This is a genomic window from Peribacillus sp. NPDC096448, assembly GCF_044762675.1.
Classification (GTDB): domain Bacteria; phylum Bacillota; class Bacilli; order Bacillales; family DSM-1321; genus Peribacillus; species Peribacillus frigoritolerans_B.
In genome coordinates, this window is sequence record NZ_JBIWEU010000011.1 from 115,344 (window position 1) to 230,686 (window position 115,343).

Sequence of the window (115,343 nt, forward strand, 5' to 3'; positions counted from 1 at the left end):
CCAAAGCATCGATGAATTCAGGTTTAACATTAGGCATATCCGGCCTATAGTAGCCTGCACCAATCTCTTCCGTCACAACCTTACATTCATAATCGTTATCATAAAGGACTTCAAGGTGCTCGGCAACAAAGCCAACAGGAATATAAATGAAAGCTTTATAACCTTTTGCCTGGTGAAGATCTCTGGTTAAATCCTGTACATCAGGTCCCAACCATGGTTCAGGAGTTTGTCCAGCGCTTTGCCAGCCTACTGCATAATTGGTAACCCCTGCGCCTTCGGCAATCATGTCTGCCGTTTCTTTCAGTTGATTTGGATACGGATCTCCCGATTGCAAGATTTTTTCCGGGAGGCTATGTGCCGACACGATCAAAGCGAAATTATCGCGTTCTTCCGAGGTCATTTTCCCGATTACTTCTTTTACTTGGTCTACCCAATATTGGATGAATTTTGGTTCATCATACCAGCTTTCAACGGAAGTGATGGTCAGGTCCCCCAATTTAGCGGCTTCATCCTGGGCACGTCCATTATAAGACTTCACGCTGAATGTTGAAAAATGCGGTGCCAATACTATACTGACCGCTTCTTTGATTCCATCTTCATGCATTTGTTTCACTGCGTCTTCAACAAAAGGTTCAATATGTTTGAGTCCAAGATATGCCTTGAATTCAACTTCCTCCTGAACGGAATTCAATTTCTTTTCAAGCGCTTCAGCTTGTCCTGCCGTTATTTTTGCAAGCGGGGATAATCCACCGATCGCTTCATATCTGCCTTTTAGGTCGGCAATCAATTCGTCGCTTGGCCGTCTCCCATGACGAATATGTGTATAATACCTTTCAATATCCTCTTCAGTGTATGGAGTACCATAAGCCATGACTAAAAGGCCCATTTTTTTTCTTGACATGAAATTACACCTCTTTTAAAGATTTCGTTCTTTCATTGTGCATCCAATTACGGAGTTTTAGCAAATGGTTCGCTCACTTTACTTCATTTTTGAGGAATATTCATGAATGAAAGCGGTCAGCTTCTTCAGTGTTTCCGGATTTACGGAAGGGAAAACCCCATGACCAAGATTAAAGATGTAGCCGTCCTGTTCCATGCCCTGATCCAGGATCCTTTTCGTCCGTTCTTCTATAACATCCCATGATGATAATAGCAGGGCAGGATCAAGATTACCTTGTACCGTTTTCTGGATTCCCATTTGTCTTGCTTCTGTAATTGGCAGTCTCCAATCAAGCCCGACTACATCAATCGGAAGATCATTCCACTCAAGTGCCAAGTGACTTGCGCCGACCCCGAACATGATTAGCGGTACATTTTCTTCACGCAATGAAGAAAAGATACGAGTCATGATCGGCTTGATGAACACGCGGTAATCTTCAACGTTCAGAGCACCCACCCATGAATCAAAGATTTGGACGGCCTTAACGCCGGCTTTGATTTGTGACTTGACATAGATGATGATCATATCCGCCAATTTATCCATTAATGCAAACCAGGCCTTTGGCTCGGAATACATGAAAGCTTTCGTCTTATTGTAGTTTTTGGAGGGGCCGCCTTCAATCATGTATGAAGCAATGGTGAACGGAGCCCCGGAGAAACCGATCAAAGGAACGGACAATTGCTCCGTGGTCAATAATTTAATCGTGTCCAACACATATGGAATGTCTTTCTCTGGGTTCAATTCACCTAATTTTCCAACATCTGTCACCGATTGGATCGGGTTGGATATGACTGGACCGATTCCGGACTTAATCTCAACATCCACACCAATGGCTGGTAGCGGTGTCATTATATCTTTATATAAAATCGCAGCGTCTACGTCATATTGCTCAACTGGCAATCTAGTTACATAAGCGCATAATTCCGGCTGGTGAGTAATTTCAAAAAGTGAGTACTTCTCTTTCAATTTACGGTATTCCGGCTGTGAACGGCCGGCCTGACGCATATACCAAACAGGCACATGATCCGTTTTCTCTCCTCTTGCAGCTTTTAAAAATGTATCATTCGTAATTTCCTTAGACATTAATATCCACCTTTCAAGCAATCACGTTTCTATTTTTATTCATTACCTACATAGAATATCAGAAGGATGTTGAATTTCAAATCGAATCTCCTTAAACTATAGCTTTTTCTATAATAGAAGTATAGCCAACCTATATATTTGTCAAAAAATCGACTTTTTTATACGTACCTTACCGGTTTGCCAGCTTGATGGTTAGTTTGGAAATGGTAAAAGCACTATTCATTGGGTAAAATGGGTATACAGGTACTATATAGTAATTGGAGGGGAAATTATGAATGTATTCATCACATCAGGCACTTACGATTTTTTGAAAATCAAAAAAGATAAGCACCCGAATGAAAAAATATTACTTATGCAAAATCCTGACACTGCAGTACTTTTACATGAAACAACTGGTAAAACGATCTTCAGCTCGCCACGTAAGTATGAAGTGGTTGATGGGAAAGGGAACCTTCAGGATCATGGGTATGTAGTCATGAATAATATCCCTGTAAGTGAGGAAGGAAGGCCGGTATTCGAACATCGTTTTAAAAACAGGGCTGGATTCATTGAAAATGAACCAGGTTTCGTCGCACTTCGTATTCTGCGGCCGATCAACTCTGAAACTTATGTTATTCTAACGATTTGGGAGAAACAAGCTGATTTCCTGAACTGGAAGAATTCCAGTTCCTTTAAGATGGCGCATAACAGCGACTCAAAACCTCCCGTTACGAATTCCAGCCAGAAGATGTTTTCGGGTGAAGCCTATGTAACGCAATACACATTGGTGAAGGATTCCGAAGAATAATCCATTCCTGCTCAATAAAAGGCCCATCCCCTCAAGGATGGGCTTCTTCATAGTAATGCAGAACGATATTTTGAATGCATAATGATCAATAAAACCTATAACAATCCGACAAATTCCTTCTTTATTTCCGGGGAAATGCAACCGATATTTACATATATTTCATTCAAAGTACTCTAGACCCCAGGAATTTATACAATTTAAACAAGGTTAAACTATATGCCGCTCCTAATGCAAAACCTGCCAAAAATAAGGCCCACCATTGCGTGGGTACTTGGAAAACTGAAGCCAGCGGTCTCCATCATATGATTTTCAGGGCGTACTCTTTTAACATGATTTTTTATCCACCCGTTTAATACATCACCCCCGGCAATCCCGATAGAATAGACGGCCATGGTCCAATAATCCTTCTTAATTATCCACAAATATAGAATACATAGTAAGCTTCCAAAACCAATGAACATGGATTTCCCATGATAGGTAATGTACTTGAAGAAAGTGAACGAAAAAGTATTTTTACCTACAGAAAAGAGTTCCGCAATATATGTATCGAATGCTAAAGATTTCTCACTCTGGACTTTATTCATCAAAAAAAAGAATAGCAACAAGCAAAGCGAAACCATAGCAATCCAGGAATATTTATTCATTATATATCTCTCTCCTCAAGGTATTTAATTCACTTTGGATTATTCAGAATATGATATACTATTTACAATTAATCCAATCATTGGGAGGTGCAAAATGATACAGCGATTACACGATCTTCTAGATGGTTCATATGAAGAAATGGTTTCCATCAGGCGTTATCTTCATCAACATCCAGAGCTTTCTTTTCAAGAAACCCAAACGGCGGCCTTCATCGCTGAATTTTATGAAAAACATGGAATCGAACACCGGACGAATGTAGGCGGCAATGGAGTTATTGCCAAGGTCACCGGCAGTAAGCCTGGTAAAACCGTAGCATTGCGCGCTGATTTCGACGCCTTACCCATTCAAGATGAAAAAGAAGTTCACTATAAATCTTCCGTACCCGGGGTAATGCATGCGTGTGGACACGATGGGCATACAGCGACACTCCTTGTCCTTGCAAAAAATCTGAATGAACTGAAGGATGAGCTCGAAGGTGAATATATATTTATCCACCAGCATGCTGAAGAGTATGCTCCAGGAGGCGCCAAACCGATGATTGAAGCTGGCTGCCTTGATGGGGTGGATGTAATTTTCGGCACCCATTTATGGGCCACGGTCCCTACCGGAACAGTCCAATACGCTTTTGGACCCCTTATGGCCGCTGCTGACCGTTTTGAAATCACCATTCAAGGGCAGGGCGGACATGGAGCCCAGCCGCATAAAACCCGTGATGCAATCGTGGTCGGCTCTCAGCTAGTCATGGCCCTACAGCAAATCGTAAGCCGCCGCCTTAACCCAATAGATTCTGCAGTCATTACCGTCGGTTCCTTTGTAGCAGATAATGCCTTTAACGTCATTGCAGATAAGGCAAAAATAATCGGGACCGTCCGCACATTCAAGGAAGATGTCCGTTCATTCATTAACGAAGAAATGGAGCGGATTGTTAAAGGAACCTGCCTAGCTGCGGACTGCACCTATGAATATCAATACTTTCAAGGTTATCCAGCTGTTATTCCACATGTTGAGGAAACTAAATTCCTCATCGAGAGCACTGAGTCCGTCAAGGAAGTTTTAATTACAGAGGAAATTGACCCGGATATGACAGGTGAAGATTTTTCTTATTATTTACAAAATGTAAAAGGTACATTCTTCTTTACGGGAGCCAGGCCAAAAAATGAACATACATATCCACATCATCATCCTTTGTTTGACATTGATGAAAAAGCGATGCTCATTGCAGCCAAAATATTAGGCACTGCAGCGGTGACCTATCACAATAAGAAACAATCATCTCAAAAGGTGAATGAATCTTTATTGCGGTAATGGTAAAGGGACGGCTTATCCCCGTCCCTTACTGTTTACGAAGTCTGATTCGGTAACAATGGACAGCCGTCTCCCCAAGATGTTCCAACAAATGATGGTTCGCATATCCACCGACAGCTGCCCCAAAACCTGGAACGAGCTGAAACATTTTGATGACATCGATGTGATCGCGATATTCCTGCTGAAATTCTTGCCAGTCTATTTCCGGACATTTCCCTGAATCCCATTCCTCTATTACCCGTAATGTTTCCAATTTCTTCTCCTCGCTGGAAAATGCCATCTGGAAGATATGAAGAATGAACAATCGTTCCTCATATTTATTTGGATCGAAACCGTATATACGGGATAGTTCGAATAATAATTTCATCTTTATGCTAAGCAGTAATGGGAAATCAGCCAATCCAATTAAAAGCCCTGCCGCTCCGGTTCCCACACCTTCTATAACCGCCGTTTTCCGATATGCTGTTACAGTTTCCGCAACCCACTCTTCCTTTTGCTGCAAGGTTAATAGCACTACATTTTTTTCTTTAGACATATATTTAGAACCTGATAATACGGCCTCTATCATCCCTTTAATACTATCAGTAATCACTTTGTGCACTCGGTCTGGAATATAACTATTCAATTTGATTTGCGCCTTTTTGGACATCCGCTCAAGCCTGCCGGATTTCTTGGCTACTTTCTTTTTCCATGATGCTAGTTCAGATAATGCCTTTTGTTCATATTCATCCATCATTTAACACCTCCGTTAAATATGTATATACCCCCTATGAGGCTTTTAGTTTCAATTTTCATTTCTTAAAAGAAAAAGCTGATTTTATGAAAAATCAGCTTCGCTTAAAAGTTTTTAATTTTCTTTGCTGCATAAATTTTAAAACCGAATATGAAAACAAGCCCCATTGCCAAGGCGGCTAAAGCGGACATCCATTCCCCTTTCACTAACAGGACCAAACTGAAGACAAGGTCCTCAAATAATAGGAAATAGGAAATTAGCTTTATGACTGCAGATTCTCTCATTTTTGCTGGCAATGGATACAATGAGACCCATACTTTCCATTCATGTGCCTTCCAAACCGGCAGCAGTTGCAGGGCTGTCATGAATAGGAACATGAACGTAACAATCAAATGTGCCCATATGTTAGTGAATACACTTAAAATCACGGAGCCCATGATCGTTAAACGAAAACAAAGTCCCACATAATCATTGGATCGCAGCAGTGTACGGGCGTAAAGATAGGTATAAGTTGATTTATCACCATACGGAATGAGTGATAATAGCCAGTCCATCCATTTCCTTCTCGCTACTTTCCCTTTCAAATGAGGAACATCAGTGAACATGTTCGCTATTCGATAGAAAGAATTCATCCGTTTGTTTTCCAGTTCCACCAGTCGTTCCCACTTCAGCACGAAACCTTTAGTTGCGCTTCGGTAATACATGTAAAGTGCTAACAATAATAAGAAGGTTATAAGTGCAAACAGTATATTTGCCCTTGAACAGATGAAATAAAGAATCACTCCATTAAGTAAAAAGCGGATGAGAGAGTCCCAATGGCTCACTGATGTATCCTGATATTTCAATACCAGCCAGCGCATGGTTAAATTCAAAAACTTCAAAATAAGCAAAACGACCAGGATGATTCCAAGGTCCTTACCTCCTGCACCCGTAACCTTCGAATACATCGGTATCGATGCAATCAGGACAACCAGAAGAATAAAGCTTTGCATGACCCAACTTAATATCAATGAATTCTTGAAATAGCTTCTCAACTTCGTTTCAAGCGGAAGCAGGAATACCGTATCAGGTTCTTTCAAGAATGTATTTATCGGGCTTCTGGTTACAATGATCGATAACACAAAGGCCATGATCAATTCAGCCGGGAAATCACTGTTTAACGTCTTCACCCAATCACTGTAATAATAAGCCAACCCACCAAGAACCAATACCATGACAAAAACAAGATGGCCATTAAAGATATAACGAAGATATTTTTGCGTTTCATTTATATAGCCTAAATATCTTTCCTTCCAGAGACTTTGACTATTCATGACCGATTTCTTCTTTCGTCAATTGGATATATAAATCGTCCAGAGTTGCCCCTGGCATGGAAAATTGTTGACGAAGCTGCTCAAGATCGCCTTTCGCCCGAATCTCACCATTATGCAGTATGATGAAAGAATCACAATACCTCTCAGCTGTCGCCAGTATGTGTGTAGACATTAAAATTCCCGCTCCGCTCTCTTTCATCTTCCTCATCAAATCAAGCAGGGATTGAATGCCTAGGGGATCAAGACCTACGAAGGGTTCATCGACGATATATAAAGACGGCTGTACTAAAAAGGCGCACATTATCATCACCTTTTGCTTCATTCCCTTTGAAAAATGGGCCGGGAACCATTTAAGCCTTTTCTCCATATGGAATTCCTTTAACAGAACGTCCATCCTTTCTTTATATGTGGCTTCCTCCAAACCATGTGCCATGGCTGTAAGCTTTAAATGCTCCTCAAGTGTAAGCTCATCATACAAAATTGGCGTTTCTGGAACATAAGTGAATTGTTTTCGATATGTATCCGGGTCCTGGGCAAGTGTTTTACCATGAATCGAGACGCTTCCGCCTTTCGGCTCCATGAGTCCGATGATATGTTTAATCGTCGTACTTTTCCCAGCCCCGTTAAGCCCAATTAACCCAACTAGCTCATTTGGCTGAATGTCAAAACTTATTCCTTTTAACACGGGCGTTTTCGTGTATCCGCCCACTAATTGCTTTATTTCCAATAAGGACATATAAACGATCCTTTCTATATAGAGGTTCTTATTTCCATTTTATCAAATTCTCCTGCTTTTATATAGTCGAGTGTTCCCGGAACTAAATTTCCATAAATAACTAATTATATTTTCCCAGCTTGTTGGTCATCATAAATAAGGAAGAAGGGGTTAGTCATTACGTGTGATTCACATCATATTGTAAATGAGGTGTCAGTTAAAGACGTATTACACTGAAATACCCATAAGTTTTATTACAAATGATTTACATCATATTGTAAATGAGGTGTCAGTTAAAGACGTATTACTGAATTTAACCAGAAGCTTCATAAAAAAATCGTTTCGAGCAAGGAGATGGTTCTCTTGCACGTAAAAGCAGAAAAATCATTCAATAATTATCAATTATGCTTTGAAAGTTGATGAAACTTTAAAGATATAGGAGATGGTTGCTTTGAATGGAAAATCTCTAATCAGATAATAACCGTATTTTACTACAATGTAGATGAGGTGTTTGTCGCAGAGAATTTATGCTAATGCGAATTTTGAAGCAAAACCCCCTTTTTCGACAGGCAGGGTGCAACTTATGTTGCATCCTGTTTTTATGATTTTTCCTTTTCTCAAAGATTCAAGCTATGGTACGATTAACCAAATACATTAACTTTTAAAGGAGCGTTTTTAATGAGTGATTGCATTTTTTGCAAAATAATCGATGGGGAAATTCCAAGTAGTAAAGTTTTCGAAAATGAACATGTATTGGCCTTTCTCGATATCAGTCAAGTAACAAAAGGCCATACGCTGGTAATACCTAAAGTACATAAGGAAAACCTTTATGAGTTGACACCTGAGATCGCCAAGAACCTCTTTGAAGTGGTGCCGGAAATTGCCCGCGCCATGAAGCAGGAATTCCAACCTGTAGGCCTGAACCTTTTAAATAATAACGGTGAAGCTGCAGGACAGTCCGTTTTCCATTTTCATATGCATTTAATTCCTCGGCATGGGAAAGGTGACGGCTTTGGTGCTGTTTGGAAAACCAATACCAGCGACTATACACCAGATGACCTGAAACAAATCGCTGACTCCATTGCACAGCATTTAAAATGAGACTGTAATGGCCTGTGAAGAAGGTTTCTTTCTCCTTTCCAATCGGCAATTGAACTTTGACTGAACGCTGGTTGCATGAAAAAAACAATGATCCCGATTTGGTCCTCACTTTAAAGTGCAGGACCTTTTTTACATTGGCCTAACATTAAAATGGATTGTCACTTAAAATTCTAAATTTTCCTCCTATTGATTTTAGTTTTCTGGTAGGATATATGAATAGTCTCAAATACTTTATCACATAGTCGTATAGGAGGAAAAAAATTGAAACGTGCACGCAATTTTAACGCTGGGCCAGCCGCCCTTCCCTTAGAAGTTTTACAAAGAGCTCAAAACGAATGGTTGAATATTGAGGATTCCGGTATGTCCGTCATGGAATTAAGCCATAGAAGTTCGGAATTCGAAAAAATTCATAACCATGCCATTCAATCATTAAAAGACCTTATGGAAATTCCTGAAAATTATGAAGTTCTCCTGCTGCAAGGAGGAGCAAGTCTACAATTTTCCATGATTCCCATGAACATTTTGAAAGATGGAAAAAGGGCAGATTATGTACTCACTGGTTCTTGGTCGGAAAAAGCATTAAAAGAAGCCAAAAAGGTTGGTGAAACGGCCGTAGTCGCTTCATCCAAAGATGAAAAATATACGTTCATCCCTAAAGTCGAAGACATTCAATTGAATGATGATGCTGCATATCTTCATATCACAAGCAATAATACGATTTACGGAACACAATGGAAGGATTTCCCGGAAACGGGCAACATTCCTTTAGTAGCCGATATGTCAAGTGATATTCTCAGCAAAAAGATTGATATTAGTAAATTCGGCATCATCTATGCAGGTGCACAAAAGAATCTAGGTCCATCGGGTATCACGGTCGTTATCATCCGTAAAGATTTAATAACGGATAATGACAAAATCCCATCCATGATGAACTACTCTATCCATTCAAAAAATGATTCTTTATACAACACCCCTCCGACATTGGCCATTTACTTATTGTCCCTTGTGTTGGATTGGGCAAAAGAACAGGGCGGCGTGGAAAAGATTGCTGAAGTCAATGAAGAAAAAGCAAAAGTCATTTACGATGCCATCGACGGCAGTGATGGTTTTTATAAAGGTCATGCCCTGCCGGACAGCCGTTCATTAATGAATGTAACGTTCACGCTTCCGTCTGAAGAAGCTGAAGTACAATTCCTTAAAGAAGTGAAGCAAGCCGGATTCGTAGGACTGAACGGTCACCGTTCCATCGGCGGCTGCAGAGCATCCATCTATAATGCGGTCCCTCTATCCCATTGCCAGGACCTTGCTGATTTCATGAAGAAATTCCAAGAATCGTATAAAGCGAAGGAAGCTCAAACCCTTTAATTCAAACAAATATAACTTCTAAAAAAATAGGTCTTATGATATACTATTTTAAACTTCTTGCAACAGGCAATAGTGCATTGTTGAAGAAAAGCTGTTAGTTGAGATGAGAATAGGAGAGATGAGTAAATGAAAACGAAAACCCTTGTGTCACTGTCCCTATTAATCGGGATTGGGGCTGCCCTGCATTTTATCGTACCTGGATTCTTCCTTGGCATGAAACCGGATATGATGCTGTTAATGATGTTTTTGGCGATTACCCTGTTTCCCGCGAAGAAGAATGTATTCATTGTCGCCCTGGCAGCAGGAGCCATCTCTGCCATGACAACTACATTTCCAGGAGGACAGATCCCAAATATCATAGACAAATTGGCAACAGCCTTCCTGTTTTACCTTTTATTCATCAGTCTTAAGAAGTTTTCAACATCCGTTGTCACCGTTAGTATCTTGACTGCCGTTGGAACAATGATTTCCGGCGCTGTCTTCCTTGGTTCGGCTTATTATATCGTTTCCCTTCCAGGGCCTTTCGTTGCACTTTTCGGCGCTGTTGTACTTCCTGCCGTGCTTTTAAATACAGTTGCGATGGTCATCATTTATCCAATCGTGAACGGCATCGTTAGAAAATCAAATATACCCATTAATGCTTAAGCAGCAGGATCATCATACCTAAAAAAGCACCGGAAACTCCGGTGCTTTTTTTTCCAATCATATGAAACTGGAATTCTAGCAAGAATCATCCTCCAATGGTCAATGAATCAATATCCACATAAACCAAATGAAAAGCAGTAAAACCCCAGGGAGACCCATGGCGAAGGCTCTAGCCTGGAGTACCCTCCTTGGCGGATAGATGCCAGGAGTTTTTGCTAGCCTTAGAAAATACCCCATTCCGCACAGGCATACCAGGCCTAATAAAAAAATGATTTTCATTATTAACCCACCAGTGCCATCCATGTTCCGACAGCTTGTTTTTATTATCTATATGCAGCTCTCCCCTTTATATGAAGCATTATTAATAAAGCTTCAAGTTATTTTTAAATATTATATATTTACTCTCTAAGTTTAAAAAAATATTTTTGTGATATAAAGATAAAATGGTCGATTCTCTTCCATAAGGATGAAAATTATGGTATTTTGATATCAATAGTATTTCTCTCCCTATTTATCATTATTTCCAATTGATGCAGCAGGGATTCAGACCATGGAAAGCGAAAACATATTATAAAATGAGGTGATCCTAATGAAAGCAAAATCATTACTAATTGGCTTTTTGACCGGAACAGTAGTGGCGGGTGCGGCAACCCTACTTTCGACACCAAGTTCAGGTAAAGACCTACGGACCCGCATCAAAACGAATACAGACGAAATTAAGAATACAATTGATGAGTTAAAGGTAAAAATGCTGAATATTAAAGATGACACGATGGAAGCTTCACAAATCAGCAAAGAAACGATTAAAACGTTCATTTCGGATGTTCAGGTCGTCATCGAGAACTGGAAGCGGGAAATCGAACCCAATAAGAATGAATTATTGAAGAACGTTCAAGAAATTGAAAATTCATTGAAAGAATTGGAAGCGGCCGCCCCTTCTTCAAAAAATCAATAGCTGACATCGCCACACAAGCTTGATTCTCCATTTTTCCCAATAAATTACATGGTTTATTGGAGACGAATGGAGAATTCATTAAAAAACTAAAATTTTCTAAAAATTTCGCAAATATTTATCTTTATTAATTTTTATTTTATTGTCATAATAAATATATAGAATCTTATAAGTAGGTGAGCCCATAATATGCAGAATAAAAATTATTCTATGAAAGAAGCAATGATTTTTAGTCAACGAATTGCCCAATTAAGCAAAGCATTATGGAAATCGATTGAAAAAGATTGGCAACAATGGATCAAGCCCTATGATTTAAACATCAATGAGCACCATATTCTTTGGATAGCCTACCACCTTAATGGCTCTTCCATTTCAGATGTTGCAAAATTTGGGGTCATGCATGTTTCTACTGCATTTAACTTTTCAAAAAAATTAGAGGAACGCGGATACTTAACATTTTCAAAAAAAGAAAATGACAAAAGGAATACGTATATAGAGATCACAGAGGAAGGTGAAAAAATTCTGCTTGATTTAATGGAGACTTACGACCCAAGTAAGAACTCCGCTTTCTCGGGTGCACTTCCATTGCGTGAGCTTTATGGCAAGTTTCCGGATATGATTGAAATGATGGCCATCATCCGAAATATATACGGTGAAGACTTCATGCAAATCTTTGAACGATCCTTCGATAACATCGATCAGGAGTTTACTGACGTGGAGGGTAAAATCACAAAAAAAAAGATAGAGAAAGAAACTGAGCCAGTTTAATCTCATACTCTATCCATTTCCTTCATGAATGATACATATAAACCCTGTGAGATGCATGCATCAATACATTCCTTTGTAGTTATTTTTGGATTAACTTTTCTTTCAAATTGATTAAAAAGCGGTCGAAAGTTCATATACCCTTCCGCTTTTTCTATTTCATAGCGTTTGCTCAAGATATCACATGTTTCCAATAATTCTTCCGCTTCCTTCTTCGTGAAATTTTTTTCCACAAATAGATAGTCCAACTTGGCCTCCGGATTGCGTATAAGGTTTAATAAAAGCCGCTGATGAAAACGGAGCATTTCCATTTCTTCATTTATATTTTTCATACATCACTAATCCCCAATCGATCATTCAATTTAACATAAAAGGCTTATAACCAATTTTTGATTTTTCACACTCAGTAATCCGCCTGTTCCCTTGTTTAAAACCTGGCCTTAAACGCCCTTAGCATACTTAGACACTAAAGTGATTTTATCTTAAATTTAATCCAAGAATTTCATTGCTTTTTCCACCCATTCATCGTAATGTATGTAAGTATATTCAACAGCTTTGGAGGGCTGATTTCGAAATGAATTCGTGGAAAACGATTGACATGGCAAAACAATATGGGAATTGCCGTCTGCTCTTTTTTTCAGTTTTTACTATATTGGTGTCTTTTGTTCTGATCTATACATTACTAAGTGTCTTTTCAACCCATGTTATTTTGTATGGCGATCAAACAATGGTATTTTTTAGCCTATTGCTCTTATTATATCCTGTTCACAAACTATTACACTATCTACCTTTACGATTATTATGTAAAAAAGTAAAAACTTCTTGGTCCTTGAAGTGGAACCTGGTGCTTACATGCAGAGTCAATGTGCATGATCCGATTCGAAAGCATCTTTATCTCTTGACCCTTGTGTTCCCTTTCTTCATTATGTCTGTCATATTGATTGGTTGTGCCCTTAGTTTTCCGCATTACATCCATTATTTCACTATTTTATTATCCCTGCACACCGGATTATGCGTATCGGATTTTATTTATATAAAAAACCTGGTTGGTTCCCCAAGGCATTCTTTTATCGAGGAACATCTCGAAGGATACGATATACTTATTCAAAAGTGATTTCTTATTCATTCATAAAGATGCCTGATAAGATTTTTAGGTATCTTTTTTCATTATAATTTGGTATCGTATTTATACATGATGTTTTGCAAGGAGGGATTTTAGGTTTTGATCTCGTTCTGGTTTATTATTTTTGCTATTTTGATCTTTTATAATATTAATAGAATGACAAACTCTTTATGCATTCAAAAGGAAATTGCTGAAGACCGGCAGCCTAAAGTATTCAGGACCATTAATGTATTAATTACTATTATGTTATTATCCTCCTATATTGAAATTTTGTATACGTAGAGATGAGCAACAAATGATGGCCATCATTTGTTACATACATTGGTGATACCCGGAGCATTATCCACATAAAGAAAAAGGGCGAAGCAGCAGCTTCGCCTTTTGTTTATGAGTTTATAACCAAGAAGCTCCAATGATGACTAACAGGATGAAAAGAACGACAATTAGAGCAAAGCCTCCACCTATTCCTCCAGACATTGATCTTCCTCCTTTCCATTCTTAAGTAATAGTAATTTAATGCACACTCTTATATCCGCCAAAAGGATTCCATTCCTTTCTTAGCTTGAGAATCACTTAAATCTTTTTTGTTGAGCGGCTACCCTATCCTATTCAACTCCATGGCAAAAGGAGTGGGCTCTTTCCATTAGTAATTTTGCAGCCGATTAGCAATAGGCTGCTCCTACAATTATTAATAAAATGAATAACACCACTAACAAAGCGAAGCCGCCGTTAAATCCATTACCCATTATGCTACCCCCTTTTGTTGTCCTCGATTTATCATATGTAATGGATTAATATCTGGGTAGGCGTACACCCATTTTTCAAAAAATTCTTATTCACGCTCCAATATATTATTTTTTGTAAAGTAACCAGAATATGTTATAGTTAATTTTGTGGAAATACGAAAAAATAGCAAACCAGAAACTTATAACTAGGAGTTGTTTTTATGAAGAAGTGGGCATTATCGATTGCTGTTACTGCAGGGCTGATCGGACTTACAGCATGCAACAGCGACAAGGAAGCAGTCGTGGAAACTAAAGCGGGGGATATAACTAAAGAAGAATTTTACAATGTAATGAAAGACCGTTATGGTGAAACCGTTCTTCAAGAACTTGTTTATGAAAAAGTTCTTTCTGAAAAATATACAGTAACGGATAAAGAAGTTAAAGCTAAAACGGACGAACTTAAAAAGCAAATGGGTGAAAATTTCGAAACGGCCCTGGCCTCTTCCGGATATAAGAGCGAAGATGATCTTAAACGTGCACTTAAAATCGGCATGCTTCAAGAAAAAGCAGCCGTTGCCGATATAAAAGTCAAAGAAGCTGATGTGAAAAAAGCTTATGAAGACTATAAACCACAAATCAAAGCGAGACATATTCTCGTGGAAGACGAAAAAACGGCCAACGAAGTAAAAGCTAAATTGGACAAAGGTGAAGACTTCGCCAAACTTGCCAAAGAATATTCAACGGATACAGGCACAGCTGAAAAAGGCGGGGAGCTAGGCTGGTTCGGACAAGGTGAAATGGTGCCTGCATTTGAAGAGCAAGCTTACAAAATGAAGAAAGATGAAATCAGCAAGCCGATTAAATCCGATTATGGCTACCACATCATCCAACTTCTTGATACAAAAGAAAAAGAATCATACGAAGATATGAAAAAAGATCTTGAATATGATTTGAAAGTCGCTCAAATTGACCAAACTAAAGTTCAGGACATTTTGAATTCAGAAGTCAAAAAAGCGGACGTGAAGATTAAAGATAAAGATCTAAAAGATGCCATCACTTCTGGTGACGCAGCGAATGCTGAAAAATAATTGAATAGTAAAAAGCGACAGGACTTTACCTGTCGCTTTTTTTTTCATCATTCGAGCTATGCTCCCTGATTTATATCCTTTTTACGCCTCTCGCGCTCTTCTTCCATGCGTTCAATGTATTTCTGGCCTTCCTTTTCAATCCAAGCATCATCTATGAGGCGTTCCTGCCTAGCTGTCCAAATTGACATGACTGCACTGACAATTATCCCAATAAACACGAACCAGATCCAAATTGGCATGTCCATTCCCTCCCAAAAAATCTACTATTCATTTACTAGAGAATATGCACGAACAAAAAAAATATGCTTCTTTCTCCATCGAGAAAGAAGCATATTTCATTAAAATGTTGGTTTATAGAATGAACGATTATCGAGCGCGAAGACTCTTTCCGTAAATTCACCCGGCTTCACTTTTTCCAAGGCCCGGTCCATCATATTTATCTTGGCATCCATATTATCAATATAATGCAGCACTTCCGCTTCCCTAACCATTGGCGGCTTGGGACTGCCCCACTCAGCTTTACCATGGTGGCTTAATATCAAGTGCTTGAGAATCATGATTTCTTCCGCTTCAATGCCTAATTCCTCTGCAGCTTTACCGACTTCATTCACCATGATGGTGATATGTCCCAACAAGTTCCCTTCCACAGTATAAACAGTCGAAACAGGTCCAGATAGCTCATGTACCTTTCCAAGGTCATGCAGAATGACTCCTGCATACAAAAGATCCTTATTGAGCGAAGGATATAGGGTTGAAATGGCCTTAGCCAGCCCTAGCATCGATACAACGTGATAGGCCAGTCCCGACATATACTCATGATGGTTCTTGGTGGCAGCAGGAAACGTCAGGAATTCATTCTGATATTTTTTAATGAGATGCCTAGTCACCCTTTGGATATTCGGATTCCTCATTTCAAAAATGAATTGAGTGATGGTTTCCATCATTTCTTCCTGACTTAAAGGCGCCGTTTGAATTAAATCGGCTTTCGTGACCCCATCAGTATCTGAAGTAATTCTAATATTACGGATTTTCAATTGGCTGCGTCCTCGATAATTCTGGACTTCCCCTTGAACCCTCACTGTTGCTTCCGCACTGTATGTTTTCTCATCAGCCTCGGAAACATCCCATAGCTTTGCCTCTATCTCCCCGGTTTTATCGCACAAAATCAATGTTAAAAACGGCTTTCCATTACTTGCCACCGCTTTTGTACTCGTTTTAATGTACATATATATATCTACTACTTCACCAATTCCGTAGTGTATGATCCCATTTCCCATGCGACTGCCTCCGTTCAATTAAATATCAACATTATAACATACCAATCTCGTTAGTGCGTTTAGTTTTCGTTAATAAGTGATAGACAATGGACAGGAAAAGCTTAAAGCTGGCCGTCTCTTATCACTCCACAAGAAAACCAGGCTTGAACCCAAGCCTGGCTCTCCAATCAAATCTATTTCAACAGTTTTTGTTCGGACAATACGCGCACTTTTCCTGGCCCTCAATTCGGTAATATAAACAGCAGGTCACCCGTTTATAAGGATTCATGGACGCCGGAACACTTTTTTCCCCAATGAATCGTTTAAAGGGGGAACGCGTTTCAATATTCAGCCATACTTCATCTTCAAGCAGCATTTCAATGTCCTTTTCAACTCGCGTCTTTATATCAGTTTGCTTCAATAACTCACTATACATCCATACCGTATAGCTCCAAATATTTTCCCAGAGTACTAGTTTCGATATTTTAGCAGTTCCGGAAAAGAAGCAAATGGCATCAGCACCAAAGCGGCTCAATATGGAATGGAGGGCAGAAGGGCTTTCCTTTTCCGTGACATTGCTCCACCTGTTAGTTTTCAGCAGAAAATTCGGGAGCCAATGCTCATCTTCTGGATCATCCAGAACGCCAATGTCCTGAAGTGTGCCTTCCCAGATTAGCCGATGTTTGCTTAACATGTACAATTGTGCCGTGACAAAAAAAGCATAGCGTCTGAACCACATTGAAATGGCTATCCTTGGCGTTTCCGCCCCAGTCCGGGCTTGTGCATACTGAATAAGCTCATCAGCATGATTGAAGGTCTTGGAAACATTGGCTTCATCTCTAAATGATATGCGATATCCCTGCAGCTCTTTTTCAATGGATGGTGTGAGGTTACGCATTGGCCAGCGCTTTTATCTGACTTTGGGCGTAGCGCCCTTTACCAAACGGGACGCACATGGGACTGCCGAAAATTGGATCAAAGGATATTTGACATTCCATGTTGAATACATGCTGTACCAATTCAGGCGTGATGATATCCTCTGGCCGGCCTTGAGCATGTATCGCCCCATTTTTAAGTGCCACCAGATTATCCGCATAACGGCACGCTAAATTCAAATCATGAAGCACCATCACAATCGTTCGGTTCTCAAACTCATTCAAGTCGAACAATAAGTCCAAAATCTCGATCTGATGGGTCATATCAAGATATGTAGTCGGTTCATCCAACAAAATGACATCCGTATCCTGAGCAAGCGTCATTGCTATCCATGCACGTTGCTTCTGGCCTCCCGATAATTCATCGACTGCCTGATCCTTTAAATCGGTCAGATTCGTTGCTTCAATCGCCTTTTGAACTTTTTCTTCATCCACGGAACTCCACTGTTTCAACCAACTTTGATAAGGGTATCTTCCTTGTTTAACAAGTTGATAGACTGTAAGCCCTTCAGGAGCAACCGGGGATTGCGGAAGAATCGCCATCTTTCTCGCTACATCCTTCGATGACATGGTTGAGATTGCTTTGCCTTCGAGCAAGACCGAGCCTGATTGGGGTTTTAACAATCGGGCAACAGACCTTAGAAGTGTTGATTTTCCACATCCATTAGCACCGATGAACACGGTGATTTCCCCTTTGGGTATTTCTATATTCATATCATTTATTATTAATTTATCACCATAACCGAGCGATAAAGACTGAGTGTTAATAGCTGGTCGCATTAAAATACTCCCCTTTTAGTCTAATAATACCAGTTTAATGAAAATGATTCTCACTGTCAATCTTAAAAAAGAATATAAACCAAAAACTCCATGTCCCATTCCTCTTAATTAAAGTGAATGCCTCTTTAAAGATATGAAACTTCCTTTGGAAACATTAATGTAAAAAAAATCTGCACATTATACTTTCATTTATCACTGCCTGTAGTTTCCGAACGAAAGCCCAATCTCCCCTTTCGCGCAATCCCTATCGGAATTTCCAAAATCCATTTAGCGGAAAATAAAAAAAGCCCTCCATATGGAGAGCCTTTTAACCGACAAGCAGCCGATTTGTACAATGTTCCAGGGATTCATCCCTAATGTAGGTAAATAAATCCTGATCGATAAAAGGAATGAATCCTTCTGCAATGTTCCATGCATTGACCTCTATTTGATAAAGGATTTCTGATTTTCCTGTACTGTGTAGCTCTTCACTAAGCACAGCAAGATTGGGGTCCAATGCGTGGCCCATCTCATGTGTGAGGATCACCCATGTATATTCCTCAAGCCTTGCTAGCGAGCCTAGGGAGCGTTCACACTGAATTTCAATATCTCTCTCATATAAAGTGATGCTATGTCCTTTGGCAGAATATTTCCCCCCAACACATCGTTTACCAGGAAACTCCTTTTCGATGATCAACTCCAAAGAAGAATCATGGTGGCTTACAAACTCATTCATATTCAATGACTTCACTCTCTTTATCTATAGTTTAAAACCCATTATATTTCGGGGGTGATCAAATCATTCATATTTTGGCGCAATACGGGGCTGGTTAGACGAATCACTTGATTTTCACTAAAGTACTCCATTATATATCTGTGGCATGTGAAAAATAAGATTTGCCGCTTTTCCGAAACTTTTTTCAATAACTCAAGCATCCGTTTTGTCCTTTCTGCATCAAAGTTGACGAAACTATCATCAATGATGAGAGGGAATGAATCATTTTCAAAAGTATGATCAGCAAGTGCGAGCCTTAAGGAAACATAAATTTGCTCTGCTGTCCCACGGCTGAACTCTTCAACCCTGAAACTCAAACCATCACTGCGCTGTACCAAAATTCCTTCTCCCGACTGATCAAGGATGATTTTACGATAGCTTCCATTCGTTAAAAAGGAAAAATGCCGCTCGGCATCAGCGATCACCTTCGGTAGGCGTTCCCTTTTATATCGGTCCAATGTTTTATTCAATAAGCTTTTGGCTATTGCCAATTTCGCCCATTCCTTAGCCTCTTCGTTAAAAGCAGCTTTTTCTTCATAAAAACGATGAAGTAAGTCATCATAAATCCCTGAAACTTCAAGCTGTTTTATCTTATGCTTCGCATCCGCCTTCTTCTCTAATAAAAGGGATTTCACCTTTACAGAATCCTTCCGTTTCCGTTCCAAATTTTCAAATGTATAAGTATTGATTCCCTGTCTTAAGTAAGATTGGATTTGATCAGGCAGCATTCTGGATTGCCCAATTTGAATGGTAATCAAATCAAGCTGTTTTTGTAAAGTGATTTTCTTTTCGGACAATGCAGCATCATGCCTGAATTCTTCCTCGTCATTGACCTTCGCTAACTTAAAAAGCATTTCCATTTCTGCATCAAGATAGCCATTTTCCATCGTCAGCTGCTCGATTTCGTTCGTCAAACGACTTCGTTCCTGCACCCATTGCGTTAACTGAACGGAGAATTCAACCGCTTTATTCAATTCCCGTTTCAATTGGCCAATCGCTTCCCGCCATGTGGATGGTTCAAAATCAAGGCTGTGAGCAAAATAAAATAAAGCCTTTGATTTACCCTCAAATTCTGCCTGCAGAAAATTATGCCTCTTGATTGTTTCATATTTCCTATCGACGGCTTCCTTCCATTTCTCTAGAAGTTCAAATACAGATTCAAGATTGATTTCCATTCCGGGATAAGACAGACCCCAACCGCTTAGGATGCTCCTCAATTCTTTATCCAACCGGTCCCTTCTAGCTTCCCAATCGGCATACTCTTGAATGGTCGATTCAAACGCTTCCTCCCTTTCTTCATATTTGAAACTTTCACTTTCAAAACGCCTTTGGAGACGTTGGTCCAGTTCAAGCAACCGCACCATCGACTCTCCTTCACTCCCTCTATTGGTTTCACTCCCAATTGCAGCCCTTTTCCTTTTCACCTCATCCAATTGCCTGATATACCCGGACAATATATCATCACCTTTGAAAAAATACCTGGAAACTGCAAACAGAACAGCTACGGCTAGAAGTATAACCCCCAACAAGATCTGTTCACTGAAATAACTTCCGATCACACCTAAACAAAGAAGTACTATTAAACTGCCATTCATGAGATGTGAACGTTTGCGATTATCCGCTTCCTTCTTCCTATGTAAAGTCAATTGCTTTTCAAGTTCGTGTATTTGTTCATCAAGAATAAGGGATTGTGCTGCTTCAAATTCGATGTTATTCTGCTTGTTGTATAAGGACTCCAGCTCGATTCTTTTTTCATCTGGCATTAACTGGGCCTTTATCTCCTTCAAGCGGGCTTCTGTCGTTTCCAGACTACCCTTTTGCAGTTCATATTTCTCATCAAGCTGTTTTTTATCATTTTGGAGTTGATGCTTTTCCCTCTCGGCCCTTTTCACCTTTTCCTTCATGAAAGTACTGATATCCAGCTTTCTTATTTCCTCATCAGAAACATCCAAGAATAATTCCTGCTTCACCTTTTCGATATTCTTTTCTTCCAACAGCCTTTCGTGTTCCGCTTTTCTAATATCCAGCTCAAGTTTCTCCAGCAATGTTCCTTGATCAATTGCATGTTCAATTTGCTCTTTATGCTCCTTGATGAACGGATTGATTTCGATTTCCGTGAGTTTTCCCTCAAGTTTGTCCATTTTCTCAGTCAAAGCCGCAAGTTGGGCTTTCATGGGCATTCCAACTGCCTGTAGCTGTTCAAATCTTTTTAAGCCATCAACAGGAAAACTTACATCCGGAATTTTACTTATTTCAGCCTCTAGTTCCCCCTGTTCTTCTACCAAGGGTTTAATGCGCAAAAAAGCACTAACGTTAACAAGATTTTCTTCAATCTCTTGAATATCTTCCGTGACTTTAGAGAGCTCCTCCTCAAGTTTTGCTTCTTCCTGAAGTAATTCCGTATATGACTTCTGTTCTTCTTCTGATGCTTTCACCTTTTTCTGCAATTCCTTAAGTTCTTTCAATCTCACATTCAGTAAAGGTTTTTGGCCTGATGGCTTGAACCTTGAATCGAGCTCTTTTTGCAATTTCGTTTCGGCTTCAAGAAGTTTATCATTCCCGATCAGCCCAGCTGAAAGCAGATATTTACTCATGGTACCTTCACTTAGTGTATGTAATCCCTGCAGACCTTGAAGGTCGAAAGAAAAAATGGCTTGGTAATAGTTTTTATCAACGCCATGAAGAATCTCATTCAATTCTTCCTCGCCGCCGACCCTTCCATCCTCGAAGGTCAATTTCACATCACCAGTAGCTTTTCCCTTCACACGTTCAATAACGATTTCTCCATCTTTTTTTGTTATGAGACTGAGCCTTCCCCCATATTTGGCATGCATTTTTGGCTCGTAACGCGGTTCGTTTTGAACCTTTGTCGGAAAACCAAACAGCATACTATGAATGAAAGACATGATGGTCGACTTGCCCGATTCATTTTCCCCAAAGAAAATCTGCAGCTGTCCCAATTCGGGAATACGCTGATTTTCCAATTTGCCGTAACCATAAACATGGAGGTCTTTAATAATCAAATCCGTTCCTCCTCCCTACACTCATTTATTCGCCTCAAAAACTTGCAAAAGCCATCTTTTCGCTTCATCCAACAGTTCCCTCTCCTCTTCCGGCTCTATTGAATCAAGAAACCTCCTTGCACCCGGATGTATGTAAAGCGGGGCCAGAGCAGCCTCCGTATCATCAAATTCAGAAGCAAGCCGGGATACCTCATCCAGAAATGGCGATATTCTTTCATTTGACCTAATCATGGGAATGGACTGGATGAGTTTGATTTTATACACCCAAACAAATGATTCCCCTTGGTCCTCTTCCTGTAAAATCCGGGTCAATTCTTCAAGATATTCCCCGGAAGCTCCTGCTTCATCACCTGCATCCAGCTTCAATTCCAAAAGAAAGCTTCTCCCATCGAAACCCTTCCGTTCAATTACTTCCTTGCATTGCTTGAACAGGGCATCAAATCCACCTTCCGCGGATAGTTCAATTGTTTCGCTTTCCCATATCACTTCAGAGGTTTCAATAAAAGAATGACGCTTCATGTCCCCATCGAATTCTACAAGCAAGCACCCTTTAACGCCAGACTCCTTTCTGTTCCTGCCTTGAATATTTCCTGGGTATATCACTAGCGGATCTTCCGAAACAACCTGATGTTTATGAATATGGCCTAATGCCCAGTAATCGAAATCTTTAGCAGCCAGTTCCTTCAATGAAAAAGGGGCGTACGGGCTATGTTCCGAATTGCCTTCCAAATTCCCATGAAGCAGACCTATATGATAATCGGCCCCTTCAGCTTTTATGTAGGTTTCAATCATTCTCTCCCTTACTTGACGGCGTGGATAACTGAATCCATAAAGGTGGACAGTCGTCCCATCGATTTTTTCAAACCGTTTCACTTCGGTTTGCCCTGAAAATACGTGGACATTGTCCGGCAGCTCCACAGTGATCCATGAGCCGCTGAGATGATCATGGTTACCATGAATGATATAGGCAGGGATCTGATGCTGCTGGAGTTTTTCCATTTCGGTCCGAAAGCGGACCTGTGTCCGGAGACTCCGATTTTCCCCATCAAATAGATCCCCCGATAACACGATGAAGTCAACCTGATGGGAAATTGCTTCATTAATGATAGTTTGAAAAGCTTTAAACGGACTTTCCCTTAATTCCTTTAATATAGATGACGGCATATCCTTCAACCCTGAAAAGGGACTATCCAGATGGAGATCTGCCGCATGAATGAACTTCACACCGCTCAAAAATGTCACCTCGAATTCTTTCAACATTTCACATTCAATTTTAACATGAACAGAACATACTTTCCCATACATTATTATTTTTAATACGTCATCATGCAGTATGGGCAAATTCAACAGGAAAAAGACCGAATGGCGAACATTGTTTCATTCACGCATTCGGTCTTTTTCATCAATTAAAAATATCCATACTTAAATAGCGTTCACCATTATCCGGGGCAATGCATAATACTCGTTTTCCACTTCCAAGACGACGGGCTTCCTGCAAGGCAGTCCAGACAGAGGCACCTCCCGAAGGACCAATCAATATCCCTTCCTTCGAAGCCATATCCTTCATGGTGGATATCGCATCTTCATCAGCCGCTTGAACGATTTCATCAAATACCTCAGTATTTAAGATATTGGGGATAAAACCAGGGCTCGTGCCCACTAACTTATGGGGCCCAGGCTTTCCGCCGGAAAGAACTGGGGAACCCTTAGGCTCAACAACGACAACCCTTAAATCCGGAAGATGTTCCTTTAAGGCTTCACCAGTACCGGTTATCGTTCCTCCCGTTCCAGCAGTAGCGACAAACACATCCAGATCTCCATCCATCTGAACTAGAATCTCGACTGCTGTCGTCACTCTGTGAATATCAGGGTTGGCTTGGTTTTCGAATTGCTGCGGGATAAAGCTATTAGGAATCTCTTCGGCGAGTTCCTCAGCTTTACGGATGGCTCCCGGCATCCGCTCTGATGCAGGGGTGAGGACAACTTCCGCTCCGTATGCCTTTAAGATATTGATTCTTTCTTTCGACATATTATCCGGCATGACCATAATGGCCCGATACCCCTTAGCCGCGGCATTCATGGCAAGCCCAATACCCGTATTCCCTGATGTTGGTTCAATGATCGTAGCCCCGGCTTGAATGATACCATCCAATTCCGCCTGCCTGATTAAGTTGAAGGCAGCCCGATCTTTTACGCTGCGGCTCGGATTGAAATACTCAAGTTTCACAAATACTTCAGCGTCACCCTCCGCTGTTAAATGATTAATCCTTACAACAGGTGTATCTCCTATCAATTCAGTGATATTATTAACGATTTTTACTGTCATTCAAAAAACCCCCTTCGATCCATACACTTCCTACATGCACTTTTACTCAGGTTTATTATATCATTTATGATTTTTCATTTTAAAGAGAGAATTCCTCTAGTATAAATAGGTTTTGTTTCATTCTTCCCATACTTAAAGGAAAAAACTATGAAATTAGTTCGATATAGTCATTTTCCTTCATTTTTCAAGATATTCAGCCATTTATCAATATCCCTTGTCATAATGCATTCCCTCATATAACAATAGTCAAAATTGACAGATAATGATAAAATTTTTATAACAGTCGCTAAAACAATTACATTTTTAATAAGGGAGTTTTTGAAAATGAGCAGAATATACAAATTAACCGTTTTTGAACCGTCAGGGGAAAAACTATTGGATGAATCATTTACAGCCGAGAATGATGAACAAGCAAAAGAATTGGGACAAAATCTATTGAAGGAAAAAAACTATCAAGATCAAACACATCGCTGTACATCGCCTTCAGGCGCTTTATTGCTTTTTCATCGCTGATTGAAAATGTAAGCGCAATCACTAAAATATGATCAAGTTTTCCATACATTCCTTATGTAAAAAAAGACCGTCACAATTTGATGGCCACAGACTGTAGACAAACTCAATGACACCCAAGTTTGCCTACGATTTTTTTTATACAATTTGACGTTGATTTCTGATCCAGGCACTCGATTTCCGCGGGCGGTCTGGGAGCCTTCACGGCTTGCGTCTGCGGGGGGGGGCGCACACCCGCTCCAATAAACTTGGTTATAGCATTTAGATAGAAACCATACCTGAGTTGAAGTGTTGGTTTGGGAACATCATTTGATGAATGATATGTTTTCCGAACCCCTTTTGTCTACAAACAGAGGCCGTCACTGGAAAGTGACGGCGTTTTTCATTCATTTTCCGATGAAGTTCGGCTTCCTTTTTTCCACGAAAGCTTTTATTCCCTCTTGGTGGTCCGCTGTTTGGCGCATTTTCATCTGAGCAGCTTTTTCAATCTCAAGCATCTTAATTAAAAGTGGGCGATTTTTTTCACTAAGGATCTTTTTCGTTTTAATCATTGCCTGAACCGGGCTTTGCAGCCATGATTGCACTTTTTTCTCCACCGCATGTTCCAAGGTTCCGTCTGCCACTTCATGAATGAGGCCCTTTTCTTTTGCTTCAAGCGCTGTAAGCACTTTACCTTCCCAGATCAATTCTTTCGCACCCACTTCACCAAGACGACGTTCAAGGAAGAAGTGTCCGCCTCCATCAGGGATTAATCCAATCCCGATGAAATTCATTGCAACCTTACTTTCCGAATCGGCAATAAGATGATCGGTTGCAAGAGCTATACTCAAGCCTAGCCCTGCAGCTGCACCATGAATGGCACTTATGGTCAGTTTAGGCATGAAGTAAAGAGTGGTCACCAATTCACTGATTCCATCCATCAGTTCATCGAAAGCGTTTTCTTTTCCAGGCGAGAGCATCATCTTAATGTCACCACCAGCGGAAAACGCTTTCCCATTCCCTTTTAAAATGACGACGTCCACTTCATCATTCTCGCTTACTTCCTTCAGGGCATTAATGAAATCATGCAGCATTTTGGGATTTAGAGAATTCATTGCCTCTGGACGGTTCATTGCAACAGTGGCCGTTCTGTCCGAATATGTGACTAATACAGTGCCTGCAGGTGATGTCGATTCAATACTCAATTTATTTCCTCCTCTTTCGTTCTATGACTCTATTATATATTTTCCGCCTACTTTCAGAATAGGTCGAAAAGTTATAATTAAACAAATATATCATTATTTATTGATATATTTATCCTGAAGCTGATCACGCAATGCCCTTTTCAAGAACTTCCCAACACCGGTTTTCGGGATTTCATCCAAAAAGACCACTTCATCCGGCAGCCACCATTTTGCAAACTGCGGCTTTAAAAATTCGATGATGTCTTCCTGGGACACTTGCCCCTTGTATGCCTCCTTTAAAACAACACAGGCGATCGGCCGTTCCTGCCACTTTTCGTGAGGCACTGCAATTACCGCCGCCTCAAAGATTCCTTCATGGGCCATTAAGGCATTCTCTATATCCACGGAAGAAATCCATTCACCGCCGCTTTTAATCAAGTCTTTAGTCCGGTCGACGATTTTCACGAATCCTTCTTCATCAATCGTGACAACATCCCCCGTATAAAGCCAGCCATCTTTAAACGTATCCTCTGACCGCTCATCATTAAAATATTCATTGGCAATCCAAGGGCCCCTAATCAGCAATTCTCCCATTTCTTTACCATCAGGTTTCACTTCGCCATCCTTACCGATCACTTTAATTTCTATCATTGGCGAAACAAGGCCCTGCTTGGCCTTCAACTCATAAAGTTCAGCTTCAGGGAGGTCTTCCTGATAACTTTTTGGTTTTGATACAAATACGAGCGGGCTTGTTTCAGTCATTCCATAGGCATGCAGGAATGGTATCCCATACTTTTGTTCAAAGGTTTTAATCATGCTTTTCGGTGCAGCCGACCCTCCGCATAAGACAGCGCGAATGCTGCTCGTATCATGGCTGCCTTCTTCCAGCTCCTTCAATAAGCCCAGCCATATTGTCGGAACCCCTGCTGCGATTGTAACCTTCTCCGTCTCTATAAGCTCAGCCAAAACCTTTGGGGTGAAATAGGGTCCTGGCAAAACCATCTTCGTTCCAAACCAAACACTGGCAAAAGGCATGCCCCAGGCATTCACGTGAAACATCGGCACGACAGGAAGAGCCACATCACGTTCGCTTATTGCTGTAGAATCGGCAAGCCCCAGTGCAATCGCATGCAGTAAAATTCCGCGATGAGAATAAACCACACCTTTGGGGTTCCCGGTAGTGGCGGAAGTATAACATATGCCGGCAGGTGCATTTTCATCCAAGGTTTGGATGAATGGCTGTTGCGGATTCCCTTCTGCTAATAATTTTTCATAATGATAAATAGGTGAAAGGGTCGTTTCAGGCAGCTCTTCTTTATCCGTCATTATGATATACCCTTCCACTGTCGTTAACTCATCTTTAATTGCTTCCAAAAGGGGGATGACATCCGGATCTATCAATAATAATCGATCCTCCGCACTATTGACGATATAAGAAACATGTTGAGGAGACAGACGCATATTGATTGTATGTAGGACAGCACCATGACAAGGAATCGCAAAATAAGCTTCTAAATGCCGATGATGGTTCCAGGCAAGTGTTCCAATACGGTCACCTGTTTGAATACCGAACTTTTCAAGATTACTGGTCAGCCTTCTTGTACGCTCAGCAATCTCAGCATATGTAAATGTATGAATGCCACCATCCGTACGCGAAACTACCTCTTTCTTCGGAAAATATTTTTCAGCTCTCTCAATGATTTGAGTCATGATCAATGGAGTATCCATCATTACAATCTCCCCCTTATATTAAAAGCATGCACATTATATATTCGACCAGAAAAAAAATAATCCTTTTTCCCTAGGTGCCTTTTATGATTATTTTGAACCTGGCTTTATTTTGATGATATTTTCTAATCAGTTTGACGACAAAAAGAGGATTAAGAAAGGGAGCGGATTTCTAATAAAAAAAGGCTGTAGACCGACAATAGAATATGTTGTCTCAACTTGTCCCCAAGTTATGGTTGGATGCTCTTATCCAAATCCCTATCAAGATTTTCCTGAGGGAATGATTACAATAATTTTAAAACAGTCTTGGCTATACTCCATGAAAATGAAACCTCACTGGATTGAAGAAATTTGCGACACTCCTGCCGAATAACTGGCTGGCCGAGACCCCACAGACGCTTACGTCGAGGAGGCTTGGCAGGCAGCCGGCGGAAAGGGAGCGGATTTCTGAAATCAAGCGGGAACATTTTTTAGAAATAACTTTAGGCAAATGGCTAACCGGTATATAACGGAATCAGATATTAAGACCGGAAACTGAAAAGTTTTTTAAACCATCTAAATTTAGTGGTGCAGTTCCATGACATATTTTTTATGTTTCTTTATAGAAAAAAGAGGAAATAGTAAAGATACAATTATATTTAGAGGGAGCTCATTTATGATAAACAAAATAAACGAAGAACTAGAAGCTTATTGCGCGAGTGAATATTCAAAGCTATCACGGGTGATCGTCTGTGAACCACGTTATATGGAAATCCGGGAGATCATTAACGAAACTCAAAAAGAGTTTAAAGATGAAAATATCGATCAGGCACTTGCCTTGAAGCAGCACGCTCAATTTATAAAGGCCCTTGAACATGAAGGGATTGAAGTCATAAAACTTCCCCCACAATTTACATATCCAGAACAAGTCTTTACGAGAGATATCGGTTTCACTCTTGGCAATACCGTTTATGTAGCTGAGTTGGCAACAGGAATCAGACAGGGTGAAGAACAAATATTGAAATCCTGGCTAGAAACGAATGGAATCTCTTATTTCAACCTCCTCAAAAATCATATTGAGGGCGGGGATGTCCTTATAGACGGAAAGACCATCTATATTGGAATCAGTGAAAGAACAGATGAAACATCCGTCAAGCATCTTCAAACCTTATTACCGGAATACGATGTCATCGCGGTTCCTTTCATTGAAACATTCCTTCATTTAGATTGTGTTTTCAATATCATATCACCTACAGAGGCGCTTATTTTTCCAGAGTCCTTTACAAAAAAAGAGATGGATTTATTAGCTTCACGTTATGACATGATTGAAGTATCCAAAGAAGAACAATTCACCTTAGGAACAAACGTGCTTTCGATTGGGAATAAAAAATTATTTAGTCTACCATGTAATAAACAGGTAAATAGTCAGCTTCGTGAACGCGGTTACGAAGTCATTGAAGTCGATATTAGCGAAATCATCAAGTCCGGTGGCTCTTTCCGATGTTGCACAATGCCACTATTGAGGACAACGAATAAGAAGACTGATTCAGCCTGAGCAGAATGAAAGAATCCGGACTTGTATGGAAATCCGGGTTCTTTCTCCTTTTTTATTAAAGCACAGCTTAAACATTCGACTTCCGCCGTTTTTCCATTAGATAAAGTAATTCCCCTCATAATATCCTCCAAATGATTACCCGATAAAAAGCTGGCTGCGGTCAATTAATCCGGTAAATGAGTTTTTATGTTAATGCTTGTCTGGAGTTTTTTGAAAGTATGGATCTCCTCCTTTTAATTATGCAGCAGTCTTAATATGATATTTGATTCCTTTCTATTTAACTGTACATACTGGCTATGTTTATCCGTCGTCAATTCTACGATATTTTCATCAGGGTTAACCCAAACATAATATACCGGTATTTTACCTTCGATTTTTTCATCATCATTAAAATAAAAGATGAAGTCCGCCTTAGGAAGATCCTTCTCCAACGCGAATTCTTCCCAATCTGCATTCTTTACTATTTCTTTTGTTTTTTCTGTTTTCCCCATTTCTATCTTTTCTTTATATAATTCGAATTTGTAATGTTCACCTTCATATTTTTGAACGGAAATATGTTCTTGCTTTGTTGAACAACCTGAAACTAACGTTATTGATAATAGGCTAAGAGCAACTAGCAGATGTTTTCTCTTCATTACTATCTCATCCCCCATACCTGAATGGATTAATTATCCAATATTTCATTTTACTAGTCCAATCAAAAGAGTAATAGGAATGTTTATCGATTCATATCAGAACCTTATATCCTTTTGGCATATGGCTGCATTCAATTTAAACAGAACAGAAGGATGCCCATAAGCCTTTTCTTGTTTAAAAGGCTTATCTAAAATTTGATAATATTGAATTATCCTTGCTATAATTTTCAAGAGATAGTGTTTAGAAAAATAAGATTGAAAGGGGAATGTAAAATGAATTATGTAAAAAATCAGCTAACGGTCATGCGCGGCAATCTTTTAAAAGAAATCGAGGGAATCAAACCAGAGTTCATGGATGTGCAGCCTGAAGGTTTTAATAATACAATCCATTGGCACCTTGGACATGTCCTTACTGCAGCCGAAAATTTTTTATTGAAATCCAACAGTGAATTGCCAGCGAATTACGGCCAACTATTCGGTTATGGTTCAAAACCAGCGGACTGGACAGGGGACGTACCTACCGTTGAAGTATTAAAGCAACAGCTGCATGAGCAACTTGATCGACTTCTTGAAATTCCGGAAGAACGATTGACGGAAAAAACAGCACAGCCTTTCAACGGAATGGAAACAGTGGGGGAATTCATTAACTTTATAGTGCTTCACGAAGCCAATCATATTGGACAAATTCACGCAATGAAACTCTTAATACAAGCCAATAACTGATTTTAAGCCATAACTGTCACTCTATTTTTTCTTGAAATAGGAGTGGCGGTTTTTTTATTTACAGTAGAATATGCTGTTTAAGTAAGGTCTTGAGTATGGGTGCTTTTACTTGTGAGTTCGAGCGTTACTCGTGAATTCCAACCTTTTACTCGTGAATTTTCAGAAACACTCGTGAATATAATAAAAAGGAGCCCCCGCTCCATAAGCGAGGGCTTTCATCTAATCATTCTCTTTCAGTAAGCTAAGTAAACGCCTCTTCAAGTCATCTGGTCCTGGTTATCCATATAATCACTGTATGCTTTTTCTGCTGCGGCTTCCGAAGTGAACAAAGCATCATCATCCTCAATCGTATGAAATGTATCGTTCAGGAACAAGGCAACTGCATTGGGATCCTTGGGATGCGGGACAATTTCCGCTGCCCTGATATTTGAAACTGTAGGAACATGGGGATTATTATATATCACAAACACCTCGTCACCGACTTGCACTTCTTTTGCATTGATTACACCCATTGAATTCTTCCTTTCCATTACTGATTTCCCTTTAGTTTATGGAAAGAAACTTATAATTATTTATGAAAGATAATATGCCTCGCAAGCGGCGTTATCTGAATGGGGCCCCTTCTATATGAAGGAGCCACGCCCTTCATTTAAGCATATTCATCTTTTGTAAAAATTCGATCGGATGCTGTTTCCGGAAAAATTCCCTAAGCATATAGGCAACACCGTCTTGATCATTGGAGCGCGTTACCCATTTTGCCACTTTCCTTACTTCCTCATCCGCATTGCCCATGGCAACTCCCAGACCAGAACCAGCAATCATCTCCATATCATCCAATCCATCACCAATCGAGACGATTTCCGTTCTTTTCACCTCTAAATGGTCCGCTAAATACAATACACCGCTCCATTTAGAAACACCCTTCGGAACGATTGTCAGTTTATGTCCTGGGTGTAAGAGTGCATCCACTTCAGGGAACATTTTCTTTATCAATTTCAACATATCATTTCGATCACTTTTTTCTGGAAATATTATGTCCATCTTCGTCGGGGCCATCGGATGGTCAACAAGCTCTTCACTGATATCATCCACATAATTTTGAGCATAAATATTTTGGTCATTCAAATACATAACCGATTTACCAAGCAAATTCTCCGGAAGGTTCACCCGATTGCCCAACGAGTATTTTTCATGAATGAGCAATATTTGGCACGTGGTCTTTTCAAGCATTTGCACGAGCTCTGCAGTCAGTTCTTCCGAAATTCTTTTTACCATTATCGGCTTTTCCATGGAAGCTCCGACAAAGGCTCCTTGCTGAGCAACGATCATCGGATTTATTTTTAGGGCTTTGGCCACTTTTTTTGCTGAGTGATAGTTTCTTGACGTCACAAGTGCAACATGGACACCTTTTTGGTGAACATAATCTATTGCTTCTTTAGTCGATTTATTTAAACGGCCATTCGACTGGAGTAATGTCCCGTCGATATTGACCGCAAGTAGTCGATATACCATGCTGATCTCCCCCATCTGTAGTATCCTCTTTCAAAATTTATGACTAAAATTTCGAGAATAGAACAAATAGTGGTTCACGATCCTTGCACTTGTGCTTTCAGGGAACAAAAAAACCCCCAACCATTATAGAAGGGAGTCTCCAACTGCTTATTGCTGTTGATCAGGCAAGCCATATAAATCTTCAAGCGGCTTCATGATAATTTTATTGAGGTCTGCGATGACCATGCTCATCCGTTGTTCAGCTTCCATCAATTGTGAAATGGTTGGGTTTTGTTGGACAAGCTGTACCGTCTTTTGTGCTTGCTCAACCTCTTCCGGTGCAATCTCCTGTCCCATCATTTGCTTTTGCTGCAATGACATTTGAAGATTACGGAAGTTTTCAAACATTCCTTTTGTTGCTTCATCAGAATTCACAAGATCATATAAGCGTTGCAAATCGGCATATTCATTACTTGCCCTAATCGCCTTTTCCATTTCATACGCTGCATCATATACGTTACTCATTTATTTCCCCTCCCGGTAATCATTGTATTCCTACACCTTTTCCACTATAACAAATCCGATTGAGAATTACACGTCATCCTATTAAAACAGTTACTAAACCTTGAAATAAACCGATGATTCCACCAAGCAAGGCCCCAAGGTATGTGATCATCGACAATTCCTTCTTAGTGATGGAAACGACCATTTCCTCAAGTCGGGACACTGAAAATGACGAGACCTGTTCTTCCACGATATCGTCCAAACGCAGTTTTTGGAATAGCGGCTGAAAATGATTGATTAAGTACTCGGCACCTTTACCCACAAAGATCGGGACGCCCTTTTCCACGATGATGTCCGAGAAATTGGCAGTCAATTCTCGAACCGGCTTATTCAGGATCGAAGCGACAGGCAGCATTTCAGCCGTTTTTTCGGTAATCAATTGTTTTATCGTTTCTCTTCCTATCAGTCCCTCAATTTTCTCTACATCCCATTTCTCCAGATTTCTCCACTCTTTCACCATCATCACTGACAATATATCATTCGTTCTCGATTGTTCAAAGAATTTAATGATTTCCGGCTGAATCTTATCAATTAATTTTTCGTTTCCAATGAACATCTGAATTAAATTGATCAGCTTGCCACGTTCCTTGAAAAAATCATCCAACATGTCTTCAAGACGGCTTTTGCCTTCTGTACTGTCAAAATATTCCTTCCCCCTTTTCACGATGAAGCGTGACAAATCAGGAATCGAGTCGAGGGCTTTTTGCTGAAGGTGCAGAGGGACGATATCTTTCAAGCTCTTGGTCCTGTTCTCTTCCGACCATGTTTCATATTTACCAAGAATGAATGTTTGTAATCGCTGTTCTAACGTAAATGAAGAATTCTTCATTCCCAATTGATCAAGCAATTGAGCGGTACTTTTTTCCGTGGACAATGCTTTCTTTACTTCTGCCTGGACGAAAATTTTCATATTCTGTATAGAGGCATCATTGATGACTTTACTTTGAATGCTTTCTGGCGTGATTAAATGATCGACCACCAATTTACCTAATTGTTTGGCTAACTCATCCTGCCGCTTCGGAATCAACCCTGGTGTCAACGGCAGCTGTTTCCCGAAAATATAGATTGGCTTATACGGTCTGAATAGCATTCTGATAGCCAATAAATTAGTGAAGCCACCTATTACAGCACCAACGACAACCATAAACAGTATCTTTACCCAAAACTCACCCATGAAATTTCTCCTTTTATTGCCTGAAATAAAGGCTTGATGACACCTTCTAATTAAAAAATCATAGAATGTGTTATCCACTTTTGCCCATCATTTAATTATTAAAGGATATCAAACTTAGTGCAAACGGGGAATTATTATGAACCTTAACCATCAGAAAGTTTACATTACGGTAAATCCCGCAGAGACTAGAAAGAAGGCGCTATTGTTTATCGAAGAAAAACTATTTGAGGAATGGGGCCTTCAATTTGGAGAACCCGTAACGATAATCGCTGGATGCCGTTCGGTCCCGGTACTTGTCCAGCCATTTCCGTCATCCCAGCCAACATTGAAACTTTCATATGATATGAACCGAATTTTATCCTTACCCGATTTTTCCGATCCAATCTCCGTCTCATACCATGCGGAAGGAAGGTCGATTAAAATAGGCCCATTCTTCGCTTCACTCATGAACCAGACTCCCTTGCAGGACGGGACATTCGGCGAGATGGAGAAATTTTATCAGGAAATGAAATCATATTGTAATCAGCAGGGCATCCCCTTCTATTTAGTAAAACTGCAGTCTCTTCAAGATGGTGTTGTGGAAGGCTACCTGCCAGGGCAAGATGGCTGGAAAGCCTTGCGCCTCCCCATTCCTGATGTATTTTATAACCGGATACATTCGCGGAAACTTGAGCAATCACATTCTTTCAAGCTGTTTAAAACTGAACTGGAGGAACGATCGATTCCGATGTTCAACGGAAGGTTCCTCTCCAAACATGATGTACATGAACTGCTAATCCTAGAAGATGATCTGTTGCCAAATTTGCCAGAGACGATACTGTTTAACGAAAAGGAATCTTTCTTGAGTTTTATAGAAAAGCATTCGGTAATCTACTTTAAACCCGCATCAGGCAGCCAAGGCAGGAATATTTGCAGATTAACGCAAGTAGCTGAAAAATGGAAAATCGAGCAATCCGGACATCTCCAGAATGTACATTTTGCTGATACGGATGAAAAGTTGTTTGAAACCTTAAAAAGATTTTCCAGAAAACGATCCTTCATTCTTCAAAAAGGGATTTCCCTATTCGAAATAGATCAGAGAAAAGTTGATTTCCGTATACTACTTCACCGGAACGATCAGCTTGAATGGAAAGTTTCATCAATGGTTGCCCGGATTGGGGACCCTGGTACCATTGTTTCCAATCTTGCACAAGGCGGATTGATGAAAAATGGGCCGGATTTTCTAAAAGAAGCATTTGAACTTCAGGACGCCAGCCGCATATATCAAAAGCTTGTACGGCTGGCTAAAAACACTGCACAGGCCTTAGTCGAAAACCTTGACGATTCATTCGGTGAGCTAGGGATTGATTTAGCACTGGATACCGATACCCATCCATGGATCATCGAAGTGAATTCAAAACCTTCAAAAAAATTCCAAGGCAACTATGAAACCTTTCGTCCATCAGTAAAATCAATCATCGATTTCATGCTTGCCCTTAACCGCGAAAACCATCCATAAAAGGAGTTGCTAGCACGTGTTAATAGGATTAATGGCCGCGTCGGATACTCATGAAAACAACTACTTCACCGAAATAGCCAAAACCGCTAAATCATTTAATATGAAAGTTTGCAAATTTTCACCGGATAATATTGATATGGATCTGAAAAAGGTGAGGGGCGAGCATTTTGATGCCGAGAACGAAACTTGGATCGCCACCTCTTTTGATTTACCTGATTTTGTATATGATCGCTGTTTTCATGGTTTAGTCCGTGAGTCAACGGAAACGCGACACAAAATCGATTGGTTAAAAGATAACTCGAATTTCTTAGGGCTGGGCCTTCCTGGTAAGTGGGAAGTGTACCAAATCCTAAAAAACCATCCACACCTACAGGCATTTTTTCCAGAGACCGTACAAGTGACGACACCTGAAGATATTACCGATCATTTGGAACGCCTGGATAAAATCATCATCAAACCTGAATTCGGTGCAGGCGGTACAGGAATCTATCTCCTTTCAAAAACCGAAGACGGCACTTTGGTTTCCATGACGAAAAAGGGCACCAAATATGACCGCCAATTCTCCTCCAAATCTCAGCTTAACAAATGGCTGCAGCATTTATTAAATCGATACCGTTACCTTTGCCAGCCATATTTGGAACTTTGCAGCCAAAATAATGAGCCATTCGATTTACGGATTTTACTTCAAAAAAACGAGAAGAATCAATGGATGGAACGGGGCCGCGGAATTCGTATGGGACAAAAAGATGGAATTACTTCAAATCTTGCCACAGGCGGGGAAGCCATTTCATTGGATACCTTCAACAAAAGAAACCCGGAAACGATTTCGATTGCTGTCGAACAAAAGATTCAGCATATCCTTCGCACCCTGCCCGTAGAAACCGAAGCTGTCTTTGAAAGATTATTCGAGTTGGGAATTGATCTTGGCATCGATAAAAAAGGCCAAATATGGATAATGGACATTAACTCGAAGCCCGGTAGGAAAATCATTCAGGCACTACAGCCGGAGACCATGAAAGATATTCATCGTGCACCGTTTGAGTATAGCCAGTATTTAGCCGAACAGCTTCAGAAAGCAGGTGAATAGGAAGTGAGAAAGACTTATCCTGCCGAAATTGCCGCTATCCCTGGCAATGTTCTCTACTACCCTTCAGAGCTAGGAGATTTGGCAGAGATTGAATTAATTTATTTCGGACGACATTCATGTCCTGCCATCGTCAAACAAAACCCGGCCGTCAATCAATCAATCGTGCTATCGGAAAGTCTTGCGGAATCTCTAATATTCGATCATACCGATATTCCCCTTCATTTATTCATATACGGCAAGAGCATCCATATCGGACCGCTTGTCGGAATCTTTTCCTCAGGCTTCACTGGCCTTTCAAACAAACCATTAGGGGAGAGGTCGGAATTTTTCGCAAAGCTCCTTTCGCTTAGCAAGACCACAGGCTGTATTCCCTTTGTTTTTGGAGAGAATGTAATCAATTGGGATGAGGAGACAATCAAAGGCTATGTATTTGATAACGATGACTGGCACATTAATGAATTTCCTTTTCCCAATGTCATCTATGACCGGCTCCCAAATCGGTTGACGGAAAACCGTGATGGGCCTAAAGAAGTGAAGCAGAAATTTCAAAAAAAATATACCATACCATGGTATAACCCTGGATTTTTCAATAAATGGGATGTAAATGAAAGGTTATGCGCAGATGAGCGGGCACTGCCTTATTTGCCGGAAACGTATCCATTTCAATCCATATCCGTGGTGGAAACCCTTCTTTCCCATTACCGGCAAGTTTATATAAAGCCTATTCACGGCAGCCTCGGTCTAGGGATTCACCAAATTCTTTATGATAAGCATGAGAATGTTTACTATTGCCGCTATACAAATGAAGCAAAAGAAAATAAACTGCAAAGGTTTTCGACATTGGAATCCATCGTTAAACATATTTTTCACGACCGCCCGATAGAGAATCTTATCGTACAGCAGGGCATCCCATTAATTCGATCTGAAAAACGTCCAGTGGATTTCCGGGTCCATACGAACAAGGACAGTGATGGAAAATGGCAGGTGACCGCGATTGCCGCAAAGATCGCCGGCGCCGGCAGTGTCACGACCCATATTAAAAGCGGGGGTGTCATCAAAACGGTTGCCGAACTGTTCGGAGATGACGATGAGGCGAAAGAAGTCGAACGAAAGCTATCGGAAGCAGCACTGATTTTAAGTGACAGTATAGAAAAGAACTTGGACGGCATCATTGCAGAAATAGGATTTGATTTTGGATTGGATAAAAAAGGGCAGGTTTGGATGTTTGAAGCCAATTCCAAACCTGGACGTTCCATCTTCTCCCATCCAAAACTCAAGGATTTCGAATTGCTGACCAGAAAGCTAAGCCTTGATTATGCCATTTATCTTACGGAACAGACGATTACGAAATCAATCAGTGTGCCGCAATGAACATTTTTTACGATATCCCCACTGAAAATTGGTACCACACTCATGAGAATGCGGAACTTTTCGCCGGCTCTGCCAAAGAAGAAATCAGCTATAAAAAGGACCATTCGAATCAACCTCTAATTCCAATCACAATATTTCCGGGTAACCGGATGCTTGCCGTCGGAATTTTAACTGTTCCCAATCCCAAAAAGGAATCAGGTTTGGGTGGAAACCTGACCCTTTTTCGGGACCTATCATTATATTTATTGAAACATGGAATATTGGCGTATGTATTCACAGGAAATGCCCTTCATTCCGAGTCGATGAGAGGGTATGTTTTTTCCTCCATTTCAAACAAGTGGATCGAATGTAAAGTGCCCTTCCCTGACATCGTCTATAACCGTATCCCCTCGAGGAGCTATGAGGCGTCAGAGGAATTCCAACATCTTATCACACATTTTAAAGATTACCGAATGAATCTATTCAACCCCTGTTTTATAGATAAATATGTGATGTTCGAAGCATTAGTTGAAGATGGATCCCTCACCAATCACCTTCCGCCCACCATGATCTTACGAAACAGCAGTTGCCTTGATGCTTTCCTGGAGACCTACAGGCATATATACCTTAAACCATGCAAAGGAAGCCAAGGGAAAGGCATCTATACCATTATCAAAAATGATGATGATACTCTATTGTTCAATAGCTTAAAACATAGTGAGTCCTTCCCGGATTTTGCATCCTTCTGGGAAACGAAAAAAAGGGATTTATTAAAAAGGAGCTATCTTGCTCAACAGGCGATCACACCAAAAAAACTTGTTGGACATCGTTATGATTACCGGATTCTCGTCCATTATGAAAAAGGTTTTTATAAAGTGACCGGCAAAGCGGTAAGGATGTCACAAACTCAGGAAATCACCACCCACACTCCCCGAGGCGGGAAGCTTTTTCCTTATCAAGACCTGCAATCAAGAAGCCTGAATCTAAAATTAGCGAATATTGCCCAGAAATGCGGTGAGATACTTTCAAAAAAAATCGGGTTTCTCGGAGAGTTTTCCATTGATATAGGAGAAGACGAATCGGGCGCGCTCTTCATATACGAAGTGAACTCAAAGCCCATGCAATTCGATGAGGAGGAAATTGAAACAAACAGGCTTTTGCATTTAAAAAATCTTTTCATTGAATTAACTTTTCCCAACCTGACAATAAAATAACACCTCCAGTTGCCGTTTTCCATTATAATTAAATGAGAAACTGTATATATGGAGGTAATACATATGATCACCCATTTTCAATGGGCACCATTGCATAAGAATCTGCCAGGATGGAAAATTTCCTTTTATTTCAACAAGCAGGCAGTCCAAGCATTGTATCATAAAGATGGATCCATCGAGTGGACAGCCAATCCGCCTTCCGAAACAGATGAAACCAAACTCAAAAGCATGATACATGATTTAATGGTCTTCCATGTATATGAATGAACCCTCAATACATTCATGAAATCGCTAAACGGAATAAAAAAAACTCCTTTGCCTAAACTAAAGAAAAGGCTAGGAGGGATTTATTTTGGATAAAGAAAAAATGACATTTTTGAAGGATACCGAATATGATGGCAAGGACTCCGTTTATTTAGATATCGACCGTATCATCAATGAAGGAATGGCGGGCGGAAATGTGTATGAAGTCGCTAACCTTCAGAACATCGAAGAAGCACATGATTTTTATGATGAAACAGATCCCAATATCAATAAATAACAATGGCGGGCGCTCTTATGGAGAGCCCTCCTTTATATCAGTCAGAGCGTTAAAAAGACAAAATCAAATAGTTCCATTCTCCATCACATTCAAAATATTTTCGTTTAATATCGATGTAATGATATGCTCTGAATCCCATTCATGCCCAGATATTTCGATAAGGGGATAGCGATTCGGTAAAACGAACTGCTGGATTTCATGAACGGTCAGCCCTTGAGAATGCAAGAGGAAAATTTCCCCTCGGAGATTTTCAAGATAATCAAGTTTTTTCCGAAACATTTCCTTCCCATCAGGAACATACCCAGCATGGCAGCAAAACACTTCCCCGAAGTCATATTGAAGCAATCTTTTTATGGAATCGATGATGACCGGAACAGACTCTTCCCGTAAGACAAGCTTTGTTTTTGGGGTTACGAAAAGGTCTCCTGAAAAGAGTACGCCATTATTGTGATTCAAATACACCATATGGTCCTTTGCATGACCTGGGGTAAAAATCGGCTCCCACGTTTGGGTACGGGAATGAATGGCCTTCCCTAGCGGCTCAGCTTTAAAGGCATCTCTCTTTCCCCAGAAAACTTTACGATATTCAGGATATACTGCATCCTTTGCACAAACCTCAACCGACATCGGGTGAATGAAAAGAGGGACCTTTTTATGCTCCTGTATCCATGCAGCGCCCCCAGTATGGTCTTCATGATAGTGAGTCAGGGCCACTGAGTCGAAGTCTGCGGACTCATAGAATGGAATGAGCTCTTCCATTAATATCTGTGCTCCAGTATCTATCAATAGGCCATCCGTTAAAAAGACATAAACACTCATCCCCGCCTTGTTCCCGCCAGGAGTCCCATGCACACAAACGACATCATTTATCGTCTTAATCTCTATCATTCAATTTCCTCCCCATCATTGTACAAAAATAGTTTCATCTTCCTTTTTTTAACTTTACTATAATAAATGTAGTACCACTTTACCTTTTTGACAAGGAAATATCGGAATAATTAACCTGGATGAAAATGCAGGATTATTGCATAATCGCCCTTTTTCCATGAATCGTTTTATGGACTGTACCAAATTTAACGACAAAAAAAATCAAAGAAACGATTGACATTGTCGGATTTTACAAATAATATAGATTATATTATAAAACTTGAAATATTCTAAAATAATAATTTACTTATCAAGAGTGACGGAGGGATCAGGCCCTGTGATGTCCGGCAACCGCCCTTAGGGAACGGTGCCAATTCCTGCAGAATGATTGCATTCTGAAAGATAAGACGAGATATAATTTCGCTGCCTCTTTCTGAATGATAGAGGCAGCTTTTTTAATGTTTAAGGGGGAAAGCTCATGATTGAAATCCGTTCAGTCCGAAAGGAATACGTCTCGAAGAAAAACCGAGTTATCGGAGTGGATAACGTATCTTTGACCATTCAAACTGGCGAAGTATATGGAATTGTCGGCTACAGCGGAGCTGGAAAAAGCTCATTACTCCGCTGCTTGAATTTGCTTGAACGTCCGACAGGTGGAAATATCATCATCGACGGCATTGATTTAACCTCTTTATCAAGTAAAGAGCTTCGTAAACAACGACAAAAAATCGGAATGATATTCCAGCATTTTTCCCTGGTCAGTTCAAAAACCGTTTATGAAAATGTCGCTTTCGCCTTAAAGGCCGCGCACCGATCGAAGGACGCGATCAGGTTACGTGTATTGGAATTGTTGGAAATCGTAGGGCTCAGCGATAAGAAAGATGTCTATCCGGCACAGCTTAGCGGTGGACAGAAGCAACGGGTCGGCATAGCTCGAGCCTTAGCAAATGACCCCACTGTACTATTATGTGATGAAGCGACTTCAGCCCTTGATCCAACAACTACAAAAGCGATTTTACAGTTGTTGAAAAAGATAAGCAGTGAGCTTGGTATCACCATCGTATTGATTACACATGAAATGGAAGTAGTCAAAGAACTATGCCACCGAGTCGCCGTCATGCAGGATGGCCGGGTAATTGAAGAAGGACCCGTTTATGAAATATTTTCACAGCCTAAGCAGGAGTTAACGAAGCAATTCATTAGCAGTGTACTGGATTTCGAACTCCCTTCGCACTTGATTGAAGAAAGTGAAGGTACGATTATTAAAATTCAATTCGAAGGGCAAACCGCCGGTGAGTCGATTCTTTCGGATACTCTCCAATCCCATCCAGTCAAGGGTAATATTTTACACGGTAAAATTGAGTATATCCAGGAAGTTCCTTTAGGCATTTTAATCATCGAGTTAATTGGCGATGCCGCCCAAATTCATTCGGCATTGGAATATATAAAAAATCGTTCCAGTTCTGTGGAGGTGTTAAAACATGTCACTGCTTAATCCCATCGTCAATATTTTACCTGATCTTAATAAAGCCTTTCTTGAAACGATTTATATGGTCGGCGTTTCTCTTGCAGTAGCCCTGCTGATCGGTTTACCGCTTGGAGTATTGCTGTTTACGACAACCAGGAATTTATTTTTTGAAAATAGCATCGTGAATCGATCTCTCGGTTTCACAGTCAATATTGTCCGTTCCATCCCGTTCATCATTCTCTTGGTCGCCCTCCTTCCTTTAACGGACCTTCTTACGGGATCGACAATAGGGCCAAGAGCGGCTTCTGTTTCCCTGTCCGTATCCGCAATACCTTTTTTTGCAAGAATCGTTGAAACGGCATTACGTGAAATAGACAGAGGAGTGATAGAAGCTGCAATTGCCGTAGGAGCCACTCCATGGATGATCATTAAGGATGTACTTCTTCCAGAAGCAAAACCGGGAATCATTCAAGGACTGACATTAACGACCATTTCGCTTATCGGTTACTCAGCAATGGCAGGGACAATCGGCGGAGGCGGAATTGGCGACTTGGCCATCCGGTACGGATATTACCGTTATGACAATACAGTCATGATCACGACGATCGTCGTGCTGATCTGCCTTGTGCAACTCATTCAAATGGTTGGTGACAAAGTCTCATACATGGTTAACAAACGATAGGATCAGTCATTTTTTCAATGATACAATACATTTCATTACTCAGGAGGAATTTCAAATGAAGAAAATAGCTTCGTTATTATCAGTCTGTGCACTTGCTCTTGGCTTGGCAGCTTGCGGGAGCGATGATGCATCCCCAAATACTGAAGACAAAAAGGAATTGAAGATCGGGGCGACTACCGGGCCGTACGCCGATATGGTTAAGGAGGCCATCAAACCAGGTCTGGAAGATCTCGGATACAAAATAGAGATCGTCGAATTCACCGACTATATCCAGCCGAATAAGTCGCTTGGCAACAACTCGATCGATGCCAACCTTTTCCAGCATAAAGTGTACATGGATAACTTCGCTAAAGAAAATGATTTAAAGCTTTCCGACCTTATCATAGTTCCAACAGCACCAATGGGCATATATTCTAATAAGTATAAATCATTGAAGGAAATCAAGGACGGTACATCCCTTGCAGTGCCCAATGATCCGGTTAACCTGGCACGTGCACTTAAAGTGCTGGTGGATGAAGGGTTGATTGAAGTCGATCCAAATGTCGACCCTTTAAAAATATCTGAAAAGGATGTAACGAAAAATCCAAAAAACATCCAACTAAAACCATTGGAATCCGCTCAGTTGCCCCGTGCAACAGACAGTGTTGACCTATCGGCGGTCCCTGGCAACTTTGCTCTTGCAGCGAAAATGGACCTCCAGGATGCCCTAGTTTTAGAAAAAATGCCTGATATGTATCGAAACGTTGTTGCAGTGAATACAAAAGATGTAGACGCTCAATTTGCCAAGGATATTAAATCAGTAGTGGAATCCGACCAGTTTGAAAAAGTGATCGATGACAAATTTGCCGGATTCGGAAAACCAGACTGGATGAATTGATCAAATAATCGAGGCCTGCTTCCCCTTTACCGGGAACAGGCCTTTCATTAAGGAGAACGAATATGAATACCTTACTGGAGGTCTGCAGCGGCCCCGCTTATTACGCATGTAAAGCAAATGTCCTTGAAAACCTGGAAATAAAACTGAGTAAAGGGAACATTCGTAATGCTCGTTATTCATAGACGCAAATCATGGGAAGTTGCTGAACCCTTTTTTCCTTCCTTAGAAAATATTGAGAAGATCTTTTTCACATACGGCGGGGAAGGCAGTGACCAAGAAATTGAACGCGTCAAGAAGGCTGCTCTTGAACAGGGTGTGGATGCATTAATCGGCATTGGCGGCGGAAAGTTGCTCGACCTTGCCAAATCGGCCGGAAACTCGCTTCAAAAGGAAATCATCCTCATTCCGACCTTGGCTTCCACCTGCGCTGCCTGGACACAGTTAAGTGTCATTTATGATGATAATGGTTCATATGTCCGGTATGATATTCATGAAAAAAGCGCTTGGATGTTATTGATCGAACCAGGAATTCTTCTTAATTCGCCGATTAACTATTTACGTGCCGGAATCGGCGATACATTGGCGAAATGGTACGAGGGCAATGCACTGGCCGAAAAGCTTGCCACCAAGTCCGTTTGTATTGAATTGGCCCATATGGCCGCAAGGCAATGCCAGGAAGTTTTATTGACATATGGCGAGGAAGCCTTAGCTGATTTGAAAAAGGGGAAATGGACAGATGCGTTGCAGCGTGTAATTGAAACGAATATCATCACCAGTGGTCTTGTTGGCTGCTTTGGCGGCCAGTACCTGCGCGTTGCCGGTGCCCACTCCATTCATAATGGCATGACTACCATCACGCAAGCGCATCATTTACTACATGGGGAAAAAGTGGCATATGGCATTTTAGTCCAGCTTGGGCTAGAAGGGAAATTCCCGGAAATCAAACAATTGCTTCCAATCTACCAGGAGCTTAAATTGCCGATGACATTGGTTGATATTGGTCTGACCGTTGAACATAAGGCGGAACTTCAACAGATTGCAGCCCAGTCTGTCAAAGAAGGTGAAGACATCCAACTTCTTTTCCCTGATATCAACAAGGAAAAAGTGGCAGCCGCCATAGAAAACCTTGAAATCCTCACAAACCATGCAAGCCAATCCATGGACTAAAAAACGATGGGGAATCTCTTATCAAGACCTAATTATAAAAAACCTTAATAAATAAAGGGGAGTACATATTAGTCATGTATAATATGTACTCTCCTTTTTTCTTTTAGTGGGTACAGCCAACATTTCGGAAACTTTGTACGCCAAGTAATTTTCAACATTAAATAGTCGATTTACTTTAGGAAATCGACTTTTTTTGTATACTTCCTATTTCTATTTGGGGTAGCGTCACATGCCCATCAAGGTAAGAAATCATAATACCCCCAGAACGAAAATTTTGTGCATCTTACTCGTTTTTATCGTTTTGGGGTAACTCGTTATTGTTAGCTTGATGGCGATGTGGGGCTAGTCATTTCCTCAAAGGAAGAGACTAAAGAAATTCATAAAAAAAAGCCCTCATTTCTGAGAACCTTTCTTCGTCCCTAATGCCCATGCAACCGGAATTGTAAAAGCAACCACAGACTCCCATTGTACGTGCATAGAAACTTCCAAAACCAATTGTAATACCAACATTCACCTAACCCCCAATTTAAAAGTCACCTTGCGGTGCTAGGCATACACTACAAAGCTTTTAAATTGGATTAGCTAAATATTACCATATCAAACTACTTTGTAATATACTTTTATTTTATGACTACCCACTAATGAATGTAATCGGGGATCTAATTCTACTCCATGTACGGGGTTCACTCTGTTCTATGCATTTGTGGGGTACCACCACATGCCCATCAACCTAAGTTAAAACAATACCTTCTAAAATAAAAAAACGCTATGCTTATCGTAAATAGTTTACGAGAAAGGATGGTGTTTTTTTATGAATCCTATCACCTTCAGTGAACTGACACTTTTTGCACAAGAATTACAACGTTTTCTATCCCCAAATAGCCCTACAAGAGACCGCCAAACAGGTGGGATTTGTACAGCGATCTAGTAAGTATCAAGCAAATGGACTTATCGCCCTTTGCGTTTGGCTCTGCCAAGAAGTCGCTAGTACATCACTCACGCACTTATGTAGTCGTTTAGAGGCTTCGACGGGGGTACTAATAAGCCCAGAAGGCCTGAATCAACGCTTTAATCCAGCAGCTGTCGCATTCCTCCGAGAAGTCTTTACTTCACTCCTAACACAAAAACTCTGTTTCAATCAATCACTTTCTTCAGGCATGATTTCTGCTTTCAAACGTATTCGGATTTTAGATGCGACTGTATTTCAGCTACCTGATTCCTTCGCCACAAATTATCAAGGCTCTGGAGGCAGTAGTAATACTGCAGGAGTGAAAATCCAATTAGAATACGATTTATTAAGTGGCCAATTTTTAAACGTACAACTGGGACCTGGAAAGAACAATGATAAAACATACGGCACCATCTGCCTTGAAACTGTTGAGAAAGGCGATTTATGTTTACGTGACCTTGGTTACTTTGATTTAGGAGACTTACAAGCCATTCATGATAAAGAGGCTTATTTTATCTCTCGGTTGAAGCTAAATACACGTATTTATATCAAGAATTCCGACCCAGAATTCTTCAACAATGGAACGGTAAAAAAACAAACCGAATACATTCAGGTTGATATGACACAAATGATGTCTAGTCTAACCCCTGGTGAAACGCTGGAAATATCAAAGGCATACATTGGACAAAATCAGAAGCTCCCAGCACGTGTCATTATCCATCGTTTAACCGATGATCAAACGCAAACACGCCTAAAAAACCAAGCGATTCGAGAAAAGAAGAAAGGCATTGTCATGAAGGAGAAAAGTAAGCACTTGATGGGCATGAACGTCTATATTACGAACACATCTCCAGAAGAAGTCCCCACTGATTATGTCCATTCCCTCTATTCCCTGCGGTGGCAGATTGAGATTTTATTTAAAACATGGAAGTCATTCTTTGAAATCGATGAATGTAAAACAATCAAAAAAGAACGCCTTGAGTGCCACTTATATGGCCAACTTATCGGCATTCTCCTCTGTTCTTCTATTATGTTTCAAATGCGACAGTTACTTCTTAAAAAGAAAAAGAAGGAATTAAGTGAATACAAAGCGATTTATATGATTAAGGATTACTTCCCGTTACTGTTTCAAGCGATGTCAGTTGGCACAGAAGAACTTTTGAAAATTTTGCATCGCCTTTATCATCTACTCAAAAAGAACGGTCGTAAATGTCATCGGTATAAGAAGATGACTGTCTTTGATATTCTTGGGGTTGTGTATCAATCGACGGTGAAGGATAGACAAGCTGCCTAGAAAAAAGCGCATATTTGATAGGCTTCTTTGGCATGCCTGGTTTTCAAGAACTGGGTAGTTTTGGAACAATATCATTTTGTGCTAGTAATTTATGTTGTTAGCTTGATGGGCATGGGGTAGCGTCAGGAAAATGCGGATTTACAACGCTAAGGAAATGTCACCTATTAAAAAAGCCGATTTCCATTTCAAGGAATCGACTTTTTTAGTTATTCTTATTCAACTAAAGCACCCGTTAGCCATCCATGAAGCGCAAAAATCAGCGCTTCACCACAGAGAATGAAAATTGGTCTCTATGTCGATAATGTTTTAATGGCTGGCGAAGAAGGTCGTTGAACTATGGTGCCTTTGAGCCCATCCGTTAGTCTGACTCCGACGACCACGGTGTACCACCGACTGTCGCGCCCTTTATGGGTAGCACTCATGGGAGATTAATCCTTTTTTGGTCGTCGTGCCAGCCTCTACTTAATTTGCTATGAATGGAGGTTTTTGTTTTACGATTTACCAATCTCAATCAGATCACTCATAAGGCTCAGCCTTTTTTAAAAAGCGTTTTTACTGGGTCTATTTTGTTGTGGTTTTTTCTGGATTTTGAGCTTTTTTAATTTTCATGGGAGTTCATTCAGGTATGAATTACTACTTATTCCAATCCTTAGCTAACATACCGTAAACAATATGGTCAACATAATGGTCATACAACCATTCTGCTTGTCTGATACAACCTTCATTAACAAAACCCAATCTTTCGGGAATTCCTCTACTTTTCTTATTCTCCACAGCAACCCTTATTTCCACCTTATCTAGTTTCAATTCAATAAATGCATAATCAGTCAATGCCTTAGCTACTCTTGTCATAATTCCATTACCTTGATATTCTTCTCCGAGCCAATAACCAATATATGCAGTTTTATTTGACCAATTTATTTGGTTATAACCTGCTACACCAACAATTTGTCCCTTATACATAATAACTGTATTGACACTCTTGTTTTCAGCAAAACCTTTTAAAGAAATATTAATGAACCCTCTTGTATCTTCAAGTTTTGTTGTATTATCCAGCCAAGGGAGCCATTCTCGTAGGTATTCTCTGGATTGATTTGTTCTTTCGAAAACTCTTTCTGCATCCTTTAATTCTAACAGTTTCAATGATAACTCCTCATCAATATTATGTAAAAACATACTCATCCCCCTAATTTTCCCATTGGTTTATATTGTATATTAACATATATGATTAATAGTTAAATCACTTGTTTATAATGGAGCTAACCTGCCCCTTTAGTTCATTAAGGTGTAGCTCAGAAACAAAGTTTGATCAAATTAATACAAGAACCCATGAAAATGAATAAATAGAAAGGACATGTTTAGAAAAAAGATTAACAAAAACATGCCCTTATAATATTTAATTGGATTATTCTTTTATAAAAAAGATTGATCAGGATGAGGGCGTAGCCATCACGTGTTCTTATTTCTAGTTATTGTAAGTCAACACTATCTTTATTATTGATCCAATTAGACAAAAAAGGGGAAGGCAATATCTATCCCCTCCCCTTTTTCAAACACAACTTATTTTTTAAATCTTCTTCTAAATCCTAAATACAGACACCCTACAATAAAAGTCATAATTAGAATGGCAATCCACGGGCCAAAAGCTGTGATTGGAGTTACATAATCGCTAGTTTCGGATATTCCTTTAACAGCTTGGGAAGAACCTAGAATCATAGGTCTCAGCTCCTTAAGAGAAAGTAGATGTAGCTTTGAAACAAAGTTTGGTCAAATTAATACAAGAAACCTTGATAAATAAATAGAAGGAGCATGTTTTGAAAAAAGATTGATCATTTTTGGTAATGAACTAACGTACCCGATAGTTCTATAAGAATTCAGGTAATTATTAGACAATAAACTTGGTAAACCACGCAATATATCCTGCCCCTGGAATAAAAAATACTTGAGCTAGTATCGTTCCTAATAAACGAGAAGTAACCATCATAAGAGATACACCCTTGAGATTAAGGTAACTTCCCTTCTGATTTATTACGTCATCCGCAAGAATAGATATTTTAGGGTCAATAAAAATTATAAGTAAAATTGTAGCTATTCCATTTATAAGACCCGATGCCATAATAGCTGTTGTTGCTCTTTCTGGAGCTATTAAAGCAGCATATAACGCAGATAACACTCCAATTGTATAGATTGCAGTAATTACCATATTAATTAAGAACAATCTTATGGGAATATCTTTCAATCTAATATCCTTTAAGTAAGAAAACTTTGGTAAATGAATGTGTTTTATCCCACGTTTAATGTATTCGAAAGTTAACCCCTTTTTTATCAAAGATGGTATAGAACCTCTTTCTTCAGATAAATGAACAATAGCCCTTGAAAAAATTGCAATAAAAGTAGGAAGTAAAAGAATACCTATAATTGTTCCTAATGTTGATGAACCAATAATGATTCTATATTGGTTTTCAACAAACTCTAGTGTATTTACTTTTGGAGCATTATCAACCAGGCTCCCTGTAAATGGTTGCTGCATCATATTCGCTAATCGAGAAATCATAACCATCAAGTTAAATAAGGATAGAGCTGAAGCTAACAATCTTACTCTTGCACCAGATAATCTGACTGCATATGCAAGTGTTTCGATAGAATGGATAATAAATATAAATAGAGATATAAGAATTAATTTTTCTGTTAAGAGTTCCAAAACAAATTTACCTACTTTAATATATTTCTTTCCATATTACCACATATATTTCCAATTTGTGTTATGGAACTATCCTGCCCCGATAGTTCCATAAGAAAAAGCTGCCTTAGAGACAGCTCCGATCTTCAGCTAAATCACCCGTTAATTAAGAAAAATTTTTTTCAGGGCTTTTGGATTATCTTTATCTAACTCTCCATAACTTGCATTTTCATTATTGCTAATAATTGTTGCTGTACCTGCATTTTCATTAAACCAAATTTTATATTCATAAAGTTTTTCAGGCATATTTTCATCAAAAGTGTAAAACAAAGTAGCTTTTATATCTGGTTTTCTAGCCATTTCCATTTTAACCATGTTATTCTCCCATTTGATTTGTTCAAATGCCTGCCTTAACAACTCTATTGATTCGCTATCTGTTATCATTACGACATCTTCGTAATTTCCTTCTGTATCAATTTTTTGAACATCTACTCTTGTTAATTGTCTTTTTTCTTCTCCCATACAACCGACCAATAACACCATAAAGACAAAAAGAGAAGTAAAATTTATTTTCTTTTTCATCATACACCTCCATAAATTTAGACGTTTATATTTCAAAATAGTTCCAGCTTATCTTTAACTATCCTGCTTCATTAGCTCCATAAGAAAAAGAGCTGCCAAAGCAACTCCCTTATTAAAGTAATGTACCTGTTAGTTTAGCAAGATATATAATCTGCATAGCTAACAATCTTTCATCCTACCTTGTCCTTGGAAAATTGGCCTTTCAATTAGCAATGTTATGGGTTTTACCTTGAACAAAAGGTAATGTGTAAATAATGCTATTATCACCCCATTTAACATTCCCGCCACTACATCTAAAGGATAGTGAACCCCTACCCATATTCTTGAGAAAGCTACTACTATCGCAAGAATAAACCATGTATATTTAAAATGATGTGATGATAGCCAAAGAGTAACAGCAATTGCTATTGCAGATGTAGCATGGTCACTTGGAAAAGAGGAATTAGCAGAATGCTCAACGAGTTGAATAATTTCATGCGATATAAACGGTCGCTCTCTATAAATGAATAACTCAATAATTCTATTTATTGAATAAGCCAAAGTAAATGAAAACATAGCCTGAAAAGCTATCACACGGAAATTACTTTTATTTAGTAGCCATAACATCAAAATTAATAAAACAAAAGCATATTGAACATATTCCGCAAAGAATATCATTATGTTATCTAATAATGGATATTGGTGGACTTTACTATTGATTAATTTAAACCATTCATAATCTGCTTCTATAAAACTCATTTCATAATCTCCTTCAATGCACTTGTTTAGTTAGCTGTTCTCCTATTCTCTCTATTTTAATTTTAACAATTATTACCTATTGGTTCAATTTCTTATAGAGCTAACCTGCCCCGATAGTACCATAAAAAAAGAGCTGCCAAAGAACTCCCTTATTGAAGTATTTAATCCATCAATCTTTTTTGTTCTTAATGATAAATTCTCCTAATTCTCCTAATAAATGTAATGTGTAAATAATCATTAAGGCTCTGGCTACTACAAATCCATCTATAGCTAAGTCATATCCACCTCGTAATAAGGCTGAATCCGAAAACCAAAAATAAATTGATATTGCCAGAGGTATTAAGAGAAAAATCAAAGCTAGTTGAGTTTTTTTATCCATAAGATCCCGCCTTATTATATGCATTTTACAAAAAATAGCATTATTTCTAAAAAGAAAAAACTAAAAAGTGGTATTAATTTACCACTTAAATGGCTCTGTAAGACATTTTAGTGAGAGGTAATATAAATACGTCAGAGGATATAATTCTGCCCACCAATGCACATCGTTTTTAGCATTTTACTATAGGTCTTATAATAGCACTCCTTATGGAACTAACCTGCCCCGATAGTTTAAGTACTATCATTCACAATCTCAATAGAGTAGAACCTAATGAGACACATTCAAAGTACCTCTATATTAGGCTATATAATGTCTCATAAGACTTGTATCAAAATGCTTATCGTTGTAAATGCGCATTTTCCTGACTCTACCCCTATTTTAGTGGTATCTTTATTTCCATTTCCTTTAATACTTCAAGATTTGGCATTTTAATAGTCACAACTTTTAATGGTTCATTTTTATTTATATGCTTGAACTCTTGAACATACGTGTTTTGTTTGATTCGTTCGGGATATCCTTTCGAATCACTTGTTAAATTTTTTCCTGTCTTATCTTCAAGCCAAAGGGTGTTGAAGTTGAAATGACCATCGTAAGGAAAATCACTATCCACTTCGAAGTATAACAACGTTTTATCTTTTTGGTACTTCACATCAGTTACAATAATTTTCCCCATTTTACCTTGGTTCAGTATAATTGGTAATTTATTCAAATGTAAAGGTTGTTCGATCCTTGAAGATTGCTCATTGGTAATAGGAATAAGAAAGGGACTGATCGTTAAAAACTCCGAGTTCTCTTCTAAAGGAGAAAAGCGATATTCCATATTCATAACAAGTTTACCTCCTTTATCATTACCTGAACCAGATCCACCCGATTGTGTAAGTGATTCCCCTTTGTCATTTAGTAAATTAAATTGAAGGTGACTATCATCAATCATTTCTGGATTTTCTCCAGTAGATGAAGTTAAATCAACTGACAGTTTAATTCCCGCAGGTCCAATCTTAACTGTTTTCACAGTCATCTTTGTATCTTTATAACCCATTGTTTTATTGGATTGTATCGTTTTTACTTCTTCCTTAGACTTGGTAACCGGAATTTCAAAATTCCAATTCCCTTTTACTTTGCCTATATTGTTCAACCCTATGCTTAAATCAAATGAATCTGGTAGCTCCTCCGTAGGCTCTATATTAATTACACCTGCGTATTGATTATCAGATAAAAATTCTCCCGTCCGACCGTCACCAAAATTAATTTCCTTACCATTAACTTTTAGTTCTAATTCTCCTAAATCGTCCCACTTGTTAGGGAATTCTTGTATATAACTAATCGACAAACGGGTACCATCAAAAAAGATATCCTTTATTGTTAAGCTTATATTTTTATCTGTAACGGTTTTCTCTATCTTCTCTGATAGCCCCTTTTGACTAGCTATTTCAAGCCCTCTATCCCCTACAAACTCAAAAACAGAATTCAATACTGGAATAGATGATAATACCTTGGCCATTGCTGGAGAGACAAAGGCAGAGCCAATTAATACACAAGTTGCTAAAGAAGCTACACCAATAAAGGGATAAAACTTTCTTTTTGGTTTCTTATGCTTCGTTTTCGCTCTCTTTATTGCAACATCTATTGTTTTATCAAGTTTATCGATAGGTACCTCGATTTTTTCAATTGCTTCTTTTATGCCTGGAATTTGATTATTCATTTATACACGCCTCCTTTAACTTTCCCTTCAATTCGTTAATGGCTCGATGTAAATTCGTTTTAACCGTTCCTTCAGGGCATTCTAGGAATTCAGCTATCTGCTTAATAGTCAAGTCTTGATAATATCTAAGAATGATCACCGTCTTGTACTTCTCAGCTAACCCTTCAATTGCTGTAAACAGGTCCATCTTGTCTTCAAGCATTAATCTTTCGGAGGATTCAATTCTCTCCAATGAATCTTGATCAATAGGAATCACTTTATTATTTTTCTTGATAAAATCCAATGCAGTGTTTATTAAGATTCGAGTCAGCCAACTAGAGAAGTATGAAGAGTCCTTTAGGTTTTCAATAGATATGTAGGCTTTGTAAATCGTATCTTGAACAATGTCTAGAGAGTCACTTTCATTTTTCACATACAGGAATGCTGTTCGATAAAGTTTTTCTTTTTCTTTATGAATTAGCTTTATGAATGCTTGGTCGTCCCCTTTTTGAGCTTTTTTTAACGTATTTAAATGGAACATTTTTTTTACTCCTTTCTTTCAGACAACAGTTAGACTGACAACCAACTCATTTCGTTTCAATTATTTGAATAAAAATGAATATGTTATAATTGCTCAATTAAAAATGGGACCCTAAACGGACGTAAATGGTACTAAAAACAACTTTAACAAAAATAAATGTCACTTTAGGCGATAATTTGCATTTATTTTAAATGCTATTTTGCACGTGTATAGGGGAGACCGCCAATATTTCGGGATTTTGTACGCTAAGTAAATCCCAGTCAAAAAGCTGTTTCCTGTACATTAGGAATTGACTTTTTTTATTTCTCTTATTGTGCTAAAGCATCTTTGAAAAAAGAATTAACTGTAGCTCCCCCCATATTAGCGTAATAAAAAGAGTTCACTTTGAAACAAGATTGATCAATTTGAAAACTTTTTTATTGATTTAATGATTTTTTTTGTGATGTTTATAGAACTAATTCACCTGTTAGTTCATTAGTTGATAAGGAGAAATGAAAATAAATTTAAAATAAAGTGTTAACTTTTTTCTATCTTGTACGTCTTATTTACGGGAGGACAGCGATGAACAATTCGAAGAAAATTCAAGAATTAAATGCCGAACTTAATATTGTTTATCGTTATCTACGTAAATTAGGAGTCTCACATGAAGATGCTGAAGATATTGTTCAAGAATCAGCCTATCGATTTCTTCTTTACTACGATTCAATAGATATATCTAAGACCCGGAGTTGGTTAATACGTGTAGCTTTAAATTTTCACCATGACCAATACAGAAAGCTTAAACGAGAGGAACTTGATTTAAACCAAGAACAAATAGCTTTGCTATCTAAAGATTTACCAGAAGAAATAATATTACAGAAAGAACAGCGTTCAGAAGTTCAAAAAGTGTTATTAAAATTAAAGCCACAATACAAAGAGATGATTCTATTAAAGTATCAGTGGGATCTAAAATATGAAGAGATATCCAAGTTACTTGAAATGAGTATTGGGATGGTAAAGACCAACCTATTTAGAGCGAGGAAACAATTTGTCAAATATTATAGGAGGAATAACAATGAGTGAAAAAAACACTACTGATGAGATTGATTTTACTAGTAAATCTTCTTTTCAAAATGTAATGAATAAGGCGAAAAGAAAGCAAACTGTTAAATATTTCATAATAACAACAATAACAACAATATTTTTGTTAGCAGTAATTTATATAGGGAGCCAACAGATACTTGAAAAACGTAGAGCTGATGATAAATCAGGGAATTATAGTTTGATTCATGGAGCAAATACTCATCAAGGAAGTGCAAGTCCTTCCGATTCAAATCTTTTTAGTTATACTCAGGAAATAACATATGTGAAGCAAATTGGGGATAGAGTCATATTGTGGGATACAGATAGTGTAACAACACCGTTATTTGGAAAAAGAAGGATTAATGAAAATGGTAGTGAAACAAAAATATTTAGTGAAAGAGAAAAAAGGTACGTGAATTTTAATCAGCTTAATGGAGAGAGAGAAATTGAATTTTACTTCCCGCAACTTACATATACCTATCTTCCAAATGAGATAACTGCTGCGACAGAATTAGGTAATAATAAGATAGTAGAAGTAGCTCTATCATTTAAAAAGCCTCTAACCCTTCATGAAGCATCAAAGATCCTTGGAACAGATAATGTTAATTGGTTGTGGGTAGACACATCTACTGATGCTCAAGTAAAGGAGTATAAAAAGGAAGCACGTATGAAAGAAAACGAAAGAAATGCTATTACACAAGGTGGAGGATATGCATATGGTTTTGAAGTACTGGATTCGGATTTTGAAATAGGAGGACAATACTTTCTAAATATCATAAAAACGCTTAGTTTGGAGGATGGAAACTATCAAAACAAGGTAAAGAAATTAGCTAACAGTATTAATGAAGAGTCTTCACCAAAAGTTAGCGATATTCGTATTAGTGGAGCCGTAGTTACAGGGACACCAAAAGAGTTAGAAAGGTTTAATAATATTGATATTATTAGAGCCTCTCTTATTGGGGCTACTGTTGATATTTATTAATTACACACTTTTAACTAAGAAAACTTTAGTTGAGGAAACATATTAAAGGATCTTCCAATGGAAGATCCTTTTTCATTATCTATAAAATCGATTCCTTTATGTTCAACTAGCCTCCGTTTGACGCTCTTTGTTTCACTAACCTGCGCCGTTTGTTTCATGGAGAAAAGGAAACACCATTCTCGTCATAAACTAAAACTTTTTATATACCTCTGCGTAAGCTACTTTCAATTGGTCCCTAAGTTGCTTGTTATCATCTTCTAATCTCTTAATCCTCCGTTTTAGTGATTCAATAAGGGCATCCTTATTGCTCTCATTCATTTCTCGCTTAACTTGTTTTGGTGTAGGTGCTTGTGATTGTTGCTGCCTTAATACTTCAATCCGTTTACGAATATCGACATTGTTGTACAGCGTTGCTTTCGTTACACCTGCTTCATTTGAGACGCTGTTAAAATTAATCCTTTCATTGGCTCGTACGAGCCGTTTAATGGCTTCGTCTACTTTCTGATAAGTGTTTGCTTTCCGTTGGGCATGTATGGTCTTCATATGGGCTGAACGGTCATATTTAGGCATTTGTTACACCTTGCTTTCTTTTCATCCGATCCTGTCTGCCAAAGATAATGTTACCCTCTTGAATTGTACTTAGAATACCCATATAACGCTGTAAGTTTCTTTCGTTTTTCTCCGCAATTTCTTCACGACCATGTTGCTTTGATACATCAATAGCTTTGGAAGTTGTTTTAATAAGCAATTCATACTTTTGCACATCCAATTCTGAAAACCCAATGGCTAAGTCCTTACACGGACTTCCTCCGTTACAGGTTAGGCAAGGTGGCGCTTCCATATGAGGACAATTTCCATTTAAACGAGCGTGACATGTACCATAAGGGTTGTCCATCGCATTTAGTTTATGGTCTTGCCACAGGGCATCCAAAATATCAGTAGGAATATCTTCGCCAACCTTGATTTCTTGAACCTCACCATTAAAGTCAAAACTGAATACACCTTGCTTCATGACAGCTTCAAATGCTTTTCTCTTGTTGTCATCCAATAACTTTGCGTACCTTAATGTCATCTCAGGAGAGGCATGGGCTAACAGTTCTTGTACCGTTAAAATATCTACACCGCCATTTAACATTTTGACTGCATACGTATGGCGAAAAACTGATGGAGCTTAAAATAAAATAAATCTCCATTTTCATCAGTAATATTCTTTTGTTTTGCCAATATATTTAATTGCCGTTGAACCCAGCTTTGAGAAAATGGATTTCCTTTACGAGAACCACGATAGCGAATAAAAATGAATCCTTTGGGATTATTGTCTTGATTGCTATTTTCTTTCGATTGTCGAATTAGGACCGCAAGGGTATTGGCTAATTCTTCATCGATGGGGATTCGGTGTCCTTTGACATAGGTTTTTTCAATATCGGCTACTATTGAATACTTTCCGTTTAGTTGAACTAAACAATCGAAGGTTAAACCTAATACATCCGAAATGCGAAGTCCTGTTTTAAAGACTACCCACAAGGCAGGAATGACCTCATTATGTAGGTTATTGATGTGTGAGAAAAGTTGTTCTAAAACATGGTCAGGAATATAATCAATTTGGTCAATTGATTTTTTTCTTCGCTTCGGTTTATCCTCTGGAAAAATCAATAGTCGTACATGACTTTCCGGAGCGATGTCATATTCATATCGTTGAATATCTTCAAGAAACTTTCCCACGGTACTTAATGCCTCTGATACTTGTCGTTCAGGATGTATATTTTTTTGCTTCTTATTGTTCTTAGCGTATTCATGCAACCATTGAATGTACTGTTCTATATGGAAACGTTTTAAACCCTTTAAGTCCATCCAATTTGGTTCTAAAGAAAATACAAAAGACAAGAATGGTGGTAAATATCTGAAATATGTTAGTGCTGTACCCCAAGTGAAATTGTTTTTACTTAGTAAGCGTCGCTTGATGTACTTCTTCAATTCCTGGCGTATACTTATCTGCTTTATCTTAGAGAAATCAATGTAATACTGAGTGATACTATTGATATAATTAATCCCATACTTTTCATGCAAAATCCGTACATCCCATCTGTCTTTTTCCCACTCTTCACGATTGTCCGTTAGTTGGAAAAAATTCGCATGTAAGACTCGTAAAAAGTTTGCTATGCCTGTTTTATGTTGGACAGTATTTTGAGTTTTGACACCTTGCTCGTATAACCAAAACTGCCACTCTCTTTCTGCTTTTTCAATATCCAAATCTAGCAGGGAATGGAGAGTAGGATATTTTTGATTTATGAATAATGCTAATTTAGATAAGCTTGTCCCATTTCCTGAAAAAGCACTGCTTATAGACCACTCGTCTTTAAATAATTTTTGATACCATACATACTTTACTTCTAAGTTGAAAGTAGGGTTTGTGAATCGGAAAAAAATATTTTGATTTGTATTTTTGTGATTTTTCTCCATTTTCTCGAACTGCTTTATTTCACCTAAAAAACCAACATTCCATTTATCGTTAACTAAGAAATATGGGTTGTTTACTTGCTCAATTGTAACAGAGCTATCATCGTGAAAAGTCCTAACAGGATAGTTTGACAACTCTCGTTGTAATCGTTCGTGAAATCCTAATTCTTCTATATGCACCTGTTGAATATGTTTCATCCTCTTAACACCTTTCAGTTCTTTTTCTTTATTTCAAATGCTGGCTGTGCTTTTTCCCAATTCTCACGAATGTCTTCTTCTGAAGGATGAAGATATAAATTCATCGTCGTTTGAATTTGAGAATGTCCCAATCGTTCTTGCACTTGTTTAATATCTTTCGTTTTCTGATAGTATATCGTTGCGTGTGTGTGACGAAACAGGTGAGGGTGAATATCTATCCCCGTTTTCTTCCTCAAACGCTTGAAAAGGGATTGTATGTCTCCGTAGCACATTGGTTTTCCAACATTTTTCCCCCGTAACTTTACAAAGACAAAGTTTGTATCTAAATCCAATTCATCCACGACTTCATACAAGTAGTCATCATATAAATCCATTAAGGCTTTCGATACAAAAATCTCTCGTTCTCCTGTTTTCAACTTTGCTCCGTTTTCTAAATCTCCTCGGTCTACCAAACGAACACGATGTCCCTTTTGATGGTCAAATTTAAAATCCTCCATGTATAGGGAAAGGACTTCTCCAATACGTAATCCTGTTTCAAATAATACTTGAATTAGAAAGGTATCTCGTATGTTGGTTGTTGCCTCGATCACTTGTTGCACCTGTTCTTTTGTTAACGTTTCTACTCTTTTGCGAGGCTCCTTTAGTTTGAGTACATTCCGTATTGAAGGCTTGTCTTTGTTTACATGATGTAGGACGCTTTTGTAACGTGTTCTTCCCCCTGTAAAGACTTGTTTCATTAATTTCTCAACCATGTCATTTTGAAGTTCTTCATTTCGGTAAAGGTAATCATAAAAATTTGTAATAACTGTAACCGTAAGGTTAATGGTCTTTTCCGTTTTCTTTGCTTTTACTGGTTGAAGAGAAGTAACTTTTGTACTGTCATACGGACTTCTTAACCAAGCAACAAATTCCACAAGGTCATCTAACCGTATATACTTGTATTCCTTATTTATCTCTTCTAAGAAAGTAAAATACTGTTTCAAGGAGTAACAGTATGTCTTTTGGGTATTGCTGCTTTTACCAGTTGTATCTAAATATTTAATGTACTTAAGTACAGGGAGTACAGGAAACCCATTATGATCTAAAAGCATAAACCGTTTAGTTTGATTCTCTAATATAACTTCTTGAACCCTCATTCTTTATCTCCCTCCATGAGAGTGGTTACCGCTACCTGCTACGGGACTTTAACCCCCTCTTAAAATATAATCCCATACTCATGAATTACTTATATATTGTACTTTTAATACTAAATAAAAATGGTATATAAAGTGATATTAATATATAAAAAAATAGTGGATAATCTATGTTATATTAAACATAGTATCCACTATTCATTATAGTATAGTTAATAAAAACCCCATCGTTTTTTTAATTCCTTCACGTTGTTCATTTAAAAGTAATTAAAGAAGACTTTCTGTCTGTTTCCATAACCCAAGGAGATCACTTTCATGTTGTCTGAGGATGCCTGCTTTTCTAGCAGATTCCGGACGGCCCTTTTCCCAATTCCATATATCTTCGAGAGTTTCTGTTAGGGGACGGAATGTTAGTCCATTATTGATGGCTTTATCGTTGTCGACAGCCAAAAACCCATTCAAAGGTTCCTTACCTCCTGGTAAAGGGAATTCTTCTGGTATCCATAAAGGCATTTCTCCCCACGGCTCTACTTTATTGTCATTTAAAAATTTTTCAGAGACCCATGTAAAGGCAGCATTACTTCTTGTAACCTTTTTGCAGCCTTCAAGTAATTGCCCCATAGTCAGTGTGTAATCTGGTCCAACGGCATTATACGTACCTGTCTTGCTTTTTTCTATCATTTGGATGATCCATTGAGCCAAGTCCCTTGCATCGATAACTTGGATTGGACGTCCAGGGCGTCCAGGAGCTAAAATTTCTCCCCCTTCCGCTATTCTTTTAAGCCAGTACGGCAATCGGTCAGTATAATCATATGGACCTACTATTTGCCCGGCACGAATTGACAAGACTTTCCCCGGCAGTTCTTTTTCAGCTACTTTTTCGCTTAATGATTTTAACGGTCCATAATATTCACCGTATATCGGTCCAGCAGTCCCGCGGGATATTTTTTCTGCTTTATCTTCATTTAGTGAATGAACCTCTCCATTTTCATCAATACCTGGTTCGGTTGGATCACTATAAACTGAGATGCTTGAAATATATGTATAATGTTTAACTTGATTAAGCAATCTGCAAGATTTCAATACAGTTCGAGGGATAAAACCTGATGTGTCAATGACTGCATCCCACTGTCTTCCTTTCAACATTTCAAGATCCCCATCGCGGTCCCCTCTTAACTGTTCTATTTCGGGAAAAACATAAGGGTCGCTTCCACGATTAAAAAGTGTGACAATATGCCCTTTCCCTATCGCAGCTTTTGCTAAATACCGGCCTAAAAAGCGTGTACCGCCCAATATTAAAATGTTCATAAGATCTCCTCCTCTTTAACGATATTCCATAAAGCATACGCAATACCCTTTCCTAACATTAATAATACTTGCAACCTTTCTTTGGTTTTCCCTTCGGAAAATCTAGAAATATCCTAATCTTTTGAACTTTATGCTTTTTCGCTATAATGATATGGAAAGGGAGAAAGAAGGTGGAACCGATGCTTGAAAATCTTAAACAAAAATTCCCAAACGCTCTTACCAATAAAAAGGATACAGATGATATTTCTAATTATGTTTGGTTTGAAGACTCCAGAAGTATACTTGGCATTCCCCATTCAGAAATCACAGCCGAAGAAATCCGTTTATTGGAACTGCTTTTTGCTCCTTGCATAAACCCAAATAACCTCAATGCACATCCAGGCTCATCATGGAAAAATTTTTTATCCGAACCGAATGAACCATTGCCTTTAACGAGCTGGGAGAATGTTCGATTCCTTCATTTCAAGTTGACTCATGATGATTTTTCCAACTCCGATTTTGAAGAGGCCTTCCTCGCTTTCGTTCCATCTGACGCAGCTATTATCTGGGAAAATGAGACGGCAGGAGTCTTAATTGAACCGGACAAGGATGAACCATTATCGAATAAAGAACTGATCGCGATTTCTTCCACGCTTGAAAGTGACTTTTATGTAAAGACACGTATGTTCACCGGGCGCTTTCACCCTGTAGATCAAGACCTTCACCATCACTGGACTCAGGAGAAAAAGTGTTTTGAATTGGCACAGGTGCATCTGCCGGATATAAAGGTGACTGATTTGGCAGACATCATCCCATACTCATTAATAAATGATCCATCCTTTAAGAATGCAAATTGGTTTATCAATGAAATTCTTGGCAAGACCAAGCAGGATACTGAGCTTATCAAAACGGTTAAAATGTATATCGAATGTAATTCCAATGCCACATATGCCGCCAAACAGCTTTATATACATCGGAACAGCTTACAATACCGAATCGATAAATTCTCTGAAAGAACTGGTCTAGATATTAAAAACTTCCGTCATGCCCTTACTGCATACTTGATACTTTTACTGAATGATTAATTTCCAATGTAAACACTTTTTTGTGCAATGTGCCCATACTTTTTTCTAAACCCATAGCTTAGACTATAGCTAATTGGTACAAGTAATCTAAGAGTTTAAAAGGGGGATTTTTCATGGCAGAGTTAGTGTTGGATCATATATTCAAGATTTATGATAAAAAGGTGACGGCTGTTAAAGACTTCAACCTTCGTGTTGCCGATAAGGAATTCATAGTTTTTGTGGGACCTTCAGGCTGCGGCAAATCGACGACATTAAGGATGATTGCCGGACTGGAAGACATTTCACAAGGGGATTTATACATAGACGGCAAGCGAGTCAATGATGTCCCCCCTAAAGATCGCGATATTGCGATGGTTTTCCAGAACTATGCCTTATATCCTCATATGTCCGTATTTGACAATATGGCATTCGGTTTAAAGCTCAGGAAAACGCCAAAAGCGGATATCAAGCAAAGAGTCAATGAAGCGGCAAGGATTCTCGGTCTTGAAGAGCTGTTAAACAGGAAACCTAAAGCACTTTCGGGTGGTCAGCGCCAGCGTGTGGCACTTGGCCGCGCAATTGTAAGGGACGCAAAAGTTTTCTTGATGGATGAGCCATTATCCAATCTCGACGCAAAGCTGCGGGTTCAGATGCGTGCGGAAATTGCTAAACTGCATAAACGGCTCGACACCACAACGATATATGTCACACATGATCAAACAGAGGCAATGACCATGGCGACACGTCTTGTTGTAATGAAAGATGGCATCATCCAACAGGTCGGTGCTCCAAAGGATGTTTATGAGAAACCAATAAACGTTTTCGTCGGCGGCTTTATCGGATCGCCTGCCATGAACTTCTTTACCGGAACATTAAAAGAAGGCACAATTAAAATAGGCGAACAAACGCTTGAAATACCTGAATTAAAGATGAAAATGCTGCGTGATCAAGGATATGTCGGAAAAGATGTAATCCTTGGCATCCGTCCGGAGGATTTCCATAATGAAGGAGCTTATTTCACGGAATCCCCTAACACTACATTCACGACCCAAATTGATGTAGCCGAACTCATGGGCGCGGAGATCATGCTCTACTCCACATTAGAGGGGCAAGACTTCGTTGCAAGGGTCGATGCCAATAACATTATCCAGGCAGGCGAAAAGATCGAACTTGCCCTCGACATGAATAAAGCACACTTTTTTGATAAAGGGACCGAACATCGTATTTTAGTTGAAGAAGATGAACAGATGCAGGAAAGCATGAAGTTATCTGCCAATTAAACGTAAAAAGACCCATTCATAATGGGTCTTTTTACGTTTATTCAAATAAAGGAATGGTTCATTCTTGGACCAATACCACTTCATCATGTCCGCATTCAGGGCATTTCATGAGATGCGGGCATTGACCTTTTTGAAGGGATTGAGGGTATCCGTCGTTTTCTTTAAGTATGTCGATATCCATATAAGCACTGTAATCATCAGCATAATCCATGAATTTCCCTTTATCCTCAAGATCATTGCCGCATTCCGGGCAATTCACATGGATTTTTCTTAGACCGTTGCAAAGCGGGCATATAGACATTGTTTTTCCTCCTGTTCCCGTTACTTATGATTTCAGTATTTGTCGATTCCATTATTTTAACACATGGAAACACCCTCCCTAATACCAGAGGGAGGGCATTTCTATGCAATTATTTATTAACCATGTTAGCAGGATCGACCCATGCTTTGAATTCGTCTTCCGTCAGGAACTGCAATTTCAACGCCGCTTCCTTTAAAGTGGAGTTGTCCTTGAATGCAGTTTTGGCGATCTTGGCTGCTTTTTCATAACCGATATGCGGGTTCAATGCTGTTACCAGCATAAGGGAACGCTCTACATTTTCTTTGATTTTATCTTCATTTGCAGTGATGCCAACCGCACAATTATCGTTGAAGGAATGAATGCCTTCCGTCAATAATTTAACCGTTTGCAGGAAGTTATAGATGATGACTGGTTTGAATACATTCAGTTCAAAGTTACCTTGGCTTGCTGCAAAGCCAATTGTAGCATCATTACCCACGATTTGTGTTGCAATCATGGTAAGCGCTTCACTTTGGGTCGGATTGACTTTACCTGGCATGATGGAGCTGCCCGGCTCGTTTTCCGGAATGGCAATTTCGCCGATTCCGCTTCTAGGACCACTTGCCAGCCATCTGACATCGTTCGCAATTTTCATTAAATCCGCTGCCAATGCTTTCAAAGCACCGTGTGCGTAGACGATTTCGTTATGGCTAGTCAATGCATGGAACTTATTATCAGATGTGACGAAAGGATATCCTGTATCCGCTGCAATTTGTTTGGCAGAAAGTCCCGGGAATTCTTTCTTTGTATTGATTCCGGTTCCTACAGCCGTTCCGCCTAGAGCAAGGTTCAATAATTTTTGGCTGCTTTCCTCAATCATCGCCAAATCTTTATCGAGCATCGCTTTCCAACCGGAAATTTCTTGTCCTAATGTTAATGGTGTAGCATCTTGAAGATGTGTCCGGCCGATTTTCACGACATCCCAAAATTCTTTTTCTTTTGTATCGAATGTATCACGAAGTGCTTTGATGGCAGGAACCAATTTTTCAGCGACTTCCATAAAGGCTGCAATATGCATGGCGGTCGGGAAAGTATCATTTGAGCTTTGTGCCTTGTTAACATCATCATTCGGGTGAAGGGTTTCTGATTCACCATTTTCTTTTAACCATTCATTCCCTTTGTTAGCGACCACTTCATTCACGTTCATATTGCTTTGCGTACCGCTTCCCGTTTGCCAAACTACAAGCGGGAAATGTTCATCAAGCGTACCTTCAAGGATTTCACCGCAAATCTTGACGATGGCATTCTTTTTAACTTCGGAAAGATCACCAAGATCATGGTTCACCTTTGCAGCAGCTTGTTTAACATATGCAAATGCACGAACTAATTCAATCGGCATTTTTTCGTTACCGATTTTGAAATTGTTACGGCTTCTCTCAGTTTGTGCTCCCCAATATTTATCAGCAGGAACTTTCACTTCACCCATCGTATCTCGTTCGATTCTGTATTCCATGTGTTCTCCTCCTATGTTTGCACTATTCATTGAAGACTTTTTGCATATGAAATGAATAATGTCGGATTATTCTTTCTCTCCATACATTGTACAAACTTTATTATTTTAAAGCAAAAATATCCGGCTGACCCTTTCCATATTTCTGAAAAACCTTTGGCCATTCATGTTTATACGAAGATTCGGATATTCTTTTTTGACACATAAAATGTAGATACCGCTAGGCTCCAATTGACTTGGCCATGAACATCAAAATATCATCACTCCCAAAATGCCCTTGACAGTATTTTGTATATATAGTAAATTCAAAAGAAATTGAATAATCTAAACTCTTATCGAGAGAGGTAGAGGGAATGGCCCGATGACACCTCAGCAACCTTCATTTGTTTCAAACCAATGAAAAGGTGCTAATTCCACAAGTTTATGAACTTGGAAGATAAGAAGAATGACTCGTCCCTACTTAATCAAAGTCTTCTTCTTAAAGAAGACTTTTTTTTATTTTATTTAACTCAAAGGAGCAGTGAAAACCATGTATAAAACTGAAACATATCTTGCTCAATTAGGAAATCGCAGCGAAACGGCGACAGGAACAGTCAATCCACCGGTATACTTTTCAACAGCTTTTCGCCACGAAGGAATTGGCCAATCGACGGGATTCGACTACACAAGGACAGGTAACCCAACACGCCAGCTATTGGAGCGATCCATCGCCGATCTGGAAAAAGGCGACCAAGGTTATGCCTGCAGTTCAGGAATGGCCGCCATCTCCACTATACTCGCCCTTTTTAAATCCGGGGATGCATGGATTGTCAGCGAAGATCTTTATGGCGGTACATATCGTCTGTTAGAACAAGGCTTTAAAAAATGGGGATTGCAGTGTGACTATGTAAACACTTGTTGTTTGGAGGATATCGAAAAAGCCATCACTCCTCACACGAAAGCCATCTTCATCGAAACTCCCACTAACCCTCTTATGCAGCAAACGGATATTAGCGCCGTTGCCGCATTGGCTAAACGATATGGTTTATTGTTAATCGTTGATAACACTTTTTACACGCCTCTTATTCAACAACCCATCCTGCTTGGAGCGGATATTGTGATTCACAGTGCAACCAAGTATCTCGGTGGTCATAATGATGTGCTCGCCGGACTGATCGTTGCTAGCGGCGCTGAATTATGTGATGCACTTGCCTTCCACCATAATGGTACTGGAGCTGTCTTGAGCCCATTCGATTCTTGGCTGTTGATGCGCGGAATGAAAACCCTGGCATTACGGATGGAGCGTCATGAAAAGAATGCCAAGATACTTGTAGATTATTTATCGGAGCATGATTGTGTTACGGACGTATTGTATCCAGGCAGAGGCGGCATGATTTCATTCCGTATCATTGAGGAAGCGGCGGTCAACCCATTTTTACAATCGCTCTCATTAATTTCTTTTGCAGAAAGCCTTGGAGGGGTTGAAAGCTTCATCACCTATCCTGCCACACAAACACATGCCGATATACCGCTTGAAGTCAGAACGGCAAACGGGGTTTGTAATCGCCTGCTCCGCTTCTCCGTTGGCATCGAGGATAGCGATGATTTGATTGGTGACTTGCAGCAAGCATTCGCACATGTAAAAAGGGAGGCACTACGATGACAGATCATGAGTTTAGCTTTGAAACGAAATTACTTCATAATCAACATAAATTCGATCCGGCAACGGGCGGTGTGAGCGTCCCCATTCAGCATGCATCGACTTTCCATCAATCCGATATCGACCAATTCGGGAAATATGACTACAGCAGAAGCGGGAACCCAACTCGCGAAGCACTTGAAGATATCATTGCCGAACTTGAGGAAGGCACTCACGGCTTTGCCTTTTCATCAGGTATGGCTGCCATTTCAACAGCCTTCCTGCTATTGTCTGCCGGGGATCATATCGTCATTTCCGAAGATGTGTACGGCGGAACGTTCAGGATGGTCACAAGCGTATTGACCCGTTTTAATATTGAGCATACCTTCGTTGACATGACGGACCTTGAAAGCGTCAAAGCCGCCGTTCAGCCAAATACCAGGGCCATATACATCGAAACGCCTTCAAACCCGTTACTTAAAGTGACCGATATCCAAGCCGTATGTGATATCGCAAAAAAAGCCGGTGCCTTAAGTTTTGTTGATAACACATTCTTGACCCCGGCATTACAAAAACCATTGAATCTGGGCGCTGATGTTGTCCTTCATAGCGCGACGAAGTTTTTATCCGGTCATAGTGATGTGGTAGCTGGGCTTGCGGTAGTGAAAGATCCGGAATTGGCGGCAAGACTCGGTTCCCTCCAAAACTCCTTTGGAGCAGTCCTTGGTGTCCAGGATGCCTGGCTTGTAATGAGAGGTTTGAAAACCTTATCAGTTAGAATGGAACATTCACAAAAAGGGGCAGAAAAAATTGCAGCCTACCTAAAGGAGCAGCCCTTGGTGAAAAATGTGTATTATCCCGGCTTAGCGGATCATCCACAGCACGCCATCCAGAAAGGCCAGTCACTTGGAGCGGGGGCGGTCCTATCATTTGAATTGGAAAGTGAGGAAATCTTCCGTTCCTTCGTGAACACTGTCGAGCTCCCAGTTTTTGCCGTAAGCCTAGGAGCGGTCGAATCTATATTATCCTACCCGGCCAAAATGTCCCATGCTGCCATGCCTGCTGATGAAAGGGTAAAGCGGGGCATCACGAACAGCTTACTCCGTCTCTCTGTCGGACTGGAAAATCCGGACGATATAATCAAGGACTTCGATGCAGCCCTCGTCAATATTGCCAAAGGGGAAGCAATTGCTGCAAAATGAATAAAGGATGGGTGCCCACATATATTATGGGCACCCTTTTCCCTTGCATCATTATTAATCGTTTTCAACCCAATCATAAAAAAAGACCATCGATTTCCCGATGGCCTGACTCTCATTTCTTCATATTATATTTATCCAGGAAGCGATCCACCCGTCCGCCTTTTTCAGCAAACTTCTGCTTTCCGGTATAAAAAGGGTGCGTATCCGAGCTGATTTCCACTTTTAATAATGGATATGTTTGGCCGTCTTCCCAAACGATCGTTTCATTGGACGTCTTCGTGGAACCTGTCAAAAATTTATACCCACTGTTGGTATCCATGAACACCACTTGTTGATAATCGGGATGAATTTCTTGTTTCACTATTATCACCTCATTGTCAGTATAGGTATATCTTAAACGTAATGATTACTATTATCAATCATTATGCTTGAAGGTACCAATAGTCGGTACCCTTTCATTATAGTTTAATCTTGATGATCCAACCTTATTCAATCGTCAGCCAGCCATGCCTTTATGCGGACCAGCCTGCAGTTCATACATTTGATGGTACTTCCCTTTTAGTTCCATTAATTCCTCATGTGTACCTTGCTCAGCAATCCGCCCTTTATCCAGTACAAGAATTTGGTCGGCATTTTTTATCGTGGAAAGTCTATGTGCAATGATGAAGGTCGTTCTCCCTTTTTTCAGCACTTCCATACCTTCCTGGATAATCGCCTCGGTTTCGGTGTCGATGCTTGCTGTCGCTTCATCCAAAATCAATATGGCCGGATTGAATGCAAGGGCACGGGCAAAAGAGATTAGCTGCCGCTGTCCGGAAGACAGCGTTCCGCCCTTTTCGATCACGGGTTCGTCAAGCCCTAAAGGAAGATGCTTCAGCACTTTGTCCCCCCCGACATCTCTTAATGCTTTTTCAACCATTTCCCTTGTGATGCCTTTATGATCCAGACTGATATTGGAGGCGATCGTGCCAGTAAATAAATAAGGATCCTGAAGGACGATCCCCATATGCTCCCTAAGCGTCTGATGGGGGATATCCAATATATTTCTGCCATCGATTTTAATTTGTCCTTCACTGCTGTCATAAAAGCGGAACAATAAATTCATTATGGAACTTTTTCCTGACCCGGTATGGCCAACTAAAGCGACCGTTTCCCCTTGTTTAGCGGAGAAGGAAATGTCCCTTAACACATATTCTTTATCCTTATAACCAAAAGAAACATTTTCGAATTGTACGTTTCCTTTGTATCTGGATATGTTTTCATCGCTGACTGCCAATCCCTGCTCATCCAATAAGCTGAACGTCCTCTCCCCTGCAACGAGCGCCTGTTCAAGATTAGCGAACTGATTGACGATTCCATGAAGCGGATGTAGCAGGCGGCTGATCAAATCAACAATTGCATACATCATCCCTAAGGAAATGGCCGAACTCGCTGTAAGGGAAATCCCTCCGAAATACCAGACGAATGCCATTAGCGCCACAACCTTAATGACGCCAATCAAGTTTCCACCCGTCAACGAGTTCAAATGGAGCATTTTATTTTGATAGGAATAATGCTCCCGGTTCAGATTTTCAAAAGATTGCTTCGTCTCCTTTTCACGTCCAAATGCCTGAATGATACTCATTCCAGAAATGGATTCATTGATCATCCCATTAATATCGCTGACCCGTTCCCGAATGATGTGATTATATTTCGAGGCGAATTTACGGTATACCATCGTCCAGATAACGATGATCGGAATAAGTAGAAGGCCTATGGTACCGACTCGTGGATCCAGAATAAACAAAGCAATTAGAACACCGAAAATATTAATTGTACTCGAGAAGAAGTTGGCGAGCACGGTTACATATAATTCCCGGATCGCTTCCGTATCATTAGTGACCCTGGCTACAACTTTACCCGCTGGCATATTATCGAAATAACGTATCGGCAAACGGGATATATGCGTAAAAATATTATTTCGCATCTTCTGTATGATTCGGTTCGCCGCTTTCTGCAAATAAAAACTCTGCCCATATTGAAAAATGGAGGAAAGGATGACGAGACTAAAATAAAAAGCCACAAGCTTAATGATCCGCGGGATTTCCGGTTGATAAAATCCCATCACTTCCTGACTCGTCAATTTCACTGCTTGCACACGTTGCTCTTTCCCGTCTTTCTTGATGATCAATGATTGGTCCTCCAAGGTTCTGCGCCCATCGATAGGGACAGCTTCATTTACGAAGACAAATTGATTGCCAACCTGCAGAATATGGACTTCCCCGCCTTTCTTCTCACCTTTTGCAAAGTAATCAGCCCGTTTATACCATTTTCCATCATACTTAACTGCATCTTTCCCTTTACCTGCTTCATACCAGGAAGATTCAATGCCAAGTATATGTGAATCGATGATTCTCTTGGCAACGAAAGGTCCCGTTAAATCGGCCGCTACCGAAAGTGCAAGCATGATCAGGGCGCCAATGATCAATTTTTTATAAAGGGCAGCATAATTAAAAAGTTTCTTTACGACCCTCATGCCTTCACCTCCTTCCCTTCGTCAACCTGCTGTCGTTCATATTGCTCCCTATACCAGCCATCATTTTGCAGTAAATCCGCGTGAGTCCCCTCTTCGATGATCTTTCCGCTGTCCAACACGATAATCCTGTCCGCGTGCTGAACGGCCGATAAGCGGTGGGTTGTGATGATGGTCGTTTTCCCTGCCCGTTCATTTTGGATATTTTCGATGATCGTCGTTTCCGTTTTTGCATCGACAGCGGATAAGGAATCATCCAATATAAGGATTTCCGGATTTTTGATCAATGCCCTGGCAATCGAGATCCTCTGCTTTTGCCCACCGGATAGAGCGACACCCTTCTCACCGACGAGTGTCTCAAGACGGTTTGGCAGCATCATTAAGTCCTTCTCAAAATCAGCAAGCCGGATAGCTTCAGCCAGTTCATCTTCCGTTGCATCCATTTTACCGAATAAGATATTTTCCCTAACAGTCTTCGAGAATAAAAAATGGTCCTGTGGAACATATCCGATCCATTTACGAATATCTTCAAGGTGCAGTTGCTCCAGCGGCATGCCTGCAAAGGCGATTTCACCTGTTCCTAAAGGATATTCCCGCAGCAATTGCTTCACGAATGTCGTTTTTCCACTACCTGTTTTCCCCACTATCCCCAATGTTTGACCGCGCTCAAGCTGAACGGAAATATCGGATAGATTCACAACCGTTGAGGAAGGGTATGTAAAATGCACTGAATTGAATTGGATATTCCCCGGATTCGTAATACTCTCCAGTCCCATTGAATTCTTCACATCCGCTTCATACGAAAGGGTATCCTGAACACGGTCTAGCGAAGCATTTCCCCTCTGCATGACATTGATCAGTTCTCCCACCGCAATCATCGGCCAGATTAACATGCCTAGGTACACATTGAACGAAACAAGTCCGCCAAGCGTTATGGCCTGTTGAAACACAAGATAAGCCCCATAGCCCAATCCGATTAAATAACTGATGCCGATGATAATGCTGATCGTCGGATCGAAGAGGGCGTCAATCCTTGCCACTGCCAGATTTTTGCGATATACATCCTCGGTCATTTCCTTAAACCGCTTTTCATCTTCCCGTTCCTGGACATAGGCCCGGATAACACGGACACCTGAAATGGATTCCAGGACCTTGTCATTTAAAGTACCAAAGGCTGCTTGTGCATCCGTAAAACGTTTGTAAATTTTCTTCACGTAAATTTGCATCATCACTGCCATGATCGGAAGCGGCAACACCGCCGCAATCGTCAACTGCCAGCTGATCGTGGCTCCCATCATGACCACTACCGTAATGGTGAAAAGCACCGCGTCAACGAGGGTCAATATCCCGAAACCAGCTGTGAGGGATATTGCCTTCAAATCATTGGTTGCCCTTGCCATTAAATCCCCTGTACGGTTTTTTTCATAAAAGCTCGGCGTCATTTTCAGCAAATGTCCCATAAATCCAGACCTTAGTTTTCGTTCGACCAAATTTCCACCGCCGAATAACAGATAACTCCATAAGTAACCAAATAGGTAACTGCCGATCAGTACCAAGAGCAAATAAATAACGTATTTCATGACCCCTTCCTGCGTAATGCTGCCATTGTTCATATCATCGATCGCATTCCCGACAAGTTTTGGCGGGATAACCTCCAAGATATTCACTAGACATAGAAATAAAATCGCCAAGGTGTACCGCTGCCACTGTTCTTTAAAGAACCAGGACAGCTTTTTAAAAATCGCAAACATGAATTCCCCTCCCTTTTGGTCAAACCTTTCACTCGCTAACCGCTTTCTGGATCTCCCGGCTGCAATAAGATTTCCAATGTCTTTTGTCTCATTAAAAATTCCTCCTATCATTTATATGGAAAGGGTGCTAATGCACCTGGATCCCAAATGCCAAAAAGCCCCCGCCAATTAGCGGAAGCTTTTTTAGATGCGTAATAACACATATAAAAGCGCAGGCCGCGAAAATTCCACAACCTGCGCTTTAAAATCATGAATGGAAACGAGGAATCCTATGTCTGGAAAGACAAGGTCTCAGGGCAGGCGGACGTATGATATTCGATTGTGACATCACTTTGCTTAACTGATTTAGTCATGACGTTCGCCTCCTTTTTCATTAATTAATGGTAATTTTTAACTTATTTTTAAAGATTACTACGTTTGCATATTTTTGTCAATTGTGACTTTTCTAGATTATTGATTGATAATCCTTTATTCTAATAAGAATGACGCAACCTAAGGAGGTTCAGCATATGCAATGGAGAAAATATATACTCCTGGCGGTTCCCTTTTTATTATCAGCCATTTTCATCTTATTTGCCGTCCCGATCGAATATAGATTTTTATCCTTCATTCCCGTGTTTCTTTTCTGGATCGTTTATTATATTTTATTGTACCGGGAAAAGAAGAAAAAAAAATGACATCATCTTGGGGGCATTGCAAATGCAACGCCCCTTTCTTGACTGCTCTGCATATAATGATCGAAAAACATTCGTGGTGAAATGTATGCTCTCCCAATATTTTCAAAAGCTGTTGGGTAAACACCCTGCCAAAACAAAACCGATCATCGATGCTGAAAGATATGACACACTAAAATCGCGTTTACAAAAAGAGCTCTTTCAGCCTTTTGATGAGTCAAAAGCTTTTTTCCCTAAGGAAGCCGCTCTGATAAAAAGCATTCGGACCGAGACGGCTGCCTTGAACCGGAACAATATCACAAGAACACAAGCCTATCTTGCCTTTTACAATCGTAATCCAGAGGTCCATTGGGCCTTTTTAGCACATATGGTTTCGAGGAATGGAGGATACCATATGACTGACCTGAAAAGTTCAGCCATGACCCATCTCCTTGACCGAGCGGAACGGCAGAAATTTTTCCTGTTCCTTGAGCGCGCCAATTCAGCCATATTTGCAGATGCCTTCCCCCAGCTTCTTTTATATGAGCATTCTAAACAAAAAGAACTTCCGCTAAGAAGGTATTTACCGGTATTCCGCATTTCAAGATTCATGGCCCCGATTTGGGAATCTTTCATCGAAGAGCCCCATTCACCCCTTTTGACAACGGCCCTCATCATTAATGAACAAAGAATGCTTCAGGAAAGGATCTTAAAGCGCACCCGTCATGGTGAAATCCTCCGCAGGCTTGATTTTCAGCTTCAGGAATACTTAGGCTTCATGAAAGTGATTTTTCCCTATGAAAACAAGCAAAAAGGACTTCATAACTTGACAGGCCTTACCATCGAACGCTTTGCCGACCCGAAACAGCGTATTGAAACGGGGAAATTATTATATGGGCTTCTTTTTCAGCATCCGGCGGTTTTTCGCGGTGTTGGCCAATTTACAAAAGAGATTCCCCATACCGGTTCCAGAGAGGATTACTGGGGAAGCATATATACCTCTGCTGGATCCACGTCAAAAGATGATAAAATCTACAGCCCCACTCTTCATGATGCATGGGAAGATCAACTATTCTTTCCTCCCCATTCCTTTGATTGGTTCACGAATGAAAGCTTCATGGAAGATTTACGAAGCCTACCGATCATTAAAAAGGCTGACCTGACCAACGAGGTGCTCGAAAATGTCAGGCAGCTCAAAACCCTTAACGAAATGAAAGCCATTTTCTAGCATGAAGCCTCTTACTTTGAATATCCCATCCCCCATTTGGCAAGAATGGTTAACAAAAAGAATGGGTGAATCAAATGAGAGGCATTGTACTATTGAATCCCAATTACAAAATCGGGGATTTACATACGGATGAAAGCTTTGCAATCCAAAAAATCGTGACAAACAGGTATATGGAAGAGAAGAATATTTCCCCGGTCATACTCAATCCGTATCAAATCCACCCTTATTACACCATCCCACATGAGCTTCTATCCAATTTACAGAGTAAAAAAACGGGGCAAATCGATTGCCTTGTGCTTCACTCCCTAGAAACGATTGAACGGTTCAACTATATTTACCCTGAAAAATGGCTTGAACTATGCGGATATTTCAAAGAGATTATCTGTGTCACGACCCAAACTCCCGTTAGGAAATATGAAGCAAAATAATGCTTATCATGGTACTTAAGTCATTGTGAATGGATTCTAAGGTTTAAAATCATTAAACGTTCATGTACAAGACTTCTTTCCAAGTACCTTGGTTTATGTTCCCCTTTTTTATATGAGCGCCCCATACATACATCCCTCCTCATGATTGCCGCTGTTCCGCTTCTCCCTCTCTTTATCTATTAAATCCCTTCAGACTCATTGGCCATTATATATATATCAATTTTCCCAATTGTAAGATTACTAGGAATTATATAACTTCAAAACAATCTTTTGGAAATATAGATAAATTTACGGATAAAGCATAGAAAAATAAGTTAATTTTATATATCATTGGAGATAGGAATTTTCTTATTTTTTACTTTTACTAGAAAGGAATGTTAATGATGGCCAAAGAAAAAAAGAAAAAAACCCCAATTCCTTTCCGACTGAACTTTATGTTCTTTTTAATATTCATTTTATTTTCAAGCTTAATAATCCGGCTTGGAATCGTCCAAATCGTGTATGGGGATGATTACCTCCGCGAAGTCGACCGAACGGAAAACGATGTGGCCAATACCCCCGTTCCCCGTGGCAAGATGTATGACCGTAACTTGAATCCGGTCGTTGATAATGAGCCGCGTAATGCGATCACCTATACGAAATACCCGAATACGAAAACGGCCGATATGGTGAAGACGGCAGAGGTCCTTGCTACCTTGATAGAAAAGGATACCAAAAAGGTAACCCTTCCGGATAAAAAGGATTTTTGGATTTTAAAGCATCCGAAAGAAGCCGAAGCCTTGATCACCAAGGCCGAGAGGAAGAAAGTCATCGAAAAGAAATTGGAGCAAAAAGATTTATACAAACTTCAAATGGAGCGGGTAACCGATGGGAATATCAAGGAATTCTCCAAAGATGAATTGGAAGTGATCGCCATCTTTAGGGAATTCAATAGCGGCTATGCCCTCGCACCGTCGATCGTGAAGAATAAAGATGTCACCACTAAGGAATTCGCCAGGGTCAGTGAACATTTGGATGAAATGCCAGGCGTGGATGTAACGACGGATTGGGAAAGGACCTATAAGTATGATGAGACCCTCCGCTCGGTTCTTGGCAAGGTCTCTTCTTCCGAAGAAGGCATTCCCAGTGAAAATATTGACTATTATCTGGCACGCGACTATACCAGGAATGACCGGGTCGGAAAAAGTTATATCGAAAAACAATATGAAGATGTCCTGCGCGGTCAAAAGACGCGGATTGAAAATGTGCTGAGCAAAGGGGAAGTCATCAAAACGAATACCCTCACTGAAGGGCAAAGCGGAAAAGACTTGGTCCTTACAATTGATATGGAGCTGCAGCAGCAGGTTGAAAAAATCATCGAGAGAGAATTGTCGAAATCGAAAGCTAAAGGAAATACCTACTTATTGGATCGTGCCTTCGTCGTTTTAATGGACCCGAATACAGGCGAGGTGCTCACGATGGCCGGCAGGCAATACGGCCGTAACAGTAAAACCGGGTTGACCGAAATGAACGATTTTGCCCTTGGAAACATTACGACCTCGTATACGATGGGATCATCTGTTAAAGGAGCCACTGTCTACACGGGCTTTCAGACAGGAGCCATCGCACCAGGGTCAGCTTTTTTTGACAGAAAACTCCTTTTAGCAGGGGCCCCTAAGAAAGGATCTTATAGTGATTTGGGTTATGTAACCGATGTCTCCGCGTTAAAGAAATCGTCGAATGTCTATATGTTCATGACGGCAATCAAAATTGCCGGCGGTCATTATATCCCTAACCGGCCGTTAGGAATCAACCGGGAAGCTTATTCAATCATGCGGAATCATTATGCCCAATTTGGATTGGGTGTCCGCACAGGCATCGACCTGCCAAATGAATCCGTAGGGTTTAAAGGCGTCGACATGTCTACAGATGGATTGCTGCTGGATTTATCGATTGGCCAGTATGATACATATACACCCATGCAATTGGCACAGTACGTTTCGACGATTGCAAATGGCGGAAAAAGGCTTGAGCCCCATATGGTCAGGGAAATCAGGAATCCATCCAACGAACACAATGAATTGGGCAGCGTCTTTAAAACGATGAGTCCCAAAGTGTTAAACGATTTAGGCGGGAAAGACGTTTGGATCCAGCGTGTCCAGGAAGGATTCAGGCAGGTCGCACAGGAGCCAGGCGGGACGGCATATAAATATTTCGGCGGGAAGTCCTACCGTGCGGCAGCAAAAACGGGCACTGCCGAGGCCTTTTACGACGGACCGCGGAGGAATCAATATAGCGCGCCAGTCCCGACTATCAATTTGACGCTTGTAGGTTATGCACCTCACAATAATCCGGAAGTGGCATTCTCTGTCGTCGTGCCATGGGTGTATCAAGGCCAGCCCTCTGATGATATTAACAAACGCATCGGGCGGGACGTAATGGACGCCTACTTTAAATTGAAGGAAAAAAGAGCAAAAGGTGAATCTGATGCAGATAAAGAAGTAGAAAGCACTCATTGATGAATACAAAAAAGGCCTGCTCGATTACGAGCAGGCCTTTTTTGATGCTCCATTTATTCCAGCTTTTGAACGAATTCCTTATAAAGGGCCCTAAGTGCATCTCCCCTGCTGATGATGCCGACGACTTTATCATTTTTGTCCACGACGGGGATTTTCTTGAAATGATGCTTGGACAGGACCTTTATCAGTTCATCTAACGGGTCTTCGGGAGATAGCTTTGTAATCCTTTTATTTTTAATGATTTGTGAGACTTTATCATTCATTTTGGATGTAACCTTTTCATCCAATTCTTCACCGGGAAGGACCGTAATGTAGGTGAAATACCCCATGATGGCTTCCTCTGCAGGTGTCAAGTAACGAAGGATATCCCCGTCCGTCACCATTCCCAATAACTTATCATGTTCATCGACAACGGGGACCCCGCCCACTTTATTTTCGATTAAGATCCGCAGAATTTCCTTTAATGTAAAATCAGGACGGGCTACAAAGACTTCCCTTATCATGAAATCCTTAACTAACATATTACCACCCCTTTTTTAAGTTTGTACGTTCTGTATTCATCCCTCCCCTATTAATGCCCTTACTTACTCTATTTAAAAACCCTTGCCGCCTGAACTGCCTTTTTCCAGCCATCATATAAATCCTTCCGTTCCTGTTCTTCCATCTCGGGTTCGAATTTCTTATCGACTGCCCATAGCTTTGAAATCTCTTCCTGATCTTCCCAATATCCGACAGCGAGCCCAGCCAAATACGCCGCTCCTAACGCTGTCGTTTCACTAATGATGGGCCTTTCGACTGGTACATTCAGGAGGCCGCTTTGAAATTCCATCAAGAAGTTGTTTTTGACAACCCCGCCATCGACCCTCAGTACCTTTAGGTTAATCCCCGAATCGACTTCCATGGCCTTAAGGACATCTTTTGTCTGGTAGGCCAATGCTTCCAATGTTGCCCGGACGAAATGCTCCTTCGATGTCCCCCTTGTCAGACCGAATACAGCTCCCCTGACATCACTATCCCAATAAGGGGTGCCTAATCCAACAAATGCGGGAACTACATAGACACCATCGGCTGAAGTGACCCGTAAAGCATACTTTTCACTGTCTTTCGGATCATGCAAGAGTTTCAGCCCATCCCTTAACCATTGTATGGCCGAACCTGCAACAAAAATACTTCCTTCCAAGGCATATTCGACTTTTCCATTCAGCCCCCATGCAATCGTGGTCAACAGGCCATGCTCTGATTTCACTGCCTTTTCGCCTGTATTCATCAGCATGAAGCATCCGGTACCATACGTATTCTTAGCGCTTCCTTTTTCAAAGCATTCTTGGCCGAACAAAGCAGCCTGTTGATCTCCCGCTGCTCCGGCAATCGGAATTTCGTGCCCAAAGAAATGGTGTGGCGCTGTTTTCCCGTATATCTCCGATGAAGAGCGAACATCCGGAAGCATCGATCGCGGCACTTGCAGGATTTCCAGCAGCTCTTCGTCCCACTTCAGGTCATGAATGTTATACATCAACGTCCTTGAAGCATTCGAATAATCGGTTATATGTGCTTTACCACCCGAAAGTTTCCATATTAGCCACGTATCGATCGTACCAAACAATAAGTCTCCGTTTTCAGCCTTTTCCCGTGCCCCATCTACATGGTCGAGAATCCATTTCACCTTTGTACCGGAAAAATATGCATCAATCAACAAACCGGTTTTCTGCAAAAATAAGTCATCGAGGCCATCAGCCTTCAATTGCGTACAAATTTCGCTTGTCTGCCGGGATTGCCAGACGATGGCATGATGAATCGGCTGTCCTGTTTCCTTATCCCACACCACGGTCGTCTCGCGTTGATTCGTTATGCCAATTCCAGCGATCTGGTCAGGCTTTACATTCATTTCCGATAGACAGGAAGCGATTACCGATAGGATGGAACCCCAAATTTCATTGGCGTTATGCTCCACCCATCCTGGATTCGGGAAATATTGGGTGAATTCCTTTTGGGCAATATGCAAAACTTCCCCGCTTTTATTAAATAAAATGGCCCGGGAACTTGTCGTTCCCTGGTCCAATGATAATATGTAAGTCTCCACGGCTGTCTCCTCCTGCACTTAAGAAAAGGTTCATTTCAACTTAAGTGTCATGCTGTTTTTTCTTTCTTCATTTTACTAGATATACCCTTGAAAACAAAAAATATATAAATTACAGCAGTAAACTGAAAAATATTGGCAGGTTAAGAGTTTATCTTTTACAATTAAAATAAGCGGATGGGAGGAATGGAAATTGAATAATCATGAAATAGATTTTAAGTTATATGGAGATGACATGCAGTTTGTTGAAGTGGAATTGGACCCTCAGGAAACGGTGATTGCCGAAGCTGGAAGTTTAATGATGATGGAAGATCAAATCAAGATGGAAACCATCTTTGGTGATGGGTCTTCGAATGGTGACAGCGGTATGATGGGTAAGCTATTCGGTGCCGGGAAACGGCTCCTTACTGGTGAGAGTCTTTTCATGACGGCATTTACGAATGAAGGACGAGATAAAAAACACGTTTCATTCGCCTCGCCTTATCCAGGGAAAATCATCCCGATGGATTTAAGCGAGCTAGGCGGGAAAATCATTTGTCAAAAGGACGCTTTCCTGGCGGCTGCAAAAGGCGTTTCGGTCGGAATTGAGTTTCAGAGAAAAATAGGGGCAGGCTTCTTTGGCGGTGAAGGCTTCATCATGCAAAAACTAGAAGGAGATGGAATGACCTTCGTTCATGCCGGCGGCACGATCCATAAAAAGGAATTGGCAGCAGGAGAGATTTTACGCGTCGATACAGGATGTTTAGTGGCAATGACTAGCGGGGTAGATTATAATATCGAAACTGTAAAAGGCGTGAAAACCGCTTTGTTCGGAGGCGAAGGTTTATTCTTTGCAACATTAAAAGGGCCCGGGACAGTCTGGGTGCAATCTTTGCCATTCAGCCGGCTTGCCAGCCGTGTATTTGCTGCAGCGCCGCAAAATGGAGGATCATCCGAAGAAGGCAGCGTAGCTAGAGGCTTATTCAATTTATTCAACGATAAATAAGAACCGGACCAATGGCTGCCATCCTGGCAGTCATTGATCTCTTTTTGAAAAGGGTGGGTAGCTACATGCAGCTTGTTAAGTGGTCCTACATGAGACGCTATAATATCAGGGCAATTTTTGATCAATTCCCGAATTCGCCTGTCATTTTCCGAAAAATAAGAGATTACCATTTTGTTTATACCGTTCATTGGACAGCTGCCGATCCCCCTATCGGCATAAAAGAGCTTGAAGAAATGGAACAGCTGCTCAACCGTGAGCTCGGTACTGAACTGCAATATCTCTATCGGAAAAAATGAGTTACTCCTCGTACACCATTTTTCTTGTCATGCCTCCATCGACGATAAGATCCTCACCCGTAACGAAATTATTTTCCGTTGCCGTCAAATAAAGACAGGCCCTTGCAATATCTTCCGGTTTGCCAACCCGATTGGAAAAATGCTGCTGGTGATCTTTATCCCTAAGCGATTCATAATCTCCTGTTTCAATCCACCCCGGAGAAATCGAATTGACCGTAATTTTCTCTTTGCCCAAAGAAGCGGCAAGTGCATGTGTCAGTGCTTTGATCCCTCCTTTTGTCGCTGCATAGGATTCCGAATCCGGCTCAGACATCATCGCTCTCGTTGATGCTATATTGATGATTGCACCTCCCATTTCATTTTTCCGCATCGATTCTGCCGCGGCCCGGGAACAGAGGAAAACACTGCGCAAATTCGTATTCATCATATCGTCCCATTCCTCAATCGTCAGATCATAAAGCGATTTGAATAATGCCTTTCCTGCATTATTGATTAATATATCAATGGTCTTATATGTTTTTAGAGTTACATCCATCAAATGTTGAATGTCAGCTTCCTTGCGTACATCCGTTGTAACGAACATGGCTTCATGACCGTTACTTTTGAGCTCTTCCACATACAGAAGACCTTCCCGCTCGTCCAAATCAGCGAGAACGACTGAAGCGCCGCTTTCTGCATATCCCTTTGCCACGCCTCTCCCTATCCCATTCGAAGCGCCTGTAACAATCACCGTTTTATTTTTGAAACCCATTATTCCAACCTCACTTTCACAGTTTATTCCCTTATCATCATATCCAATCCGCTTCACTTCAAACAATTTTGACCTATCGAAAAATCCTTCTCCTTATCATCAATAATCACAGGACCCTTATTTTTTTGTAGCTGCCCTAAAGTGATGTATGATAAATAGTACCAACAAGAATGAACCAGAGTGGATGGCATCCGCTATTATCTTTCTTACAGTGTAAAAATTTATATTGGAGGAATGTAAAATGGACTTATTAAAAAATGTGTTTTCATTAGGATTAGGTGCTGCCGCTTCTACAAAAGAGCAAATTGAAAAAGCAGTGGACTCTCTTGTCAAAAAAGGCGATATCAGCAAAGAAGACTCCAAGGTCCTTATTAAGCAATGGGTCGAAAAAGGGGAACAAGCCCAAAAGCAGCTGGATGATTCCGTCAAGGCCAAAGTCAATCAAGCGCTCAATGGCCTAAACTTGGCAACTAAAGAAGAAGTCCAGGAATTGGAGCGCCGTATCGTAATTTTGGAGAAACAGAACCAAAACTTACAACCGTGACAGGAGGTACTTGAATGTTTCGCAAACGACTGAAACACGCACATCGTTACCAGGAAATCATTAATGCCTTCTTGAAAAATGGTTTCGGTTACTTCATCTATCGTTTGGGATTATCCGAGAGCAAAGCGGGATCGAAACTCCAACCCGATGAAAACCTGAACCTCCGCTCAATCGGAGAGCGGCTGCATACGATATTACAAAGCTTGGGACCTACATTCATTAAACTTGGACAGATTGCAAGTACGAGGCGTGATTTCGTTCCTGACGAAATCGTCCGTGAGCTTGAAAAGCTACAGGACCAGGTCACCCCTTTTCCATTTGATAAGGTCCGTAAAATTGTCGAAGCCGAATTGGGTGATTCTTTGGAAAACATTTTTCTGGAATTTAATGAAACCCCACTGGCTACTGCTTCGATTGGACAGGTCCACACGGCACGGCTTCCGTCACAGGAAGTCGTAGCAATCAAAGTGCAGCGCCCCGATATTCTGCCGACGGTGGAAACGGATTTGGAAATTCTCGATGATTTGGCAAGACTTATGGAAGCTCGCATATCTTGGGCAAGACGTTATCAAATCAGAAAAATGATTGATGAATTCGCTAAATCACTCCGTGCAGAACTCGATTATAACTATGAGGGTCGAAACGGGGAAAGGATTGCCAAGCAATTCATCGATGATCAAGGGTTTAAGGTACCAAGGATCCATTGGGAGTTTTCCACAAAAAGGGTCCTGACAATGGATTTCATTCAAGGAATTAAGGTCAATCATTATAAACAGCTTGATGATGAAGGTTATGATCGCCGGCAAATCGCGGAAAGATTAGCGAACTCCATGCTTCATCAAATATTGATCGATGGCTTTTATCACGGCGATCCCCACCCAGGCAATATCATCATTTTGCCAGGGAATGTAGTCGCACTCATGGATTTTGGAATGGTGGGACGTCTGGAGGAAGAAACGAAGTATCAGTTCGCCTCACTTGTCATCAATCTGAAACGCGGAAGCACCAATGGATTGATCAAGACACTTTCAGATATGGGCCTCCTAACGGACGAAATCGATATGGCACCATTAAGGGGGGATATTGATGAACTGAGAAATAAATATTATGATATCCCATTGAGCCAAATCAGCTTAGGCGGAGCAGTCAATGACCTGTTCACCGTTGCCAATCGGCACCAAGTCCAAATCCCTCCCGAATTCACGATGCTCGGAAAGGCTCTGCTTACCATGGAGGCCATTGTCGAAGGGCTAGATCCGAATTTCAGCATCATGAAGGCAGCTGAACCTTTTGGGGAAAGGCTTTTTAAAGAACGCTACAACCCAAAAAACATTGCGAAGAATGCCTGGAATCAATTCATTGAGTCTGCTGAAGCCATTGCCGAACTGCCCAAAGATCTCAAGGAAGTGACAGGTATCATTAAAAAAGGGAAATTGCGGCTCGATATCAACATCCCAGAACTTCAAGTTTTTTTACATAAGCTTGATCAAATCTCGAACCGGCTGTCGTTCAGTATTATCCTGCTTGCATTCAGCATAATCATGGTCGGTCTCATTATCGGCTCTGCAATCGGCGGGGAAACCTTGACCTTATGGAAGATACCGGTTATCGAGATTGGATTTGTCGTTGCAACCCTGATGTTCTTACTTATGCTCTACACCATTTTCAGATCCGGAAAAATGTAAACTTACTAAACTTTGATTTCCACTCCAGACATTCGCTTTCCGAGGGCGGTCCGGAATCCTCCTCGGCGCCCTTTGCGCCTGTCGGGTCTCCCTTGGACTTCGCTTTTCCTACAGGAGTCGTACCTTCCATTTCAATCAACTGGAATGGTATTTAAAGGATTTGCAGGCTGGTCTCATCCCGAATTGATTAAGAATAGTTTATGCTTGCGGCAGAAGGATTGGTGTCAGGCTCGAAAAGTGAGCGGATTTCTAAAACAGGTTTTATGAAGGGAGCCCCCTTTAGTAAGGGGTTCCCTTTTCTTGATTTCATTCATTGGTTATTTATCCGACGTTCATATGAAACGGCATAAGCACTATGGCGAAAATGCAAGATCTGGTCTTCCGAGCACTCGATTCCTTTTGGAATATTGGTTGGATCAAACAATAAAGCATCTTTACACACTTCCAATTTTTTGGAGATCATTAAATGCCCTATCGTGATTACCTGTTTAGCTTCCGACCAAGCTGTAGTCGGATCGTCAGTCGGGTCATTTTCCCCTCCTATTTGGATGTTCAATTTAAAGCCTACTGGACCTTCTTTAAGCCTCTTTTCCATTTCTTCATCCAGATACTCCGGCGAATGCTCGGCCACCTCCCCTTGTTCTAACATACTAAGGCCGGCATCAGGCACCCACTCATACTTGATGGCCTGCCGCCTTTCTTGCTTGTTAATGAAATAGAATGCGTGAATGGAGTAATATTGGCACGTTGAAAAACTGGCTGGAGAACGCATTTCTTTAAGCATTTGCAAGCTCGCCTTGCTTTCAGGGTATTTCAACAGGATTTTTGCAAGATCTTTCAGATTAGGGAAACCTTCCTTTGCAGATTTGAAAAAGCCAGCAATATCAACAAACGCTTGTGGTGTTTTTGCAAAGAATAACGGAATGGTCACAGTAATAAGATCTGACACCTTTCCATTTGGCAAATGAAACTTGACTGCCATGCCCTTTACAGGGGAAATGGCATCAGGATGGCTTGGAATCGGCGAGCTATTTGAAAACCGAATGATCACCGGCACGGCTTCATCCTGAAGATGCGAAGCCACCGTTAATGGGGAAGCTTTTCCGTTTGGGGTAAAAACCCCCTCATAAACATATCCCCTTGCATGCACACGCCGATAACCAGGATGTGTTCCTGCTACATTTTCTATCACATTTACTGCTTCCCTGGCCAGTTCAGGTTTAAAGTCGTCAGTTCCCTCCATGATACCTCACCCTACCCTTTCAGATTATAATCCATTATTACATGTACCCCTTTTACCATTGGCTTATTCTTTCTTGAATCACCGAAAGCATTGATTGAAAAAAAACACCTGGAAATATCCAGGCGCTGTAACCATATGTTATACCTTATGGACACGCGATTTTATCCATTAATTCAAGAACGGTTCAAAATGGTCGGCATATACAGGGACTCTTTTTCTTCCATTATAAAAATACTCATTCCTGTTCCCGCTCCACCTGTGAAAGGATCACATGGGTAACGGTTGCCGCAAAAGGGATGGTCCGATTGATGAATTCCTCCACTTCTTCAAGGCTCTGAGTGTGGATTTTCAGCATAAAGCAAGCCTGCCCGGCAATTCGATAACAAAAATCAACATTCGGCACCTTGGAGATATACTTTTTGAATTTCTCATATTCCCCATTTTTTATCGTTGCTTCCACGATACACTCAATTGGAAAACCGATCTTTTTATGATCAATCTCGGCAACATACCCTTTAATGATCCCGAACGATTCCATTTGCCGTACCCGTTCGGCGACGGTAGGGGCCGAGAGGTTTACTTTCTTTGCCAATTCCCTCATGGAGATTCGGCTATTCAACGTTAATTCGGCAAGGATGCTCTGGTCTTTCTCATCTATTTTCATTTTTAAATTATTCCCCTTCTTCTCTTTACATTCATTCATTATTTAACCGTATTACTTTACAAACGGAATTAAAATCCCTGGATTTTTATATTAGGATTATCTCAAAGGAGAGGTGTTCATGACAAGAATAAAAAAATCATCACAGGGATCCAGTCCATTTCAAAGATTATTTCATTCTGAAGATATTTCGAATAAATGGTCGGATCTCTCAGATTGCATATCTGCAGATGGGAAGCTTTCGAAGAAATTAAAGGAAAACGTCAGAAGGGTGCTTGCATACGGTAATGGCTGCTCATACTGTCAGGCAAAAGGGACTCCACTAAAGCCGGACGATATGAAAGAAAGCTATGCAATCGCATTTGCGGAAGTATTTCTCTTGCAACGTGAAAAAACGGAGGAAAAGTTTTTCCAAGTATTGAAGGAAGTGTTCAATGATGAAGAGATTTCTGAACTATTGGCATTCATTTGTTTTACAACCGCCCAGCAATATTTCGGGGCTCTGATGGATTTATAATAACACCAGAAAAGGAACAGGCCCTCCGCCTCGTTCCTTTCTGTATAAAAACCTAAATTCTAACCCTCATTAGTTTGAACGGTACCCCAACCCTTGCCAGCATCAGTTGAATGACCGCCTAGGATTTCGCACCATGATCCTCCATTTCATTGATCCTTGGAAGAATGGAGCGGGAAGGTACCGGGGATGTCAAAACCACAGATGTATTCAGATGTCCATAGGGTATTAATCGATCTATCAGTAATCTCATGCTGTCCATATCAGCTAAAGCCGCCTTCAAAAAATATCCAACTGTTCCTGTTACACGGTGGCACTCGATAATATCTAAATCATTTTTCACTAATTGCTCAAAATCGGAAACAGGAACCTTAAGTTCACTCACCTGAATGAATACAAGTACACCCCTTCCTATAGCCAAAGGTGAAACCCTTGCGCTGAACCCCTCAATGATCCCCTTTTCTTGCAGGCGGTACATTCGTTCAGAGATGCTAGGTCGACTGAGAGCCAATTTCTTCGATAGTTCACTAATCGTAATGCGTCCATCTTTTTGTAAAAGTTCCAGTAAACTGACATCTATTTCATCCATGAAGCAACCGCCTTTCATAATGAAGGAATATAAGCATATATTTCTTTAAAATGTTGTATGGATAGCGAAAAATACATTCTTTTTTGTATGTAAATTTAACAGTTAATATTCTATCATTAAAATAATCAAATAGAAAAAGAAAATTCAGAATTTACTAAAGGGAGGAACCTGCATTGACCTTTACGAAAATCCCGGTTCGACAAAACATCGAAAGCATTAGCCCATATGTTTCCGGCAAGCCGATTGAAGAAGTGCAACGCGAACTTGGTCTTGAAACGATCGTTAAATTGGCATCCAATGAGAACCCATTCGGTTACTCACCTCTAGCAAAAGAAGCCATGCTTACCGAGATGGAACAAACCTCCTTTTATCCTGAAGGTATGGCGCCTGCATTAGCTGAAAAGCTGGCAAGGAAATTGAATATCAATAAAGATCATATCATTTTAGGCAATGGATCTGATGAAGTGATACGTTTGTTAACACGAACCTATATCCAACAAAATGATGAAGTCATTATGGCTGATGTGACATTTCCGCGGTATGAAACGAATGTAATGATTGACGGCGGCACACCTGTAAAGGTTCCTCTCATCAATGGTGTACATGACCTTCAGGGTATGTATGAAGCCATAACAGAAAAAACAAGAATGATATTTGTCTGTAATCCCAATAATCCGACAGGAACGATCGTTCAAAAAGAAAAGTTACGCTCTTTTATCGAGAAGGTGCCGAAACATATTTTACTGATCGTTGATGAAGCATACTATGAATATGTCGATGATGCAGAGTATTTAGAAACCTTACCACTTCTCAATATGCACTCAAATCTGGTTATCTTACGCACTTTTTCAAAGATTTATGGACTGGCTGCTTTAAGGATTGGATACGGTTTAATGGATGCCTCCATCATACAAGAGCTAGTTAAAGTGAAGGAACCCTTCAATACCAATCGTTTAGCACAGGCTGCTGCATTCGCTTCCCTCGACGACCATCCATTTGTTGAGAAGTGTGTTCGTAAGAATGGGGAAGGAAGAAGATATTTAGAAAACGAACTAAGCAAGATGGGTTTAACATTCTTCCCTTCACATGCCAACTTCTTGATGGTCAAATTGAACCAGCCTGGCAGGGACATTTTTGAGAAGTTATTAATTCAAGGTGTCATCATCCGTTCAGGTCATTTGCTAGGCTATGAAAATACTATCCGCGTGACCATCGGCACTCCGCTTGAAAACGAGAGATTCATAGCATCCTTGCAACATATAATCAATAAAACGTCTGATGCATGACCAACCGAAATGAAGTTGCACAATATCAGTGATTATTAATGAAAGATACGACATGGACACCTTTGCCCATGTCGTATCTTTTACGTGGATTTATTTAGCGATATTCTTTTCTATTATAGGTGTTTCCTGTTTGTCCACACTTTTAAATTTAAAAATCGAAATCGAGATTAAGGCAGCCAGCACAATCAGGCAAGCAATGATACTGATCCGATTCTGTTCACTGAACACGAACGTGACACAAATGATGCTTAAGGTGATTACGGTAAACAAGGTTACATATGGAAATCCCCACAATTTAAAACTCGGGGCTTTGGGATATGAATTACGAAGTTTTAGCTGCGCTAAACAGATGCTGATCCATACAAGTGATACTACAAAACCCGGAAACGCCATTAATAGAGCAAATGCCTTGTCCTGTGCAACGAAAGTAATCATGGAGCCGACGACCAATACAACTGCACTTAATATCAAACTGTACATGGGAACGCCATTTTTTGATACATAAGAGAACGACTTGGGAGCTTCCCCTTCTGCAGCTAAAGAATGCAGCATTCGGGTACACCCATATATTCCAGAGTTAGCGGCTGATAAGACGGCCGTAATCAAAATGAAATTCATGATATGTGCAGATCCCTGAAAACCTGACATTGACAAAACTTGTACAAACGGACTTGCCTGGTCGCTAATTTCGTTCCACGGAATCAAACCGCAGATTACAAGAATCGGTAAGGTGAAGAATAATACGACTCTCCAAATATAGTTTTTAATGACCTTAGGTAAAATGCGTTCTGCATCCTTTGCTTCCGTTACCGTCACCCCTATTAACTCGGAACCGCCATAGGAGAACATGACGATCAGTAAGGCCGAAAAGATGGACATCCACCCATTTGGGAAAAATCCTCCATGCCCTGTGAAGTTTTGCAGATAATTAGATCCGCCGCTTGGGATGACACCAAATAAAATACAGGCTCCCAATATGATGAATAAGATGATCATTGTAATTTTAATGCCAGCAAACCAAAATTCGAATTCACCATAATTTTTGACATTCATCATGTTAATTCCAATGATGAAAGCTGCACACCCTAAACTTAATATCCATAGCGGGATTGCCGGGAGCCAATACTGCAAGAAGCTTCCTGCCACCACTACCTCAATGACACAAACGGACAGCCACATGAAACAATACATCCAGCCTACGATGAAGGAGAAGCGCTTACCGAACGCTTTCTGAACGAAGCCTTTCATATTCGTATTTGGATAGACGATTGCCATCTCCGCTATAGCACCCATGACTACAAGCAGTAATAATCCTGCAAAAATATAAGTGAATATGACTCCTGGCCCTGCTAACGATATGGTTTCGGCACTTCCTTTAAAAATCCCAGTACCTATTGCCCCTCCCATTGCCATCATACTAATATGCCGCGGCAATAATTTCTTTTGCAATGATCCACCATTTGACTCCATTTCATTTGCCTCCTTCATTCCATAATTTCCTCGTATAAATTAAACCCATTTCAATCGTTGAATGGCGAATAGATTTGTTATCTCATCAACCGTTATGGTTTAGGAGTTGAAGGATCCAAAGCTTTATTGAAAACTCTATACTTCCCCAAAGTAAAAATGATATCAATATGCCGATGGTTTTACAAGAGGGAATCATTGCTGGCCAATACGCCCCTGTTTGGTCAAACGCCGGGACAGATTTTCGAAATGGAGTGAATTTACTGATAGCCTTGCCTTTCGGGTACCAATTCCAGGTTTTTGACTCCATTAAGATATAACATTCTAATCGGGGACTACATTGGTAATCCCCATGACTTTACCTTTTCCTATTTATTTACGATGTGAATTGCATGTCCCAAAACTGCCTCAGCCGCTTCCAACCACCCCTCGGTCAAAGTGGGATGAGGATGCATGCTGAGGGCTATATCTTCGACCCGAGCCGCCAGCTCAAGGGCAAGGACCCCTTCACCTATAAGGTTGGAAGCATCAGCACCTACCATATGCATTCCGAGCAATATATGGCTTTTGGCATCCACGATCACTTCTGCAAATCCCTCCGTTTCATTCGTTGCAAGCGCCCTTCCGTTGGCACTGAACGGAAATTTGCCAACCTTGACGCTGTATCCCTGTTGTTCAGCTTCTTCACGGCTTAAACCAACACCAGCTATTTGTGGTTCCGAGAAGATTACATAGGGAACATATGGCGAGTCAACAGCACTTGGCAGCCCCGCTATCACTTCAGCTGCCACGATTCCCTGTTTGGACGCTCGATGGGCAAGAGCAGGACCTGGCGTAGTGTCACCGATGGCAAAAATGTGCGGCACATTTGTACGGCATTCCATATCCACTGCTATATGGCCTTTCTCGCCAACCGTAACTCCAGCCCGATTCAGGCCAATTTCTTCAGTGTTAGGGATCCTGCCAATTGTAACCAGGGTCTTTTCGCTCACGACCGCTTCCGTCCCTTGTTCTTCCGAGGACACAAGAAGATGCACTTGACCATCCACTACACTCGCTTTTTCTACCCGCGAGGATGTTTTGATATTGATCCCAAGCTTCTTGACATTCCGGGTGACCTCCTTTACCAGGTTTTCAGCAACTTGGGGAAGAATGCGATTGTCCATCTCAATGATGGTCACTTTAGTACCTAGCTTTGCAAATGCCATACCCAGCTCGATTCCGATATATCCTCCGCCGATGATCGACAAGCTTGAAGGAACTTCTTTCAGCTGCAAAGATGTTGTTGAATCCAATATATATTCTCCATCGACTTTAATGAAGGATGGAATGAAAGGTCTGGACCCTGTCGCAATAATTGCCTGTTCAAACTTGTAAGTTTCAAAATCGCCATCGGTTTCAACTCCAATGCGGTCATCAGATAAAAAGGTTGCTTGGCCTTTAACCACCGTCACTCCGTTTTCCTTACACAAATGGGCAATACCTTGCCCCAACTGGGATGTGATGCCCGCTTTCCAAGCCTGCCAAACTCCCAAGTCCATAGTGGTTCTTTCCTGAGACAGCCGGATTCCCATTTTCCCTAAATCGTTAAGCCCATGGTATTGATCAGCTGCGTGAATCAATGCTTTTGAAGGTATACAGCCCCGATTAAGGCAAACCCCGCCCAGCTTATCCTTCTCAACCAGCACGACCGATTTTCCTAACTGGCCGAGACGAATAGCCGCAGCATATCCTCCCGGACCTCCTCCAATAATGATAACCTCCGTCTCAACAGCAACTTCCCCTACTACCATTTATCTCATCTCCACAACTAAACGAATTGGATTTTCCAGCAATTCCTTGATTTTATTGGTAAAGTGCACCGCTGTTACCCCATCAATCAAACGATGATCGAAAGAAAGCGACATATTCATCATTAAACGGATAACACCTTCCAAATCGCGAACGACCATACGATGTTCCATTTTATGCAAAGCTAATATGGCCGCTTCCGGATAGTTAATGATCGGGGTCGCGTGCATCCCTCCGATCGGCCCTACATTGCTGATGGTAAATGTACTGCCTGTGATTTGATCTATGCTCAACTTCCCTTCACGGGCTTTGGCTGCCAATTGCCTGATTTCATCAGCAAGTTGGAAAATGGTTTTTTGATCTGCATGTTTTATGACCGGAACAATGAGACCTTCTGTTGTATTCGTCGCAATCCCAATATGATAATAATTCTTCAGGATGATTTCATTGGTTCTTTCATCAAGTGAAGCGTTTAATGTTTTGAACTCCTTTAAGGCGATGACAATGGCTTTAATGAAAAATGGCAAAAAAGTCAATTTTATATCCTTATCATCGGAGTACTCCTTCAATTGATTTTTAAATTCCTTCAATCGGTCCATTTCCAATTCATCTACATGGGTTACATGAGGAATGGTCGAAACGGACTTTACCATATGTTCAGCGATTTTTTTACGAATGCCTTTAAGCGGTATCCGCTCTTCCCGCTCATTTTCCAAACCTTTTGCAAGTACGGCATCCTTCATCGGGGCCATCTCTTGAATAGTTTTGTCATCATGCTGTTTGGCATTTTCCCGTGTAAACGAATTATTTTCTTGAAACTGCTTCAAGTCACTTTCGGTAATTCGCCCAGCTGGACCGGAGCCTTTAACCTTCTCGATATCAATCTTCATTTCCCTGGCCATTTGACGCACGAATGGGGTTGCCAACGCACGCACTGCCTGATGATGCTGTTTAGTCGTAATATGCTCCGGATTTAATTTTACATCACCGGATTGCCCGACTTGGTTTTCTTCTTCCCTAATGCCTGTATCCGGAACTGACACATCGTTCTCTTCCTGAATCGTGAATATAGTGGTTCCCACTTCCACAATATCCCCTTCGGAAAAAAATATTTTCTTAATCACTCCCGCTGCCGGAGCTGTCAATTCCGCATTGACTTTATCCGTTTGCACCTCAACAATGGGTTGGTCCTGTTTTACAGCATCCCCTTCTTTGATGAGCCATTGGATAATTTCCCCTTCATGCATCCCTTCCCCTACATCAGGAAGTTTAAATTCCATCATGCGTCATCCTCCTTCTCCTTCTCCCTTAATCAATTAAAATGATATCGTTTCGACTATTCCTTGTTTTACACGGTCAACAGTCGGTAAATAATGATCTTCTATTGTAAACGGCGGAACCGGTACATCAAATCCTGTTACACGCTTAATCGGCGCTTTCAGGTAAATAAGAGCTTCATCATTAATGATGGAGATAATCTCCGCACCTAATCCGGCAGTCTTGTGGGCTTCATGGACGATTAATGCACGACCTGTCTTTTTAATGGATTGCACGATCGTATCCCTATCTAAAGGGTATAAAGTTCTAAGATCGACCACTTCACATTTCCAGCCTTTTTCTGCTTCAATCTTTTTCGTGGCATTCAAGGCCTCCCTTAACATGGCCCCCCATGCAAAAATGGTCAGATCGCTTCCCTCCTGGACCACTTTTGCTTGACCGATTGGTATTCGGTACATTTCGTCGGGAACTTCTTCCTTAAAAGCCCGATACAATTTAGTCGGTTCCAAAAAAATCACCGGATCTGGATCTTCGAGCGCTGAAATGAGCAGCCCTTTTGCGTCATATGGATTACTGGGTGCAACCACCTTTAAACCAGGAGTATGGGCAAAGAAGGTTTCGACACTTTCGGAATGAAGTTCCGGGCCCCTGATTCCGGCACCATATGGCGTACGAATTACGAGGGGCACCCCAAATTGCCCCCGAGTACGATATCTCATACGGGCAGCATGGGAAACGAGCTGCTCGAATCCCGGATAAATAAAGGCGAGAAACTGGATCTCCACTATGGGCAGCATTCCATTAAGAGCTAAACCAATGGCAGAGCCGATGATTCCGGATTCAGCTAATGGCGTATCCACAACTCGATCATTTCCATACTTCTCATAAAGTCCTTCCGTCGATCGAAAAACACCGCCATTCACCCCAATGTCCTCACCCAAGATCATCACGCGATCATCATGACCCAGCATTTGGTCCAGCGCTTCCGTAATAGCCTGAAGCATCGTTAAATTTTTGCCCATCATTTCTTCCCGCCTTTCTTTAAGAATTGGTTCAATTCCTGCTTCTGTTCCTTTAGATGCCATGACTCCTCGGCATATACATGGTTAAACATTTCGAGCGGGTCGGATTTCGGATACCCTTCGGCCTTTTTAAGGTGAGCATCAATCAGTTCGTTGAATTGCTTTAACACCAATTCTTCCTGTTCTTCATTCCAATGCCCCTCTTTATTCAAATACTTTCTAAGACGTGTAATGGGATCCCTATTTTCCCTCCAGAACGTTGAAATTTCATCCTGATCGCGATATATGTTCGGATTGTCTGCAGTAGTATGGGCGCCATAGCGAAAAGTAATGGCTTCGATTAATGTAGGCCCTTCCCCTTTAAGCGCTCTTTCGACAGCCTCCTTTACAGTCATCCATACTGCAAAAATATCATTTCCATCCACTCGAACCCCATGGATGTCATAAGCAGCAGCCCGCTGGGATATTGTTTTGGATGCCGATTGCTTCTCAAAAGGCACACTGATTGCGTAGCCATTATTTTGGCAGAAAAAGATTGTCGGGGTTTTATATACGCCGGCAAAATTCAGTGCTTCATGAAAGTCCCCTTCAGAAGTCGCTCCATCACCAAAATAGGCTATGCTAACATTCTTTTCGCCTTTAATCTTACTCGCCCAAGCCGTTCCAACTGCATGAAGCATTTGAGTGGCAATTGGAACACTTGGAGGCAATAACCTTTTTCCTTCTGGACAAATCGAACCATCAAAATGTGCCATCCAGTATAGGAAAACACGGTATAATTCCTGTCCATGAATGATTGCTGCTCCATGATCACGGTATGTGGGAAACATCCAGTCCCCTGCCGCCAATGCCAAAGCGCTTCCTGCTTGGGAAGCTTCCTGCCCTTCGAAAGGTGCATAAGTCCCGATCCTGCCTTGGCGCTGGAGATTAATTGATTTTCGGTCAAATGTTCTTAGCAGGAGCATGCTCTCATACATCTTTAACATAAGTGATTTATCGATTTTTCCATCAATCGTTTCAATGATTTCCCCATCTGGAGTCAATACACGAAAAATTTCCGGCTCAACTCCACTTGAATGCGCTTTCATTATTGGGTTTCCCGTCTTTTCCATTTCATTTCTCCCCTTAAGATAGATTTGTTTTGCAAACTTACCTAGGTTTTGAACAGTCATGAAATAACAGCCCAAAATGTTTTTATTGGTCTTTATATCTGTGATTAAATGCTGTTTCATAAACTACATTTCCTTATATAAAAGGATAATACATCCAGGTTTTTAATAATATGTTAAATAGAATGAATTTTTTACATATTACCTTTATTTAGAATATGTTTTCTGATACCTCACCTTCATTTTGAAAATGAGAACCTTTAATGGGGAAATTTCAAATTGATTACCAACAAATTGTGATATGCCCGATAGATTCAGAACCTTCACCCAAAAAGTATCCAGCACAAAAAAGCCCCATTATATAATATATGGGGCTTTTTTGTGCTGGGTACAAACTCCAAGAAATCCAGTTTCATACGGTTTTTATAGAATATTCCAGTTGATCTCAGAAATTCGCTCCCTTTCCGCCGACTGCCTGCCAAACCTCCTCGGCGCAAGCGCCTGTGGGGTCTCGGCTAGCCAGTTTTTCGGCAGGAGTGTCGCATATTTCTTCAATCCATTGAGGATTACGGTAACAAACATGAAGGGTAATCTAGTTTTTACTAAAACAAACGTTCCAGTTGATCCCAGAAATCCGCTCCCTTTCCGCCGACTGTCTGCCAAGTCTCCTCGACGCAAGCGCCTGTGGGGTCTCGGCTAGCCAGTTTTTCGGCAGGAGTGTCGCATATTTCTTCCATCCATAAGTGTTTCATTTGATAAAATAGTAAAAAACAAATCATGGTTTTGGATTAGATCAATGTAATCCCTTTTTGCATTTCAGGATAAATGGTTAGAACTCGCACCGGAAATAGCACCCAAAATTTGAAAAGATCTATTTTTCAAATGTTCCTTTCACGACTGCTTCACCATCTTTGACCATGATCTGCCCCATCGCGATAACACTATTTATTTCTAAAGTTTGTTGATTCATCATGACGATATCGGCGTCCTTACCTACTGAAAGTTGTCCCTTTGCAGAAAGCTTTAAAATTTTTGCCGGGTTTTCCGTCACAACTCGTATGGCATCGGCAATTGTCACTCCATCCTCGAGGACCGCATCGACAACACAATCATATAAGGACATGCATGTACCAATGTTCAAACCGCGAAGGTTGCCGCTTCCATCGAAGTCTGGCAGGCTGGCTTGCCCATCTGAAGTTATGGTGATCTGCCCGATTTCAACACCTTTTTCTAGTGCCATTTTTATTGCAGTACTTGCTTTGACCTCCCCTTCTTCGAGGAATTTCTGGATTGTACTTGTCGTAAAATCTATATACCCCCCTTTTTTTGCATATTCCACCCCTGCATTGAATAAATGCGGATTTCGGTTTATATGTGTAGGGTAGAACTGAGTGATCGGTATTTCCGTTGTCTCGACCACTTCTTCAATTACCTGCAAATGATCTAGACTGTCGCCGACATGAATGTTGACGATACCGCTTTTCCCGGACAACAGACCCCCATTACGCGCCTGCGAGGCCAGTTTAGCGAGTTCAGCTGCAGTCGGCTGCGAAGAACGATGATCTGCAATGGCTATTTCGCCAACACCGATAATTTTATCCACAAGAATCAAATCATCCTCGATCTTACCGGTTAACGTCTTGACTGGAACTTGATACGAACCAGTCTGAACGAAGCAGCTAATTCCTTCTTCTTCAAGCGCTATCGCTTTAGCGAGCAGTGCAGGCATCGTCCTTGTCGTTCCATCTGTGCCGATGACCCCCACCAATGTCGTTATACCCGCTAAAGTGGCATCCGTTAATTGGATTTCAGGTGTCCTCGTTTTAAAGCCCCCTTCCCCGCCTCCGCCGATAATATGTACGTGAGCATCTATAAAACCCGGAGCCACAATTTGACCACTCGCATCAATCACTTTCATTTCAACGAAATTGGCAGGTACATCAATCTTGTCCTCAATGAAGCCAATTTGCTTTCCCACCAAGAGGATATCTTTTTGGCCCATATATTCCGGACCATAAAGCTCCCCATTTTTAATAAGTGTGAGCATTGTTCGTTCCCCCTCCCAAAATTGAAATTTTCAAATAGGTTTCAAAATCTTTCACTCGGGTAAATATACAACATGACCCGCTAACAATTACATAAAAAAGTCCAAACATACTTGTTCATTTTTAAAAGTTGTAGCTGAATTGACATCTTGATTATGCTTTTCCAAAAGTATAAAAACAAAAGGAGTTAACGACATGAATAAAGTGATTTCTTCTGACATTAAAACAAATAAAAGATTATCCCTGCGACAAATCATGAACCTATATCAAGTTACAAAAGAATTTAAAGGGAATATATATTTCATCTGCAACCATAAATTGGTCGATGCCAAGAAACTTTCGACTTTCGTATCCTTTGTGCTCATTCTTCAAGAGTGTGCAACCATGAAAGTCATACTTGAAGGCGAGAATGTACATGCCATGCTTGAAAAAGTACAGGCTATTTGTAAAGAAAATGATGAAAGTGTATTTCATTTCCAATCGAACCAAACCGTAAATATTTGAATTGATTCCAACTACATTTTGAAGAGGGTGTATTTATATGAGAACCATTTTAATGGTGATAGGCGCAATCGTCGTAATCGGTATAATAGCAAATCTCATTTTTTAAGAATGATGAAAGACTGTCAATGATTGACAGTCTTTTTTTGTTGCTTTAATTAAGAAGGGCTTGTTCATGCTCCCAGACTTGAGAATTACCACGGAACCTCCCAGTCCCTCCATTTATTCAAGCCTTCCCGTATTTCATTTCCTTTATCAATCCAATATTGTCTCCTTTTCTCCTCTTCTGCCTTTTCCTGTTGCTCGGCAATAATTGCCTGTTGTTCTGCTATAAGCGGACCGATATCTTGAGCTTTAAAAGATTGAGCAGCCTGATTCTGTAAAGCTTGCGACATTATTTTTTGAAAGATGAGTGCACTTCCCTGACTGCTGTGTGTCGTTAGATAATGTTTTTCGTCCGTCTTATCATATCCTGCCCAAACAGCACCGACCAGCGAAGGTGAATATCCGATGAACCATTGATCTTTAACCCCTGATATTCCTTCGATGGGAACTTGTGTGGAACCTGTTTTACCTGCTATTTCATAACCGGAAACAGCCGCGTTTTTCGCTGTGCCATATTCCACTGTTCCTAGCAGCATGGCATTCATTTTGTCGACGGCGCCTACAGAGGTCACTTTGGTGCTATTCTCTTTCCAGGCGGCAACCTCTTTTCCATCGGCATTTTCTATTCTTACAATGGCATGGGTTTCCATCCGTTCGCCTTCGTTGGCGAAAGCTGAAAAGGCTCCTGCCATCTGCAGCGGGGATACACCTTTCTTCATCCCTCCTAAAGCGATCGACAGGTTTCGATCATCCTTGTCATATGGAATCCCAAACCGCTTAAGTGAATCAAGCCCCTTATCGATGCCAATCTCATTCAATAGCCAAACCGTCGGTACATTCAAGGAATTCATCACCGCTTCATACATGGGGACTTCTCCTTTATATTCACCACTCAGGTTTGTTGGCTCATATTCACCGAAGCTCATTTTTTCATCCTTTAAAGGGTCAGTGATATCATATCCCTCTTCAACTGCTGGCGTGTAAACGACAAGCGGTTTAATGGATGAACCAGGAGACCTTGTCAGTTGGGTTGCCCGGTTATATCCCATGAATTGATGTTCACCTCTCCCGCCGACAAGTGCTTTTATGCCGCCCGTTTCAGGATCAAGAAGGACAGACCCGCTTTGAACCAGTTCCTCTGTACTCGTTCCAACCGGAAAATTGGCTGCATTCTCATACACGGTTTCTGTAGCCTGCTGCATGGATTGGTCCAGAGCCGTGTAAATTTTATACCCCTTTGAAAGCAGATCCTCAAGCTTAATTCCATATTTACTCGATGCTTCCGATAAAACATGATCGACATAATAAGGATACTTACCTCTTAATGGATCGGTTTCCTTCTCCCCCATAAGAAGTGTTACCGAATCTTTTTTTGCAGCCGCTTCTTCATCTTTCGTCAAATAACCATGTTCCTCCATTCGCGAAAGAACCAAATCACGCCGCTTCATTGCTCCGTCCAAATTCTTGTATGGATCAAGTTTGGATGGCAAGTTAATGACTCCCGCCAGCAATGCTCCCTCGGCAACGGTCAATTCAGAGACCTCTTTGGAAAAATAAATATTTGCAGCCTTTTTGATTCCCCATGCCCCATGGCCAAAATAAACTTGATTCAAATACATTTCCAGAATTTCATCTTTTGTATATTGATTTTCAACTTCCTGGGCCAGAAAAAACTCTTCTATCTTCCTCTTCAGTGTTCGATCTGATTCCAGCATCGTGATTTTCACAAGCTGCTGGGTGAGAGTGCTCCCGCCTTCAACAACGCTTCCAGCCTTCGCATTTTTAACCAAAGCCCGCATGATCCCTTGATAATCTATGCCGTGATGTTCATAAAAACGGTGATCCTCAATGGAAACCACCGCTTGTTTCATATGTTCCGGTATTTCATCTATCGGAACACCTTCGGATTTATTTGCCGTGATCGTACTGGCTAGGTTCCCATCCAGATCATAGATTCCTGTAGGTTGCTGAAGACTATTTTCAAGATGACTTATATCAGCACCCTGCCTGAAATACAATAGTGAACCGGCGCCTAAAACCACAATCGCCAATATTATAATTAGACCTACTTTCACTAACCCTTTCATTTGTACCCCCATTTTCCCATCTGCGACATGTTTCATTAAAAATATTTTACCCTTTTTGTTAAAGAAAACTCTTCGATTGAATAAAAGGCGCCCTTTTCCTGTAGCACTATACTCGTTAATCGGCATCCTTGCCGATGATATCCCTACATCTTCTGAGCATGCCAATTAACTGAAGGACCCAGATTTCATCCTACCATCTTAACTATGCTCGTATCTATCCTTTACCCGTAAAAGGCAATCTATATACCGATTGAAGGCGTGAAGCCATTTAAAAGTGGGTATAACACTTTTAATGGCTTATAACGGGGAGAGATGATAGTAATGAAAGACTTAAAACATATTGTCGTCGCTTTTGATGGAAATGAAGAGAGTAAACGTGCCGTCGAATATGGAGCAACATTGAAAAAGGCCTTTCCAAAAGCCGAGTTGACCGTAGTTCATGTCCTAAATGATAAGGTTGAACAGCGTATCATGGGTAACGCCTCGGCGCCGGGGTTCGTACCCTCTGCCGGATTTTATGTGGATCCAGTCCAGACACATCCTGTTGTTGAAGTTGATCAGCCAAGAGATCAAAAGGTAAATGACACCCCTTCCGCCGTCGAGAATAGTATTCAGAACGCAGAAAGTAATACGTTGAGATTGTTAAGTGAATATCAAGTTAAGGGAAGATTCGAACTATTGGAAGGATATGCGCCAGATAGCGTGTGTGACTTTGCAGCAAGAACCTCAGCTGATCTTATCGTTGTCGGCAATAGCGATAAAAGCGGTTTGGAAAAATTCTTCCTTGGCAGTACAAGTAGTTCCATTGCGAAAAACGCACCATGTTCGGTATTCATTGCAAAATGAAGATTAAGCGGGTTCACCCTGACTGGCTGCGAAAAAAGGGGTTCGGAATGGTCTTACCCCGAACCAAAATTTTAAAGGAAAACTTGATTATCCTTCATGTTTTTTACTTGTTTATACGGATGAAACCTCATTGCATTGAAGAAATTTGAGACACACCTGCCGAATAACTGGCTAGCCGAGACCCTGCAGGCGCTTGCGGTGAGGAGGCTTGGCAGACAGTCAGCGGAAAGGGAGCGGATTTCTGAAATCAAGTGGAACTTTTTTCATTTGTCTACAGTCTAAGGCCGGATTCTTATAGAATCCGGCCTTGTTGTTAATAGGATTTTTTCAGTATTACATTTGGAGCAGCCGAAAAATACCGGGGTGCTAATTGCTGCCCAAAACCTCATCCTGTATCAGTGCTAACTATCAGGTTCAAAATGCCTGAACCTGAACCGTTCACTCTCAGCATTTTGGCTCCTTGTGGAAGTATTTAATTTTCGATCATCGGTTAGAATATACTATTAGTTTCTCTAAATGATTAAAGAAACTGTACATGTCATCAAAACTCACTCTTTTTACCATTTAATGTAAATATCATTTTGTTTATCCAACTTCTTTACAGACCTTCAATACACCTGCCGTTAACCAAGTTAGGTGGCTAACTACGACAATTTTTCTATAGACTCACTAAGGTTTGATTTGGTATCTTTATTAAGCCTAATTTACATTGGGGAGGGAATGGACATGGATAAACATTCGATATCAGCTGAAAAAGGCGCCTACATAAGCATTGCCGCTTACATATTCTTGTCTGCTCTTAAATTGTCATTTGGTTATTTCGGTGACTCTAAAGGGCTTTGGGCTGATGGTTTAAATAATACCACCGACATCATCGCTTCCATAGCCGTTTTGATTGGTTTGAAAATTTCAAAGAGACCTCCTGATGATAATCATTCATATGGTCATTTACGGGCGGAAACAGTAGCGTCGTTGGTAGCTGCCTTCATCATGATAACAGTGGGCCTTCAGGTTGTATTCAGTGCCATTGAATCCTTCTTTCACCAAGATTCAACAACCGTTCCCAGTATGCTGACCGGTTATGTCGCTCTATTCTCTGCAATCTTCATGTATGGAATCTACCGTTATAACCTTTCTTTAAGTAAAAAAATCAACAGCTCTTCCATCTATGCCGTTGCACAGGATAATCGGTCCGACGCCCTTGTCAGTGTTGGAGCTTTCATTGGAATCATCGGTACTAAGATGGGAATCCCTTGGCTGGATGCGATAGCTGCAGCAGTCGTGGGGGTCATCATATGCAAAACGGCCTGGGATATCTTTCGTGATGCCTCCATCTCTTTAACCGATGGTTTCGACGAGCAGCTCCTGCAAAAGATCGGACAAACCATTATACTGACAGAGGGTGTTAAAGACATGAGTGAAATTAAAGCCCGGATGCATGGAAGTGAAATCCTTCTCGAAACTACCGTTCATGTCAACCCTCTTTTGACCGTCATTCAAGGTCATGATATTACAGTTAAAATCGAAGAAAATCTTTTGAAGGAATATAATATCCAGCATGTAATCGTTCACATCGAACCATATGCATTTCATAAAAAAGGTAACCGTCATTAACTGCGGATACCTTTTTTTGTTATTAATTCCTGTAATTACTGTAATAAAACTGTGTCAAAAAAAGGTATTTATTGCTTAATTGCCGAATATTTATCCAATTGACACATGTTAAAAGAACAGTAATCTGTTATCATGAAAACTATATGTAATTATTTTGATATTTTGTAATTTTATTCAAATAAAGTACTTTCTGGGTCAAAAGTAAATTCATTTTCCTACAGTATGGAGGGCAAAATGGTATCTAATCGAGAAATGACCATTCACTTTTTATCTTCTCAAAAAAACAGTATCATTTCCAAATGGAAAGATGAGTTGCTGCATTTACCGGACGGATATCTGGGGTATTTTAAAGGAGAGGTGGAAAATATTTTTAACCTGCTAATGGATCAGCTTGGAAAATCGGACGCTGAACAAGACGATGTACTGAAGGTCGTAGGGGAAAAAATTGCGGCTGATCGAGTTAGTAAGCAATTGGATATGGAAAATCTCTTTTCCACTGCAACCATCGGGAGATCCATCATCATAGAGCACATTTTGAATTCCGAAGCACCCAAAGAAGAAATATCGGATCTAATTAAACAAGTAAATGTTTACTTCGATAAACTCATTCATTATGCATTATCCCATTATACCGAATTGAAAACGATGGAACTTGAAGAACGCTATCAATTCATAAGCCCAAACCATAAAGACCGTTTGACACTCCTTGGCCAAATGACCTCAAGCTTTGTCCATGAATTCAGAAATCCACTGACTTCCATCATGGGATTCATACAATTGTTACAGGCAGAACAACCTGAGATAAAATACCTTGATATCATTTCAAAAGAATTGGATCAGCTCAATTACCGGATCACACAATTTCTTAATATTTCCAAAAAGGAAACTTCAACATCACAACCTGATCTATTTTCCATTGCTCAGCTTGTGAATGAGGTGATCGAATTTTTATATCCCAGCATTTTGGAAGTTAATGCTTCCATTACATGTAATATTGCCGAGGATGCCGTAATTTCCGGTTCCAAAGAAGAATTCCGTCAAGTTTTACTTAATATTATATTAAATGCTCTTGATGTGGTTGCAGGGATGCCTTCCCCATCCATTTACATTTCAGGCTCTGAATCACCACCCGGCATTCTTACTTTAAATATATCTAATAATGGGCCGAAGATACCTGACGACGTCCTGCCGAATATTTTTGAACCATTCATCACCACAAAAAAAAGGGGAACGGGATTGGGGTTATTCGTCTGTAAAGAAATCGTTTTAAAGCATCAAGGAACCATATCCTGTCACTCTACGGATTTCCTTACGACCTTTTCCATACAATTAAAAACTAAATAATGGATAATTATCCTTTTTTCCTTAGGCTTTTAGTGTGAAATTTTTGACTGATTGACGTCCAGTTACTTATACTAATAGGAAGGTTCCACTACTAATCGAGGTGAATGATCCTATAGATTGAAAATAAAAACCATAATAATTTCATACAAGATAGACGATACTTATTTTTCCATCTAACATTTTAATATCATTTCATTCATTATTGGTTTTGGGAGGTGACTGGGATAATTAAATCGTTCGGCACATCTGGCGATTCAAGTCCCACACTAATTGGACATATTAAGTTTTTTATTTGTCATTATTTTAATTGCTTTAACAGCCTTTTTTGTAGCTTCGGAATTTTCGATCATAAGGGTTCGTAGCTCTAGGATCGATCAATTGATTGAAGAGGGAAACAAAAAAGCCATTGCAGCAAAGAAGGTTACATCCGATCTTGATGAATACCTATCCGCGACACAGCTTGGAATTACCGTTACTGCCCTTGGATTGGGGTGGCTGGGACAACCGACCGTCCTTAAATTGGTTGGCCCCTTATTCAATGCCTTGAATATCCCTCAAGAAGTCACAAACATTCTGACATTTGTCATTTCATTTTCCCTGATAACGTTCCTGAATGTGGTTGTTGGTGAATTGGCTCCAAAGACGGTTGCCATCCAAAAGGCTGAGCAAGTGACCTTGGCAATTGCCGGCCCGCTGATTTTTTTCCATAAGATAGCCTTTCCCTTCATCTGGGCCTTGAATCATTCTTCCCGATTCGTTGTCGGATTATTTGGCTTTAAGCCAGCATCCGAAAGCGAAATAGCCCATACGGAAGAAGAATTGCGTTTCATCCTATCAGATAGCTATAAAAGCGGGGAGATTAACCAGTCGGAATTTAAATATGTAAATAACATCTTTGAATTCGATGATCGTGTTGCCAAAGAAATCATGGTTCCAAGGACAGAAATCATGACCATATCCAAGGATGAAACGGTACAGGAATTCGTCGATGTGGCCAAATTGGAAAAGTACACTCGATATCCTGTTGTCGAAGGTGATAAAGACCATGTCATCGGCTTAGTGAACTTAAAGGAAGTTTTCTCGGATCTTATTAAGAACCGGGAAATCCATATCAAAGCGATTGAAAATTACGCTCGTCCGATCATCCGGGTAATGGAAAATATACCAATTCACGATTTGCTGTTAAAAATGCAAAAAGAACGCATTCATATGGCTATTTTGATGGATGAATACGGCGGAACTTCCGGACTTGTCACAGTCGAGGATATCCTCGAGGAAATCGTTGGGGAAATTCGCGATGAATTCGATATCGATGAAGTTGCCTCAATCAGGAAAATTAATGATGGACATTATATTTTAGACTCCAAACTTCTTGTAAAGGAAGTGAATGATCTACTTGGCATTCACTTGGAAGAAGATGATGTCGATACTATAGGCGGATGGGTCCTTACTGAAAACTATGATGTGAAGGTAGGGGACATCATGGAAAGAGACGGATTCTGCTTTAAAGTGATTGAAATGGAAGATCACGCCATTCGTTCTATTGAGGTCACAAAAAAGGTCGTACAGCTTCCTTTGGGAGAAGACCTTACCCAAGGATAATGATTAAAAACAGCCACGTAAAAGGTTATTTTACGTGGCTGTTTTTTCGATTTGTTCATTTATTGGGAAACCGTCCCACCTTTTTGACCGTTACGATTGGAGGTGTGCTCTTTTTTTTCCATAAGATATACAGCATGATAAAGATAAAGGAAAAACCAGCAGCCGGAATAAGATAAGGTTCAGTTATTACCCGGATTTGCTGCCAATTCTCGCCGAGGATCCTTCCTAAGGTCAGGAACAATATGGTCCAAGGTATGACAGCCGCAACCGTATAAAATATAAACTTCCATATGGACATCCTCGCAATTCCTGCAGGGATGGAAATAGCATGGCGAACCACCGGAATGAACCGAGCCGTAAAAACCACGCCTACGCCATAACGCTTAAACCACTCTTCAGCATTTACAATATGATTTTCTTTAATTAGAATATATTTTCCATATTTCAAGAGAAAGGGCCTGCCTCCATAATAACCAGCCCAATAGAGAAATAATTGTGCCATCGTCCCGCCGGCCACACCTGCAAGAACAGCTCCCCAAAAATTCATTTTCCCCAGGCCGACCACATAACCACCGTATCCGAGAACAAGCTCACTCGGGATGATTTCAACCATCAGCCCCAATAAAATCCCGATATATCCCATTTCCGCAAACCAATTCAATATCGTCATAATAAACTGTGATATCATGCTATCGGACTCCCCTTACCGCTAATTTCAAATTGTTTGTCCTTCTATCCTATTCAGCTCATAACGTTCTATTCAATTTTTCATATCCAGTTTCACAAGCATCACATTTAGGAATGCATAAAAAAAGACCAGCTGCTATGTACTCCGGTCTCTTTACATCAATATTCTTTTAGTTCCCCTTTTGGGGAAAATTGAAAAAAACAGCGGTGGTGAGTAAGGATGAATCATTTTGTGAAACATTAGTGAAAATCTCCTGCCGTGATTTCGTTTTTTCAATATGAATCCCGAGATCTTTATACTTGTTGATTATTTGATTATTCATGCTCACCCTCCCTTTCTGCTGTACCGTTATCCTTTAACTTCCCATTTAACGAAGTGATAAAACCTGTTTAAACAATTCGATCTAAAAAACAATCAATTGACTTGAATGGTCTGTAGTTGATGTTCATGCACTTCGTCTTTTTCAACATGTACCTGCACCTTATAGGTTCCCGCTTCTTCGAAAGATACCTTATTTAGATATGTTCCATTTCCATCTTCTTCAGCTTTGGTGAAATGACTTTCTTCACTGCCTTCCTTCCACACCTCGAAATTCACATCTGCATTTGTCAGTGGCTTCCCATTCAATTCAACTGTCGCTTCAAAGTTCGAACTGTTTCCTGCCTTTACAGGGTTACTTTGAAACTCGATAGATACATCCGTACTAGGATGAACCGATGCACCTTCACTTTCATGTTCTGGAACGACAACTTCTTTTTCAGGCATTACATGAAGGCCTTCAGCCGTTACATGGGAGACTACAATATATTTGCCTTGTTCTTCAAAAGTATGCATCACTTGATACATGCCACTTCCAGTATTCTTTGCTTCAAGCATTTCCCGTTTATCCTGTCCGGACTTTCTCACTTCAAACAGTACCTCATCAGCTTCATTCACCAATTGGCTTCCCTGTTTCACTGTCGTTTCAAGAATGACTTCTTTTCCTGGCTCCAATTTCCCTTTAATGACAATTGATGCATCCATCGATTCTGGAACAGCACTGTTCACTTCCTTATCCTCTGGCATTTCAGATTCTTGACACCCTGCCAGCATGACTAACAAAGCAGTGCACATATAAAGTTTTTTCATATGAACTTCCCTTTACTATTTATTAGACTAAAAATCTGTCCTCTTCATATTGCCCATCCTTTCCTTTTTTCTGATTTTTATACATAATTTAAGATCAAATAGTTCGCATCACGGTGACTGAAGTCAGCATGGCTACCGCGATGATCGTTAAAAATGAATATAAAAAGATTGAAGTCCCCACAACGCTCAATCCGCAAAGCAGTACACATCCATCAATGAAAAAAATAAGCAGACCTACATTGAGTCCACTCTTCCTGGAAATGATCTGTGCCAACATATCCGTTCCGCCTGTAGAGGTCCCATACCGAAGCATCAAGCCGATTCCAAGTCCAATCAACCCTCCCCCGAGAATCGCACTTACATAAATGGGAAGGTTCCATCCTGTGACGGCGTCGGAAAAAATATCGATGCATAAAGAGGAAAAAAGCAAGCCATGCAAGCTGTTCAGAAATAATTTTTTTTCAAAATACCAAGCATATATATATAATGGAATGCTGCTCAAAATCACACCCAGTCCAGTCGGAAGTCCTATATAGTAATGAAAAATCAGCCCAATCCCTATCATGCCGCCATCCAATAAATGATAAGGTATCAGAAAAAAATTGATTCCCACACCCACTAGCATGCTGCCGGCAATGATCGCCGCCATCCTTTCCATGATTTTCATGGCTGCCACCCCCTTTGATTCTTGCTTTTAAAACTTGTCTTGGTTTCTATAGAATATGTTTGTACCATCCAAAAAATAATGAACTGACCAATTTTTTATGAAACGGCATCTAGTTTTCTGAATATTCTATAATACGTTACAATAAAGTAGAGAAAACAGTCAAAAACAGCTAATTAGTAGCTCAAATTGATCCTTTACAAGCAATTTACCGGATTTAAGGTGCAGTAAGCTGTTTGACTGAATGATTAACTCTTTCTATAATGAAAGTATTTAATTAATTAGATTGAGGTGATTTGATGGGGCATTAAAGAATGTTCGTTTTGACGGACGGACGCTGCTTTGCGTAACGGATATGTGCATCCTTTTGGAAAATGGCTGCACTCCTTCAGACAGAAATTCTTCTATTTCCCGTCTACGCATCGCTAATCGGCATATACTATTATTCTCTTCATCACTAAAAGATATGGGAGTTCAAGCGGCTGCACATCTATTACCACAGGCTTTTTTGAAGTAATCCCAAAAATATTCAGCACGGCAAAAAAAATATACTTGTATATTTTAAAAATGTAGGAGGTGTACTCCTTATTCGTCTCGAAGGCGAGTTAAGGGAGACTATTTGGACATAATAAACTTGGTTCTTATTGCCATTTTAATTGCTTTAACAGCATTTTTTGTAGCTACGGAGTTTGCGATTGTTAAAGTGAGAAGCACGAGGGTCGATCAATTAATTGAAGAAGGAACGCCGAATGCTCTTTCAGCAAAGAAAGTCATATCCAACCTGGATGAATACCTCTCAACATGCCAGCTCGGAATTACCGTTACCGCTCTAGGGCTTGGGGTGCTTGGGGAACCGACAGTTGAAAAGATTTTGCATCCACTCTTGAATCAATTGAATCTCCCAAATTCAGCTTCACATGCACTCTCGGTTGCAATTGCCTTTTCTCTCATTACCTTCATGCACGTGGTTGTTGGGGAATTGGCACCAAAAACATTGGCGATTCAAAAAGCGGAGCAAGTCACTTTATTGGTTTCCAAACCTTTAATTGGTTTTAACAAAATCATGTATCCATTCATCTGGGTACTGAATGGCTCTGCAAGGACGCTTACAAGAATGCTAGGATTAAAAGCGGTTTCCGAACATGATTTGGCTCATACAGAAGAAGAGCTTCGAATCATTGTTTCCGAAAGCTACAAAAGTGGCGAAATTAACCAATCAGAGTTTAAATATGTGAATAAGATTTTTGAATTCGATGATCGGATCGCAAAAGAAATCATGGTTCCACGTACAGAAATTGCAACGGTATCCAAAGATGATACGATCCAGCAGTTTTTCACCGTAATGGCGGAAGAGAATTTTACACGATATCCTGTCATTGACGGTGATAAAGATCATGTTATCGGAATGGTCAATATCAAAGAGCTATTCACTGAAATGATAGACAAGAACAATCAGTCAGCGTCAACGATCGAGCGATATGTTCGTCCAATCATCCGTGTCATTGACAGTATCCCGATTCACGATTTACTTTTAAAAATGCAAAAGGAACGGATTCACATGGCTATCCTCATGGATGAATACGGCGGTACATCAGGTTTGGTGACCGTGGAAGATATCCTTGAAGAAATCGTTGGCGATATCCGCGATGAATTCGACCTGGATGAAGTTCCGGATGTCCGCAAATTAAAAGAAGATCACTACATCATCGATGCCAAGGTATTAGTCAGTGAAGTGAATGATTTACTTGGATTGGATATCAATGATGAAGATATTGATACGATGGGTGGATGGATCCTTACCGAGAATTATGAGGCCAAACAAGGTGATATCCTGACTTATGGTCCCTATAACTTTAGGATAAAGGAAATGGAAGAACACCATATTCGTTATATTGAAATATATAAACAAGCAAAAGTCGTAAGCGAAGTGAAAGAATTCCCGATCATATCACAAACCGAAATCGTTTCATGATAATAACCCCCGTTCCTAAAAACAATAGGAGCGGGGGTTATTTTTTTCAACTGGTACATGAAATTAAATAAATACATATTATATAAAACCTGCTTCATTTAACATTGGATGATTACATGAAGTATAGTTCTACCTTTATTGTTTCATACTATTAAAAAAGCGATACTTTTTGAAGGAGTGAGGAATCATGAAACTCATAACCATTTGCCAGCACTGCAAAGGAAAAGGTAAAACCCGTTACCTGCAATTCTTCTCCCGGGACTGCAATCATTGCAACGGTCAAGGTAAAGCGGTAAAAGATATGTCAAATTTAAGAAATCAGGCCAAAAACATCTAATACTCTTTCATATTTTGAAGTTGGTTTTGATGACACCTGCCCTCTTTAGCGTATCATAAACAATCAGGATCGAAGGTCCAAGGAAAAGCCCAAGGAAACCAAGCATCTTAAAGCCTAAATAAAGACTGACCAACGATGCCAAGGGGCTTAATCCCATATTTGCTGAATAGATTTTTGGTTCAATGGTCCTTCTTATGATGGTAATCACCAGGAATAGGATGATGAGGCCAATACCAAGATGATGATTTCCTTGAGCCCAAACGATCGCTGCCCAAGGAACCAGTACAGATCCCGTCCCCAAGATAGGAAGAATGTCCACAACCACTATTAACACTGCCAATGGAATCATATACTTCACATTTAACAACCATAGTCCTCCATAAGCCATGATGAACGTTATTAAACTCAACAGAATTTGCGCCTTTATGAAGCCTACGGCTGCCATACTTAAATCTTGATAAACTAGCGAAATCTTTTGATAGGTGGATGTCTTTAAATAAAGGATCGCCTTTTTTCTTAATTTAGGCAAATCAAGACTGAATAAGAATAAAGCGATTAAGTAAATTAAAAAGTCAATGAAAAATCCCGGAATGAGTGTAACGAACTGAACCATATCCTGAACAAAGCCCTCTGTGAACCCCTCCAGAGCCATGACTCCCTTTTCCATCGTCTGTTCTATCGATTGAATGAGATTTGGCGGCAAAGTTTGGGAATACCGTTCCCATTGCCTAATGACTGGCAATATAGCCGTCAAATACACTTCACGTATGAAACCCGGAAATTCTTCCGAATAGACAATGACCTTCTTGATTAATACCGAAAAGGAAAAATAAGTGATGCTTATAAGCCCGCCTACATATAAAACAAACGAAATCAATACTGCCCAAAAACGATGCAGCTTTGCCGTTTCACCAATCATGCGGACCAATCCATCCAAAAGAATGGCGGTGAGCAACGCTAAAATCAACGCCCATGAATAGGGAATGACGATTAATATGACTAAAAGGAGAATCCCCCTCCAAAACCAGCGAAAAAAGACGGCGACATTCACTGAACAAACCCTCCTTGCACTTTCCTGTTCTCCTTATATTTATGAAACGGGGTCACATATATTTCGCTTATACGTTTTATTTTCTCAATAAGGGGAAAAAGGGATATAAAGAGATGGAGGGATTGACATTGGATAATAAAGATAAAGAAAAGTATCTTGAAGAGCGTAATGATAAATCCAAGGCCTTCAAGAAAAATCAGGAAAAACAGCTGGAACGTGATCAAGTGGTCATGCCCATTGATGATTTACCAATTGATGAAATTAAATATGAACATCAAGAAGAACGAAATAAAAAAGAAACAAAGCACCGCTCCACCAGCGAAAAGTTTTAAACAAAAACCAGCCACTTTTGAGGCTGGTTTTTGTTTGCAGGATATAATTGCATTCAGCTCAAAGGTAAGGTGGCGTTTTTGACTTTCACCAATTCTCGGCGGCAATTTGATACTTGCTAATGGAACATTCTAACTAAATGTTATAACAAAGTGGATTGGAGAGGAAGGTACGAGACTCCTGCGGGAAAAGCGAGTCAAGGGGAGACCCCGCAGGCACAAGCCGAGGAGGCTCCCCGGACCGCCCGCGGAAAGTGAGTGCCTGGAGGGAAATCCGCGTCCAAATTATACTAGCCATAAGAAGGGGCCGGAAAACGTATCTTTCTTTAATTGATGTACCGGCAACACCTTCAACTTCTCATGTATGGTTTCTAACCAAATGTTATAACAAAGTGGATTGGAGAGGAAGGTACGAGACTCCTGCGGGGAAAGCGCGACCAAGGGAGACCCCGCAGGCACAAGCCGAGGAGGCTCCCCGGACCGCCCGCGGAAAGCGAGTGCCTGGAGCGGAAATCCACGTCCAAATTATACTAGCCATAAGAAGGGGCCGGAAAACGTATCTTTCTTTAATTGATGTACCGGCAACACCTTCAACTTCTCATGTATGGTTTCTAACTAAATGTTATAACAAAGTGGATTGGAGAGGAAGGTACGAGACTCCTGCGGGGAAAGCGCGACCAAGGGAGACCCCGCAGGCACAAGCCGAGGAGGCTCCCCGGACCGCCCGCGGAAAGCGAGTGCCTGGAGCGGAAATCTACCATCCAAATGGACAAACCAATTGTGCATATGCCCCCCCCCCCCCCCGCCTTTGTTTTTTGATGATTTGGGAAGGCCGGGCTTTCCCTCAATCCATTAATATTTTTCCCTTCCCCGCTTTACTTCCAAAAATAAACATTGACTGAAATAAATGATTCTTTACAATAGACTTTTAAGAATTAAAGAATATAATGGATTGGTCGACCATTATAAAGGAGAATCATATGACGAACCCTACTCAATTATTTCATCAATATTTACAAGTATCGAGATCTTTAGTCAGCAAAATGAATGAACAAATTACAGCCCTTGAAATTTACCATAATCAGTGGACAATCCTGAATTACTTAAAGAACTGTGGCTATTCCACAATTCCCGATATTTGCAGTTACCTGGATGTAGATAGTGTTATCATCACACGTTCGGTCAACAGTATGGAACAGAATAATATGATTAAACAAGTTCCTGGTAAAGATGAACAGGAAAAACGAATCGAACTGACCCCCCGGGGCAAAGAGGTACATACAAAATGTCTTAAAATTGCAGAAAAAATCGAAGGAAAAGCCCTGGAAGGCATTACTGAAGAAGAACAGGAAGTATTTTTCCAGACTGTCCTTAAAATCCTTAATAATATAAGAAATTAAAATGGGTAGCTTATATCATTGTTGAATAAGTGTGAAGCAAGGCCTTTTCCTTACTTTCGCACCAAGCTAAAGCCATGCCTTTTTTAAAAGCCGGATTCCAGCTTCAATTTCTCTTTCGGTTAAACCACCGTACCCAATCAAAATAGTCGGATCTTTCACATTCTTTGAATGATAAACCGATGTTGGGTGGACTTTAACCCCTACACTGGCAGCCTTCTGGATGAGCTCTGCCTCACTGCTGCCGTTTTTTACTTTTAAAAGAACGTGCAATCCTGACTTTTCACCGATTATGGCTACACGATCATGGAAGCTTTCTTCAATTGCATTCAGCAGCACCTTATTCTTTTTACGATAAATCGTTCGCATTTTATTCAGATGGCGTTCCCAATGTCCATTTTTCATAAAAAGACAGAGCGTTTCCTGAATCAGTCTGGAAACGGTCTGTTTATATCCAATTAACTTATGCTGAAAGCCGCAAGCCAACTCCATGGGTAATACCATAAATCCCACCCTGATCGATGGGATGAGCGACTTTGAAAACGTGCCTAGATAGATGACCCTTCCATTTGTGTCCAACCCCTGCAAGGACGGAATCGGTTTGCCTGCATGTCGGAATTCCCCGTCATAATCATCTTCAATAATATAACCTTTTTTTTCCACTGCCCAATTCAGTAATTCCACCCGTCTAGTTATCGGCATGATCATACCGGAAGGAAATTGATGGGAAGGAGTGACATAGGCAACATTCGCTGCACTCTCTTTCAAGGAGTCCACACTCATTCCACTTTCATCCAAGGGTATGAATGCCGTATCCGCTCCCTCCAGCCTCAGTACCTCCCTTACCCGATGAAAGCCAGGGTCTTCCAACCCAAATAACTGCTCATTTCCAAGAAGTAACCGCAGCAGATGGATGAAATACTGGGTACCTGCTCCAATGATGATTTGATCAGTCCCGCAGCGGACTCCTCTCGATTGAAATAGATAGGATGAAATCTCAGCCCTGAGCCCCCATTCCCCTTGAGGGTCACCGCTCATGAACATTTCCCTTTCCTGTAGATACAACGTATTGTTCAAGCATTTTTTCCACACGGCATGCGGGAAAGAATCCACGTCCACCCGGCCATGATTGTAATCTATCTCATTTCTTTCATTTGGAGGGCCCATCGTCCCTTCTGTTACAGGCAACGGCTCATTCAATGCTGAGATCGGCTCTAAATCGGCTACATAATAACCTTTCCTCAATTGACTTTCCACATACCCTTCTGCCATCAACTGCTGATAAGCTGTATCCACTGTATTCAGGCCTATCCCTAAATGCAAGGCCAGCTTACGTTTAGAAGGCAGTTTCATTCCGGCCTTTATTTGCCCATTTTGGATTTCCTTTATAAAGTATTTATACAATTGGACATATAAAGCTTCTTTATTCGTTTTATCTAAGGTTAGAGTGATTTCAAACATTTGGTCCTCCTTCAATCTGGTTCCATATATTATATCAGCATTGGTCCTTATTGAAGAACCAGAATATTTTTATAATGAAGATATCAATCAAGAGGAGGATACTATGGAGCATATCGAATTGTTCGGGAAACACGTGATACTCGCCCCGATTATGGAACATCATATCGAACCGCTTTATGCCGCTTCCCTGCCATCTGAAATATGGGAATGGAGCGCAACCAAAATTTTGTCATATGAAGAGGCGATTTCCTATGTAAAGGAAGGCATTCGAGCAAGGGAACAGGAACTTCATCATCCATTTGTCGTTATCGATCAAACTGATGATTCGATAGTTGGCAGCACAAGCTTAAGAAATATTCAATTTCATAATCAATCCCTGGAAATCGGCGCGACTTGGTATCATCCCGACAAATGGCGGACAGCTATTAACACAGAATGTAAGTACTTGCTACTGCAGCATGCTTTTGAAAAGTGGCAAATGAAACGGGTTGAATTCAGGACGGACGAATGCAACAAAAGATCGCGTGCAGCAATAACCAGGCTCGGTGCCCTTGAAGAAGGCATTTTGAGAATGGAGAAAAAACTGCAAGATGGAAGGATCAGGAACACGGTGGTCTACAGTATTCTCGAGCATGAATGGCCCAGTGTGAAAAGGAATTTGGAAGCCTTTTTGAAAAGGTGAAGATGAGAAAAAGAGTGCCGTTGTTATGCACTCTTTTTCTCTTGCTGCTATTTTTCATTTGAGTCTTCATGAATTTTCGATAAAGAATCCTTTTGTCTTTTCGTTGATCGAATGAATACGAAAACGCCAATCGCAAATAAAAACGGCATTAGTAAAGCAAAAAGAAGATAAATCATATCACCAAAGAACAAGTTCATTCCCCCTAAGCAATGCGACGCGCACTTTTGTCTGTTAAGCTTTTCCTTCAAACTTGGATGATCATTGCTTAGTCTAAACTTTGTGACAAGCGAATCATATCCTGGCACTTAATCCCATTTTCATAAATGGCCTCGGAATAGTTTCTATTAAAAAAATCCCGATCGACCCCAGTTATTCTAAATCCGCACTTTTGATAAAGGGCAAGTTGCCCTATCCCCGAATTTCCCGTTCCGATTTCAATCGTTTTATATCCCTGTTCCCTTGCATGGCCTATCGCGTGTTCAATCAATTGCCTGCCGATACCTCTTCCATGGTACTGTTCATCGACCGCGATGTTCATTATCTCTATCAGTTCCGGGCCTTTTTGCAGTAAAACACAGACGCCGATCATTCGCTTATCACTCACGGCAACAAAGGACGTTCCGTTCCCCAAGTATTCCTCGACCAATTCCGTTGAAGGATCTGCCAAAAGCAATAAATGCATCGGGGGTGGCTCATCCAAGAATAATTTTCTAATTTCCATCAGCATTCAAATCCTTCTCAGTTTAGTTCTTCTACAAGCAGTTCAACCAATTCCGATGCAGGAAGTTCCCTGCTCAACTTATATCCCTTTCCTGCCCACAAAGCCATCAATTCAGGATTGTTCTTTTGTCCGGCCGCTTTTCGCATTTGTTTTGTCATGTGATGGACATAAGGATAGGCGACCGGTGCAACACTATCATATTCCGTTAAAAAGTGATTCACCAACCCGCGTGCCCTCCGGCCGCTGAAGGCTCGGGTAACAGAAGTCTTAGTAAATCGGGGATTTCCCAGCGCCGCCTTATGGACCGGACTTGCCCCGCTTTCGGGACAGCGAAGGAAAGCCGTTCCCAATTGCGCCGATGTTGCTCCCGCTTCGAGCACAGCCGCGATATCCTTTCCATACATCAGTCCGCCCGCCGCAATGATCGGTAAGTTCAGCTCAGCTTTTATCATCCGAATCAATACTAAAAGACCGTAATCATCTTCTGTGCGGTTATCAAAGCTGGCCCGGTGACCCCCTGCTTCAATCCCCTGAACACATAGAACGTCGGCGCCTGCTCCCGCCGCCTTTTTTGCTTCCTGAAGGTTGGTTACTGTCACGGCTATAAGGGAACCGACATCTTGGAGCTCCCTTATTACATCTTCCGTTGGACATCCAAACGTAAAACTGACGATTGCGACCGCAGCCTCCTTCAATACATGTAGTTTATTCCCCCAATCATCGTCATCACTATCAGCCTTTCCAATCTCAGCCCCAACGCTCTCGGCCTCTTTTTCAATCTTTTCACGATAGGCAGATAATATATTTTCATCCACGACCTCGTTGCCTGGCACAAATACATTCACGCCAAAA

General features: G+C 40.6%; 112 protein-coding genes, 2 pseudogenes and 2 riboswitches (2 of these 116 cut by a window edge). Of the genes and pseudogenes, 49 read left to right on the forward strand and 65 right to left on the reverse strand.

Annotated elements, in window-relative coordinates:
• Together hemH and hemE are read right to left on the reverse strand one after the other, a co-directional pair.
• Nucleotides 1-901, reverse strand: the 5' portion of a protein-coding gene (gene hemH, locus ACIQ0C_RS18785) for a ferrochelatase (RefSeq protein ID WP_034314663.1). The gene continues 35 nt to the left of window position 1, outside the view; 901 of the gene's 936 nt are visible here — the first part of the coding sequence; its start codon is at nucleotides 899-901; the stop codon falls past the left edge of the window.
• 78 nt (nucleotides 902-979) lie between these two features.
• Nucleotides 980-2,023: a uroporphyrinogen decarboxylase gene (hemE, locus tag ACIQ0C_RS18790; protein WP_403062674.1), complete on the reverse strand. Its 1,044-nt coding sequence runs from the start codon at nucleotides 2,021-2,023 to the stop codon at nucleotides 980-982.
• Between the two features lie 271 nt (nucleotides 2,024-2,294).
• Here hemE and ACIQ0C_RS18795 point away from each other — a divergent pair, with 271 nt between their 5' ends.
• Complete coding sequence (locus ACIQ0C_RS18795) at nucleotides 2,295-2,810, forward strand: antibiotic biosynthesis monooxygenase family protein (protein ID WP_402836577.1); 516 nt, start codon at nucleotides 2,295-2,297, stop codon at nucleotides 2,808-2,810.
• A gap of 212 nt (nucleotides 2,811-3,022) precedes the next feature.
• Here ACIQ0C_RS18795 and ACIQ0C_RS18800 read toward each other — a convergent pair whose 3' ends face one another.
• Nucleotides 3,023-3,454: a phosphatase PAP2 family protein gene (locus ACIQ0C_RS18800; RefSeq protein WP_403062677.1), complete on the reverse strand. Its 432-nt coding sequence runs from the start codon at nucleotides 3,452-3,454 to the stop codon at nucleotides 3,023-3,025.
• Nucleotides 3,455-3,548: 94 nt separating this feature from the next.
• Between ACIQ0C_RS18800 and ACIQ0C_RS18805 the strand changes: the two genes are divergently transcribed.
• Nucleotides 3,549-4,760, forward strand: a complete 1,212-nt coding sequence (locus ACIQ0C_RS18805; RefSeq protein ID WP_403062680.1) for a M20 family metallopeptidase — start codon at nucleotides 3,549-3,551, stop codon at nucleotides 4,758-4,760.
• Nucleotides 4,761-4,788: 28 nt separating this feature from the next.
• Here the strand turns inward: ACIQ0C_RS18805 and ACIQ0C_RS18810 are convergent, their stop codons facing one another.
• From ACIQ0C_RS18810 to ACIQ0C_RS18820, 3 genes are all read right to left on the reverse strand, one after another.
• Nucleotides 4,789-5,496: an EcsC family protein gene (locus tag ACIQ0C_RS18810; protein WP_403062683.1), complete on the reverse strand. Its 708-nt coding sequence runs from the start codon at nucleotides 5,494-5,496 to the stop codon at nucleotides 4,789-4,791.
• A gap of 101 nt (nucleotides 5,497-5,597) precedes the next feature.
• Nucleotides 5,598-6,806: an ABC transporter permease gene (locus tag ACIQ0C_RS18815; protein WP_403062686.1), complete on the reverse strand. Its 1,209-nt coding sequence runs from the start codon at nucleotides 6,804-6,806 to the stop codon at nucleotides 5,598-5,600.
• Nucleotides 6,799-7,542: an ABC transporter ATP-binding protein gene (locus ACIQ0C_RS18820; protein ID WP_402836587.1), complete on the reverse strand. Its 744-nt coding sequence runs from the start codon at nucleotides 7,540-7,542 to the stop codon at nucleotides 6,799-6,801. Before ACIQ0C_RS18820 ends, ACIQ0C_RS18815 begins: the two co-directional genes overlap by 8 nt.
• A gap of 657 nt (nucleotides 7,543-8,199) precedes the next feature.
• On the opposite strand from ACIQ0C_RS18820, the gene ACIQ0C_RS18825 reads away from it, so the two are divergent.
• From ACIQ0C_RS18825 to ACIQ0C_RS18835, 3 genes are all read left to right on the forward strand, one after another.
• Nucleotides 8,200-8,622: an HIT family protein gene (locus tag ACIQ0C_RS18825; RefSeq protein ID WP_403062689.1), complete on the forward strand. Its 423-nt coding sequence runs from the start codon at nucleotides 8,200-8,202 to the stop codon at nucleotides 8,620-8,622.
• A gap of 261 nt (nucleotides 8,623-8,883) precedes the next feature.
• Nucleotides 8,884-9,987 carry a 3-phosphoserine/phosphohydroxythreonine transaminase gene (gene serC, locus ACIQ0C_RS18830; protein ID WP_402836591.1) on the forward strand — a complete coding sequence of 368 codons (1,104 nt, stop codon included), beginning with the start codon at nucleotides 8,884-8,886 and terminating at the stop codon, nucleotides 9,985-9,987.
• Between the two features lie 126 nt (nucleotides 9,988-10,113).
• Nucleotides 10,114-10,632, forward strand: coding sequence for a tryptophan transporter (locus ACIQ0C_RS18835; RefSeq protein WP_076367276.1), 519 nt, complete (start codon nucleotides 10,114-10,116; stop codon nucleotides 10,630-10,632).
• A 99-nt stretch (nucleotides 10,633-10,731) separates the two neighbouring features.
• Here ACIQ0C_RS18835 and yhzF read toward each other — a convergent pair whose 3' ends face one another.
• Nucleotides 10,732-10,935, reverse strand: coding sequence for a membrane protein YhzF (gene yhzF, locus ACIQ0C_RS27290; protein ID WP_483878366.1), 204 nt, complete (start codon nucleotides 10,933-10,935; stop codon nucleotides 10,732-10,734).
• 286 nt (nucleotides 10,936-11,221) lie between these two features.
• Here yhzF and ACIQ0C_RS18840 point away from each other — a divergent pair, with 286 nt between their 5' ends.
• The gene (locus ACIQ0C_RS18840) at nucleotides 11,222-11,587 is read left to right on the forward strand and encodes a YtxH domain-containing protein (RefSeq protein WP_402836593.1); all 366 of its coding nucleotides are present in this window, start codon (nucleotides 11,222-11,224) and stop codon (nucleotides 11,585-11,587) included.
• A 186-nt stretch (nucleotides 11,588-11,773) separates the two neighbouring features.
• Entirely contained in the window at nucleotides 11,774-12,352 is a 579-nt protein-coding gene (locus tag ACIQ0C_RS18845) for an HTH-type transcriptional regulator Hpr (RefSeq protein ID WP_076367282.1), read from the forward strand.
• Between the two features lie 2 nt (nucleotides 12,353-12,354).
• Here the strand turns inward: ACIQ0C_RS18845 and ACIQ0C_RS18850 are convergent, their stop codons facing one another.
• Complete coding sequence (locus ACIQ0C_RS18850; protein ID WP_402836596.1) at nucleotides 12,355-12,681, reverse strand: DUF1878 family protein; 327 nt, start codon at nucleotides 12,679-12,681, stop codon at nucleotides 12,355-12,357.
• Between the two features lie 395 nt (nucleotides 12,682-13,076).
• Here ACIQ0C_RS18850 and ACIQ0C_RS18855 point away from each other — a divergent pair, with 395 nt between their 5' ends.
• Nucleotides 13,077-13,463 carry a DUF3267 domain-containing protein gene (locus ACIQ0C_RS18855; RefSeq protein WP_402837158.1) on the forward strand — a complete coding sequence of 129 codons (387 nt, stop codon included), beginning with the start codon at nucleotides 13,077-13,079 and terminating at the stop codon, nucleotides 13,461-13,463.
• A 402-nt stretch (nucleotides 13,464-13,865) separates the two neighbouring features.
• Here the strand turns inward: ACIQ0C_RS18855 and ACIQ0C_RS18860 are convergent, their stop codons facing one another.
• Both ACIQ0C_RS18860 and ACIQ0C_RS18865 read right to left on the reverse strand, forming a co-directional pair.
• Nucleotides 13,866-13,949: a YjcZ family sporulation protein gene (locus ACIQ0C_RS18860; protein ID WP_034314699.1), complete on the reverse strand. Its 84-nt coding sequence runs from the start codon at nucleotides 13,947-13,949 to the stop codon at nucleotides 13,866-13,868.
• A 185-nt stretch (nucleotides 13,950-14,134) separates the two neighbouring features.
• Entirely contained in the window at nucleotides 14,135-14,218 is an 84-nt protein-coding gene (locus tag ACIQ0C_RS18865; RefSeq protein ID WP_034314701.1) for a YjcZ family sporulation protein, read from the reverse strand.
• Nucleotides 14,219-14,418: 200 nt separating this feature from the next.
• Here ACIQ0C_RS18865 and ACIQ0C_RS18870 point away from each other — a divergent pair, with 200 nt between their 5' ends.
• A complete protein-coding gene (locus ACIQ0C_RS18870; protein WP_402836598.1) occupies nucleotides 14,419-15,285 on the forward strand; it encodes a peptidylprolyl isomerase in 867 nt (288 codons plus the stop codon).
• Nucleotides 15,286-15,341: 56 nt separating this feature from the next.
• Here ACIQ0C_RS18870 and ACIQ0C_RS18875 read toward each other — a convergent pair whose 3' ends face one another.
• The 8 genes from ACIQ0C_RS18875 to cysK all read right to left on the reverse strand — a co-directional run bounded on the left by ACIQ0C_RS18875 (nucleotide 15,342) and on the right by cysK (nucleotide 24,359).
• Nucleotides 15,342-15,524, reverse strand: a complete 183-nt coding sequence (locus tag ACIQ0C_RS18875) for a sporulation YhaL family protein (RefSeq protein WP_053344914.1) — start codon at nucleotides 15,522-15,524, stop codon at nucleotides 15,342-15,344.
• A gap of 99 nt (nucleotides 15,525-15,623) precedes the next feature.
• Nucleotides 15,624-16,562 carry a 3'-5' exoribonuclease YhaM gene (gene yhaM / locus ACIQ0C_RS18880; protein WP_402836600.1) on the reverse strand — a complete coding sequence of 313 codons (939 nt, stop codon included), beginning with the start codon at nucleotides 16,560-16,562 and terminating at the stop codon, nucleotides 15,624-15,626.
• A 178-nt stretch (nucleotides 16,563-16,740) separates the two neighbouring features.
• Nucleotides 16,741-17,439: a (2Fe-2S)-binding protein gene (locus tag ACIQ0C_RS18885; protein WP_403062692.1), complete on the reverse strand. Its 699-nt coding sequence runs from the start codon at nucleotides 17,437-17,439 to the stop codon at nucleotides 16,741-16,743.
• Nucleotides 17,432-18,256 carry an ABC transporter ATP-binding protein gene (locus ACIQ0C_RS18890; protein WP_402836604.1) on the reverse strand — a complete coding sequence of 275 codons (825 nt, stop codon included), beginning with the start codon at nucleotides 18,254-18,256 and terminating at the stop codon, nucleotides 17,432-17,434. Before ACIQ0C_RS18890 ends, ACIQ0C_RS18885 begins: the two co-directional genes overlap by 8 nt.
• Nucleotides 18,257-18,563: 307 nt before the next feature.
• Complete coding sequence (locus ACIQ0C_RS18895) at nucleotides 18,564-18,971, reverse strand: hypothetical protein (protein WP_403062695.1); 408 nt, start codon at nucleotides 18,969-18,971, stop codon at nucleotides 18,564-18,566.
• A gap of 41 nt (nucleotides 18,972-19,012) precedes the next feature.
• Nucleotides 19,013-22,033, reverse strand: coding sequence for an ATP-binding protein (locus tag ACIQ0C_RS18900; RefSeq protein ID WP_403062698.1), 3,021 nt, complete (start codon nucleotides 22,031-22,033; stop codon nucleotides 19,013-19,015).
• Between the two features lie 21 nt (nucleotides 22,034-22,054).
• Nucleotides 22,055-23,257, reverse strand: coding sequence for a metallophosphoesterase family protein (locus ACIQ0C_RS18905; protein ID WP_403062895.1), 1,203 nt, complete (start codon nucleotides 23,255-23,257; stop codon nucleotides 22,055-22,057).
• A gap of 178 nt (nucleotides 23,258-23,435) precedes the next feature.
• The gene (gene cysK / locus ACIQ0C_RS18910) at nucleotides 23,436-24,359 is read right to left on the reverse strand and encodes a cysteine synthase A (protein ID WP_403062701.1); all 924 of its coding nucleotides are present in this window, start codon (nucleotides 24,357-24,359) and stop codon (nucleotides 23,436-23,438) included.
• Between the two features lie 324 nt (nucleotides 24,360-24,683).
• Here cysK and ACIQ0C_RS18915 point away from each other — a divergent pair, with 324 nt between their 5' ends.
• A complete protein-coding gene (locus ACIQ0C_RS18915) occupies nucleotides 24,684-24,872 on the forward strand; it encodes a YhzD family protein (RefSeq protein ID WP_048677954.1) in 189 nt (62 codons plus the stop codon).
• Nucleotides 24,873-25,255: 383 nt separating this feature from the next.
• Here the strand turns inward: ACIQ0C_RS18915 and ACIQ0C_RS18920 are convergent, their stop codons facing one another.
• Together ACIQ0C_RS18920 and ACIQ0C_RS18925 are read right to left on the reverse strand one after the other, a co-directional pair.
• Complete coding sequence (locus tag ACIQ0C_RS18920) at nucleotides 25,256-26,053, reverse strand: enoyl-CoA hydratase (protein WP_034314728.1); 798 nt, start codon at nucleotides 26,051-26,053, stop codon at nucleotides 25,256-25,258.
• A gap of 93 nt (nucleotides 26,054-26,146) precedes the next feature.
• The gene (locus tag ACIQ0C_RS18925) at nucleotides 26,147-27,763 is read right to left on the reverse strand and encodes a long-chain fatty acid--CoA ligase (RefSeq protein WP_403062703.1); all 1,617 of its coding nucleotides are present in this window, start codon (nucleotides 27,761-27,763) and stop codon (nucleotides 26,147-26,149) included.
• Between the two features lie 652 nt (nucleotides 27,764-28,415).
• On the opposite strand from ACIQ0C_RS18925, the gene ACIQ0C_RS18930 reads away from it, so the two are divergent.
• On the forward strand, nucleotides 28,416-29,294 hold the full coding sequence (locus ACIQ0C_RS18930; RefSeq protein WP_402836611.1) for a dimethylarginine dimethylaminohydrolase family protein: 879 nt from the start codon (nucleotides 28,416-28,418) through the stop codon (nucleotides 29,292-29,294).
• A 233-nt stretch (nucleotides 29,295-29,527) separates the two neighbouring features.
• Here ACIQ0C_RS18930 and ACIQ0C_RS18935 read toward each other — a convergent pair whose 3' ends face one another.
• Entirely contained in the window at nucleotides 29,528-29,929 is a 402-nt protein-coding gene (locus ACIQ0C_RS18935; protein ID WP_403062706.1) for a hypothetical protein, read from the reverse strand.
• A 273-nt stretch (nucleotides 29,930-30,202) separates the two neighbouring features.
• On the opposite strand from ACIQ0C_RS18935, the gene ACIQ0C_RS18940 reads away from it, so the two are divergent.
• Nucleotides 30,203-30,652, forward strand: coding sequence for a DinB family protein (locus ACIQ0C_RS18940; RefSeq protein ID WP_402836615.1), 450 nt, complete (start codon nucleotides 30,203-30,205; stop codon nucleotides 30,650-30,652).
• A 257-nt stretch (nucleotides 30,653-30,909) separates the two neighbouring features.
• On the opposite strand, the gene ACIQ0C_RS18945 is transcribed toward ACIQ0C_RS18940, so the two are convergent.
• From ACIQ0C_RS18945 to ACIQ0C_RS18960, 4 genes are all read right to left on the reverse strand, one after another.
• Nucleotides 30,910-31,182 (reverse strand): transcriptional regulator SplA domain-containing protein, encoded by a 273-nt coding sequence (locus ACIQ0C_RS18945; protein WP_230160273.1) that lies wholly within the window; start codon nucleotides 31,180-31,182, stop codon nucleotides 30,910-30,912.
• Nucleotides 31,183-31,297: 115 nt separating this feature from the next.
• A complete protein-coding gene (locus tag ACIQ0C_RS18950) occupies nucleotides 31,298-32,164 on the reverse strand; it encodes a Cof-type HAD-IIB family hydrolase (RefSeq protein WP_403062709.1) in 867 nt (288 codons plus the stop codon).
• 147 nt (nucleotides 32,165-32,311) lie between these two features.
• Nucleotides 32,312-32,668, reverse strand: a complete 357-nt coding sequence (locus ACIQ0C_RS18955) for a YlbF/YmcA family competence regulator (RefSeq protein WP_076367313.1) — start codon at nucleotides 32,666-32,668, stop codon at nucleotides 32,312-32,314.
• A 73-nt stretch (nucleotides 32,669-32,741) separates the two neighbouring features.
• Nucleotides 32,742-33,881: a DUF445 domain-containing protein gene (locus ACIQ0C_RS18960; protein WP_403062712.1), complete on the reverse strand. Its 1,140-nt coding sequence runs from the start codon at nucleotides 33,879-33,881 to the stop codon at nucleotides 32,742-32,744.
• Between the two features lie 136 nt (nucleotides 33,882-34,017).
• Between ACIQ0C_RS18960 and ACIQ0C_RS18965 the strand changes: the two genes are divergently transcribed.
• The 6 genes from ACIQ0C_RS18965 (at nucleotide 34,018) to ACIQ0C_RS18990 (ending at nucleotide 39,571) form a co-directional block, all read left to right on the forward strand.
• Nucleotides 34,018-35,379 (forward strand): YheC/YheD family endospore coat-associated protein, encoded by a 1,362-nt coding sequence (locus tag ACIQ0C_RS18965; protein ID WP_403062715.1) that lies wholly within the window; start codon nucleotides 34,018-34,020, stop codon nucleotides 35,377-35,379.
• A 16-nt stretch (nucleotides 35,380-35,395) separates the two neighbouring features.
• Nucleotides 35,396-36,466, forward strand: coding sequence for a YheC/YheD family endospore coat-associated protein (locus ACIQ0C_RS18970; protein WP_403062718.1), 1,071 nt, complete (start codon nucleotides 35,396-35,398; stop codon nucleotides 36,464-36,466).
• A gap of 3 nt (nucleotides 36,467-36,469) precedes the next feature.
• Nucleotides 36,470-37,837 (forward strand): YheC/YheD family endospore coat-associated protein, encoded by a 1,368-nt coding sequence (locus ACIQ0C_RS18975; protein WP_403062720.1) that lies wholly within the window; start codon nucleotides 36,470-36,472, stop codon nucleotides 37,835-37,837.
• A complete protein-coding gene (locus ACIQ0C_RS18980; RefSeq protein WP_403062723.1) occupies nucleotides 37,834-39,030 on the forward strand; it encodes a YheC/YheD family endospore coat-associated protein in 1,197 nt (398 codons plus the stop codon). Before ACIQ0C_RS18975 ends, ACIQ0C_RS18980 begins: the two co-directional genes overlap by 4 nt.
• Before the next feature lie 63 nt (nucleotides 39,031-39,093).
• Entirely contained in the window at nucleotides 39,094-39,297 is a 204-nt protein-coding gene (locus ACIQ0C_RS18985; RefSeq protein WP_403062726.1) for a YheE family protein, read from the forward strand.
• Nucleotides 39,298-39,382: 85 nt separating this feature from the next.
• Complete coding sequence (locus ACIQ0C_RS18990) at nucleotides 39,383-39,571, forward strand: hypothetical protein (protein WP_053534060.1); 189 nt, start codon at nucleotides 39,383-39,385, stop codon at nucleotides 39,569-39,571.
• 63 nt (nucleotides 39,572-39,634) lie between these two features.
• On the opposite strand, the gene ACIQ0C_RS18995 is transcribed toward ACIQ0C_RS18990, so the two are convergent.
• Nucleotides 39,635-40,459, reverse strand: coding sequence for an MBL fold metallo-hydrolase (locus ACIQ0C_RS18995; RefSeq protein ID WP_403062729.1), 825 nt, complete (start codon nucleotides 40,457-40,459; stop codon nucleotides 39,635-39,637).
• A 283-nt stretch (nucleotides 40,460-40,742) separates the two neighbouring features.
• Nucleotides 40,743-40,847, forward strand: a riboswitch (SAM riboswitch).
• A 69-nt stretch (nucleotides 40,848-40,916) separates the two neighbouring features.
• Here ACIQ0C_RS18995 and ACIQ0C_RS19000 point away from each other — a divergent pair.
• The 5 genes and pseudogenes from ACIQ0C_RS19000 (at nucleotide 40,917) to ACIQ0C_RS19020 (ending at nucleotide 46,875) form a co-directional block, all read left to right on the forward strand.
• Entirely contained in the window at nucleotides 40,917-41,933 is a 1,017-nt protein-coding gene (locus ACIQ0C_RS19000) for a methionine ABC transporter ATP-binding protein (protein ID WP_403062732.1), read from the forward strand.
• Nucleotides 41,920-42,588 carry a methionine ABC transporter permease gene (locus tag ACIQ0C_RS19005; protein ID WP_403062735.1) on the forward strand — a complete coding sequence of 223 codons (669 nt, stop codon included), beginning with the start codon at nucleotides 41,920-41,922 and terminating at the stop codon, nucleotides 42,586-42,588. Before ACIQ0C_RS19000 ends, ACIQ0C_RS19005 begins: the two co-directional genes overlap by 14 nt.
• A 55-nt stretch (nucleotides 42,589-42,643) precedes the next feature.
• The gene (locus ACIQ0C_RS19010; RefSeq protein WP_403062738.1) at nucleotides 42,644-43,465 is read left to right on the forward strand and encodes a MetQ/NlpA family ABC transporter substrate-binding protein; all 822 of its coding nucleotides are present in this window, start codon (nucleotides 42,644-42,646) and stop codon (nucleotides 43,463-43,465) included.
• A 165-nt stretch (nucleotides 43,466-43,630) separates the two neighbouring features.
• Nucleotides 43,631-44,632, forward strand: coding sequence for an iron-containing alcohol dehydrogenase family protein (locus ACIQ0C_RS19015; protein WP_403062741.1), 1,002 nt, complete (start codon nucleotides 43,631-43,633; stop codon nucleotides 44,630-44,632).
• A gap of 811 nt (nucleotides 44,633-45,443) precedes the next feature.
• Nucleotides 45,444-46,875: pseudogene (locus ACIQ0C_RS19020) on the forward strand (IS4 family transposase).
• A gap of 633 nt (nucleotides 46,876-47,508) precedes the next feature.
• On the opposite strand, the gene ACIQ0C_RS19025 reads toward ACIQ0C_RS19020, so the two are convergent.
• The 8 genes from ACIQ0C_RS19025 to ACIQ0C_RS19060 form a co-directional block, all read right to left on the reverse strand.
• Entirely contained in the window at nucleotides 47,509-48,051 is a 543-nt protein-coding gene (locus ACIQ0C_RS19025; protein WP_403062744.1) for a GNAT family N-acetyltransferase, read from the reverse strand.
• A gap of 384 nt (nucleotides 48,052-48,435) precedes the next feature.
• Nucleotides 48,436-48,591 carry a hypothetical protein gene (locus ACIQ0C_RS19030; protein ID WP_403062747.1) on the reverse strand — a complete coding sequence of 52 codons (156 nt, stop codon included), beginning with the start codon at nucleotides 48,589-48,591 and terminating at the stop codon, nucleotides 48,436-48,438.
• Nucleotides 48,592-48,760: 169 nt separating this feature from the next.
• Complete coding sequence (locus ACIQ0C_RS19035) at nucleotides 48,761-49,576, reverse strand: lipid II flippase Amj family protein (protein ID WP_252210157.1); 816 nt, start codon at nucleotides 49,574-49,576, stop codon at nucleotides 48,761-48,763.
• 141 nt (nucleotides 49,577-49,717) lie between these two features.
• Nucleotides 49,718-50,137 (reverse strand): hypothetical protein, encoded by a 420-nt coding sequence (locus ACIQ0C_RS19040; protein ID WP_403062751.1) that lies wholly within the window; start codon nucleotides 50,135-50,137, stop codon nucleotides 49,718-49,720.
• 159 nt (nucleotides 50,138-50,296) lie between these two features.
• Nucleotides 50,297-50,875 carry a phosphatase PAP2 family protein gene (locus ACIQ0C_RS19045; protein WP_403062754.1) on the reverse strand — a complete coding sequence of 193 codons (579 nt, stop codon included), beginning with the start codon at nucleotides 50,873-50,875 and terminating at the stop codon, nucleotides 50,297-50,299.
• Between the two features lie 169 nt (nucleotides 50,876-51,044).
• A complete protein-coding gene (locus ACIQ0C_RS19050; protein ID WP_403062757.1) occupies nucleotides 51,045-51,254 on the reverse strand; it encodes a hypothetical protein in 210 nt (69 codons plus the stop codon).
• A gap of 373 nt (nucleotides 51,255-51,627) precedes the next feature.
• Nucleotides 51,628-52,956 (reverse strand): DUF4179 domain-containing protein, encoded by a 1,329-nt coding sequence (locus ACIQ0C_RS19055; RefSeq protein WP_403062760.1) that lies wholly within the window; start codon nucleotides 52,954-52,956, stop codon nucleotides 51,628-51,630.
• Complete coding sequence (locus tag ACIQ0C_RS19060) at nucleotides 52,949-53,476, reverse strand: sigma-70 family RNA polymerase sigma factor (RefSeq protein ID WP_403062763.1); 528 nt, start codon at nucleotides 53,474-53,476, stop codon at nucleotides 52,949-52,951. The genes ACIQ0C_RS19055 and ACIQ0C_RS19060 overlap by 8 nt, the downstream gene beginning before the upstream one ends.
• A gap of 561 nt (nucleotides 53,477-54,037) precedes the next feature.
• Here ACIQ0C_RS19060 and ACIQ0C_RS19065 point away from each other — a divergent pair.
• Nucleotides 54,038-54,538 carry an RNA polymerase sigma factor gene (locus tag ACIQ0C_RS19065; protein ID WP_403062765.1) on the forward strand — a complete coding sequence of 167 codons (501 nt, stop codon included), beginning with the start codon at nucleotides 54,038-54,040 and terminating at the stop codon, nucleotides 54,536-54,538.
• A complete protein-coding gene (locus tag ACIQ0C_RS19070) occupies nucleotides 54,531-55,520 on the forward strand; it encodes an anti sigma factor C-terminal domain-containing protein (RefSeq protein WP_403062768.1) in 990 nt (329 codons plus the stop codon). The genes ACIQ0C_RS19065 and ACIQ0C_RS19070 overlap by 8 nt, the downstream gene beginning before the upstream one ends.
• Nucleotides 55,521-55,709: 189 nt before the next feature.
• Here ACIQ0C_RS19070 and ACIQ0C_RS19075 read toward each other — a convergent pair whose 3' ends face one another.
• The 4 genes and pseudogenes from ACIQ0C_RS19075 to ACIQ0C_RS19090 form a co-directional block, all read right to left on the reverse strand.
• Nucleotides 55,710-56,090, reverse strand: coding sequence for a DUF6262 family protein (locus tag ACIQ0C_RS19075; protein WP_403062771.1), 381 nt, complete (start codon nucleotides 56,088-56,090; stop codon nucleotides 55,710-55,712).
• A pseudogene (locus tag ACIQ0C_RS19080) lies at nucleotides 56,083-58,175 on the reverse strand (tyrosine-type recombinase/integrase). Before ACIQ0C_RS19080 ends, ACIQ0C_RS19075 begins: the two are co-directional and overlap by 8 nt.
• A 14-nt stretch (nucleotides 58,176-58,189) precedes the next feature.
• A complete protein-coding gene (locus ACIQ0C_RS19085; protein ID WP_403062774.1) occupies nucleotides 58,190-59,311 on the reverse strand; it encodes a tyrosine-type recombinase/integrase in 1,122 nt (373 codons plus the stop codon).
• A gap of 264 nt (nucleotides 59,312-59,575) precedes the next feature.
• Nucleotides 59,576-60,616, reverse strand: coding sequence for an NAD-dependent epimerase/dehydratase family protein (locus tag ACIQ0C_RS19090; RefSeq protein ID WP_403062777.1), 1,041 nt, complete (start codon nucleotides 60,614-60,616; stop codon nucleotides 59,576-59,578).
• 179 nt (nucleotides 60,617-60,795) lie between these two features.
• On the opposite strand from ACIQ0C_RS19090, the gene ACIQ0C_RS19095 reads away from it, so the two are divergent.
• Together ACIQ0C_RS19095 and ACIQ0C_RS19100 are read left to right on the forward strand one after the other, a co-directional pair.
• Entirely contained in the window at nucleotides 60,796-61,680 is an 885-nt protein-coding gene (locus ACIQ0C_RS19095; protein ID WP_403062780.1) for a PucR family transcriptional regulator, read from the forward strand.
• Nucleotides 61,681-61,793: 113 nt separating this feature from the next.
• Nucleotides 61,794-62,939 (forward strand): ABC transporter ATP-binding protein, encoded by a 1,146-nt coding sequence (locus ACIQ0C_RS19100; protein WP_403062783.1) that lies wholly within the window; start codon nucleotides 61,794-61,796, stop codon nucleotides 62,937-62,939.
• Nucleotides 62,940-62,997: 58 nt separating this feature from the next.
• Here the strand turns inward: ACIQ0C_RS19100 and ACIQ0C_RS19105 are convergent, their stop codons facing one another.
• Both ACIQ0C_RS19105 and fumC read right to left on the reverse strand, forming a co-directional pair.
• Entirely contained in the window at nucleotides 62,998-63,240 is a 243-nt protein-coding gene (locus tag ACIQ0C_RS19105; protein WP_402836642.1) for a hypothetical protein, read from the reverse strand.
• A gap of 109 nt (nucleotides 63,241-63,349) precedes the next feature.
• Nucleotides 63,350-64,732, reverse strand: coding sequence for a class II fumarate hydratase (gene fumC / locus ACIQ0C_RS19110; protein ID WP_403062786.1), 1,383 nt, complete (start codon nucleotides 64,730-64,732; stop codon nucleotides 63,350-63,352).
• A gap of 326 nt (nucleotides 64,733-65,058) precedes the next feature.
• Nucleotides 65,059-65,172: riboswitch (SAM riboswitch) on the forward strand.
• An 86-nt stretch (nucleotides 65,173-65,258) separates the two neighbouring features.
• On the opposite strand from fumC, the gene ACIQ0C_RS19115 reads away from it, so the two are divergent.
• Complete coding sequence (locus tag ACIQ0C_RS19115; protein WP_402836645.1) at nucleotides 65,259-66,371, forward strand: methionine biosynthesis PLP-dependent protein; 1,113 nt, start codon at nucleotides 65,259-65,261, stop codon at nucleotides 66,369-66,371.
• Nucleotides 66,368-67,549, forward strand: coding sequence for a cystathionine beta-lyase (gene metC, locus ACIQ0C_RS19120; RefSeq protein WP_403062789.1), 1,182 nt, complete (start codon nucleotides 66,368-66,370; stop codon nucleotides 67,547-67,549). Before ACIQ0C_RS19115 ends, metC begins: the two co-directional genes overlap by 4 nt.
• Nucleotides 67,550-67,661: 112 nt before the next feature.
• Here metC and ACIQ0C_RS19125 read toward each other — a convergent pair whose 3' ends face one another.
• The 3 genes from ACIQ0C_RS19125 to ACIQ0C_RS19135 form a co-directional block, all read right to left on the reverse strand.
• Complete coding sequence (locus tag ACIQ0C_RS19125) at nucleotides 67,662-67,910, reverse strand: type B 50S ribosomal protein L31 (protein ID WP_134782924.1); 249 nt, start codon at nucleotides 67,908-67,910, stop codon at nucleotides 67,662-67,664.
• A 135-nt stretch (nucleotides 67,911-68,045) separates the two neighbouring features.
• Nucleotides 68,046-70,064 (reverse strand): ABC transporter ATP-binding protein, encoded by a 2,019-nt coding sequence (locus tag ACIQ0C_RS19130; RefSeq protein WP_403062792.1) that lies wholly within the window; start codon nucleotides 70,062-70,064, stop codon nucleotides 68,046-68,048.
• Nucleotides 70,061-71,812 carry an ABC transporter ATP-binding protein gene (locus tag ACIQ0C_RS19135; protein ID WP_403062795.1) on the reverse strand — a complete coding sequence of 584 codons (1,752 nt, stop codon included), beginning with the start codon at nucleotides 71,810-71,812 and terminating at the stop codon, nucleotides 70,061-70,063. Before ACIQ0C_RS19135 ends, ACIQ0C_RS19130 begins: the two co-directional genes overlap by 4 nt.
• 509 nt (nucleotides 71,813-72,321) lie before the next feature.
• Here ACIQ0C_RS19135 and ACIQ0C_RS19140 point away from each other — a divergent pair.
• The 4 genes from ACIQ0C_RS19140 (at nucleotide 72,322) to ACIQ0C_RS19155 (ending at nucleotide 76,619) form a co-directional block, all read left to right on the forward strand.
• Nucleotides 72,322-72,489 (forward strand): hypothetical protein, encoded by a 168-nt coding sequence (locus ACIQ0C_RS19140; RefSeq protein WP_403062798.1) that lies wholly within the window; start codon nucleotides 72,322-72,324, stop codon nucleotides 72,487-72,489.
• 22 nt (nucleotides 72,490-72,511) lie between these two features.
• Nucleotides 72,512-73,693 (forward strand): DUF2515 family protein, encoded by a 1,182-nt coding sequence (locus ACIQ0C_RS19145; protein WP_403062800.1) that lies wholly within the window; start codon nucleotides 72,512-72,514, stop codon nucleotides 73,691-73,693.
• Between the two features lie 74 nt (nucleotides 73,694-73,767).
• Entirely contained in the window at nucleotides 73,768-74,121 is a 354-nt protein-coding gene (locus ACIQ0C_RS19150) for a hypothetical protein (RefSeq protein ID WP_403062803.1), read from the forward strand.
• A gap of 383 nt (nucleotides 74,122-74,504) precedes the next feature.
• On the forward strand, nucleotides 74,505-76,619 hold the full coding sequence (locus ACIQ0C_RS19155) for a peptidoglycan D,D-transpeptidase FtsI family protein (protein ID WP_403062898.1): 2,115 nt from the start codon (nucleotides 74,505-74,507) through the stop codon (nucleotides 76,617-76,619).
• A gap of 53 nt (nucleotides 76,620-76,672) precedes the next feature.
• On the opposite strand, the gene ACIQ0C_RS19160 is transcribed toward ACIQ0C_RS19155, so the two are convergent.
• Both ACIQ0C_RS19160 and glpK read right to left on the reverse strand, forming a co-directional pair.
• The gene (locus tag ACIQ0C_RS19160) at nucleotides 76,673-77,140 is read right to left on the reverse strand and encodes a CBS domain-containing protein (RefSeq protein WP_214769613.1); all 468 of its coding nucleotides are present in this window, start codon (nucleotides 77,138-77,140) and stop codon (nucleotides 76,673-76,675) included.
• A gap of 68 nt (nucleotides 77,141-77,208) precedes the next feature.
• On the reverse strand, nucleotides 77,209-78,699 hold the full coding sequence (glpK, locus tag ACIQ0C_RS19165; RefSeq protein WP_403062807.1) for a glycerol kinase GlpK: 1,491 nt from the start codon (nucleotides 78,697-78,699) through the stop codon (nucleotides 77,209-77,211).
• 190 nt (nucleotides 78,700-78,889) lie between these two features.
• Between glpK and ACIQ0C_RS19170 the strand changes: the two genes are divergently transcribed.
• Nucleotides 78,890-79,681 (forward strand): TIGR00266 family protein, encoded by a 792-nt coding sequence (locus tag ACIQ0C_RS19170; RefSeq protein ID WP_048687434.1) that lies wholly within the window; start codon nucleotides 78,890-78,892, stop codon nucleotides 79,679-79,681.
• A 65-nt stretch (nucleotides 79,682-79,746) separates the two neighbouring features.
• Nucleotides 79,747-79,977, forward strand: a complete 231-nt coding sequence (locus ACIQ0C_RS19175) for a hypothetical protein (RefSeq protein WP_402836662.1) — start codon at nucleotides 79,747-79,749, stop codon at nucleotides 79,975-79,977.
• Between the two features lies 1 nt (nucleotide 79,978).
• Here ACIQ0C_RS19175 and ACIQ0C_RS19180 read toward each other — a convergent pair whose 3' ends face one another.
• A complete protein-coding gene (locus ACIQ0C_RS19180; protein ID WP_402837165.1) occupies nucleotides 79,979-80,728 on the reverse strand; it encodes an SDR family NAD(P)-dependent oxidoreductase in 750 nt (249 codons plus the stop codon).
• Between the two features lie 241 nt (nucleotides 80,729-80,969).
• Here ACIQ0C_RS19180 and ACIQ0C_RS19185 point away from each other — a divergent pair, with 241 nt between their 5' ends.
• The gene (locus ACIQ0C_RS19185; RefSeq protein WP_403062810.1) at nucleotides 80,970-81,272 is read left to right on the forward strand and encodes a phasin family protein; all 303 of its coding nucleotides are present in this window, start codon (nucleotides 80,970-80,972) and stop codon (nucleotides 81,270-81,272) included.
• Nucleotides 81,273-81,286: 14 nt separating this feature from the next.
• Entirely contained in the window at nucleotides 81,287-82,957 is a 1,671-nt protein-coding gene (locus tag ACIQ0C_RS19190) for an ABC1 kinase family protein (RefSeq protein ID WP_403062813.1), read from the forward strand.
• 310 nt (nucleotides 82,958-83,267) lie between these two features.
• Here the strand turns inward: ACIQ0C_RS19190 and ACIQ0C_RS19195 are convergent, their stop codons facing one another.
• On the reverse strand, nucleotides 83,268-84,200 hold the full coding sequence (locus ACIQ0C_RS19195) for a catalase family peroxidase (RefSeq protein WP_403062816.1): 933 nt from the start codon (nucleotides 84,198-84,200) through the stop codon (nucleotides 83,268-83,270).
• A 235-nt stretch (nucleotides 84,201-84,435) separates the two neighbouring features.
• On the reverse strand, nucleotides 84,436-84,864 hold the full coding sequence (locus tag ACIQ0C_RS19200) for an Lrp/AsnC family transcriptional regulator (RefSeq protein WP_403062819.1): 429 nt from the start codon (nucleotides 84,862-84,864) through the stop codon (nucleotides 84,436-84,438).
• A 118-nt stretch (nucleotides 84,865-84,982) separates the two neighbouring features.
• On the opposite strand from ACIQ0C_RS19200, the gene ACIQ0C_RS19205 reads away from it, so the two are divergent.
• A complete protein-coding gene (locus ACIQ0C_RS19205) occupies nucleotides 84,983-85,378 on the forward strand; it encodes a carboxymuconolactone decarboxylase family protein (protein ID WP_403062822.1) in 396 nt (131 codons plus the stop codon).
• Nucleotides 85,379-85,496: 118 nt separating this feature from the next.
• Here ACIQ0C_RS19205 and ACIQ0C_RS19210 read toward each other — a convergent pair whose 3' ends face one another.
• Nucleotides 85,497-85,964 carry an Lrp/AsnC family transcriptional regulator gene (locus ACIQ0C_RS19210; RefSeq protein ID WP_034314805.1) on the reverse strand — a complete coding sequence of 156 codons (468 nt, stop codon included), beginning with the start codon at nucleotides 85,962-85,964 and terminating at the stop codon, nucleotides 85,497-85,499.
• A gap of 173 nt (nucleotides 85,965-86,137) precedes the next feature.
• Here ACIQ0C_RS19210 and hisC point away from each other — a divergent pair, with 173 nt between their 5' ends.
• A complete protein-coding gene (gene hisC, locus ACIQ0C_RS19215) occupies nucleotides 86,138-87,250 on the forward strand; it encodes a histidinol-phosphate transaminase (protein WP_402836672.1) in 1,113 nt (370 codons plus the stop codon).
• A gap of 90 nt (nucleotides 87,251-87,340) precedes the next feature.
• Here hisC and ACIQ0C_RS19220 read toward each other — a convergent pair whose 3' ends face one another.
• From ACIQ0C_RS19220 to iadA, 6 genes are all read right to left on the reverse strand, one after another.
• Nucleotides 87,341-88,720 carry an amino acid permease gene (locus ACIQ0C_RS19220; RefSeq protein WP_403062825.1) on the reverse strand — a complete coding sequence of 460 codons (1,380 nt, stop codon included), beginning with the start codon at nucleotides 88,718-88,720 and terminating at the stop codon, nucleotides 87,341-87,343.
• A 365-nt stretch (nucleotides 88,721-89,085) separates the two neighbouring features.
• On the reverse strand, nucleotides 89,086-90,510 hold the full coding sequence (gene lpdA / locus ACIQ0C_RS19225) for a dihydrolipoyl dehydrogenase (RefSeq protein ID WP_403062828.1): 1,425 nt from the start codon (nucleotides 90,508-90,510) through the stop codon (nucleotides 89,086-89,088).
• The gene (locus tag ACIQ0C_RS19230; protein ID WP_403062831.1) at nucleotides 90,511-91,791 is read right to left on the reverse strand and encodes a dihydrolipoamide acetyltransferase family protein; all 1,281 of its coding nucleotides are present in this window, start codon (nucleotides 91,789-91,791) and stop codon (nucleotides 90,511-90,513) included.
• Between the two features lie 33 nt (nucleotides 91,792-91,824).
• On the reverse strand, nucleotides 91,825-92,808 hold the full coding sequence (locus tag ACIQ0C_RS19235; RefSeq protein WP_403062901.1) for an alpha-ketoacid dehydrogenase subunit beta: 984 nt from the start codon (nucleotides 92,806-92,808) through the stop codon (nucleotides 91,825-91,827).
• Nucleotides 92,808-93,920 carry a pyruvate dehydrogenase (acetyl-transferring) E1 component subunit alpha gene (pdhA, locus tag ACIQ0C_RS19240; protein WP_403062833.1) on the reverse strand — a complete coding sequence of 371 codons (1,113 nt, stop codon included), beginning with the start codon at nucleotides 93,918-93,920 and terminating at the stop codon, nucleotides 92,808-92,810. The genes ACIQ0C_RS19235 and pdhA overlap by 1 nt, the downstream gene beginning before the upstream one ends.
• Before the next feature lie 868 nt (nucleotides 93,921-94,788).
• Nucleotides 94,789-95,964 (reverse strand): beta-aspartyl-peptidase, encoded by a 1,176-nt coding sequence (iadA, locus tag ACIQ0C_RS19245; protein ID WP_403062836.1) that lies wholly within the window; start codon nucleotides 95,962-95,964, stop codon nucleotides 94,789-94,791.
• Nucleotides 95,965-96,157: 193 nt separating this feature from the next.
• Here iadA and ACIQ0C_RS19250 point away from each other — a divergent pair, with 193 nt between their 5' ends.
• Nucleotides 96,158-96,466, forward strand: a complete 309-nt coding sequence (locus ACIQ0C_RS19250) for a hypothetical protein (protein WP_403062839.1) — start codon at nucleotides 96,158-96,160, stop codon at nucleotides 96,464-96,466.
• 191 nt (nucleotides 96,467-96,657) lie between these two features.
• Here ACIQ0C_RS19250 and ACIQ0C_RS19255 read toward each other — a convergent pair whose 3' ends face one another.
• The gene (locus ACIQ0C_RS19255) at nucleotides 96,658-98,655 is read right to left on the reverse strand and encodes a transglycosylase domain-containing protein (RefSeq protein ID WP_403062842.1); all 1,998 of its coding nucleotides are present in this window, start codon (nucleotides 98,653-98,655) and stop codon (nucleotides 96,658-96,660) included.
• 321 nt (nucleotides 98,656-98,976) lie between these two features.
• Here ACIQ0C_RS19255 and ACIQ0C_RS19260 point away from each other — a divergent pair, with 321 nt between their 5' ends.
• The 4 genes from ACIQ0C_RS19260 to ACIQ0C_RS19275 all read left to right on the forward strand — a co-directional run bounded on the left by ACIQ0C_RS19260 (nucleotide 98,977) and on the right by ACIQ0C_RS19275 (nucleotide 104,061).
• A complete protein-coding gene (locus tag ACIQ0C_RS19260) occupies nucleotides 98,977-99,501 on the forward strand; it encodes a universal stress protein (protein WP_403062845.1) in 525 nt (174 codons plus the stop codon).
• A gap of 726 nt (nucleotides 99,502-100,227) precedes the next feature.
• The gene (locus ACIQ0C_RS19265; RefSeq protein ID WP_403062848.1) at nucleotides 100,228-101,115 is read left to right on the forward strand and encodes a cation diffusion facilitator family transporter; all 888 of its coding nucleotides are present in this window, start codon (nucleotides 100,228-100,230) and stop codon (nucleotides 101,113-101,115) included.
• 234 nt (nucleotides 101,116-101,349) lie between these two features.
• Entirely contained in the window at nucleotides 101,350-102,459 is a 1,110-nt protein-coding gene (locus ACIQ0C_RS19270; protein ID WP_403062850.1) for a histidine kinase N-terminal domain-containing protein, read from the forward strand.
• A 270-nt stretch (nucleotides 102,460-102,729) separates the two neighbouring features.
• Nucleotides 102,730-104,061: a hemolysin family protein gene (locus ACIQ0C_RS19275; RefSeq protein WP_402836697.1), complete on the forward strand. Its 1,332-nt coding sequence runs from the start codon at nucleotides 102,730-102,732 to the stop codon at nucleotides 104,059-104,061.
• Nucleotides 104,062-104,116: 55 nt separating this feature from the next.
• Here ACIQ0C_RS19275 and uptA read toward each other — a convergent pair whose 3' ends face one another.
• The 4 genes from uptA to ACIQ0C_RS19295 all read right to left on the reverse strand — a co-directional run bounded on the left by uptA (nucleotide 104,117) and on the right by ACIQ0C_RS19295 (nucleotide 106,544).
• Nucleotides 104,117-104,746, reverse strand: a complete 630-nt coding sequence (uptA, locus tag ACIQ0C_RS19280) for an undecaprenyl phosphate transporter UptA (protein WP_403062904.1) — start codon at nucleotides 104,744-104,746, stop codon at nucleotides 104,117-104,119.
• Nucleotides 104,747-104,918: 172 nt separating this feature from the next.
• A complete protein-coding gene (locus ACIQ0C_RS19285; protein WP_403062853.1) occupies nucleotides 104,919-105,071 on the reverse strand; it encodes an Lmo0850 family protein in 153 nt (50 codons plus the stop codon).
• Nucleotides 105,072-105,163: 92 nt separating this feature from the next.
• A complete protein-coding gene (locus tag ACIQ0C_RS19290) occupies nucleotides 105,164-105,877 on the reverse strand; it encodes a FixH family protein (protein ID WP_403062856.1) in 714 nt (237 codons plus the stop codon).
• 94 nt (nucleotides 105,878-105,971) lie between these two features.
• Complete coding sequence (locus ACIQ0C_RS19295) at nucleotides 105,972-106,544, reverse strand: YitT family protein (protein WP_403062859.1); 573 nt, start codon at nucleotides 106,542-106,544, stop codon at nucleotides 105,972-105,974.
• A 616-nt stretch (nucleotides 106,545-107,160) separates the two neighbouring features.
• Between ACIQ0C_RS19295 and ACIQ0C_RS19300 the strand changes: the two genes are divergently transcribed.
• Nucleotides 107,161-108,513, forward strand: a complete 1,353-nt coding sequence (locus tag ACIQ0C_RS19300; protein WP_402836704.1) for a hemolysin family protein — start codon at nucleotides 107,161-107,163, stop codon at nucleotides 108,511-108,513.
• A gap of 187 nt (nucleotides 108,514-108,700) precedes the next feature.
• Complete coding sequence (locus tag ACIQ0C_RS19305) at nucleotides 108,701-108,850, forward strand: hypothetical protein (RefSeq protein ID WP_170956573.1); 150 nt, start codon at nucleotides 108,701-108,703, stop codon at nucleotides 108,848-108,850.
• A 7-nt stretch (nucleotides 108,851-108,857) separates the two neighbouring features.
• Here ACIQ0C_RS19305 and ytvI read toward each other — a convergent pair whose 3' ends face one another.
• On the reverse strand, nucleotides 108,858-109,901 hold the full coding sequence (ytvI, locus tag ACIQ0C_RS19310) for a sporulation integral membrane protein YtvI (RefSeq protein ID WP_403062862.1): 1,044 nt from the start codon (nucleotides 109,899-109,901) through the stop codon (nucleotides 108,858-108,860).
• Nucleotides 109,902-110,029: 128 nt separating this feature from the next.
• Between ytvI and ACIQ0C_RS19315 the strand changes: the two genes are divergently transcribed.
• Together ACIQ0C_RS19315 and ACIQ0C_RS19320 are read left to right on the forward strand one after the other, a co-directional pair.
• Nucleotides 110,030-110,233, forward strand: coding sequence for a hypothetical protein (locus tag ACIQ0C_RS19315; RefSeq protein ID WP_057275739.1), 204 nt, complete (start codon nucleotides 110,030-110,032; stop codon nucleotides 110,231-110,233).
• 977 nt (nucleotides 110,234-111,210) lie between these two features.
• Nucleotides 111,211-111,630, forward strand: a complete 420-nt coding sequence (locus ACIQ0C_RS19320) for a MarR family winged helix-turn-helix transcriptional regulator (protein ID WP_034314851.1) — start codon at nucleotides 111,211-111,213, stop codon at nucleotides 111,628-111,630.
• Between the two features lie 66 nt (nucleotides 111,631-111,696).
• On the opposite strand, the gene pdxR is transcribed toward ACIQ0C_RS19320, so the two are convergent.
• Nucleotides 111,697-113,088: a MocR-like pyridoxine biosynthesis transcription factor PdxR gene (gene pdxR / locus ACIQ0C_RS19325; RefSeq protein ID WP_403062865.1), complete on the reverse strand. Its 1,392-nt coding sequence runs from the start codon at nucleotides 113,086-113,088 to the stop codon at nucleotides 111,697-111,699.
• A gap of 103 nt (nucleotides 113,089-113,191) precedes the next feature.
• On the opposite strand from pdxR, the gene ACIQ0C_RS19330 reads away from it, so the two are divergent.
• Complete coding sequence (locus ACIQ0C_RS19330; RefSeq protein ID WP_403062868.1) at nucleotides 113,192-113,770, forward strand: GNAT family N-acetyltransferase; 579 nt, start codon at nucleotides 113,192-113,194, stop codon at nucleotides 113,768-113,770.
• A gap of 47 nt (nucleotides 113,771-113,817) precedes the next feature.
• On the opposite strand, the gene ACIQ0C_RS19335 is transcribed toward ACIQ0C_RS19330, so the two are convergent.
• The 3 genes from ACIQ0C_RS19335 to ACIQ0C_RS19345 form a co-directional block, all read right to left on the reverse strand.
• Nucleotides 113,818-113,961, reverse strand: coding sequence for a hypothetical protein (locus ACIQ0C_RS19335; RefSeq protein WP_402836716.1), 144 nt, complete (start codon nucleotides 113,959-113,961; stop codon nucleotides 113,818-113,820).
• 74 nt (nucleotides 113,962-114,035) lie between these two features.
• Nucleotides 114,036-114,491, reverse strand: a complete 456-nt coding sequence (locus ACIQ0C_RS19340) for a GNAT family N-acetyltransferase (RefSeq protein ID WP_402837171.1) — start codon at nucleotides 114,489-114,491, stop codon at nucleotides 114,036-114,038.
• A 17-nt stretch (nucleotides 114,492-114,508) separates the two neighbouring features.
• Nucleotides 114,509-115,343 carry the 3' portion of a nitronate monooxygenase gene (locus ACIQ0C_RS19345; protein WP_403062871.1) on the reverse strand. The gene runs 182 nt beyond the window's last position, so only the last 835 of its 1,017 coding nucleotides appear in the window; the start codon falls outside the window, past its right edge — the gene reads right to left on this strand; its stop codon occupies nucleotides 114,509-114,511.

Excerpts from the sequence above, each read along its gene's own strand:
- hemE (WP_403062674.1), bottom strand. The coding sequence starts at position 2,023 with ATGTCTAAGGAAATTACGAATGATACATTTTTAAAAGCTGCAAGAGGA.
- ACIQ0C_RS18795 (WP_402836577.1), top strand. The coding sequence starts at position 2,295 with ATGAATGTATTCATCACATCAGGCACTTACGATTTTTTGAAAATCAAA.
- ACIQ0C_RS18800 (WP_403062677.1), bottom strand. The coding sequence starts at position 3,454 with ATGAATAAATATTCCTGGATTGCTATGGTTTCGCTTTGCTTGTTGCTA.
- ACIQ0C_RS18805 (WP_403062680.1), top strand. The coding sequence starts at position 3,549 with ATGATACAGCGATTACACGATCTTCTAGATGGTTCATATGAAGAAATG.
- ACIQ0C_RS18810 (WP_403062683.1), bottom strand. The coding sequence starts at position 5,496 with ATGATGGATGAATATGAACAAAAGGCATTATCTGAACTAGCATCATGG.
- ACIQ0C_RS18815 (WP_403062686.1), bottom strand. The coding sequence starts at position 6,806 with ATGAATAGTCAAAGTCTCTGGAAGGAAAGATATTTAGGCTATATAAAT.
- ACIQ0C_RS18820 (WP_402836587.1), bottom strand. The coding sequence starts at position 7,542 with ATGTCCTTATTGGAAATAAAGCAATTAGTGGGCGGATACACGAAAACG.
- ACIQ0C_RS18825 (WP_403062689.1), top strand. The coding sequence starts at position 8,200 with ATGAGTGATTGCATTTTTTGCAAAATAATCGATGGGGAAATTCCAAGT.
- ACIQ0C_RS18835 (WP_076367276.1), top strand. The coding sequence starts at position 10,114 with ATGAAAACGAAAACCCTTGTGTCACTGTCCCTATTAATCGGGATTGGG.
- yhzF (WP_483878366.1), bottom strand. The coding sequence starts at position 10,935 with ATGGATGGCACTGGTGGGTTAATAATGAAAATCATTTTTTTATTAGGC.
- ACIQ0C_RS18840 (WP_402836593.1), top strand. The coding sequence starts at position 11,222 with ATGAAAGCAAAATCATTACTAATTGGCTTTTTGACCGGAACAGTAGTG.
- ACIQ0C_RS18845 (WP_076367282.1), top strand. The coding sequence starts at position 11,774 with ATGCAGAATAAAAATTATTCTATGAAAGAAGCAATGATTTTTAGTCAA.
- ACIQ0C_RS18850 (WP_402836596.1), bottom strand. The coding sequence starts at position 12,681 with ATGAAAAATATAAATGAAGAAATGGAAATGCTCCGTTTTCATCAGCGG.
- ACIQ0C_RS18855 (WP_402837158.1), top strand. The coding sequence starts at position 13,077 with ATGGTATTTTTTAGCCTATTGCTCTTATTATATCCTGTTCACAAACTA.
- ACIQ0C_RS18860 (WP_034314699.1), bottom strand. The coding sequence starts at position 13,949 with ATGTCTGGAGGAATAGGTGGAGGCTTTGCTCTAATTGTCGTTCTTTTC.
- ACIQ0C_RS18865 (WP_034314701.1), bottom strand. The coding sequence starts at position 14,218 with ATGGGTAATGGATTTAACGGCGGCTTCGCTTTGTTAGTGGTGTTATTC.
- ACIQ0C_RS18870 (WP_402836598.1), top strand. The coding sequence starts at position 14,419 with ATGAAGAAGTGGGCATTATCGATTGCTGTTACTGCAGGGCTGATCGGA.
- ACIQ0C_RS18875 (WP_053344914.1), bottom strand. The coding sequence starts at position 15,524 with ATGCCAATTTGGATCTGGTTCGTGTTTATTGGGATAATTGTCAGTGCA.
- yhaM (WP_402836600.1), bottom strand. The coding sequence starts at position 16,562 with ATGGGAAATGGGATCATACACTACGGAATTGGTGAAGTAGTAGATATA.
- ACIQ0C_RS18885 (WP_403062692.1), bottom strand. The coding sequence starts at position 17,439 with ATGCGTAACCTCACACCATCCATTGAAAAAGAGCTGCAGGGATATCGC.
- ACIQ0C_RS18890 (WP_402836604.1), bottom strand. The coding sequence starts at position 18,256 with ATGCGACCAGCTATTAACACTCAGTCTTTATCGCTCGGTTATGGTGAT.
- ACIQ0C_RS18895 (WP_403062695.1), bottom strand. The coding sequence starts at position 18,971 with ATGAATGAGTTTGTAAGCCACCATGATTCTTCTTTGGAGTTGATCATC.
- cysK (WP_403062701.1), bottom strand. The coding sequence starts at position 24,359 with ATGACAGTAAAAATCGTTAATAATATCACTGAATTGATAGGAGATACA.
- ACIQ0C_RS18915 (WP_048677954.1), top strand. The coding sequence starts at position 24,684 with ATGAGCAGAATATACAAATTAACCGTTTTTGAACCGTCAGGGGAAAAA.
- ACIQ0C_RS18925 (WP_403062703.1), bottom strand. The coding sequence starts at position 27,763 with ATGATGGATACTCCATTGATCATGACTCAAATCATTGAGAGAGCTGAA.
- ACIQ0C_RS18930 (WP_402836611.1), top strand. The coding sequence starts at position 28,416 with ATGATAAACAAAATAAACGAAGAACTAGAAGCTTATTGCGCGAGTGAA.
- ACIQ0C_RS18935 (WP_403062706.1), bottom strand. The coding sequence starts at position 29,929 with ATGAAGAGAAAACATCTGCTAGTTGCTCTTAGCCTATTATCAATAACG.
- ACIQ0C_RS18940 (WP_402836615.1), top strand. The coding sequence starts at position 30,203 with ATGAATTATGTAAAAAATCAGCTAACGGTCATGCGCGGCAATCTTTTA.
- ACIQ0C_RS18945 (WP_230160273.1), bottom strand. The coding sequence starts at position 31,182 with ATGGAAAGGAAGAATTCAATGGGTGTAATCAATGCAAAAGAAGTGCAA.
- ACIQ0C_RS18950 (WP_403062709.1), bottom strand. The coding sequence starts at position 32,164 with ATGGTATATCGACTACTTGCGGTCAATATCGACGGGACATTACTCCAG.
- ACIQ0C_RS18955 (WP_076367313.1), bottom strand. The coding sequence starts at position 32,668 with ATGAGTAACGTATATGATGCAGCGTATGAAATGGAAAAGGCGATTAGG.
- ACIQ0C_RS18960 (WP_403062712.1), bottom strand. The coding sequence starts at position 33,881 with ATGGGTGAGTTTTGGGTAAAGATACTGTTTATGGTTGTCGTTGGTGCT.
- ACIQ0C_RS18965 (WP_403062715.1), top strand. The coding sequence starts at position 34,018 with ATGAACCTTAACCATCAGAAAGTTTACATTACGGTAAATCCCGCAGAG.
- ACIQ0C_RS18980 (WP_403062723.1), top strand. The coding sequence starts at position 37,834 with ATGAACATTTTTTACGATATCCCCACTGAAAATTGGTACCACACTCAT.
- ACIQ0C_RS18985 (WP_403062726.1), top strand. The coding sequence starts at position 39,094 with ATGATCACCCATTTTCAATGGGCACCATTGCATAAGAATCTGCCAGGA.
- ACIQ0C_RS18995 (WP_403062729.1), bottom strand. The coding sequence starts at position 40,459 with ATGATAGAGATTAAGACGATAAATGATGTCGTTTGTGTGCATGGGACT.
- ACIQ0C_RS19000 (WP_403062732.1), top strand. The coding sequence starts at position 40,917 with ATGATTGAAATCCGTTCAGTCCGAAAGGAATACGTCTCGAAGAAAAAC.
- ACIQ0C_RS19005 (WP_403062735.1), top strand. The coding sequence starts at position 41,920 with ATGTCACTGCTTAATCCCATCGTCAATATTTTACCTGATCTTAATAAA.
- ACIQ0C_RS19010 (WP_403062738.1), top strand. The coding sequence starts at position 42,644 with ATGAAGAAAATAGCTTCGTTATTATCAGTCTGTGCACTTGCTCTTGGC.
- ACIQ0C_RS19015 (WP_403062741.1), top strand. The coding sequence starts at position 43,631 with ATGCTCGTTATTCATAGACGCAAATCATGGGAAGTTGCTGAACCCTTT.
- ACIQ0C_RS19025 (WP_403062744.1), bottom strand. The coding sequence starts at position 48,051 with ATGTTTTTACATAATATTGATGAGGAGTTATCATTGAAACTGTTAGAA.
- ACIQ0C_RS19030 (WP_403062747.1), bottom strand. The coding sequence starts at position 48,591 with ATGATTCTAGGTTCTTCCCAAGCTGTTAAAGGAATATCCGAAACTAGC.
- ACIQ0C_RS19040 (WP_403062751.1), bottom strand. The coding sequence starts at position 50,137 with ATGAAAAAGAAAATAAATTTTACTTCTCTTTTTGTCTTTATGGTGTTA.
- ACIQ0C_RS19045 (WP_403062754.1), bottom strand. The coding sequence starts at position 50,875 with ATGAGTTTTATAGAAGCAGATTATGAATGGTTTAAATTAATCAATAGT.
- ACIQ0C_RS19050 (WP_403062757.1), bottom strand. The coding sequence starts at position 51,254 with ATGGATAAAAAAACTCAACTAGCTTTGATTTTTCTCTTAATACCTCTG.
- ACIQ0C_RS19055 (WP_403062760.1), bottom strand. The coding sequence starts at position 52,956 with ATGAATAATCAAATTCCAGGCATAAAAGAAGCAATTGAAAAAATCGAG.
- ACIQ0C_RS19060 (WP_403062763.1), bottom strand. The coding sequence starts at position 53,476 with ATGTTCCATTTAAATACGTTAAAAAAAGCTCAAAAAGGGGACGACCAA.
- ACIQ0C_RS19065 (WP_403062765.1), top strand. The coding sequence starts at position 54,038 with ATGAACAATTCGAAGAAAATTCAAGAATTAAATGCCGAACTTAATATT.
- ACIQ0C_RS19070 (WP_403062768.1), top strand. The coding sequence starts at position 54,531 with ATGAGTGAAAAAAACACTACTGATGAGATTGATTTTACTAGTAAATCT.
- ACIQ0C_RS19075 (WP_403062771.1), bottom strand. The coding sequence starts at position 56,090 with ATGCCTAAATATGACCGTTCAGCCCATATGAAGACCATACATGCCCAA.
- ACIQ0C_RS19085 (WP_403062774.1), bottom strand. The coding sequence starts at position 59,311 with ATGAGGGTTCAAGAAGTTATATTAGAGAATCAAACTAAACGGTTTATG.
- ACIQ0C_RS19090 (WP_403062777.1), bottom strand. The coding sequence starts at position 60,616 with ATGAACATTTTAATATTGGGCGGTACACGCTTTTTAGGCCGGTATTTA.
- ACIQ0C_RS19095 (WP_403062780.1), top strand. The coding sequence starts at position 60,796 with ATGCTTGAAAATCTTAAACAAAAATTCCCAAACGCTCTTACCAATAAA.
- ACIQ0C_RS19100 (WP_403062783.1), top strand. The coding sequence starts at position 61,794 with ATGGCAGAGTTAGTGTTGGATCATATATTCAAGATTTATGATAAAAAG.
- ACIQ0C_RS19105 (WP_402836642.1), bottom strand. The coding sequence starts at position 63,240 with ATGTCTATATGCCCGCTTTGCAACGGTCTAAGAAAAATCCATGTGAAT.
- fumC (WP_403062786.1), bottom strand. The coding sequence starts at position 64,732 with ATGGAATACAGAATCGAACGAGATACGATGGGTGAAGTGAAAGTTCCT.
- ACIQ0C_RS19115 (WP_402836645.1), top strand. The coding sequence starts at position 65,259 with ATGTATAAAACTGAAACATATCTTGCTCAATTAGGAAATCGCAGCGAA.
- metC (WP_403062789.1), top strand. The coding sequence starts at position 66,368 with ATGACAGATCATGAGTTTAGCTTTGAAACGAAATTACTTCATAATCAA.
- ACIQ0C_RS19130 (WP_403062792.1), bottom strand. The coding sequence starts at position 70,064 with ATGAGGGTCGTAAAGAAACTTTTTAATTATGCTGCCCTTTATAAAAAA.
- ACIQ0C_RS19135 (WP_403062795.1), bottom strand. The coding sequence starts at position 71,812 with ATGTTTGCGATTTTTAAAAAGCTGTCCTGGTTCTTTAAAGAACAGTGG.
- ACIQ0C_RS19140 (WP_403062798.1), top strand. The coding sequence starts at position 72,322 with ATGCAATGGAGAAAATATATACTCCTGGCGGTTCCCTTTTTATTATCA.
- ACIQ0C_RS19145 (WP_403062800.1), top strand. The coding sequence starts at position 72,512 with ATGCAACGCCCCTTTCTTGACTGCTCTGCATATAATGATCGAAAAACA.
- ACIQ0C_RS19150 (WP_403062803.1), top strand. The coding sequence starts at position 73,768 with ATGAGAGGCATTGTACTATTGAATCCCAATTACAAAATCGGGGATTTA.
- ACIQ0C_RS19155 (WP_403062898.1), top strand. The coding sequence starts at position 74,505 with ATGGCCAAAGAAAAAAAGAAAAAAACCCCAATTCCTTTCCGACTGAAC.
- ACIQ0C_RS19160 (WP_214769613.1), bottom strand. The coding sequence starts at position 77,140 with ATGTTAGTTAAGGATTTCATGATAAGGGAAGTCTTTGTAGCCCGTCCT.
- ACIQ0C_RS19175 (WP_402836662.1), top strand. The coding sequence starts at position 79,747 with ATGCAGCTTGTTAAGTGGTCCTACATGAGACGCTATAATATCAGGGCA.
- ACIQ0C_RS19180 (WP_402837165.1), bottom strand. The coding sequence starts at position 80,728 with ATGGGTTTCAAAAATAAAACGGTGATTGTTACAGGCGCTTCGAATGGG.
- ACIQ0C_RS19185 (WP_403062810.1), top strand. The coding sequence starts at position 80,970 with ATGGACTTATTAAAAAATGTGTTTTCATTAGGATTAGGTGCTGCCGCT.
- ACIQ0C_RS19190 (WP_403062813.1), top strand. The coding sequence starts at position 81,287 with ATGTTTCGCAAACGACTGAAACACGCACATCGTTACCAGGAAATCATT.
- ACIQ0C_RS19195 (WP_403062816.1), bottom strand. The coding sequence starts at position 84,200 with ATGGAGGGAACTGACGACTTTAAACCTGAACTGGCCAGGGAAGCAGTA.
- ACIQ0C_RS19200 (WP_403062819.1), bottom strand. The coding sequence starts at position 84,864 with ATGAAAATAGATGAGAAAGACCAGAGCATCCTTGCCGAATTAACGTTG.
- ACIQ0C_RS19205 (WP_403062822.1), top strand. The coding sequence starts at position 84,983 with ATGACAAGAATAAAAAAATCATCACAGGGATCCAGTCCATTTCAAAGA.
- ACIQ0C_RS19210 (WP_034314805.1), bottom strand. The coding sequence starts at position 85,964 with ATGGATGAAATAGATGTCAGTTTACTGGAACTTTTACAAAAAGATGGA.
- ACIQ0C_RS19220 (WP_403062825.1), bottom strand. The coding sequence starts at position 88,720 with ATGGAGTCAAATGGTGGATCATTGCAAAAGAAATTATTGCCGCGGCAT.
- lpdA (WP_403062828.1), bottom strand. The coding sequence starts at position 90,510 with ATGGTAGTAGGGGAAGTTGCTGTTGAGACGGAGGTTATCATTATTGGA.
- ACIQ0C_RS19230 (WP_403062831.1), bottom strand. The coding sequence starts at position 91,791 with ATGATGGAATTTAAACTTCCTGATGTAGGGGAAGGGATGCATGAAGGG.
- ACIQ0C_RS19235 (WP_403062901.1), bottom strand. The coding sequence starts at position 92,808 with ATGGGCAAAAATTTAACGATGCTTCAGGCTATTACGGAAGCGCTGGAC.
- pdhA (WP_403062833.1), bottom strand. The coding sequence starts at position 93,920 with ATGGAAAAGACGGGAAACCCAATAATGAAAGCGCATTCAAGTGGAGTT.
- iadA (WP_403062836.1), bottom strand. The coding sequence starts at position 95,964 with ATGCTCACACTTATTAAAAATGGGGAGCTTTATGGTCCGGAATATATG.
- ACIQ0C_RS19250 (WP_403062839.1), top strand. The coding sequence starts at position 96,158 with ATGAATAAAGTGATTTCTTCTGACATTAAAACAAATAAAAGATTATCC.
- ACIQ0C_RS19255 (WP_403062842.1), bottom strand. The coding sequence starts at position 98,655 with ATGAAAGGGTTAGTGAAAGTAGGTCTAATTATAATATTGGCGATTGTG.
- ACIQ0C_RS19260 (WP_403062845.1), top strand. The coding sequence starts at position 98,977 with ATGAAAGACTTAAAACATATTGTCGTCGCTTTTGATGGAAATGAAGAG.
- ACIQ0C_RS19265 (WP_403062848.1), top strand. The coding sequence starts at position 100,228 with ATGGATAAACATTCGATATCAGCTGAAAAAGGCGCCTACATAAGCATT.
- ACIQ0C_RS19270 (WP_403062850.1), top strand. The coding sequence starts at position 101,350 with ATGGTATCTAATCGAGAAATGACCATTCACTTTTTATCTTCTCAAAAA.
- ACIQ0C_RS19285 (WP_403062853.1), bottom strand. The coding sequence starts at position 105,071 with ATGAATAATCAAATAATCAACAAGTATAAAGATCTCGGGATTCATATT.
- ACIQ0C_RS19290 (WP_403062856.1), bottom strand. The coding sequence starts at position 105,877 with ATGAAAAAACTTTATATGTGCACTGCTTTGTTAGTCATGCTGGCAGGG.
- ACIQ0C_RS19295 (WP_403062859.1), bottom strand. The coding sequence starts at position 106,544 with ATGAAAATCATGGAAAGGATGGCGGCGATCATTGCCGGCAGCATGCTA.
- ACIQ0C_RS19305 (WP_170956573.1), top strand. The coding sequence starts at position 108,701 with ATGAAACTCATAACCATTTGCCAGCACTGCAAAGGAAAAGGTAAAACC.
- ACIQ0C_RS19320 (WP_034314851.1), top strand. The coding sequence starts at position 111,211 with ATGACGAACCCTACTCAATTATTTCATCAATATTTACAAGTATCGAGA.
- pdxR (WP_403062865.1), bottom strand. The coding sequence starts at position 113,088 with ATGTTTGAAATCACTCTAACCTTAGATAAAACGAATAAAGAAGCTTTA.
- ACIQ0C_RS19330 (WP_403062868.1), top strand. The coding sequence starts at position 113,192 with ATGGAGCATATCGAATTGTTCGGGAAACACGTGATACTCGCCCCGATT.
- ACIQ0C_RS19340 (WP_402837171.1), bottom strand. The coding sequence starts at position 114,491 with ATGGAAATTAGAAAATTATTCTTGGATGAGCCACCCCCGATGCATTTA.